This window comes from Actinomadura sp. 6N118 (genome assembly GCF_044326415.1).
GTDB lineage: Bacteria > Actinomycetota > Actinomycetes > Streptosporangiales > Streptosporangiaceae > Spirillospora.
On record NZ_JBIRAZ010000001.1, the window covers coordinates 114,894 to 229,341 of the forward strand.

105 protein-coding genes and 2 pseudogenes (2 of these 107 only partly in view) are annotated in these 114,448 nt (G+C 69.3%); 45 read left to right on the forward strand and 62 right to left on the reverse strand.

The genetic code is table 11. From position 1 onward, the window contains the following. The 5 genes from ACH34W_RS00435 to ACH34W_RS00455 all read left to right on the forward strand — a co-directional run. Positions 1-152, forward strand: the end of a protein-coding gene (locus tag ACH34W_RS00435) for a family 43 glycosylhydrolase (RefSeq protein ID WP_395958607.1). It extends 1,444 nt beyond the left edge of the window; 152 of the gene's 1,596 nt are visible here — the last part of the coding sequence; its start codon lies beyond the left edge, outside the window; it ends in the stop codon at positions 150-152. A 115-nt stretch (positions 153-267) separates the two neighbouring features. Next, positions 268-1,599 carry an ABC transporter substrate-binding protein gene (locus ACH34W_RS00440; RefSeq protein ID WP_395958608.1) on the forward strand — a complete coding sequence of 444 codons (1,332 nt, stop codon included), beginning with the start codon at positions 268-270 and terminating at the stop codon, positions 1,597-1,599. Then, positions 1,596-2,960, forward strand: a complete 1,365-nt coding sequence (locus ACH34W_RS00445) for a Gfo/Idh/MocA family oxidoreductase (protein ID WP_395958609.1) — start codon at positions 1,596-1,598, stop codon at positions 2,958-2,960. The genes ACH34W_RS00440 and ACH34W_RS00445 overlap by 4 nt, the downstream gene beginning before the upstream one ends. A gap of 44 nt (positions 2,961-3,004) precedes the next feature. Then, positions 3,005-4,366 (forward strand): polysaccharide lyase family 1 protein, encoded by a 1,362-nt coding sequence (locus ACH34W_RS00450; protein WP_395958610.1) that lies wholly within the window; start codon positions 3,005-3,007, stop codon positions 4,364-4,366. Positions 4,367-4,414: 48 nt separating this feature from the next. Beyond that, on the forward strand, positions 4,415-5,392 hold the full coding sequence (locus ACH34W_RS00455; RefSeq protein ID WP_395958611.1) for an aldo/keto reductase: 978 nt from the start codon (positions 4,415-4,417) through the stop codon (positions 5,390-5,392). 21 nt (positions 5,393-5,413) lie between these two features. Here the strand turns inward: ACH34W_RS00455 and ACH34W_RS00460 are convergent, their stop codons facing one another. Genes ACH34W_RS00460 through ACH34W_RS00495 form a run of 8 tightly spaced genes read right to left on the reverse strand, consistent with a single transcriptional unit; the run spans position 5,414 to position 13,201 of the window. Beyond that, complete coding sequence (locus ACH34W_RS00460) at positions 5,414-6,427, reverse strand: glycosyltransferase family 2 protein (RefSeq protein WP_395958612.1); 1,014 nt, start codon at positions 6,425-6,427, stop codon at positions 5,414-5,416. Then, positions 6,424-7,692: a glycosyltransferase family 4 protein gene (locus tag ACH34W_RS00465; RefSeq protein WP_395958613.1), complete on the reverse strand. Its 1,269-nt coding sequence runs from the start codon at positions 7,690-7,692 to the stop codon at positions 6,424-6,426. Before ACH34W_RS00465 ends, ACH34W_RS00460 begins: the two co-directional genes overlap by 4 nt. A gap of 10 nt (positions 7,693-7,702) precedes the next feature. Beyond that, on the reverse strand, positions 7,703-9,028 hold the full coding sequence (locus ACH34W_RS00470; RefSeq protein WP_395958614.1) for a lipopolysaccharide biosynthesis protein: 1,326 nt from the start codon (positions 9,026-9,028) through the stop codon (positions 7,703-7,705). After that, a complete protein-coding gene (locus tag ACH34W_RS00475) occupies positions 9,016-9,816 on the reverse strand; it encodes an NTP transferase domain-containing protein (protein WP_395958615.1) in 801 nt (266 codons plus the stop codon). The genes ACH34W_RS00470 and ACH34W_RS00475 overlap by 13 nt, the downstream gene beginning before the upstream one ends. Then, positions 9,813-10,493 (reverse strand): HAD family hydrolase, encoded by a 681-nt coding sequence (locus ACH34W_RS00480; protein WP_395958616.1) that lies wholly within the window; start codon positions 10,491-10,493, stop codon positions 9,813-9,815. The genes ACH34W_RS00475 and ACH34W_RS00480 overlap by 4 nt, the downstream gene beginning before the upstream one ends. After that, positions 10,490-11,752 (reverse strand): 2-phospho-L-lactate transferase CofD family protein, encoded by a 1,263-nt coding sequence (locus tag ACH34W_RS00485; protein ID WP_395958617.1) that lies wholly within the window; start codon positions 11,750-11,752, stop codon positions 10,490-10,492. Before ACH34W_RS00485 ends, ACH34W_RS00480 begins: the two co-directional genes overlap by 4 nt. Then, positions 11,749-12,531, reverse strand: coding sequence for a glycosyltransferase family 2 protein (locus ACH34W_RS00490; protein WP_395958618.1), 783 nt, complete (start codon positions 12,529-12,531; stop codon positions 11,749-11,751). Before ACH34W_RS00490 ends, ACH34W_RS00485 begins: the two co-directional genes overlap by 4 nt. Continuing rightward, entirely contained in the window at positions 12,515-13,201 is a 687-nt protein-coding gene (locus ACH34W_RS00495) for a hypothetical protein (RefSeq protein WP_395958619.1), read from the reverse strand. The genes ACH34W_RS00490 and ACH34W_RS00495 overlap by 17 nt, the downstream gene beginning before the upstream one ends. A gap of 419 nt (positions 13,202-13,620) precedes the next feature. Here ACH34W_RS00495 and ACH34W_RS00500 point away from each other — a divergent pair, with 419 nt between their 5' ends. After that, positions 13,621-15,039, forward strand: a complete 1,419-nt coding sequence (locus ACH34W_RS00500) for an endo-1,4-beta-xylanase (RefSeq protein ID WP_395958620.1) — start codon at positions 13,621-13,623, stop codon at positions 15,037-15,039. Between the two features lie 99 nt (positions 15,040-15,138). Here the strand turns inward: ACH34W_RS00500 and ACH34W_RS00505 are convergent, their stop codons facing one another. From ACH34W_RS00505 to ACH34W_RS00555, 11 genes are all read right to left on the reverse strand, one after another. Beyond that, on the reverse strand, positions 15,139-16,158 hold the full coding sequence (locus tag ACH34W_RS00505) for a LacI family DNA-binding transcriptional regulator (RefSeq protein WP_395958621.1): 1,020 nt from the start codon (positions 16,156-16,158) through the stop codon (positions 15,139-15,141). A 46-nt stretch (positions 16,159-16,204) separates the two neighbouring features. Next, the gene (locus ACH34W_RS00510) at positions 16,205-17,632 is read right to left on the reverse strand and encodes a GH1 family beta-glucosidase (RefSeq protein ID WP_395958622.1); all 1,428 of its coding nucleotides are present in this window, start codon (positions 17,630-17,632) and stop codon (positions 16,205-16,207) included. After that, positions 17,629-18,516: a carbohydrate ABC transporter permease gene (locus ACH34W_RS00515; protein ID WP_395958623.1), complete on the reverse strand. Its 888-nt coding sequence runs from the start codon at positions 18,514-18,516 to the stop codon at positions 17,629-17,631. Before ACH34W_RS00515 ends, ACH34W_RS00510 begins: the two co-directional genes overlap by 4 nt. Further along, entirely contained in the window at positions 18,513-19,496 is a 984-nt protein-coding gene (locus ACH34W_RS00520) for a carbohydrate ABC transporter permease (RefSeq protein ID WP_395958624.1), read from the reverse strand. Before ACH34W_RS00520 ends, ACH34W_RS00515 begins: the two co-directional genes overlap by 4 nt. Positions 19,497-19,658: 162 nt before the next feature. Further along, positions 19,659-20,960 (reverse strand): extracellular solute-binding protein, encoded by a 1,302-nt coding sequence (locus ACH34W_RS00525; RefSeq protein WP_395958625.1) that lies wholly within the window; start codon positions 20,958-20,960, stop codon positions 19,659-19,661. Positions 20,961-21,097: 137 nt separating this feature from the next. Next, the gene (locus tag ACH34W_RS00530) at positions 21,098-22,123 is read right to left on the reverse strand and encodes a LacI family DNA-binding transcriptional regulator (RefSeq protein ID WP_395958626.1); all 1,026 of its coding nucleotides are present in this window, start codon (positions 22,121-22,123) and stop codon (positions 21,098-21,100) included. Positions 22,124-22,177: 54 nt separating this feature from the next. Next, complete coding sequence (locus tag ACH34W_RS00535) at positions 22,178-23,836, reverse strand: glycoside hydrolase family 13 protein (RefSeq protein ID WP_395958627.1); 1,659 nt, start codon at positions 23,834-23,836, stop codon at positions 22,178-22,180. Positions 23,837-23,864: 28 nt separating this feature from the next. Then, the gene (locus ACH34W_RS00540) at positions 23,865-24,728 is read right to left on the reverse strand and encodes a sugar ABC transporter permease (RefSeq protein WP_395958628.1); all 864 of its coding nucleotides are present in this window, start codon (positions 24,726-24,728) and stop codon (positions 23,865-23,867) included. After that, complete coding sequence (locus ACH34W_RS00545; protein ID WP_395958629.1) at positions 24,725-25,687, reverse strand: carbohydrate ABC transporter permease; 963 nt, start codon at positions 25,685-25,687, stop codon at positions 24,725-24,727. Before ACH34W_RS00545 ends, ACH34W_RS00540 begins: the two co-directional genes overlap by 4 nt. Then, a complete protein-coding gene (locus ACH34W_RS00550) occupies positions 25,687-26,967 on the reverse strand; it encodes an extracellular solute-binding protein (RefSeq protein WP_395958630.1) in 1,281 nt (426 codons plus the stop codon). The genes ACH34W_RS00545 and ACH34W_RS00550 overlap by 1 nt, the downstream gene beginning before the upstream one ends. A gap of 203 nt (positions 26,968-27,170) precedes the next feature. Next, on the reverse strand, positions 27,171-28,283 hold the full coding sequence (locus ACH34W_RS00555; RefSeq protein WP_395958632.1) for an ROK family protein: 1,113 nt from the start codon (positions 28,281-28,283) through the stop codon (positions 27,171-27,173). A 120-nt stretch (positions 28,284-28,403) separates the two neighbouring features. On the opposite strand from ACH34W_RS00555, the gene edd reads away from it, so the two are divergent. The 4 genes from edd to ACH34W_RS00575 all read left to right on the forward strand — a co-directional run bounded on the left by edd (position 28,404) and on the right by ACH34W_RS00575 (position 32,417). After that, on the forward strand, positions 28,404-30,224 hold the full coding sequence (edd, locus tag ACH34W_RS00560; protein WP_395958633.1) for a phosphogluconate dehydratase: 1,821 nt from the start codon (positions 28,404-28,406) through the stop codon (positions 30,222-30,224). Between the two features lie 11 nt (positions 30,225-30,235). After that, positions 30,236-31,276: a glucokinase gene (gene glk, locus ACH34W_RS00565; protein ID WP_395958634.1), complete on the forward strand. Its 1,041-nt coding sequence runs from the start codon at positions 30,236-30,238 to the stop codon at positions 31,274-31,276. Then, positions 31,273-31,902, forward strand: coding sequence for a bifunctional 4-hydroxy-2-oxoglutarate aldolase/2-dehydro-3-deoxy-phosphogluconate aldolase (eda, locus tag ACH34W_RS00570; protein ID WP_395958635.1), 630 nt, complete (start codon positions 31,273-31,275; stop codon positions 31,900-31,902). Before glk ends, eda begins: the two co-directional genes overlap by 4 nt. Positions 31,903-32,033: 131 nt before the next feature. Further along, positions 32,034-32,417: a PPOX class F420-dependent oxidoreductase gene (locus ACH34W_RS00575; protein ID WP_395958636.1), complete on the forward strand. Its 384-nt coding sequence runs from the start codon at positions 32,034-32,036 to the stop codon at positions 32,415-32,417. A 9-nt stretch (positions 32,418-32,426) separates the two neighbouring features. Here ACH34W_RS00575 and ACH34W_RS00580 read toward each other — a convergent pair whose 3' ends face one another. Beyond that, positions 32,427-32,807 (reverse strand): ATP-binding protein, encoded by a 381-nt coding sequence (locus ACH34W_RS00580; protein WP_395958637.1) that lies wholly within the window; start codon positions 32,805-32,807, stop codon positions 32,427-32,429. 141 nt (positions 32,808-32,948) lie between these two features. Between ACH34W_RS00580 and ACH34W_RS00585 the strand changes: the two genes are divergently transcribed. Then, positions 32,949-33,734 carry a helix-turn-helix domain-containing protein gene (locus ACH34W_RS00585; RefSeq protein WP_395958638.1) on the forward strand — a complete coding sequence of 262 codons (786 nt, stop codon included), beginning with the start codon at positions 32,949-32,951 and terminating at the stop codon, positions 33,732-33,734. Next, positions 33,731-33,907 carry a DUF397 domain-containing protein gene (locus ACH34W_RS00590; protein ID WP_395959276.1) on the forward strand — a complete coding sequence of 59 codons (177 nt, stop codon included), beginning with the start codon at positions 33,731-33,733 and terminating at the stop codon, positions 33,905-33,907. Before ACH34W_RS00585 ends, ACH34W_RS00590 begins: the two co-directional genes overlap by 4 nt. Before the next feature lie 234 nt (positions 33,908-34,141). Here the strand turns inward: ACH34W_RS00590 and ACH34W_RS00595 are convergent. Next, positions 34,142-34,981, reverse strand: a pseudogene (locus tag ACH34W_RS00595) (transposase); the annotation flags it as partial. A gap of 362 nt (positions 34,982-35,343) precedes the next feature. Between ACH34W_RS00595 and ACH34W_RS00600 the strand changes: the two are divergent. Further along, positions 35,344-35,856 carry a hypothetical protein gene (locus ACH34W_RS00600; RefSeq protein ID WP_395958639.1) on the forward strand — a complete coding sequence of 171 codons (513 nt, stop codon included), beginning with the start codon at positions 35,344-35,346 and terminating at the stop codon, positions 35,854-35,856. Between the two features lie 567 nt (positions 35,857-36,423). Here ACH34W_RS00600 and ACH34W_RS00605 read toward each other — a convergent pair. Continuing rightward, complete coding sequence (locus ACH34W_RS00605; RefSeq protein ID WP_395958640.1) at positions 36,424-37,779, reverse strand: hypothetical protein; 1,356 nt, start codon at positions 37,777-37,779, stop codon at positions 36,424-36,426. A 333-nt stretch (positions 37,780-38,112) separates the two neighbouring features. After that, complete coding sequence (locus ACH34W_RS00610) at positions 38,113-39,105, reverse strand: hypothetical protein (RefSeq protein WP_395958641.1); 993 nt, start codon at positions 39,103-39,105, stop codon at positions 38,113-38,115. 1,110 nt (positions 39,106-40,215) lie between these two features. On the opposite strand from ACH34W_RS00610, the gene ACH34W_RS00615 reads away from it, so the two are divergent. Next, entirely contained in the window at positions 40,216-40,689 is a 474-nt protein-coding gene (locus tag ACH34W_RS00615; RefSeq protein WP_395958642.1) for an imm11 family protein, read from the forward strand. Positions 40,690-41,055: 366 nt separating this feature from the next. Further along, positions 41,056-41,280 carry a hypothetical protein gene (locus ACH34W_RS00620; RefSeq protein WP_395958643.1) on the forward strand — a complete coding sequence of 75 codons (225 nt, stop codon included), beginning with the start codon at positions 41,056-41,058 and terminating at the stop codon, positions 41,278-41,280. Positions 41,281-41,420: 140 nt separating this feature from the next. On the opposite strand, the gene ACH34W_RS00625 is transcribed toward ACH34W_RS00620, so the two are convergent. Continuing rightward, positions 41,421-41,729: a hypothetical protein gene (locus ACH34W_RS00625; protein WP_395958644.1), complete on the reverse strand. Its 309-nt coding sequence runs from the start codon at positions 41,727-41,729 to the stop codon at positions 41,421-41,423. Between the two features lie 7 nt (positions 41,730-41,736). Here ACH34W_RS00625 and ACH34W_RS00630 point away from each other — a divergent pair, with 7 nt between their 5' ends. Both ACH34W_RS00630 and ACH34W_RS00635 read left to right on the forward strand, forming a co-directional pair. After that, positions 41,737-42,015, forward strand: coding sequence for a hypothetical protein (locus ACH34W_RS00630; RefSeq protein ID WP_395958645.1), 279 nt, complete (start codon positions 41,737-41,739; stop codon positions 42,013-42,015). Positions 42,016-42,057: 42 nt separating this feature from the next. Then, on the forward strand, positions 42,058-43,263 hold the full coding sequence (locus tag ACH34W_RS00635) for an amidohydrolase family protein (protein WP_395958646.1): 1,206 nt from the start codon (positions 42,058-42,060) through the stop codon (positions 43,261-43,263). On the opposite strand, the gene ACH34W_RS00640 is transcribed toward ACH34W_RS00635, so the two are convergent. Continuing rightward, complete coding sequence (locus ACH34W_RS00640; protein ID WP_395958647.1) at positions 43,250-45,802, reverse strand: ABC transporter permease; 2,553 nt, start codon at positions 45,800-45,802, stop codon at positions 43,250-43,252. The two genes, ACH34W_RS00635 and ACH34W_RS00640, sit on opposite strands and share 14 nt — an antisense overlap. A 130-nt stretch (positions 45,803-45,932) precedes the next feature. On the opposite strand from ACH34W_RS00640, the gene ACH34W_RS00645 reads away from it, so the two are divergent. Both ACH34W_RS00645 and ACH34W_RS00650 read left to right on the forward strand, forming a co-directional pair. Next, positions 45,933-47,195, forward strand: a complete 1,263-nt coding sequence (locus ACH34W_RS00645) for a sensor histidine kinase (RefSeq protein ID WP_395958648.1) — start codon at positions 45,933-45,935, stop codon at positions 47,193-47,195. Continuing rightward, positions 47,192-47,836, forward strand: coding sequence for a response regulator (locus tag ACH34W_RS00650; protein WP_395958649.1), 645 nt, complete (start codon positions 47,192-47,194; stop codon positions 47,834-47,836). Before ACH34W_RS00645 ends, ACH34W_RS00650 begins: the two co-directional genes overlap by 4 nt. 23 nt (positions 47,837-47,859) lie before the next feature. On the opposite strand, the gene ACH34W_RS00655 is transcribed toward ACH34W_RS00650, so the two are convergent. The 3 genes from ACH34W_RS00655 to ACH34W_RS00665 all read right to left on the reverse strand — a co-directional run bounded on the left by ACH34W_RS00655 (position 47,860) and on the right by ACH34W_RS00665 (position 50,449). After that, positions 47,860-49,089: a M28 family metallopeptidase gene (locus tag ACH34W_RS00655; protein ID WP_395958650.1), complete on the reverse strand. Its 1,230-nt coding sequence runs from the start codon at positions 49,087-49,089 to the stop codon at positions 47,860-47,862. Between the two features lie 152 nt (positions 49,090-49,241). Next, positions 49,242-49,724 carry a DUF1707 domain-containing protein gene (locus ACH34W_RS00660; RefSeq protein WP_395958651.1) on the reverse strand — a complete coding sequence of 161 codons (483 nt, stop codon included), beginning with the start codon at positions 49,722-49,724 and terminating at the stop codon, positions 49,242-49,244. Between the two features lie 2 nt (positions 49,725-49,726). Further along, positions 49,727-50,449: a PadR family transcriptional regulator gene (locus ACH34W_RS00665; RefSeq protein WP_395958652.1), complete on the reverse strand. Its 723-nt coding sequence runs from the start codon at positions 50,447-50,449 to the stop codon at positions 49,727-49,729. Between the two features lie 370 nt (positions 50,450-50,819). On the opposite strand from ACH34W_RS00665, the gene ACH34W_RS00670 reads away from it, so the two are divergent. Continuing rightward, positions 50,820-53,585 (forward strand): aconitate hydratase, encoded by a 2,766-nt coding sequence (locus ACH34W_RS00670; protein WP_395958653.1) that lies wholly within the window; start codon positions 50,820-50,822, stop codon positions 53,583-53,585. A gap of 80 nt (positions 53,586-53,665) precedes the next feature. Here ACH34W_RS00670 and ACH34W_RS00675 read toward each other — a convergent pair whose 3' ends face one another. Then, positions 53,666-54,277: a LysE family translocator gene (locus ACH34W_RS00675; RefSeq protein ID WP_395958654.1), complete on the reverse strand. Its 612-nt coding sequence runs from the start codon at positions 54,275-54,277 to the stop codon at positions 53,666-53,668. 65 nt (positions 54,278-54,342) lie between these two features. Here ACH34W_RS00675 and ACH34W_RS00680 point away from each other — a divergent pair, with 65 nt between their 5' ends. Beyond that, complete coding sequence (locus ACH34W_RS00680) at positions 54,343-55,080, forward strand: sulfite exporter TauE/SafE family protein (RefSeq protein WP_395958655.1); 738 nt, start codon at positions 54,343-54,345, stop codon at positions 55,078-55,080. Here the strand turns inward: ACH34W_RS00680 and ACH34W_RS00685 are convergent. Beyond that, the gene (locus ACH34W_RS00685; protein WP_395958656.1) at positions 55,066-57,144 is read right to left on the reverse strand and encodes a zinc ribbon domain-containing protein; all 2,079 of its coding nucleotides are present in this window, start codon (positions 57,142-57,144) and stop codon (positions 55,066-55,068) included. The two genes, ACH34W_RS00680 and ACH34W_RS00685, sit on opposite strands and share 15 nt — an antisense overlap. Positions 57,145-57,277: 133 nt before the next feature. Between ACH34W_RS00685 and mug the strand changes: the two genes are divergently transcribed. Next, positions 57,278-57,838 (forward strand): G/U mismatch-specific DNA glycosylase, encoded by a 561-nt coding sequence (gene mug / locus ACH34W_RS00690; RefSeq protein ID WP_395958657.1) that lies wholly within the window; start codon positions 57,278-57,280, stop codon positions 57,836-57,838. On the opposite strand, the gene ACH34W_RS00695 is transcribed toward mug, so the two are convergent. From ACH34W_RS00695 to idi, 8 genes are all read right to left on the reverse strand, one after another. Then, complete coding sequence (locus tag ACH34W_RS00695) at positions 57,825-58,421, reverse strand: Uma2 family endonuclease (RefSeq protein WP_395958658.1); 597 nt, start codon at positions 58,419-58,421, stop codon at positions 57,825-57,827. The genes mug and ACH34W_RS00695 overlap by 14 nt on opposite strands. Positions 58,422-58,466: 45 nt before the next feature. After that, on the reverse strand, positions 58,467-58,910 hold the full coding sequence (locus ACH34W_RS00700; RefSeq protein WP_395958659.1) for a hypothetical protein: 444 nt from the start codon (positions 58,908-58,910) through the stop codon (positions 58,467-58,469). Between the two features lie 204 nt (positions 58,911-59,114). Then, positions 59,115-59,699: a class F sortase gene (locus ACH34W_RS00705; RefSeq protein WP_395958660.1), complete on the reverse strand. Its 585-nt coding sequence runs from the start codon at positions 59,697-59,699 to the stop codon at positions 59,115-59,117. Beyond that, entirely contained in the window at positions 59,692-60,558 is an 867-nt protein-coding gene (locus tag ACH34W_RS00710; protein ID WP_395958661.1) for a hypothetical protein, read from the reverse strand. The genes ACH34W_RS00705 and ACH34W_RS00710 overlap by 8 nt, the downstream gene beginning before the upstream one ends. Before the next feature lie 89 nt (positions 60,559-60,647). Further along, entirely contained in the window at positions 60,648-61,523 is an 876-nt protein-coding gene (locus tag ACH34W_RS00715) for a carbohydrate ABC transporter permease (RefSeq protein ID WP_395958662.1), read from the reverse strand. Next, positions 61,520-62,500, reverse strand: a complete 981-nt coding sequence (locus ACH34W_RS00720; protein WP_395958663.1) for a carbohydrate ABC transporter permease — start codon at positions 62,498-62,500, stop codon at positions 61,520-61,522. The genes ACH34W_RS00715 and ACH34W_RS00720 overlap by 4 nt, the downstream gene beginning before the upstream one ends. Beyond that, positions 62,497-63,816, reverse strand: a complete 1,320-nt coding sequence (locus ACH34W_RS00725) for an ABC transporter substrate-binding protein (RefSeq protein ID WP_395958664.1) — start codon at positions 63,814-63,816, stop codon at positions 62,497-62,499. The genes ACH34W_RS00720 and ACH34W_RS00725 overlap by 4 nt, the downstream gene beginning before the upstream one ends. 236 nt (positions 63,817-64,052) lie before the next feature. After that, entirely contained in the window at positions 64,053-64,634 is a 582-nt protein-coding gene (idi, locus tag ACH34W_RS00730; RefSeq protein WP_395958665.1) for an isopentenyl-diphosphate Delta-isomerase, read from the reverse strand. A 175-nt stretch (positions 64,635-64,809) separates the two neighbouring features. Here idi and dxs point away from each other — a divergent pair, with 175 nt between their 5' ends. Then, a complete protein-coding gene (dxs, locus tag ACH34W_RS00735; RefSeq protein ID WP_395958666.1) occupies positions 64,810-66,723 on the forward strand; it encodes a 1-deoxy-D-xylulose-5-phosphate synthase in 1,914 nt (637 codons plus the stop codon). Between the two features lie 80 nt (positions 66,724-66,803). Here the strand turns inward: dxs and ACH34W_RS00740 are convergent, their stop codons facing one another. The 5 genes from ACH34W_RS00740 to ACH34W_RS00760 all read right to left on the reverse strand — a co-directional run bounded on the left by ACH34W_RS00740 (position 66,804) and on the right by ACH34W_RS00760 (position 73,688). Next, entirely contained in the window at positions 66,804-67,169 is a 366-nt protein-coding gene (locus ACH34W_RS00740) for a hypothetical protein (RefSeq protein WP_395958667.1), read from the reverse strand. Positions 67,170-67,333: 164 nt separating this feature from the next. Then, on the reverse strand, positions 67,334-68,689 hold the full coding sequence (locus ACH34W_RS00745) for an FAD-dependent oxidoreductase (RefSeq protein ID WP_395958668.1): 1,356 nt from the start codon (positions 68,687-68,689) through the stop codon (positions 67,334-67,336). 39 nt (positions 68,690-68,728) lie between these two features. Further along, on the reverse strand, positions 68,729-70,204 hold the full coding sequence (locus ACH34W_RS00750; RefSeq protein ID WP_395958669.1) for an amino acid permease: 1,476 nt from the start codon (positions 70,202-70,204) through the stop codon (positions 68,729-68,731). A gap of 182 nt (positions 70,205-70,386) precedes the next feature. Next, complete coding sequence (locus tag ACH34W_RS00755) at positions 70,387-72,489, reverse strand: 3-hydroxyacyl-CoA dehydrogenase NAD-binding domain-containing protein (RefSeq protein ID WP_395958670.1); 2,103 nt, start codon at positions 72,487-72,489, stop codon at positions 70,387-70,389. Further along, entirely contained in the window at positions 72,486-73,688 is a 1,203-nt protein-coding gene (locus ACH34W_RS00760) for a thiolase family protein (RefSeq protein WP_395958671.1), read from the reverse strand. Before ACH34W_RS00760 ends, ACH34W_RS00755 begins: the two co-directional genes overlap by 4 nt. A gap of 287 nt (positions 73,689-73,975) precedes the next feature. Between ACH34W_RS00760 and ACH34W_RS00765 the strand changes: the two genes are divergently transcribed. Continuing rightward, on the forward strand, positions 73,976-75,919 hold the full coding sequence (locus ACH34W_RS00765; protein WP_395958672.1) for an AMP-binding protein: 1,944 nt from the start codon (positions 73,976-73,978) through the stop codon (positions 75,917-75,919). Here the strand turns inward: ACH34W_RS00765 and ACH34W_RS00770 are convergent. From ACH34W_RS00770 to ACH34W_RS00780, 3 genes are all read right to left on the reverse strand, one after another. Next, positions 75,867-77,087, reverse strand: a complete 1,221-nt coding sequence (locus ACH34W_RS00770; RefSeq protein WP_395958673.1) for a sensor histidine kinase — start codon at positions 77,085-77,087, stop codon at positions 75,867-75,869. The genes ACH34W_RS00765 and ACH34W_RS00770 overlap by 53 nt on opposite strands. After that, positions 77,084-77,737, reverse strand: coding sequence for a response regulator transcription factor (locus tag ACH34W_RS00775; RefSeq protein WP_395959277.1), 654 nt, complete (start codon positions 77,735-77,737; stop codon positions 77,084-77,086). Before ACH34W_RS00775 ends, ACH34W_RS00770 begins: the two co-directional genes overlap by 4 nt. 132 nt (positions 77,738-77,869) lie before the next feature. Next, positions 77,870-78,481, reverse strand: coding sequence for a TetR/AcrR family transcriptional regulator (locus ACH34W_RS00780; RefSeq protein WP_395958674.1), 612 nt, complete (start codon positions 78,479-78,481; stop codon positions 77,870-77,872). 102 nt (positions 78,482-78,583) lie between these two features. On the opposite strand from ACH34W_RS00780, the gene ACH34W_RS00785 reads away from it, so the two are divergent. Next, positions 78,584-79,033 carry a hypothetical protein gene (locus ACH34W_RS00785; protein ID WP_395958675.1) on the forward strand — a complete coding sequence of 150 codons (450 nt, stop codon included), beginning with the start codon at positions 78,584-78,586 and terminating at the stop codon, positions 79,031-79,033. A 12-nt stretch (positions 79,034-79,045) separates the two neighbouring features. After that, positions 79,046-80,257, forward strand: coding sequence for a cytochrome P450 (locus tag ACH34W_RS00790; RefSeq protein ID WP_395958676.1), 1,212 nt, complete (start codon positions 79,046-79,048; stop codon positions 80,255-80,257). Here ACH34W_RS00790 and ACH34W_RS00795 read toward each other — a convergent pair. After that, positions 80,247-80,399 (reverse strand): annotated as a pseudogene (locus ACH34W_RS00795) (oxidoreductase); the annotation flags it as partial. The gene ACH34W_RS00790 and the pseudogene ACH34W_RS00795 overlap by 11 nt on opposite strands. A 119-nt stretch (positions 80,400-80,518) precedes the next feature. Here ACH34W_RS00795 and ACH34W_RS00800 point away from each other — a divergent pair. Together ACH34W_RS00800 and ACH34W_RS00805 are read left to right on the forward strand one after the other, a co-directional pair. Further along, entirely contained in the window at positions 80,519-81,037 is a 519-nt protein-coding gene (locus tag ACH34W_RS00800; protein ID WP_395958677.1) for a hypothetical protein, read from the forward strand. A gap of 792 nt (positions 81,038-81,829) precedes the next feature. Continuing rightward, positions 81,830-82,555: a hypothetical protein gene (locus tag ACH34W_RS00805; RefSeq protein ID WP_395958678.1), complete on the forward strand. Its 726-nt coding sequence runs from the start codon at positions 81,830-81,832 to the stop codon at positions 82,553-82,555. 39 nt (positions 82,556-82,594) lie between these two features. On the opposite strand, the gene ACH34W_RS00810 is transcribed toward ACH34W_RS00805, so the two are convergent. Beyond that, on the reverse strand, positions 82,595-83,011 hold the full coding sequence (locus ACH34W_RS00810; RefSeq protein WP_395958679.1) for a hypothetical protein: 417 nt from the start codon (positions 83,009-83,011) through the stop codon (positions 82,595-82,597). Between the two features lie 236 nt (positions 83,012-83,247). Here ACH34W_RS00810 and ACH34W_RS00815 point away from each other — a divergent pair, with 236 nt between their 5' ends. The 5 genes from ACH34W_RS00815 (at position 83,248) to ACH34W_RS00835 (ending at position 87,210) form a co-directional block, all read left to right on the forward strand. Further along, positions 83,248-83,757 (forward strand): hypothetical protein, encoded by a 510-nt coding sequence (locus ACH34W_RS00815; RefSeq protein WP_395958680.1) that lies wholly within the window; start codon positions 83,248-83,250, stop codon positions 83,755-83,757. Next, positions 83,754-84,791: a peptidoglycan-binding protein gene (locus ACH34W_RS00820; RefSeq protein ID WP_395958681.1), complete on the forward strand. Its 1,038-nt coding sequence runs from the start codon at positions 83,754-83,756 to the stop codon at positions 84,789-84,791. Before ACH34W_RS00815 ends, ACH34W_RS00820 begins: the two co-directional genes overlap by 4 nt. Beyond that, entirely contained in the window at positions 84,788-85,468 is a 681-nt protein-coding gene (locus tag ACH34W_RS00825) for an ABC transporter ATP-binding protein (RefSeq protein ID WP_395958682.1), read from the forward strand. Before ACH34W_RS00820 ends, ACH34W_RS00825 begins: the two co-directional genes overlap by 4 nt. Next, on the forward strand, positions 85,465-86,655 hold the full coding sequence (locus ACH34W_RS00830; RefSeq protein WP_395958683.1) for an ABC transporter permease: 1,191 nt from the start codon (positions 85,465-85,467) through the stop codon (positions 86,653-86,655). The genes ACH34W_RS00825 and ACH34W_RS00830 overlap by 4 nt, the downstream gene beginning before the upstream one ends. Positions 86,656-86,847: 192 nt before the next feature. Then, positions 86,848-87,210: a hypothetical protein gene (locus tag ACH34W_RS00835; protein ID WP_395958684.1), complete on the forward strand. Its 363-nt coding sequence runs from the start codon at positions 86,848-86,850 to the stop codon at positions 87,208-87,210. A gap of 23 nt (positions 87,211-87,233) precedes the next feature. Here the strand turns inward: ACH34W_RS00835 and ACH34W_RS00840 are convergent, their stop codons facing one another. The 3 genes from ACH34W_RS00840 to ACH34W_RS00850 form a co-directional block, all read right to left on the reverse strand. Continuing rightward, entirely contained in the window at positions 87,234-88,439 is a 1,206-nt protein-coding gene (locus ACH34W_RS00840; protein ID WP_395959278.1) for an HRDC domain-containing protein, read from the reverse strand. Positions 88,440-88,851: 412 nt separating this feature from the next. Then, the gene (locus ACH34W_RS00845; protein WP_395958685.1) at positions 88,852-89,433 is read right to left on the reverse strand and encodes a DUF3000 domain-containing protein; all 582 of its coding nucleotides are present in this window, start codon (positions 89,431-89,433) and stop codon (positions 88,852-88,854) included. Between the two features lie 217 nt (positions 89,434-89,650). Next, on the reverse strand, positions 89,651-89,860 hold the full coding sequence (locus ACH34W_RS00850; protein WP_395958686.1) for a hypothetical protein: 210 nt from the start codon (positions 89,858-89,860) through the stop codon (positions 89,651-89,653). A 266-nt stretch (positions 89,861-90,126) separates the two neighbouring features. On the opposite strand from ACH34W_RS00850, the gene hemE reads away from it, so the two are divergent. Then, on the forward strand, positions 90,127-91,194 hold the full coding sequence (gene hemE, locus ACH34W_RS00855) for a uroporphyrinogen decarboxylase (RefSeq protein ID WP_395958687.1): 1,068 nt from the start codon (positions 90,127-90,129) through the stop codon (positions 91,192-91,194). 21 nt (positions 91,195-91,215) lie between these two features. Here hemE and ACH34W_RS00860 read toward each other — a convergent pair whose 3' ends face one another. Continuing rightward, the gene (locus ACH34W_RS00860) at positions 91,216-91,515 is read right to left on the reverse strand and encodes a hypothetical protein (protein ID WP_395958688.1); all 300 of its coding nucleotides are present in this window, start codon (positions 91,513-91,515) and stop codon (positions 91,216-91,218) included. A 178-nt stretch (positions 91,516-91,693) separates the two neighbouring features. Continuing rightward, positions 91,694-92,626 carry a DUF4349 domain-containing protein gene (locus ACH34W_RS00865; RefSeq protein ID WP_395958689.1) on the reverse strand — a complete coding sequence of 311 codons (933 nt, stop codon included), beginning with the start codon at positions 92,624-92,626 and terminating at the stop codon, positions 91,694-91,696. Between the two features lie 189 nt (positions 92,627-92,815). Between ACH34W_RS00865 and hemG the strand changes: the two genes are divergently transcribed. From hemG to ACH34W_RS00880, 3 genes are all read left to right on the forward strand, one after another. Then, positions 92,816-94,360 (forward strand): protoporphyrinogen oxidase, encoded by a 1,545-nt coding sequence (gene hemG / locus ACH34W_RS00870; protein WP_395958690.1) that lies wholly within the window; start codon positions 92,816-92,818, stop codon positions 94,358-94,360. Continuing rightward, entirely contained in the window at positions 94,260-95,039 is a 780-nt protein-coding gene (gene hemQ, locus ACH34W_RS00875) for a hydrogen peroxide-dependent heme synthase (RefSeq protein ID WP_395958691.1), read from the forward strand. The genes hemG and hemQ overlap by 101 nt, the downstream gene beginning before the upstream one ends. Before the next feature lie 143 nt (positions 95,040-95,182). Beyond that, positions 95,183-95,779: a hypothetical protein gene (locus tag ACH34W_RS00880; protein ID WP_395958692.1), complete on the forward strand. Its 597-nt coding sequence runs from the start codon at positions 95,183-95,185 to the stop codon at positions 95,777-95,779. 27 nt (positions 95,780-95,806) lie between these two features. Here the strand turns inward: ACH34W_RS00880 and ACH34W_RS00885 are convergent, their stop codons facing one another. Both ACH34W_RS00885 and msrB read right to left on the reverse strand, forming a co-directional pair. Beyond that, positions 95,807-96,454: a TIGR04222 domain-containing membrane protein gene (locus tag ACH34W_RS00885; protein ID WP_395958693.1), complete on the reverse strand. Its 648-nt coding sequence runs from the start codon at positions 96,452-96,454 to the stop codon at positions 95,807-95,809. 8 nt (positions 96,455-96,462) lie between these two features. Beyond that, positions 96,463-96,864, reverse strand: coding sequence for a peptide-methionine (R)-S-oxide reductase MsrB (msrB, locus tag ACH34W_RS00890; protein ID WP_395958694.1), 402 nt, complete (start codon positions 96,862-96,864; stop codon positions 96,463-96,465). Positions 96,865-96,978: 114 nt separating this feature from the next. On the opposite strand from msrB, the gene ACH34W_RS00895 reads away from it, so the two are divergent. Next, positions 96,979-98,061, forward strand: coding sequence for a DNA polymerase domain-containing protein (locus ACH34W_RS00895; RefSeq protein WP_395958695.1), 1,083 nt, complete (start codon positions 96,979-96,981; stop codon positions 98,059-98,061). A 106-nt stretch (positions 98,062-98,167) separates the two neighbouring features. On the opposite strand, the gene ACH34W_RS00900 is transcribed toward ACH34W_RS00895, so the two are convergent. Beyond that, on the reverse strand, positions 98,168-100,459 hold the full coding sequence (locus tag ACH34W_RS00900; protein WP_395958696.1) for a hypothetical protein: 2,292 nt from the start codon (positions 100,457-100,459) through the stop codon (positions 98,168-98,170). Between the two features lie 176 nt (positions 100,460-100,635). Continuing rightward, positions 100,636-102,561, reverse strand: a complete 1,926-nt coding sequence (locus ACH34W_RS00905; protein WP_395958697.1) for a Xaa-Pro dipeptidyl-peptidase — start codon at positions 102,559-102,561, stop codon at positions 100,636-100,638. A 237-nt stretch (positions 102,562-102,798) separates the two neighbouring features. On the opposite strand from ACH34W_RS00905, the gene ACH34W_RS00910 reads away from it, so the two are divergent. From ACH34W_RS00910 to ACH34W_RS00920, 3 genes are all read left to right on the forward strand, one after another. After that, entirely contained in the window at positions 102,799-103,017 is a 219-nt protein-coding gene (locus tag ACH34W_RS00910) for a DUF4236 domain-containing protein (protein ID WP_395958698.1), read from the forward strand. Between the two features lie 192 nt (positions 103,018-103,209). Next, positions 103,210-103,677 carry a hypothetical protein gene (locus ACH34W_RS00915; protein ID WP_395958699.1) on the forward strand — a complete coding sequence of 156 codons (468 nt, stop codon included), beginning with the start codon at positions 103,210-103,212 and terminating at the stop codon, positions 103,675-103,677. A gap of 59 nt (positions 103,678-103,736) precedes the next feature. Beyond that, the gene (locus tag ACH34W_RS00920) at positions 103,737-104,234 is read left to right on the forward strand and encodes a GNAT family N-acetyltransferase (protein WP_395958700.1); all 498 of its coding nucleotides are present in this window, start codon (positions 103,737-103,739) and stop codon (positions 104,232-104,234) included. An 89-nt stretch (positions 104,235-104,323) separates the two neighbouring features. On the opposite strand, the gene ACH34W_RS00925 is transcribed toward ACH34W_RS00920, so the two are convergent. The 3 genes from ACH34W_RS00925 to ACH34W_RS00935 all read right to left on the reverse strand — a co-directional run bounded on the left by ACH34W_RS00925 (position 104,324) and on the right by ACH34W_RS00935 (position 107,986). Next, positions 104,324-105,763, reverse strand: coding sequence for a PepSY-associated TM helix domain-containing protein (locus ACH34W_RS00925; protein WP_395958701.1), 1,440 nt, complete (start codon positions 105,761-105,763; stop codon positions 104,324-104,326). Positions 105,764-105,884: 121 nt separating this feature from the next. Further along, the gene (locus ACH34W_RS00930) at positions 105,885-106,451 is read right to left on the reverse strand and encodes a hypothetical protein (RefSeq protein WP_395958702.1); all 567 of its coding nucleotides are present in this window, start codon (positions 106,449-106,451) and stop codon (positions 105,885-105,887) included. An 89-nt stretch (positions 106,452-106,540) separates the two neighbouring features. Further along, positions 106,541-107,986: an aldehyde dehydrogenase family protein gene (locus tag ACH34W_RS00935; protein ID WP_395958703.1), complete on the reverse strand. Its 1,446-nt coding sequence runs from the start codon at positions 107,984-107,986 to the stop codon at positions 106,541-106,543. 170 nt (positions 107,987-108,156) lie between these two features. Between ACH34W_RS00935 and ACH34W_RS00940 the strand changes: the two genes are divergently transcribed. Beyond that, positions 108,157-109,623 (forward strand): sulfatase, encoded by a 1,467-nt coding sequence (locus ACH34W_RS00940; protein ID WP_395958704.1) that lies wholly within the window; start codon positions 108,157-108,159, stop codon positions 109,621-109,623. A 67-nt stretch (positions 109,624-109,690) separates the two neighbouring features. Here ACH34W_RS00940 and ACH34W_RS00945 read toward each other — a convergent pair whose 3' ends face one another. Beyond that, the gene (locus tag ACH34W_RS00945) at positions 109,691-110,380 is read right to left on the reverse strand and encodes a dihydrofolate reductase family protein (RefSeq protein ID WP_395958705.1); all 690 of its coding nucleotides are present in this window, start codon (positions 110,378-110,380) and stop codon (positions 109,691-109,693) included. A gap of 88 nt (positions 110,381-110,468) precedes the next feature. Between ACH34W_RS00945 and ACH34W_RS00950 the strand changes: the two genes are divergently transcribed. Beyond that, positions 110,469-111,545 carry an ATP-dependent DNA ligase gene (locus ACH34W_RS00950; protein WP_395958706.1) on the forward strand — a complete coding sequence of 359 codons (1,077 nt, stop codon included), beginning with the start codon at positions 110,469-110,471 and terminating at the stop codon, positions 111,543-111,545. Between the two features lie 23 nt (positions 111,546-111,568). Continuing rightward, positions 111,569-111,748: a hypothetical protein gene (locus ACH34W_RS00955; RefSeq protein ID WP_395958707.1), complete on the forward strand. Its 180-nt coding sequence runs from the start codon at positions 111,569-111,571 to the stop codon at positions 111,746-111,748. A 1-nt stretch (position 111,749) separates the two neighbouring features. Here ACH34W_RS00955 and ACH34W_RS00960 read toward each other — a convergent pair whose 3' ends face one another. Then, positions 111,750-114,188 (reverse strand): HelD family protein, encoded by a 2,439-nt coding sequence (locus tag ACH34W_RS00960; protein WP_395958708.1) that lies wholly within the window; start codon positions 114,186-114,188, stop codon positions 111,750-111,752. 248 nt (positions 114,189-114,436) lie between these two features. Between ACH34W_RS00960 and ACH34W_RS00965 the strand changes: the two genes are divergently transcribed. Then, positions 114,437-114,448 carry the start of an alkaline phosphatase D family protein gene (locus tag ACH34W_RS00965; protein WP_395958709.1) on the forward strand. It continues 1,728 nt past the right edge of the window, so only the first 12 of its 1,740 coding nucleotides appear in the window; it begins with the start codon at positions 114,437-114,439; its stop codon lies off the right edge, out of view.

Here is a 114,448-nt window from a genome sequence, read left to right on the forward strand (position 1 = left end):
CCACGCCCGGGCGCTGGGTGGGGGCGTCCCTCGGCCTCTTCGCCACCGCGCCCGAGAAAAGCGCGCCTGAGAAAAGAGCGCCCGAGGAGCGCGGGCCCGCGGGTCACGCCGCGTTCGGCGCCTTCGACGTCTCGGGAGAGGAGAGGACATGACCGCACGACGGGTCGGATGAGGGCTCAGCGAACAAGAGCCCAGCCATCCACATCGGGGATCACCACAGGCCGGCGCGGCACCATGCCGCGTCACTCAGGAAAGGTAAGAACGACGATGTCACGACGCGGCCCCCTGCCCGGACGCAGGTCCCGGCTCACGGCAGCCTCGGCGATCGCCGTCGGCGCCTGTCTCGCCCTCACCGGGTGCGGCGGCTCCGGCGAGTCGTCCAGCGGCGACTCCGAGATCACCTTCTGGGACGGTAACGCCAGCGCCTCCGGTACGCCGGTATGGCAGCACATCATCGGCGAGTTCCAGAAGAGCAACCCCAAGATCAAGATCAAGTACGTCTCGTTCCCGATCGCCCAGTCACAGCAGAAGTACGACACCGCGATCGCGTCCGGCGGCACCCCCGACGTGGGCCTGATGTCCACCTCGCTGCTGGCGAACGTGGCGGGTCAGCAGGCCCTGGAGCCGCTCGACGACCGGCTCGCGGGCAGCTCGCTCAACGGCAAGCTGTCGCCCAAGCTGCTGGAACTGGTGAAGGCGGCCGGTCCCGACGGCAAGCTCTACGAGCTGCCGCAGACCACCAACACCGGCATCCTGTGGTACCGGTCGGACTGGTTCAAGGAGAAGAACGTCAAGCCCCCGACGACCTGGGCTGACTTCTACACCGCCGCCGACAAGCTCACCGACTCCGGCAACAACCGGTTCGGCTTCACCATCCGCGGCGGCGCCGGGTCGATCGCCCAGATCCTGGAGTTCGCCTACGCCCAGTCGGGGATCTCGCAGTTCTGGGATGCCTCCGGCAAGACCACCGTCAACGCCCCCCAGAACGTGGCGGCCGTCGAGAAGGTCGTGGCGCTCTACAAGAAGAACACCCCGAGCGCTGACGTCAACAACGACTACCTGAAGATGAACGCCCAGTTCGACGGCGGTTCCATCGCCATGATGCAGCACAACCTGGGGTCGTTCGTCGACCACCAGAAGGCGTTGAAGGGCAAGTTCGCCGGCACTACGGTGCCGCCGTCGCCCGACGGCTCGCACGTGCTGCTGTCCAGCCCGGTGGGCGGCCTGTCGGTGTTCAAGAAGAGCAAGAAGAAGGACGCGGGCTGGAAGTTCGCCGAGTTCGTCTCGAGCAAGGCGATGAGCGACTACTGGAACTCCAAGGTCGGCCAGATCCCGGCGAACGTCGACTCGGCGAACGACACCTGGGTCAAGGAGAACCCGACGCTCGAGAGCGCGGTCAAGGTCGTCAACGACCCGAAGACCAAGATCGTTCAGATGCCGTACTACCTGCCGGAGTTCAACGCCATCACCAAGGCCGAGAGCGAGCCGCTCTACCAGAAGGTCCTCCTCGGCCAGATGACCCCCAAGGAGTTCCTGGACCAGCTGGCCGGGAAGCTCAACGAGGCCCAGACCAAGTACAAGGAGCGCAAGGGCGGATGACCCTCTCGTCCACGGGAGACCCGGGCGCGGCGGCGCGGCGGGTGGCCATCGTCGGCACCGGAGCCCGGGCCCAGATGTTCACCCGCGCGCTCGCCGAGCGCGACCACACCGAGGTCGTCGCGCTCAGCGACGTCAGCCCCACCCGGATGGCCGTGCACAACCGCATCCTCACGCGGGAGCACGGCAGGCCGGCCGCGGCGCAGTGGGATCCCGGCGACATCGACCGCATGCTCCGGGCGGAACGTGTCGACACCCTCGTGGTGTGCACCGTGGACGCGCTGCACGCCCGCCACATCCTGGCGGGCCTGGACGCCGGCTGCCGGGTGATCACCGAGAAGCCGATGGTGACCACGGCCGAACAGGCCCGCCAGGTGCTCGACGCCGCCGACCGGACGGGCGGCGACCTGGCGGTGACCTTCAACTACCGGTTCAACCCGTTGCACAGCGCGGTGCACGAACTGCTGGCTGCAGGTGAGATCGGGGACGTGCTGTCGGTGCACTTCGAGTGGATGCTCGACGTGCGTCACGGCGCCGACTACTTCCGGCGCTGGCACCGCGACCGCCGCAACAGCGGCGGTCTGATGGTCCACAAGTCGGGCCACCATTTCGACCTGGTCAACTGGTGGCTCGGCGCGGAGCCCGTCACGGTGTACGGCGTCGGCAGGCTCGCCTTCTACGGGGCCCCGAACGGGACGCGCACCGGGCTGCGCCGCGAGTACGAACGTGCGCACGGCAGCGCTGCCGCGGCGGACGACCCGTTCGCGCTGCAGCTCGACGCCAACCCGGAACTCCGCGACCTCTATCTGCAAGCCGAAGGGGACGACGGCTACGTCCGTGACCGCAACGTCTTCGAAGGCGACATCTCGATCGAGGACGACATGGCCGTGCTGGTCACCTATGACACTGGGGCCAGCATGACCTACCACCTCACCGCGTACGCGCCGTGGGAGGGCTACCGCATCGCCTTCAACGGCACGCGCGGCCGGATCGAACTGGAAGTGGAGGAGAACACCTGGGCGGCACCAGCCACCCAGGCCACCCAGGCCACCCAGGACGCCCAGGAGACCGGGGCCACCAGCAGTGCCGTCCTGCACGGGGACGCGGAGGCGGAGAACGCCGGGTCGTACCGGCTCCGTGTCCGCCCGATGTGGGCGCCGCCGCGGGACGTCGAGGTCGAGTTCAGCCACGGCGGGCACGGCGGCGGCGACGTCCGCATGCTCGCCGCGCTCTTCGATCCGGGGGCACCCGGCGCGGAGATGCTCGCGACCCCCCGCGACGGCGTGCACGCCCTGCTCACCGGCCTCGCCGCCGGGCAATCCTTTTCCACCGGCCTCCCAGTGCAGGTCAAGAGCCTGCTCTAGGGGCCACATCCGCAGGCAGACCCCCACCCCCCTGAGGAAACGTCATGCGCAAGAGATCGTGCTTGACCACGGCGCTGGCCGGGACGGCCGTCGCCCTCACCGCCGCACCTGCGGCGGCTCTCACCCCAGTAGCGCCTGCCACAGCATCGGCATCGGCATCGGCCTTCGCGCCGGTGTCGGGCTTCGCCGGACGGGACATCGGCCGCCAGACGCTTCCCGCCGGAGACGGCTGGGGCTCCTCCTCCACCGGGACCACCGGCGGGGCGGCGGCCACCAAGGAGAACGTCTTCGTCGTCCGTGACCGCAACGCCCTGGCCAGGGCGGTCGCCGGGAACACGCCCAAGATCGTGTACGTGAAGGGCGCGTTCGACGCCAACGTCGACGACACAGGCAAGCCGCTGACCTGCGCGGACTATGCCGTGGACGGCTACAGCCTGGATGCTTTCCTCAAGGCCTACGACCCCGCCACCTGGGGCAGGGCCGACCCCTCCGGGCCGCTGGAGGACGCCCGCGCCGCCTCGCAGGACAGGCAGGACGCCCGGGTGAAGATCAACGTGGGGTCCAACACCACGATCGTCGGGCTCGGCAGGGCGACGATCAAGGGCGCCAACCTCATGCTGAAGGGCGTCGACAACGTCATCATCCGCAACCTGGACCTGCGCGACGCCCACGACTGCTTCCCTGCGTGGGACCCGACCGACGGCGCCACCGGCGCCTGGAACTCCGAGTACGACGCCGTCACGCTCTCGGGCGCCACGCACGTCTGGCTCGACCACAACACCCTCAGCGACGCCGGCAACCCCGACAGCGCTCTGCCGAAGTACTTCGGAGAGCCCTACCAAGTGCACGACGGGCTTTTCGACGTCATCAACGCCTCCGACTTCGTGACCGCGTCCTGGAACCGTTTCCGTGACCACGACAAGACCTCGCTGATCGGCAACAGCGACTCCAAGACGACCGACGCCGGGCACCTGCGGGTGACGTTCCACCACAACGAGTTCAGGAACCTCGGCCAGCGGCTGCCCCGCGTCCGGTACGGCCAGGTGGACGTCTACAACAACCACTACGCGCAGACGACGGCGGACGGCTATTCCTACAGCCTCGGCGTCGGGGTCAAGTCCGCGATCGTCGCCGAGCACAACGCCTTCACGCTGCCGGCGACCATCAAGCCTGCCCAGGTCATCAAGTACTGGAAGGGCACCGCGATCCGTACCGGCGGCAACCTCGTCAACGGCAAGCCGGTGGACCTCCTGGCCGCCCACAACGAGGCGTACGACCCCGACCTGTCCGGCGACGTGGGCTGGACGCCGTCGCTCCGCACGACCGTGCACCGGCCGGAGTCGGTGCCGCGCCTGGTCGGAGCCTTCGCCGGGGCGGGCAGGCTCGGCTGGCACTCCTTCCGCTAACCCGATCCCCTGACGATCGGGACTGAGAACGACCAGTACGCTGCTGTCGTGGAACAGCGGATTCTGGGCAGGACCGGGCGCGAGGTCGGTGTAGTGGGCCTCGGCGCCTGGCAGCTCGGCGCCGACTGGGGCCAGGTGAGCGAACGCGACGCGGTCGCGACCCTGGCCTCGGCGGTCGAGGCCGGGGTGACGTTCATCGACACGGCGGACGTGTACGGGGACGGTCGCAGCGAGGAGATCGTCGGCCGGTTCGCCGCACGGAATCCGGGGCTGACGGTGGCCACCAAGATGGGCCGCCGCATGGAGCAGCTCCCCGAGAACTACGTCATGGCCAACTTCCGCGCCTGGAACGAGCGCTCCCGCACCAACCTGGGCATGGACACCCTTGATCTGGTCCAGCTGCACTGCCCGCCGACGCCCGTCTACTCCAGCGACGCCGTCTACGACGCCCTCGACACCCTGGTCGCCGAGCAGAAGATCGCCGCGTACGGCGTGAGCGTGGAGACCTGCGACCAGGCGTTGACCGCGATCGCCCGGCCGGGCGTCGCCACGGTCCAGATCATCCTCAACATGTTCCGGCTCAAGCCGCTGGAGCAGGTGCTGCCCGCCGCCCGCGCCGCCGGCGTCGGCATCATCGCGCGGGTGCCGCTGGCCAGCGGCCTGCTCTCGGGGCGATACGACGAGAACACGACCTTCGCCGCCGACGACCATCGCGCGTACAACCGGCGCGGGGAGGCCTTCGACGTGGGCGAGACCTTCTCCGGCGTTGACTTCGCCACCGGCCTGGAGGCGGTGCGCCGGCTGGTCCCGCTGGCACCCGAGGGGGCGACGACGGCCCAGTTCGCGCTGCGCTGGATCCTGGACCAGCCCGGTGTGAGCGTGGTGATCCCAGGCGCGCGCAACCCTGCCCAAGCGACGGCCAACGCGGCTGCCGCGGCGTTGCCGCCGCTCCCGGAGGCCACGCTGGACAAGGTCCGCGCCATCTACGATGAGCTGATCCGCCCCCAGGTGCACCACAACTGGTGACCACCTGCCGGGTGCGGCGGGTCAGCTCTCCGTAGAGACGGCGTCTGTGGCCGCCTTGGCCTTGCGGCCGGGCCGCACACGCAGGCAGCCGACGGCCAGACCGGTCACCAGGACCACGTGGACGGCGAAGTGGACGGCCATGAAGTAGCCGGTGAAGGCCGGTCCGCGGTGCCGGTGCACCAGCTTGAGCAGCGGCGGATCCACGAGCGCGAACACGACCAGCAGGGCGGCGGTCACCAGGAGCGCCGGCGGGTAGAGCAAGCCGACCGGCAGGGAGGCCATTGCCAGCGCGCAGGCGAGGATCCCGGCAGGACGGTTCGCGTGCACCCGTCTGCGGCCGGACCCGCCGGACCCGCCTGGCGCGGCGACCGCGAGCGGGATGAGGGGGAGGGCCCGCCGCCACTGCTCGGCGAGGATCGGCAGCAGCCGGTCCCCGTCGTCGTGGCGGCCCCGGACCGTGTCGGTGAGCACGATGCGGGTCCGTTCCACCAGGCGGTGGCCGTACTCGATGTCCTCGCAGTCGCGCAGGCTCTCGTCGAACCCCCCGGTCTCCCGGAACGTCGCGCGGCCGATCGCCGCGAGCGCGAAGACGACCCCGGTGACCTCGCCGGTCTGGCGGGTGCCCCAGTTGACGGCGTGCAAGATCCGGTACCACTCGACCGGGCCGTCGTCGATCAGCGGCTCGGGTTCGTAGATGCCCCATGCGCAGCCGCAGGCGGGGTCGCGTTCCAGGATCGCCAGGGCGTTCTCGACCGCGTCCGGCCGCAGCGTCACGTCGGAGTCGAGAAAGAAGAGGACATCCCCGAAGGTGTTGTCCACGCCCGTGTTGCGCGCGGCCGACACCCCGCGGTTCTCGGGAAGCCGGATCACACGGGCACCGAGCTCGGCCGCGATCGCGGCCGAGTCGTCGCCGCTGGCGTCGTCCACCACGACGATCTCGTCGGGACGGCGCGTCTGAGCCAGCACCGATTCCAGGCAGAGGCGCAACGTCCGGGCCGCGTCATGGCACGGGACGATCAGGGAGACGGTGGTCACAGATCCTCCTTCGGCGTGGGCGTTCCGGGCGTGCGCACCGCCGCCCGGTAGACCGCGAGCGTCTCGTCGGCCGCGCGGGACCAGCTCAGCCGCTCGCGGACGAGGCGTTCTCCCCGTTCGGCGAGCGCCCGGCGCAGCGCGGGGTCGGTCAGGACATCGATCACGCCGGCGGCGATGTCCCCGGGGTCGTCCGCGCGCACGAACTGCGCCCCGGGCGACGCCGGGTCGCCCAGGAAGATCTGGGAGAAACCGTCGCCAAGGATCGCCGGCCTGGCCATGGCCATGGCCTCGGTGGCCACCAGGCCGAACGGTTCGTAGAGGGAGGGGAAGACGCACGCGTCGGCCATCTCGTAGTACTCCAGCAGCTCCGAAGCCTCGACGAACTCGCCGGAGGCCAGGACGTGGTCGCCCAGTCCCGTGTCGGCCACGATCCGGCGGACACCCTCGATGTCCCCTTCGCCGACCACCACCAGGCGCAGTCCGGGGACGGCCCGGGCGATCTCCCGCATCGCCTCCAGCAGCTGGTAAATCCCTTTCTGCCGTTCGAGGCGGCCGACGAACAACAACACCGGAGCCCCCGCCGGGATCCCGAGCAGGGCACGCCGGTCGGCGGCGCGGGCCCGGAGCTTGTCCCGATCGAAGCCGGGGTCGGCGAGGACGGGTTCGAACGTGCCGCCCAGGCACACGACGTCGATCGACGTCCCGTCCCACCCGGCGGCGACCAGTTGCTCGCGCACTTCAGGTGTGGGGACCACGACGCGCCGCGCGATCCGGCCGAGCCACCGTTCCACGGCCGCGAACACGTTGAGCGGGTCGACGATGGTGCGGTGCGGGGCGACCCCGTACTCGGTGGTGTGAACGTGGTAGACGATCGGCAGCCGCAGCACATGGTGGCAGAGCAGCGCGGACAGGAAGTTCGTCGAGTCGTGGACCGCGACCAGGTCGGGCCGCTCGTCCCGGGTCGCCCGGCGCAGCCGCCGGAAATACCGCCAGTTGCTCATGACGACGTGAGCCGTCAGCAGCAGGAACTCGTGCCGCCGGGTGCGGTTGAGCCGACGGCCGCGCCCCGCCGCGGCGAGGAGGGTGCGGGGCCGGTGCACGGTGACGGTGCCGTCGCGTTCGTGCTCCGGCTGGTGCCCGTCGTTGAGAGTGAACACGGCCAGCCGGTGATGCCGGGCCAGGTACGGCGTGATCCTTTCGACGTAGCGGCCCAGACCGGTGCTGACGGCGGGCGGGTACTGGGTGACGATGTAGGCGATCCTCACTGTGCCGACCTCACTGTTCTGGCCTCACTGCGCTGTCTCCGATGCTCCGGCCGCCGGCCGCCGGCTGCGGATACGCGCGGCCGGCGGCGATGATCACTATGGTCACGAGAACGAGGTTGGTCAGGGCGAAGCCCACCAGCGCACCGATGAGCCCCCACCACGCGACGCAGGCCAGCTGGCATGCCAGGGTGACGGGCGTGCCGGCGACCAGGCACGCGATGAGGACCCTGGCTCCGCGCACGCCCCCCATCGACAGGGCGGCAGCGTAGACATGGAAGATCGCGTGCAGGCCGATCCCGGCCGCGGACAGCGCCAGCAACACCGGCGAGAACGGGTAGTGACCGCGGAGCAGGAAGAAGAAGACCAGGCCCGCCGCGAACGACACCAGCGCGGTGGCCGCACCGGCGGACGGCGCGATCCGCGCGAGGCGGCGGAACAGATCGGGCTTGTCCATCGTCGCCAGGGTGGGCATGAGGATCAGCCCGATCCCGTCGAAGAACACCACCCCGAGCAGCCGCCGCGGAAAGCCGCTGTAGACGGAGTACACGCCGACGTCGGTCCGGCTCGCCCAGTGGTTGAGGAAGATCACGTCGATCCCGAACAGCACGCCGGTGAACGCCGCGATGACGGTCACGTACGCGCCGTGCCGGTACAGCGAACGCGCCAGCGCCGATGACCACGCGCGCGGTGTGATCCCCAGGCCCGCCACCGCCACGGCGGCGAAGACGAGATTCGTGACGATCAGCCCGGCGAGGTAGCGGTCGGCGTCCCGGACCTCCAGCACGAGGAGGCAGAACACCGAGCCCGCCAGGTAGACCACGGCGACGACCAGCTTCAGGGTGGCCACGAACGCGTACCGCTTCAGCCCGCGCAGGAAACTCTCGGTCAGCTGATTCAGGGTCATGGACAGCGCCAGCGCGACAGCGAGACACACCGTCTGGGAGCCGACGCCGAGCGGTACGGCCAGCAGCGGCGCGAACGGCACGGTCAGCAGCAGGAGGCCGGTGCCCAGCACGAGCGTGGACAACAACGCCGTCGTCATCAGGGCCGGGTGCGCCGCCGGCTCGGACCGGGGCAGCTCCTGGAACATCACGTAATGCAGGCTCATCAGCATGCCGACGGTCACGATCAGGGCGATCGACACCACCACGGTGTACTGACCGAACTCCGCGGCGCCCGTCAACCCGGCGATCACGAGGGTCGTGGCCGCCGCGGTGCCGCTGGCCAGGGTGCTCAGCAGCGTCGGACCGGCCGCCCACCCGTGCCCGCCGAGTGCGCGCGCCGCCCGTTCCCGCAGGTCTCCGGCCGGGCGGCGGGCCACCGTCAGTCCGCGCACTGCTGGAACACCTGCCGGGCGAACTCCAGGTCGTCCCTGGTGTTGATGCCGCGCGCCTCGGTGGGATCGGCGACCGGGACCACCCGTGTCTCCCAGCCGTGGACCCCCACGAGGTACGGCAGGAAGGGCAAGAAGTTGATCTCACCGGTGACGGCGCCCGGTACCGCCTCAGCCAGGTAACGCTCCCATGACTGCCGTAGGCCGCCACTGCTCGTGCTGAGGCAGAAGACCCCCACGTCGCTGAGGCCGCCTGGCCGGCATCGATCTCCCTCGCGGGACATCCGCACCCGCCGCAACTCGCCGGACTCCAGGTCGTACTCGACGTACGGATCCGGCATGGGGACCAGGGGGACGGTGAGGACCGGCCGCGCGGAGACCTGAGAGTGAACGCGCACGACCTCGCCCACGGTGGCCGAGGACAGGTTCGCCTGGTCACCCCAGACCACCAGAATCCCGTCGTACGACTGCCAATGGCCGGCCGCGCCGAAGATGGCGTCGCCCATGCCGGTCGGCTGTTCCTGCACGCTCACCGATACGGTGCCGTGCTCGATCTCGCCCGTCTCCATGTCGATGTCCATGAGACGGCGGAACGGGATTTCCCCCTCTGGCGACACGATGACGTGGACATGGTCCACCCAGGGGCGCAGTCGCCGGTACAGGAGATGCCACACCGTGACACCACCGGCGATCTCCAGCATGACCTTCGGGACGGTGCCACCGAGCCGGGTGCCGTGCCCGGCCGCCGGGATCACGGCGCACAGGCTCTGCCGCGTCACAGCCCGCGTCACCGCCGTTCACCTCCTGAATCGAGGACTGGCGCATCGAGCAGGGCGACGAGGTCGTTCAGGTCGTCGAGCGGCACCGCCCCAGGGGCCGGGGACGCCGCGTGCACCTGAAGCGTCAGCAGCCCGGCGCCCACGGCGGACGCGACCCCCGCGGCGGAGTCCTCGACGGCGACGGCGTCGGCCGGGTCGGGGGCCCACCTGCGGCAGGCCTCCCGATAGCAGCCCGGGTCGGGTTTGCTCGCCGGGACGTCGTCGGCGGTGAGGACGCCACAGAAGAATCCGCCCAGGGCGGAGGCGGCCAGGACGCGCTCGACCGACCCGCGGCTGCCGCTGGTGACCAGGTAGGCCGTGCAGCCCCGCCCCGTCAGGCGGTTCAGCAGCCGCCGGGCCCCGGGAAGCACCCGCACGCGGCCCGCGTCGACGTGACCGCGATAGAGCTCCTGCTTGCGCCGGACGAGGTGTTCGGCCACCCCGGGGGCGGCGCCCAGCGCCGCGACCACGTCCACCGTGCTCGCGCCGGCGACGGCGTCGTACCGGAACGAGCCGAGCAGGGCGGGCGCCACCTCCGCGAGCGCGGCGTGAAAGGCCGCTCTGTGGACGGGTGCGGAGTCCACGAGCGTGCCGTCGAGATCGCAGAACCAGACGCGCCGCCCGGCGATCGCCGTGTCCCGCGCGCTCATCCGGCCGCCGCCAGCGCCACTTCGCCGGGCACGGCGGTGAGCCCCGCGAGCCCGGCGAGGACGGCCGCCACGCGGTGCCCGCAGTGCGTGCCCGGCCGCTCGGGGTCCTCCAGGTCGGTGATGATCCACGTCGCCCCGGCCCAGGTGCCGCCGCCGGCGAGTCCCGGTGGTGCTGCCGGGACGCCCGGCTGCGGGGTGCCGCCCCGGTGGCACAGGACATGGGTGATGGTTCCCCGCTCGTTGAGCGGGTCGCCGAGGTAGGACAGCGTGAGATCGACGAGCCCGGCGGCGCTCAGCCCCTGGACGTCGTGGTCTTCCCGGAGGTTGACGACGAACACCTTGGCCTCGGCCCGGCCGCCCGCGATCGCGTCCGCCACGCCGGGCGTGAGATAGCTGGGACACAGCGACGAGTGCGGGGTACCCGGGCCGTACACGATGAGGTCCGCCTCCCGGATCGCCTCCAGCGCCTCGGGGTTAGGCGAGACAGTAGCCGTGCGGTCCGCCAGGGCTCGCCGGATCCGCTCGGTCGGCCGTCCTTCCAGCTCGGCGCGGTCCCGCGCCGTCATCGGTTCCCGGAGCAGGAAGAGATCGGTGACGGCGCCGCCGTCCTGCGGCGCCACCAGGTCGGCCTCGTCGGCGAGCAGCCGCCCGTCCTCCTTGAGCGCGGCCAGGTAGGCGTTCTCACCGTTGGTCACGTTGAGGAGGCGGGCCGGCGACCGGAACGTCCGGACGCAGGCGCGCACCGCGGCGTTGAAGTCCCCGCCGGAACGCAGGTAGGAACCGGCGAAGACAAGATTGCCCAGCGCGCAGTCGCCGAGGTCGAGCCCGCCGGGATTCTGGTCGAGCCGGTGGCGGAAGGCCGACAGGTCGCGGACGATCGTCGCGCGGGCCCGCTTTGGCAGGGCCGCGAACGCCTCGAGGCCCCCGCGCCCGGGGGAGACCAGCGCGTCGACGAGACGGCGGAGATCACCGGCCGTGGTCCCGGACGGCAGGCGATGCTCCAGCACGGAGATGAGCGCGGCCTGCGGGGGGTCGCCGGCATTGAGGTGGAGCGCCAGGTTCTTGCGGAAGTCCGACGGCCCCAGCATCCCGGGCAGATAGCGGCGCAGCGCGCCCGTCGACAACCCGTTGTCGTATCCGTTGATCAGCAGGGACAATCCGGCACCCGGTGTGCGCAGCAGGCGCCGCACGATGTGTGCTCCGCCTCGGCCGCCGTTGAACATGGCGATGTCGAACCGGCCGGGACGGCGCGGGCTCATCGCTCTCCCTCCGTCCCGGCCGATGAGGCGCGCAGCACGCCCCGGCGGACCAGCCAGTGGTGATAGCCGAGGTACGCCACGACCAGGGCACGGTCGCGGGCCCCGCGCCAGAACCGCCACCCGCGGCTGCCGCCGCCGCGTTCCCGGTGCTCGATCGGGATCTCCACCCAGGGGTACCCGAGTTCCGTCACCCGGGCGGTGATCTCCGTCGAGCAGTTCATCCCGGCCGACTCCAGGCGCAGGGACCGGAACAACGGGCCGTGCACCACCTTGAACACCGAGTTGAAGTCGCGGTAGCGGGTGCGGTGCAGAAGGTTGCTCACCGCGCCGCTGGCGGCCGAGCCCCACCGGTAGGGGAGCCCGTCCGCCTTCCTGATCCGCGCCCCCGAGTAGGCCACCCCGCCCCCCGTCTGGATGCGCTCGATGAACCGGTCGAGGTTGGCGATTGGGAACTGGCCGTCGGAGTCCAGCAGCACCACCCAGTCCAGCCGGGTGTGCGCGATCGCCTCGGCGATGGCTGCGCCCGCGCCGCGGTTGCGGTCGAGGCCGACGACGATGAGATCCGGACAGGGCAGGGCGTCGAGGATGGCGCGCGTGGCGTCCGTGCTCCCGTCGTCGCACACGACGATCTCCCAGGCGCCGACCGCCGGATTCCGCTCCAGGTAGTCCCGCCACTCGGTCACCGCGGCCGCGATGTTCTCCGCCTCGTTGTAGGCGGGCGCGGCCACAGAGATTCCGATGGGCTCGGCGATCCCGATGGCCTCAGCGGTCGTCACCATGCGCCACCCCCGCGCCGAGCAGGCGGCCGATCCAGCGATCCAGGGGAAGCAGGTTGACCCCCACGATCACCGGAACGTGCGCCAGTGCGAACAGGATCGTCGCGCCGAACGAGATCGGCCCGCCGGTGAACAGGTTGATGTGCGGGGCGTCGATGACGTCGGGCCGGTCGACCGGGTTGATCGTGTACCACATGAGGTCGAGGAAGCCGGAGAACACGATGAGGATGCCGGTCGCCATGACCTTCAGGCAACGGCCGGGTGAGCCGCCGCCGAGGCGGTAGGCCGCCGCGACCGTGAGCACGAGACCCGGGTAGAGCAGCAGGTAGAGGTGGGTGTAGAAGTCGTCGGGCTGTTCCCGCCCGGTGTCGCCGTAGTAGAACCAGCTGACCCGCGGGATCAGGTAGCCGGTGAAGAAGATGAACGGCACGTACAGCAGCCAGTAGAGCCGACGCGACGCCCATGGGAAGAGGGCGATCGCGCAGCACAGGCAGGCGAACGCGATCAGCTTGACCGCCAGCTCCCATGCCGCGTCGATCTCCCTCCGATGGGACGTCCCCTGCCAGACGAACGCGGCACCGCCCACCCCCACGGCAAGGGCGATCCACCAGAGATGCGGAGCCCAGCGACGTGTCCCGTTCCGGACCACGTCATCGGTCGGCCCCTCCAGCATTAACCTCGACACCCCGTCCTCCACTTCGTCGGTTCAGCGACGTGGGAGCGCTCCCACAGCTATGGGAGCGCTCCCAAATAGACTGAAGAGGCCCCCCGATTCCTGTCAAGGCCGTGACCGCAACCGGTACGCGTGCTCGCTCGTACGACGACACTGAGAGGCGACGACACTGACGGTGGCCGCCCGCCCCAGGGGCCGCGGGGCGGGCGGCGGAACGCCCGGGTTCAGAGCGGATTCCCCAGGGATGGTTCCGTAGGGCAAGTCGCTCGGCGCCGCGGGAAGGTTGCCGGCGAAGATCGGTTTTTCTGGACCGCTGCGGGCCTTCACAGCGCAGGCGGGACGGGTTATCGTCGAGGCGATATGGGAGCGCTCCCATATCTGGGGCCGATTCGCATTTCCACACGCAGAAAGGCGTATCGATGCTCCCGCCCCACCCCTCGACGTTGCCATCCCGTCTCTTCAGGGTCCGTCTCTCCAGGCTCCTTCTCGCTCTCGTCTCCGGGTTCGCCGTGCTGGCGGCGCTCGCCGTCCCGCCCGCGCAGGCCGCGGAACCGACACTGGGTGAGCTCGCCGCAGCCAAGGGCCGGTACTTCGGTTCGGCCACCGACAACCCCGAGCTGACCGACGCCCCCTACGTCGCGATCCTGGGGAGCGAATTCAACTCGATCACACCCGGCAACTCGCTGAAGTGGGAGGCCACCGAACCACAGCGAGGGCAGTTCACCTTCGCCAAGGGCGACGAGGTCGTCGCACTGGCACAGCGGAACAACCAGTCGGTGCGCGGGCACACCCTCGTCTGGCACAGCCAGCTGCCGGACTGGGTGTCGAACGGCGGCTTCTCCGCCGCCGAGCTGCGCTCGATCCTGCGGAACCACGTCACCACCGTGGCCTCCCACTACAAGGGCAAGCTCGCGCACTGGGACGTGGTCAACGAGCCGTTCAACGAGGACGGCACATTCCGCGACTCGGTCTTCTACAGGACGCTCGGCGAGAGCTACATCGCCGACGCGCTGCGCGCCGCCCGCGCGGCCGACCCCGGCGCCAAGCTCTACATCAACGACTACAACACCGACGGGCTCGGGGCGAAGAGCGACGGCATGTACAACCTGGTGAAGTCGCTCAAGGCGCAGGGCGTTCCGATCGACGGCGTCGGATTCCAGGGACACTTGGCGCTGCAGTACGGCTTCCCCAACAGGATGCAGGAGAACCTGCAGCGCTTCGCCGATCTCGGCGTGGACGTGGCCATCACCGAGCTGGACATCCGCATGATCCTCCCGGCGGACGCCAGCAAGCTCGCCACCCAGGCCACCTGGTACTCCGACGTCACCAAGGCGTGCCTGGCGGTCTCCCGCTGCGTCGGGATCACGGTGTGGGACTACACCGACAAGTACTCGTGGATCCCGGGTGTCTTCCCCGGAGAGGGCGCCGCGCTCCCGTACGACGAGAACCTCAGGCCCAAGCCCGCCTATGCCGCGCTCCGTACGGCACTCGGCGGTAAGCCGGGCGGCGGTGACCCCACTTCCTGCAAGATCGCCTACAAGGTGGCCAGCCAGTGGAACACCGGCTTCACCGGCTCCGTCACCATCACCAACACCGGCTCCAGCGCTATCAACAGCTGGAACCTGAAATTCTCCTTCCCCGGCGACCAGAAGGTCACCCATGGCTGGAACGCGCGCTGGGCCCAGTCCGGCGCGACCGTGACGGCCACGAACGAGTCGTGGAACGGGACGCTCGCCGCCGGTGCCTCGACGACCATCGGCTTCAACGGCTCGTACACCGGCACCAACTCGGCGCCCGGCACCTTCTCTCTCAACGACCAGAGCTGCACCGCGGGCTGACGAGAACGACCCGCTGACCGAAATGATCCGCTGACGGGAACGACCCGCTGCCGCCGCCACGAGAGCGGTCGGCAGCGGGTCGCCTGGCGTTAGGCCGCCTCAGGCCGATGCGCGCAGGACCAGGTGCGTTTCCAGGATGACGACGGGATCGGTCACCCGTTCGCCTCGGATGCGGGCGATGAGGAGCCGGGCCATTTCCCTGCCCATGTTCTCGACCGACTGGTGCACCGTGGTCAGCGGCGGGTCGGCGAGCGGCGCCCGGGCGGAGTCCTCGAACCCGATGACCGCGACGTCGTCCGGGATCCGCAGGCCCGCCTTCTGGAGCACCTGCATGGCGCCCAGTGCCATCGGGTCGTCGGCGGCGAAGACGGCGTCCATGTCGGGCGCCTGGTCCAGCAACTCCGCCGCGGCCGTGACCCCGCTGCTCTCACTGAAGTCGCCGTAGGCGACCAGTTCGGGCATGCCCGCCGCCGCGAGCGCGTCGCGGTAGCCGGCGAGCCGGTCGACGCCCACCCCCATGTCCTGCGGACCGGCGATGGCCGCTATCCGGCGGCGTCCCTTTTCGAGGAGGTACTCGGTGGCGAGACGCGCACCCTTGCGGTTGTCGACGTCCACATAACTCACCGGGGACAACCCCGGTGGGCAGCCGCCGAGCACCGTCGGCACGCCGCTGGCCTCCAGCTTCGCGGGCAGCGGGTCGTCGCCGTGCAGCGAGGTCAGCAGGACCCCGTCCACGTGCTGCCCGGTCAGGTAGTGCTCCAGGCGGGCGTACTCGTCGGGTGACTGGGCCAGCGCGAGCAGCAACTGCAGCCCGGTGGCGTTCAGCTCCGAACTGATGCCGCGGATGATGCCGGCGAAGTACGGCTCGTCGAACAGCCGCTGCTCCGACTCGGCCACCACGAGCGCCACGGTGTCGGTGCGCCGGGTCACCAGGGTGCGGGCGGCCCGGTTCGGCACGTAGCCGAGCTCGTCGATCGCCTGCAGCACGGCCTCGCGTGCCTGCGCGCTCACCCGCGGCGAACCGTTGATGACCCGCGAGACCGTGCCCCGGCCGACGCCCGCCCGGGCCGCCACTTCCTCCAGGGTGGGGCGCGCCTGCTGCGCGCGCCGCACCGTCATCGGCCCCTCATCGTGTCGTTCCGGCCCCTTCATCGGGCGCGGCCTGTCAACGGTGATCCGGCAATCCGCCCTGCCGGATCACTGCCGCGTACCAGCGCGCGCTGTCCTTGGGCACCCGGCGCTGAGTGGCGTAGTCGACGTGGACCAGGCCGAACCGCTTCGAGTACCCCCATGCCCATTCGAAATTATCCAGCAATGACCACGTGAAATAGCCCTGAAGCGGAACGCCTTCGGCGATGGCGGAGTGGCAGGCACGCAGATGGGCGTCCAGGTAGGCGATCCGTTCACCGTCGTTGACGGTGCCGTCGGTGAGGGACTCGTCGTAACCGGCGCCGTTCTCGGTGATGTAGAGCGAGACGGCCGGGTACTCGCGGTGGAGCCGGGTCAGGACCTCGTGGAGGCCGCTCTCGTCGATCTCCCAGCCCATGCCGGTGACCGGCCGCCCGCCGTCCACGAACCGCACGCCGTCGCTGCCCACCCAGGGGGAGTGGGAGGAGAACGGCGACGACACCGCCTGTGTCGCGTCGCCCGGGGTGCCGCTCACGGTGAAGCGCGAGTAGTAGTTGATCCCGAGCTGGTCGATCGGCTGGTTGATCGTGGCCAGGTCGCCTTCCTTGATGGCGGCGTCGAAGTCGAGCCCCTCCAGGTCGGTCAGCACGTCCGCCGGGTAGGCGCCGCGCAGGAGCGGGTCGAGGAAGAAGCGGTTCTGCATCCCGTCGATGCGGCGGGCCGCGTCCAGGTCGGCCTCCGCCTGGCTGGCCGGCGAGATCGCGTACAGGTTGACGGCGGCGCCGAACCGGTTGTCCGGATGGCGGGCGCGCATGGACTCCACCGCCAGCCCATGACCGAGCATCAGGTGGTGGGCGGCGCGCAGGGACGCGGCCGGCTCCCGCCGCCCGGGCGCGTGCTCGCCGGACGCGTACCCGAGGAACGCGGCGCACCACGGCTCGTTGATGGTCATCCACTGCCGCACCCGGTCACCGAGGGCGGCCCCGACCTGCCCGGCGTAGTCGGCGAACCGGTAGGCGGTCTCGCGTTCGGGCCAGCCTCCCGCGTCCTCGAGCTGTTGCGGCAGATCCCAGTGGTAGAGCGTGGGCCAGGGCTCGATCCCCGCCTCCAGGAGCTCGTCCACCAGCCGCTGGTAGAAGTCGATGCCGGCCTGGTTCAGCTTGCCCGCGCCGGACGGCTGGACCCGCGGCCACGAGATCGAGAACCGGTAGGCGGTGAGGCCCAGATCGGCCATGAGCGCCACGTCGTCGCGGAACCGGTGATAGTGGTCGACGGCCACATCGCCGTTCTCGCCGTTCAGGACCTTGCCGGGCGTGCGGCAGAAGGTGTCCCAGATCGACGGGCCGCGGCCGTCCTCGGCGGCGGCGCCCTCGATCTGGTAGGCCGCGGTGGCGGCTCCCCAGCGGAAGCCCGCGGGGAAAGCGGCGACCGGCGACGCGCTGTTGCTGTGCTGTACGGAGGTCACGCCTTGATCGCACCTTCCATGATTCCGCCGATGATCTGGCGGCCGAACACGACGAACACGACGAGGAGCGGGAGGATGGCGATGGTCGTCCCGGCGAACATCAGCGTGTAGTCCTTGAAATACGCGTTGGCCAAGTTGTTGATGGACAACTGCACGGTGGGGTTGTCGGGGGTCAGCACCGCCAACGGCCACATGAACTCGTTCCAGGTCTGCATGAACGTGAACAGCCCGAGCACGCCCGCCGCGGGCCGCAGCGCGGGCAGGACGACCCGCCAGTAGATGCCGAACGTCGTGCAGCCGTCGACGCGGGCCGCCTCGATCAGCTCGTCGGGCACCGCCTGGTCGGCGTACTGCCGCATCATGAACACGCCGAACCCGGTGACCAGGAACGGCACGATGACCGCCTGCAGCTGGTTCTGCCAGCCCAGCTCCACCATGATCATGTAGAGCGGGACGATGCCCATCTGCACCGGGATCATCATCGTGGCGATGATCGTCAGCAGCAGCCCGTTCTTGCCGCGGAAACGCAGCTTGGCGAACGCGAACCCGGCGAGCGAGGCGAAGAACACCGTCGAGATCGTCACCGCGCCGGACGCGATGAACGAGTTGATCAGGCCCTTGGCGAAGTAGACGTCCTCGGTGCCGAACAGGCGGCTCACGTTGTCGCCCAGCTTCCCGCCCGGCAGGACCGGAGGGGGCACGTCCGAGACGACGTCGTTCGTGCGCGTCGCCACGACGATCATCCAGTAGATCGGGAAGATGGACAGCGCCAGCGCCGCGATCAGCGTGAGGTAGGTGAGCGGGCTGGCGTCCCAGAGGGTGCGCAGCCGACGCGCCGGGGTCCGCCCGGACCGGCCGCGCATGGGGAGCGTGCGCGTGGTCATTTGGTCCCTCCGGTGCGCCGCACGAACACGAAGTTGATCAGGGAGAAGACGATGATGAGGAGGAAGAGCGCCCAGGCGACGGTGGCGCCGTAGCCGTACCGGTCATGGCCGAACGCGTTGTCGAACATGTACATCGTCACGGTCTGGAACTGGTGGACCGGGCCGCCGTCCATACGGTTGGGGGTGCCGACGCTGAACAACACCGGCTCGGTGAACAACTGCAGCCCGCCGATGGTGGAGATGATCACCGTGAAGATGATCGTCGGACGCAGCATCGGCACGGTGATCTGCCAGAACTGCCGGATCCGGGAGGCCCCGTCGATCGCCGCCGCCTCGTACAGGTCCTTGGGGATCGCCTGCATGGCGGCCAGGTAGATGAGCGCGTTGTAGCCGATCCAGCGCCAGTTGACCATCGCCGAGATCGCCACCCACGACCAGCCGCGGCTCGCCTGCCAGTCGATCGCGCCGATGCCGACCAGGTCCAGGCCCCAGTTGACGAACCCGTAGTCACGGTCGAAGAGCTGGGTGAACACGATCGCGACGGCGGCGGTCGAGGTGATGAGCGGCGCGACCATGCCGATGCGGAACAGCGTGGGCGACCGCATCCGCCGGTTGAGCGCGTTCGCGACGAAGAGCGCCAGCAGCAGCTGCGGAACGGTCGCCAGGAAGAAGATGCCGACCGTGTTGACCACGGCGTGCCAGAAGTCCTCGTCACCGAGGAGATAGCTGTAGTTGTCCAGGCCGACCCACTTGCGCGTCCCGGAGGCGAGCCCCCAGTCGTGCAGGGAGACCCAGAGCGTGTAGATGAGGGGGAACGCACCGAAGACCAGGAAGACCAGGTAGAACGGCGAGATGAAGAGATAGGGGGAGGCCTTCAGGTCGAACCGGGCCAGCCGGGACCGCCATGTCCGGCGGGGGTCCTGCGGCTCGGCGGCCTTCGGCGGGCCGCCGTTCCGAGTGGTGCGAAGGTCCACGCTCATACGCCCTCCTTTCGACGTGTTGGGGGCTGGACGGGTGGGGGCGGCGGTGGTGCTGGATCGTCCTGCTCGATCACGGCACCACCGCCGCGGCTTGGGATGGCCTGGCAGATTTGCCCGGCTGATCAGCCTGACTGTTTCGCCTGGCTGATTTGCCCGGTGGGACTACCTGGCGGCCTTCTTGGCGGCCTCGACCGCCTTGGCCCAGGCCTCCTCGGGCTTGACCTTGCCCTGGCCGACAGCGATCAGGACGTTCTCGACCGCCGACCGCACGTCCTCGTTCTTCGGGCCGAGGTAGACGGGCTTCACCTGGGCGGCCATGTCGCCGAAGATCTTGCCGACCGGGGCCTCACTGAAGTAGGCGCTCTTGCTGCCGGACACCGTCGGGTCCTGGGCCGCCTGCGGCGACGAGGGGAAGACGTTCTTGTCCTTGTAGGCGGCCGCCTGCCCCTGCGGGTTGGTCAGGAACTTGGCGAGGTCGGCTGCCTCCTTGGGGTGCTTGGTCTGCTTGGGCACCGCCAGGTGCGAGCCGCCCCAGTAGCCGCCGCCGCCCGGCACCGCCGCGACGTCCCACTTGCCCTTGCCGAAGCCCGCGGAGAACTCCTCGATGCCGCCGAGCATCCAGGACGGGCACGGGATCGTGGCGAACGTGTCGCGCTTGAGCGCGGTCTGCCACGGCGGCGTGAAGATCGACAAGTCCGAGGTCATCTTCGCCTGCTCGAACTTCAGTGCCGTGTCGAACGCGGTCTTGATGGCCGGGTTGGTGTCGAAGACCAGGTTGTTGCTCTTGTCGAAGAAGCTGTAGCCCGGTCCGGCACCGGAGTTCTGCAGCACGGTCGTACGGAAGATCGCGGTGGGTCCGTCCAGCCACTTGCTCCCGGACACCTTGCCCGTGAACTTCTGCCCGGTCTGGAAGTAGGCGTCCCAGGTCGGCCAGAGCTTGGAGACCGCGTCACGCTCGGTCGGGAGATTCGCCTTCTTGAACAGGTCCTTCCGGTAGCACATGCCGAGCGGCCCGATGTCGGTGCCGAGGCCGATGAGGTGCTGGCCGTCCGGGCTGAGGCCCATCTGCCACTTCCAGGGCAGGAAATTGTTCTGCAACGACTTGGCGCCGTGGTCGAAGAGGTTGACGAACTTGTTCTTCTGCTGCATGTAGAGCGGCAGGATGCCCTCTTCGAGCGCGACGATGTCGCCGGCACCGCTGTTGGTCGCGATCCACTGCTGGATACGCGGCTTGTAGTTGTCGAGCGTGTCGACCTTGCGCTGCTTGATCTTGACGTTCGGGTGTGCCGCCTCGTACTGCTTGTAGAGCTGGTCGTAACCGAACTCACCGAAAACGTCGACGGTCAGCTCGATGTTGCCGCCCGCCTTGCCACCGCCGTCGTCGTCGCCACCGCAGCCGGCCGCCGCCACGGTCAGCAGCCCGGCCAGTACGGTGGCGATCCCTGTTGTCAGCCCGCGTCTCATTTCCCCGGACCCCTCTCGCCTCGATCACTTGTGGGAGCGCTCCCACGAAGGAAAGACCGTGAGCCATGTCACTGTCAAGTTGTCGCAACGCAACCGTTACTTACCGGTGGGGGCCCACCGCGGATCGAGCGGACGGGTCAGCGTGCGGCGGCGGCCACGGGCGCGGGCGCGGTGGAACGGCGAACGACGAGCTCAGGCCGGTGGAGCAGTTCGGCGCGCGGTGCCCGGGTGCCCCCGATCTCCTCCAGCAGATTGGCCACCGCGGCCAGTCCCATTTCGCGGACCGGTTGGCGGACAGTGGTCAGCGGCGGATCGAGGAAGGCGGTCATCGGTGAGTCGTCGAAGCCGACGACCGAGACGTCCTCGGGCACCCGCAACCCACGCTGCCGCACGCCCCGGATCGCGCCGATGGCGATGATGTCGCTGCCGCAGCAGATCGCGGTGGCGCCGCGGTCGAGGAGCTCCTGCGCCGCGGCCTGGCCGCCCTCCACGGTGAACAGCGTGTTGACGATGAGGTCGTCCACCTCGGTGGTGTTGAGCTGCTCCTGCATGCCGCGGCGGAATCCCTCGGTCTTGCGGATCGACGGCACGAACCGTGACTGGCCGGCCGCCAGGCCGATGCGGCGGTGCCCCAGCGCGGCAAGGTGCGCGACGGCCATCTCCAGCGAGACGGTGTCGTCGTTGGAGATGAACGGACCGGGGATGTCGGGGCGGAACCCGTTGATCAGGACGATCGGCAGGCCGCGGTCGATCAGGCGGGTGTAGCGCGACGGGTCGGACTGGGAGTCGGCGTGCTCGCCGTTGACGAAGATGATGCCCGCGACGCCCCGTTCGAGCAGCAGCTCGGTGTAGTCGTCCTCGCGGATGCCGCCGGGCGTCATCGTGCACAACACCGCCGCGTAGCCCGACAACGCCAGCGCGTTCTCGATGATCTGTGCGAACGCCGGGAAGATCGGATTGCTGAGCTCGGGCACGATCAGGCCGATCAGCCCGGCCCGCTGCGAACGCAGCCGGGCCGGGCGCTCGTAGCCCAGGACATCGAGCGCGGTGAGCACCGCCTGCCGGGTCCCCGCGGCCACGCCCGGCTTGCCGTTGAGCACCCGGCTCACGGTCGCCTCGCTGACCCCCGCGTGGGCCGCGATATCGGCCAGGCGCATTGTCATGGGCATTAACCTACCTTTCCCGTTAGCTGTCGCCCGGTCGCTGACCGGGCACTTTTACTGACCGGATAGGGCCTCGCACCAGACGGCCGTGTCGGGCGGCAGGACGAGGCGGTCACCGTCCGGCCGGATGGGCGCGCTCGCCAGCAGCGGCCGGCCGTACGCGGGCACGCGCACCGTGTCCTTGCCGAGGTTGACCGCGCAGACCAGCCGCCGTCCGCCTGTGCCGTCCTCATCCGTGGCCGTGCCGCGTTCGAAGACGCGTTCGAAGACCAGCGCGCCGTCAGGAGCGGGGAGCCAGCGCAGCGTCCCGTCACCGAGCGCGGGGTGCTCCCGCCTGATCCGCAGCGCCGCCCGGTAGAGCGCGAGCATCGACTCCGGGTCGGCCGCCTGCCGTTCCACCGTGAGGTCACGCCAGCGTTCGGGCATGGGCAGCCAGCTGGATCCCGGCCCGAAGCCGAACGGCGGTGCGTCGCCCGACCACGGGATCGGCACCCGGCACCCGTCGCGTCCCGACTCGGGATCGCGGCCGCGCTGCGGGTCCTGGAGGTACTCCTCGGGCAGGTCGAGTACCTCGGCGAGCCCCAGTTCCTCGCCCTGGTAGACGTACGCCGAACCGGGCAGCGCCAGCATCAGCAGCGCGGCGGCGCGGGCCCGCCGGACACCGACCTCGCCGTCGCCGTACCGGGTGACGTGCCGCTTGACGTCGTGGTTGGACAACACCCAGGTGGTGGGGGCACCGACTCGTTCGACCGTGCGCAGCGACTCCTCGATGACCGAGCGCTTGTCGCGGGCGTTCCAGTCGGCGGTCAGGTAGTGGAAGTTGAACGCCTGGTGCAGCTCATCCGGTCGTACGTAGTCGGCCAGGCGTTCCTGCGTCGGCGCCCAGGCCTCCGCCACGCCGATCCGTTCGCCCTCGTAGGAGTCCAGCAGCCGCCGCCACCCGCGGTGGATGTCGTGCACGCCGTCCTGGTCGAAGTACGGCAGCACGGCCCGGCCCAGCATGGAGATCTGGTCGGCGTAGCCCAGGTCGGGCAGGCCCGGCGCCTTCACCATGCCGTGCGCGACGTCGATCCGGAAGCCGTCCACGCCCAGGTCGAGCCAGAACCGCAGCACGTCCTCGAACTCGCGGTGGATCTCGGGGTTCTCCCAGTTGAGGTCGGGCTGCTCGGGGGCGAAGAGATGCAGGTACCACTGCCCGTCGGGCACCCGGGTCCAGGCGGGTCCGCCGAAGACCGACTCCCAGTCGTTGGGCGGTTCGGCGCCGTCCGGCCCGCGCCCGTCGCGGAAGACGTAGCGTGCCCGTTCCGGCCCGCCCGGCGCCGCCTCCAGCGCCTCCTGGAACCAGGCGTGCATGTCGGAGCTGTGGTTGGGCACCACGTCCACGATGATCCGCAGGCCGTGCTCGTGCACGTCGCGGACCAGTGTCCGCGCGTCGTCCAGCGAGCCGAAGATCGGATCCACGTCCCGGTAGTCGGCGACGTCGTAGCCGAAGTCGGCCATCGGCGAGGTGTAGAACGGGGTGACCCAGAGCGCGTCCACTCCGAGCTCGGCGAGATAGGGCAGCCTGCTGCGGATGCCCGCCAGGTCGCCGATGCCGTCGCCGTCGGAGTCGGCGAAGCTGCGGACGTAGACCTGGTAGATCACCGCGTCCCGCCACCACCGGGTGCCGGTGGCGGCCATGGTGGCGGACACGGTCGTGCTGTTGTGTGACATCGGGTCCTTTCAGGACTTGGAGCGCCGGTCAGGACTTGGAGGCGCCTGCGGTCAGGCCGGTCACCAGGTGCCGCTGAACGGCGAGGAAGACCGCGCCGGCCGGGATCGTGATGAGGACCGCCGCCGCGGTCAGCCAGCCCCACTCGGCGCGGGTCTGGCTCACGAACTGCTGCAGGCCGGGCGCGAGCGTGTAGTGGTCGTCGCCGGTCATGAACGCCGTCGCGTAGGCGACCTCGCCCCAGGCGGTGATGAACGAGTAGAACGCGGCGACGGCCAGGCCCGGCTTGGCCAGCGGCAGGATCAGCCGGAAGAACGCGCCGAACGGGGTCAGCCCGTCGATCTGACCAGCCTGGTCGATCTCCGTGGGGATCGTGTCGAAGTAGCCTTTCATCATCCAGGCGCTGAACGGTACCGCCACGGTCAGATAGGCGATGACCAGGCCCGGATACTGGTTGATCAGGCCGAGCCGGCCCAGCAGGTTGTACAGCGGCACGATCAGCACGGCGACCGGGAACATCTGGGTGACCAGCAGCAACCACAGGATCGTGCGGAGCCCGGCGAACCGGAACCGGCTGATCGCGTACCCGGTGGACGCCGCGATCAGTACCCCGATCACCATCGTCATGCCCGCCACCAGCACCGAGTTGAGCAGCCAGCGCGGGAAGGAGGTCTCGGTCAGCACGTAGCGGTAGTTGTCCAGCGTCGGCTGGTCGAAGAACCGCACGTCGCTGGAGATCCAGGCGTCCTTGGGCTTGAACGAGGTCAGCACCAGCCACGCCAGCGGGATCAGCGAGATCGCACTGGCCGTGAGCAGCGCGGCGTGCAGCCCGATGGAGGCGACCACGCTGCGCTTCTTCGCGTGACGCGGCTTTTTCTCGTCGTGGGCGCTCATCCCCAGACCTCCCCGTGCTTGCGCAGTGAACGGCGGTACGCCCACGCCATGACGACCAGCAGGGCGAGGATCACCAGCCCGTTGGCGGCGGCGCCGCTGTAGTCCCGGATCCCGGTGAAGGCGTCCCGGTAGGCGGCCGTCACCAGGATCTCGGTGGCGCTGTCGGGACCGCCCCGGGTGAGCAGGAAGATCACCGGGAACTGGTTGAACGTCCAGATCGTGCCGATGAGGATCACGGTCTGGCTGACCGGCCGCAACATCGGCAACGTGATGTTGCGGAACTGCTGCCACGCCGACGCGCCGTCCACGCGGGCCGCCTCGTACAGCTCGCCCGGGATCGACTGCAGCCCGCCCAGCAGCGCCACCATGTTGAACGCCACGCCGAGCCACACGTTCACCGTGATGACCGAGATCTTGGCCATCGTCGGGTCGTCCAGCCAGCTCACCGCGGGCAGCCCGGCGGACCGCAGCACGCCGTTGGCGAGGCCGAAGTCGTGGTTGAGCAGGTAGCGCCAGATGAACGTGGACACGAACGCCGGCGCGGCCCACGGCAACACCAGGAGCATCCGGTAGACGCCGCGGAACCGCACCCGCCGGTTGAGCAACATCGCCAGCCCGAGCCCGATGCTCACGTGCAGGAAGACGCAGGCGATGGTCCACAGCGCGGTCCAGCCCAGCCGGAGCCAGAACGTGTCGTCCTGCATGATCTGCAGGTAGTTGTCCAGGCCGACGAACGAGTAGGTGGCCGGGATCTCGTTCATCCCGATCGTCCGGCCCACGTTCGCCTCGTTCGCGTCGGTCAGCGACAGGTAGACGCCGCGGACCAGGGGGTACCCGACGAGTACCCCCATGACGATGGCCACCGGGGCCACCATGGTCCACGCGTGCCAGTGCGCCGAGGTCCAGCGCTTCCTGGTCCAGCGTTTCCCGGTCCAGCGCTTCCCTGTGAAGGGACGCATCAGCCCCAGCCCTTGAGGAGCCCGCGGTACTTGCCGTCCACCGTGTTGGCGGCGCCCGCGGCGTCGGTGTTGCCGCTCACCATGCCCTGGTAGGCCTGCACGAGGGGCTCGAACAGCTGGCCGCCCTCGGGGATCCACGCCCGCGGCACGGCGGTGTCGACGATGGGCTTCCAGGTGTTGACCAGCTCGCTGTTCTTGACCTCCGGCACGGCGTAGGCGGACGTGCGCGTCGGCAGTAGCCCCAGCTTGGCGGCGATCTTCGCCTGGCTCTCGGTGGAGGCCATGAAGCGCACGAAGGCGTACGAGGCGTCCAGGCTCTTGGAGCCGGCGTAGACGGTGTAGTCATGCCCGCCGGTCGGCGCCGCGGCCTTCGCCGAACCCGCAGGTACCGGCGCCACGCCGAGGTTGGCCTTGTCCTTGAACGCCGAGCCCTTGAGCGCGTCGGTGGCCGACCACGGGCCGTTGTAGATCATCGCGGTCCTGCCCTCCTTGAGGGCGGTGATGGCCGCGGTGTAGCTGTCGGTGATGGCGGGCTTGGGTGCGGCGCCCGACGTCATCAGGTCCTCCACGACCTTGAGCCCGGCCACGCTCTGCGGCGAGTTGACCGTGATCTTCTTGGCGGCCGCGTCCACCAGGTCGCCGCCCTCGCCGTAGATGAACGGCAGCAGGAAGTAGGCGTCCACGTTCAGCGTCAGCCCGGTCTTGCCCGTCTTGGACTTGACGTCCAGCGCGGCCTGCTTGAGCTCGGCGACGGTCTTGGGCGGGGTGTCGTGCCCGGCCTTCTTGAGCAGGTCCTTGTTGTAGAGCAGGCCGAGCGAGTCGGTCACCTGCGGCACGCCCCACGTCTTGCCGTTGTACTTCACGCTCCCCGCCGAGGAGGCCAGGAAATCGCCGGGCTTGTCGAGCGCGTACGTCCCGTCCAGCGGCGCGAGATACCCCAGCGAGGCGAACTCGGTCATCCAGCCGACATCGGTGCGCAGCACGTCGGGCGCGCCCGACCCGCTCTGCGCGGCGGTCTTGAATTTGTTCTGGGCCTCGCCGAACGGGACGTTGACGTAGTTGACCGTGACCTTCGGGTGCTTGGTCTTGAACTCGGCGATGAGCTCCTTGAACGCGGGGCCCTCCACCGCCGCGTCCGAGGTGTCCCAGTAGGTCACCGTGCCGCTGACGGTCGCCGGGTCGATGGACTTGCCGGACTGGGGCTTGTCGCCACCGCCGCCGCACGCGGCAAGAGCGAACGCAAGGCAGGCGGCAATGCCTGCCAGGGGGGTGCGCCGCATCATTCCTCCTTGTCAAGGGGCCGGTGACCGACCCGTCGGGTGGAGGGAACGTAGCAACGCCTTGCAAGACGGTAAATCCCTTGCAGAAACTTTCAGAAAGATCGTGCCCATTCTGTTATCAAGATCACACACGCGTGCAGCGGAAGAAAGGGTGCAGCCCAAAGCCCCGGCCCTGCAGAGCCGGGCCGGGGTGCCGGTGTGGTTCAGAGGGTGGGGAGGGTGGCGTCCACGGCCTCGGGGGTGAGGATGTGGTCGAGGACCATCGCGGCGCAGCCGGTGAGGCCGGCGCGGTCGCCGAGGCGGCTGGGCTCGATCCGGAGACGGCGGGTCGCCAGGGCGGTCGCGCGCTGGTAGACGACCTCGCGGACGCCCGCGATCAGGGGCTCGTAGGCACCGGTGAGGTCGCCGCCGAGGATGACGACGGCGGGGTTGAGGAGGTTGACGGCCGCGGCGATGACCTCGCCGATGCGGCGGCCGGCGTCGCGGACGAGGGCGACCGTGCCGGGGTCGCCGTCGCGGGCGAGGGCGGAGAAGGCGGCGAGGTCGGAGGCGCCTGAGCGGGCGAGGAGGGCGGCGCCGCCCGCGACGGCTTCGACGCAGTCGAGGTTGCCGCAGCGGCAGGCGGTGCCGTCGCCGTTCAGGACGGGGATGTGGCCGATCTCCCCGGCGGCGCCCAGGGCGCCGCGCTGGATCCGGCCGCCGGTGATGAGGCCGGCGCCGATGCCGGTGGAGACCTTGACGAACAGGAGGTCCCCGAGATCGGGGTAGGCCGCGCGGTGCTCGCCGAGGGCGGCGATGTTGACCTCGTTGTCGAGGAACGCCGGGACCCCGAAGCGGTCGGCGACGGCGGGGCGGATCGGGGCGCCGTCCCATTCCGCGGCGGCGAACTCGACCGTGCCGGGGATGCCGATGCCCGCGCCCCGGACGGTGTCGGGTGCGAGGCCCGCCTTGGTCAGGAGGTCGTCCCACTGGTCGAGGAGGGCGGGGAGCGTGCGGGCGGCCTGCTGCTCGAACGGGGCCTGGACCACGACCTCGCCGGAAAGGTCGCAGACGGCGGCCTGGCCCCGGGACTTGCCCAGGTTGGCGACGAGGACGGTGCCGCCGGCGGCGTTGAACGCGAGGCGGGCCGGCGGGCGGCCACCCGTGGAGGGGCCGTCGGCGCGTTCGACCAGGAGGCCGCGCGCGATCAGCTCGTTCACCCGGAGGGCGACGGCGGGGCGGGACAGGCCGGTGAGCCGGGCCAGCTCGGCGCGGGTGTCGACGCCCTCCTCGCGGATCAGCCGGAGCACGTCGCCGCTGGTGGACGGGCGGCGCATCAGGTCAGTGAAGCACGGGTGACTTCGGCATGTCGAGCCGGTCAAGATCGGGTACTTAGGTAAGTTTTCCTTCTTAAGTAGGTTGTTTCGGTGCCCTAAGTGCCGGTAGTTTCCTGGTACATGAGTCTTCATCCGGTGGTCGAGCAGGTCACACGGCGTATCTCCGAGCGCAGCGCCGATCGGCGGGCGTCGTATTTGGCGCGGATCCGGAGCGCGCGGACCGCCGGCCCCGCCCGGGGCGGCTTGGGGTGCGCCAATCTCGCGCACGGGTTCGCGGCGTGCGGGCCGCTGGAAAAGCTCCAGCTCCGCGGGAACGTCACGCCGAACGTGGCGATCGTGTCCTCGTACAACGACATGCTCTCGGCGCACCAGCCGCTCAAGGACTACCCGGACGTCCTCAAGGCGGCGATCGCCGGCGCGGGGGGCACGGCGCAGTTCGCCGGGGGAGTGCCCGCCATGTGCGACGGCATCACGCAGGGGCGCGCCGGGATGGAGCTGTCGCTCTTCAGCCGCGATGTCGTGGCCATGGCGACCGCCGTGGCACTGTCACATGACATGTTCGACGGGGCGCTGCTGCTCGGGGTGTGCGACAAGATCGTGCCCGGGCTGGTGATCGGGGCGTTGTCGTTCGGCCATCTGCCGGTGATCCTCGTGCCCGCCGGGCCGATGCACTCCGGGCTGCCGAACGGGGAGAAGGCCAAGGTCCGCAAGCGCTACGCGGCGGGCGAGGCCGACCGGGACGAGCTGCTGGCCGCGGAGGCCGCCTCGTACCACTCGGCGGGCACCTGCACGTTCTACGGGACGGCCAACTCCAACCAGCTCCTGATGGAGGTCATGGGCCTGCACCTGCCGGGCGCCAGCTTCGTGCCGCCGGGCACCGAGCTGCGGGAGGCGCTCACGGCCGAGGCGGGACGGCGGGTGCTGGAGCTCACCGACCTGCGGGGCGAGGCCTACACCCCGATCGGCGAGCTGCTGGATGAGCGGGCTTTTGTCAACGGCGTGGTGGCCCTGCTGGCCACCGGCGGCTCCACCAACCACACACTCCACCTGGTCGCCATGGCCGCCGCCGCGGGCATCGAGCTGACCTGGGACGACTTCGACGAGCTGTCGGCGGTCACGCCGCTGCTCACCCGGCTCTACCCCAACGGCACCGCCGACATCAACCACTTCCATGCCGCAGGCGGCACCGCCTTCCTGATCGGGGAGCTGCTGGACGCCGGGCTGCTGCACGAGGACGCCCGCACGGTCGGGGGCGGTGACCTCACCGCCTATCGGGAGGCTCCCGTGCTGGCCGATCAGGGCCTCGTCTGGCAGCGCGCGCCGCGCCTGTCGGGTGACACCGCTGTGCTGCGTCCGGTGCGCGAGCCGTTCGACGAGCACGGCGGCCTGCACACGGTCGACGGCAACCTCGGCCGCGCCGTGGTCAAGGTGTCCGCCGTACCGGAGGAGTGCCGCCTGATCGAGGCGCCAGCCCGGGTCTTCGAGACGCAGGAGCAACTGCAGGAGGCGTTCGCCGCAGGCCAGCTGGAACGCGACGTGGTCGCGGTCGTCCGCTACCAGGGACCGCGCGCCAACGGCATGCCCGAGCTGCACCGGCTCACCCCGCCGCTTGCGGTGCTCCAGGACCGCGGCCACAAGGTCGCGCTCGTGACCGACGGGCGGATGTCGGGCGCGTCGGGCGCGGTGCCCGCCGCCATCCACGTCTCCCCGGAGGCAGCCGCGGGCGGGCCCCTGTCCAGGGTCCGCGACGGCGATGTCATCAGGTTGGACGCCGACAAGGGACTGCTGGAGGTTCTGGTGCCGGACGAGGAGTTCACCGCACGGGCGCCCAGCGGGGGCGCGCCCGCGGAGGACGAGTGGACGGGCACCGGCCGGGAGCTCTTCCACGCGTTCCGCCAGGCCGTCGGCCCGGCCGAGCGCGGTGCCGGAGTGTTCGGATGAGCAGTGATCAGATGAGCAGTGTTCGGATGAGCGGAGCCGGTTCTGTCGGTGCCGGTTCTGCCGACGGCGCCGCGTATCCCTGGCTGGTCGCCGACGTCGGCGGCACCAACGCGCGCTTCGCGCTCGTGGAGGGGCCGGGCGCGACGCCGACCCACCTCGGCACGCTCGCCAGCCGCGACCACGCCGGGCTGGCGGAGGCCGCCGCGACCTACCTGGCCGAGCACGCCGAGGGGATGAGGCCCGGCGCGGCCTGCCTCGCGGTCGCCGGTCCGGTGGTCGGCGGGCGGTTCCGGCTGACCAACGCGGACTGGGCCCCGGACACCGCCGAACGAGTGGGAGTCCACCTCGGCATCGCGCAGGTCGAGGTGATCAACGACTTCGAGGCGCTCGCCCTCGCCCTGCCGCATCTCGGCGAGGCCGACCTGCGTCCCGTGGGCGGACGCGAGCTGCCGATCCGGGACGGTTCGGCGCCGCTCGCGGTGCTCGGGCCCGGGACCGGGCTCGGCGTGGCGGGGCTGATCCCCACACCCAGCGGCTGGGTGCCGCTGCCCGGCGAGGGCGGCCAGGTGGACGTGCCCGCCGGCACCGACCGCGAGGTCGAGGTCATGCGGCTGCTCCGCGCCGAACAGGGCGCGGCCAACGCCGAGTTCCTGCTGTCCGGTGACGGCCTGGCCCGGCTCTACCGGCTGCTCGCGACGATCCACGGCCACCGGGTCGAACCGCTCACGGCCGCCGAGATCTCCGTCCGGCGCGACAAGCTCTGCGTCGAGACGATCGAGATGTTCTGCGCGCTGCTGGGCGCGTTCGCGGGGAACGCGGCCCTCACCTTGGGCGCGCGAGGCGGCGTCCATCTGGGCGGCGGCATCCTCCCGCGGATCGCCGACGTGCTCGAATCCAGCGATTTCCGGCGCCGCTTCGAGGCCAAGCCTCGAGTGGAGGAGTACGTTCAAGCCATCCCCACCGCGCTGATCGTCCATCCGAATCCCGCGCTCGTCGGTGCCACGGCCCGCCTGGCGCAGACGCTCATCCCATCCCCTCTGGAGCTCGTGTGAACGCAGACCAGCTGCTCGACCTCGCACCGGTCGTCCCCGTCGTCGTCCTGGACGACGCCGACACCGCCGTGCCGCTGGCGCGTGCGCTCGTGGCGGGAGGCCTGCCGGTCATCGAGGTCACGCTCCGCACGCCCGCCGGGCTCGCCGCGATCGAGCGGATCGCCGCCGAGGTGCCGGACGCCGTCATCGGTGCCGGCACGATCGTGAGCCCCGAGGACGCGGAGAACGCGCAGAAGGCGGGTTCGCGCTTCCTGGTCAGCCCCGGTTGCACTCCGGCCCTGCGCGAGGCGATGGCCGCCACCGGCCTGCCGTTCCTCCCGGGCGTCTCCTCGGCCTCCGAGGCCATGGCGCTGCTGGAGCACGGCATCACGGTCATGAAGTTCTTCCCCGCCGAGGCGGCGGGCGGCCTGCCCTACCTGAAGTCGCTCGGCGGCCCGCTGCCGCAGATCCGGTTCTGCCCGACCGGCGGCATCACGATCGACACCGCACCCCGCTACCTCCGCCTGCCGAACGTGGGCTGCGTGGGCGGCTCCTGGCTGACCCCCGCCGACGCCGTGCGCGCCGGTGCCTGGGACAAGATCGAGGCCCTGGCGAACCAAGCCGCGGCCCTGCGTCCCGCTGGCTGAACCAGCCCCCTGATCTGCGGCGGATCGGCTTGGCGAGTTGGCGCCCGGCAGGCCGATCCGCCGCATCCGCTGGCGCATGTCACATTCGCGGATCTCCTCCCGTCTCCAGGTCAAAGGACTAGGGAGGAATCATGACCAGCACCCCGACACTGGAGACTCTGGCCGAGCAGCGCACGGTTCTGCTCACCACGTTCAAACGGGATGGCACTCCGGTAGGGACACCGGTGAACATCGTCGTGAAGGACGGCCGGGCCTACTTCCGTACGTACGACAAGGCTTGGAAGGCCAAGCGCCTGCGCAACAACCCCAACGTCGAAGTTGCCCACAGCAAGTACCTGGGAAAGACCACCAGCGACGCGGTGAAGGGCCACGTGCGGCTGCTCAGTGACGCCGAGGCCAAGCCCGTCAGGCGCCTGCTCGCCCGGAAGCACCCGATCCAGCAGGGGATCGCCGTGCCGGTCCTGCACAAGCTGAAGCGCTACAAGACGCTGCACTACGAACTTGTTCTCGACTAATGCGCGTCTTCACGCCGCGACTCCTGGAAGCACCGCGTACACGCACTTTCCACCACCGCTGGTGACGTTCCAGCCGAGATCGGCGGCGAGGAGCTGAATCATGGCCAAGCCCCGGCCGTCCAGTTTGTCTGGCGACATCTCGTGGACTACGGGAAGATCAGGCGAAGAGTCCTCGACTTCGATCACAGGTCCCCGGTCTGCCCAGTAGAGCCGGACCGTCATCTGGTCGGTGTCGGTGTGCTTGAGGACGTTCCCGGCGAGTTCTGAAACGATCAGCTTGCCGAGATAGGGGTCGATCGACCACGTCTCGAAGATTTCGCCGACCCACTCGCGGGCCAATTTCAGGGCGTGCGCGTGAGCCTCGATCGTCATCGTGTGCCGCTCGGACATGGGACCCCCTCGTGAGTTGTGACTTACTGTCAAGCCTCACGAACGGGGCGTAGTGTCGTCGGTTGAGCGCGACGACGCACCCCGGATGCTCCATCTGGGTTCAACGAGGTTCAGATCTGCTTCAACCCCCCGGAGAAGCGCATGGCAGCGAGACAGCCGACCCCTCAAACCACTGCGTTCGGATCAGAGGTCACCAGGCTGCGGGAGGAGCTCGGAATCTCCCGTTCAGAACTTGCGTCCCGCATCCCCATTAGCACGAGCTACGTCTCCCAGGTCGAACGGGGAGTGACCCGGTGCCGCCGAGATATGGCGGAGAGTCTGGACGGAGCTCTCGGGACCACGCCCGCCCTGGCGGAGGCGTGGGACAAGGTGCTGAAGCAGGCGGCCTACCCGAACTTCTTCCGGGACTACCCGGCGGCTGAGGCGTCCGCCTCGCTACTGCGGGCCTGGGAGGAGACCTTCGTGTTCGGGCTCTTCCAATCGGAGGCGTACATGCGCGCTCAGGGTTTGGCGGAGGACGTGTTCGAGGGGCGCATGCGCAGGCAGAGTGCCATCTTGCAGCGAGAGCAGCCACCGACCATCGCAGTGGTCCTCTCGGAGGTCGTCTTCCTGCGTCAGGTCGGCAGCCCCGAGGTGATGAAGGCGCAATGTGCGCAGCTTCTCGACGTCTCGGATCTGGATCACGTCATCCTCCAAGTAGCGCCCGTCGCGTACTACCGGAGGGTGAGCGGTTCGTTCAACCTGGCGACCCAACAGGACGGACGGGATCTGCTGTACCTGGAGACGACTGTCGGGGGTGTCACATCGAGCGATCCGGCTGACATCCTGTATGTGCAGAAGGTGTTCCCCTCGCTCACGGCTCGGGCGCTCGACCCAGAGGCGAGCCGTGCGCACATCCGAAAGGTGATCAGCGAACGATGGACATGAACGGCTTCGTGTGGCGGAAGGCTTCAAAGTCCAACGACTCGGGCGGCGCGTGCGTTGAGGTCGCTGACCTCGGCAAGGCCGTGGGCGTTCGTGACAGCAAGAACCCTGACGGCGGTCACCTGGTGGTCGATCGGGCGTCCTTGCGTGCCTTGGTGGCTCGAATCAAGGAGTAGCGGACAGCAACGAGCCCCGATGGCCGTCGAGGATGCCCGCGGGTGGGTCCCGGCCTGCGGCGGTCCGGTCATATTCGCGCAGGTGCGCCAGGATCTGCTTCCAGCGTGCCTCTGGCCGCCAGTGATGGTTGGACCGTTCGCCAGGTCGTGGGGAAGCTGTCGCCAAGCGCACCCGGCCCGCGCCCAGTAGGCCAGCGCATTCACGACCCCCGGCGGGTGTAGACCGGCGGCCGCCCCCACGCTTGGGGCGCAGCGGATGCGGTCCTCGCAGCGGGCTCGGCGTCGGTGGCGTAGTTCCAAGTCGGCGAGCTGCCCGTGGGCGCCGCCGGTGCGGGTGCCGGTGACGAAACAGGTGAAGCGGTGTCCGTCGGTGAAGCGCAGCTGGGCGCCGGGGTGTGGGCGTTCGCGGCGGACGATGACCCGCATTCCCTTGGGCCAGCCGCCAAGGTCCAGCAGGCCGGTCAGCTCGGCCACCCACGCCCCGTCGCGGGGCTGGCCGTCGGCGTTCAGAGCGGGCTCCCAGACCCGTTCGGGCAGGGCGAGGATGGCGGCGCAGATGTCGTCGGTCAGGTTGAACCCGATCGAGTACTTCAGCCAGCGGGCGGTCACCCAGTCCAGGAAGGCATGGGTGCCGCCGCCTGAGTCGGTCCGGATCAGCACTTGTTTGTGGAGATGGCCGGGGATCTGCGCGAGTGCGGCCCGGCCGGCGTTGATGTGGTCTTCGGCGGTGTTGGACCCGGCGTTGCCCGGCCGCAGCAGCAACACCGCGGCCTCGCCGGTCCCACCCTCACCGTGGTCGATGAAGGCCGTCATCGGGTGAAACCCGAACGTATGTTTCGAGGTCGGCGCCGCCTGCTGTTTCTCCGAGTGCGCGATCACGATGGTGGCGTCCAGATCGAGCGGGATCAGACCACCATCGGCCCCGGGCGCACGCTCACCTGCCGGCGCCCAGGCCCGGGCGGCCGCACGCGCACAGCGGATCGCCTTCAACATCCGCAGCGAGGTGCTGCGTGCGCTGGTCGACCTGTCACCGCGGACACGCGGGGTGGTCGAGGAGATGGTCCTGGCCGCCGCCCGCGCTGACCGTACCGCCTCTGGCCGGGCGGATCAGCCAGACCACTGACCGGACGGCGCGCATTGCCGGCTGCCGGGCCATGGATTGGCACTACGGAGGTCGTCTCATGCGCCCAGCGGACCGGGAGATGCTGCCGCGATGAGCAGCTGGTCTTGTTGTTCGTAAGACCGCCGTCGCTTGCCGATGGAAGTCTCTTCCGAGTAGCCACCGAGAGGGCCCTGCCGCGTATGGCTATGCCGATGACCAGCGGTGGACGCTGGGCCGGGTGGCAGCGCTGATTCGGCACCTGTTCGGGATCGACTACTCCCTGCCCCGGGGTGGGGCCTGTCCGCACCGGTGGATGTCGAGGAGGAGTGAGAAATTGGACCTTTGGGCCCAGCGAGTCGAGCCACATGAGCAAGATCTGGAAGCTTTGGAAGGTGCCGCGCTCCCAAATCTAGCAATGGATGCCATTGAGGAAACAATCCCTCTGCTCGGCTCTTCACTGGAAGAATTCTTCCCGCCGAGTCGTGCCGATTTGATCAAATCGGCGCTTGACCTTCGGTCTAAGGACCCTGCGAGCTGGCAGTTCGACACTGACTCCGCGGAAGAGTTTCTGAGGCGATACGACGAACTTCCCGAAGAACCGATTAGGCCAGCGGTTGGCCCGTTCCTTATGGCTCTTGTGCGCCTTTTTGAGGCGCCTCCTCATGCCATTTCTTCTGATGACGTAATGGAGGTTCTATATTCCTGCTATGAATCCGTCCTGACATCGCATCTCACGGGTCGAGTCACACTGGAAGATGAACAAAATAGCGATCGGTGTGTCGCGGCTATCGCGCAACAGCTCAGGATCATCGAAGTCCATATGTCGCCTGATGCTACCGAGCCTTGATCATATTTCCTCGGCTTGCTGGGCTCTGACGGTGGATGTGGCCATGGCAGGGGCCGCTCTGTGGAGTGCAGCCTCGCAGAATGCCTCGAATTCTCATGAGGAATAGTTTAATGGTAAATAACCCGGATCAAGATGCCGAACTCATGGCTGCACGTAGTTCATCCGAGATGGTACAAGCCGTCGGCCAGTGGCTGGAAAACTGTCTATCCCGCCAAGGCTTCAGGTGGCTCTCTGCGCGTAGGTGCTTGGAACGTGAATCCGAAAACAGATGTGAAGGCATAGTTTTCTATTCTTCGTACAGGAACAGGCCTGGCGAACATCTTCGGATAACGCTAGACGGTGTAGAGGTCGAAGATAGAAGTGTCGGGATCTGGAGAAGAGCAAATCCTGAGTTGACGATAATTCGGGAGCAAGAATCCCTGGATTCAATCTGCGCTGCCAGCCCGATGGAATTTGTTCGGCCGGTCCGTGATCCATGGTTTGACTTCGTTGAAGAGCGAGAGCGCCTCAGCCGCGCCTCCGAGATCCTCGAAGTTATCGAAGATTTCGTGTTGCCATGGTTTGAGCTCACGGTATCGCCAGTGCTCCTTGCTGATACTGCACCTGACGCCTTGCTTCGTAGTTCCGCCGCCGACCTGATGGAGTACGCAGTAAGTGCAGGACACGCTGATGTCGCCCGGCAGTTGGCTCTGCGATTCCGTTCGTTCGGCGAATTCGCGGAGCGAGCCTTTCAGGAAGGGATTGATCTCGCCCGTTCTGGAGGCAAGCCGCGTTGGAAGTCCCTTCAATCCGTCGGCTGGAGCAGCCAAGTCCTTGGCCTGGCATAGACCTCGACCGGAATATGCAATAGCTTTCCGATAATGACCGCATGAGGGTGATGGCTTGGGTGGCGCCCAGGCAGTTGTCGATCCAGCGCATGGTGCCGTCATCGGGGTTGAGAGCGAGGCGTCCGTCGAAGGTGCCTTCGCCGTTGGCGCTGGCGTAAATGGTGTCGCCGTCTTTGACCAGGTCGGTGACCCAGGAGCGCCGGACGTCGTCGTAGTATTCGACCCCGGTTTCCCATGGGGCGCTGTGGCCGGTGTCGGCGTAGACGGCGCCGAGGCCGTGTGGCGGGGTGTCATTGATCCGGTTGAAGTTGCCGCCGATGACGATGCGGCTGTGGTCGGGTGAGGTGATCAGGGCGTGCACGCCGCGGTCGGCGGTGGGCGCCCAGGCTGCCAGGGCACCGTCGCTGGTGGTGAAGGCGGCAAGCCGCTGCCGCGGGGTGCCGTCGACCGCGGTGAAGAAGCCGCCGGCGTACACGGTGGTGTCGGTGACGGTGAGCGCTTTGACCCGGCTGTTGATCTCTCGCTTGAACGTGTTAAGGGTCCCGCTGGGCAGGTCGAAGGCGGCGATCTTGGCTCGGCGTTGCCCGTTGATGTGGCTGAAGTCGCCGCCGACGTACAGGCGGCTGCCATCGGGGGAGGCCTTCACCTCCCAGACCGCATCGCAATTCCACTGGTTGTTGCCCAGGTCGTCGCATTCATTCTGTGGGTTGGGATCGGTGAACGGGGTGCCGTCAACGGTGGGATTCCAGGGCAGGGGTTCGCCGGTGGCCGCGTTGAACGCGGCCAGGTTCTTGCGGGCCAGTTGCTGCGGATCACCTGGATTGGTGCCGGGCGGACGGATGAAGTCGAAGTTCCCGCCTACATACACCACATCACCGACGGTGGTGATAGACCACACGACCCCGTCGGTCTGCCAGGTCGGCAGGTCGTCGGCGGTGATGGTCAGCGGTTCGCCGGGCGAGGGCTTGGTGTCGGCTGCGGTGGACGGAGGCGTGAACGCCTGAATGGTGAGGGCGGCAACGCCAAGCCCGAGGAGGGCGCGTCTGCGTTGCCACCGCCGAGTGGTTTTCACAGTCCGAGTGAGTTTCACGGTCATTGTGGAGGCTGCTTTCTCAATTGAGGCCGAGGGAAAGTTCCCGCCGACCTAGCCCTGTCGCTCACCCGTCGTCAGCGACGAGACAACGCGGTCGGTCTGCCAGCTGATCAGCTCGTCGCGATCACGGTCGCCGTCCGCCATGACCCCAGGTAATGACGTGGGTTCGTAGTGGGCGCACTATTGGCTTTGCTGTCGGCTAGAACGCCTGTGGGATTCGGAGGAAGGCCCGTGTCCAAACCGCCTTGGGTTGGACGAAAGCCCTGTCAGCAGGGTAGTGAAGCTGTTTTGTGTGGCTGGAAGGGAGCCTTTTAGGAGGCGGTCTGCTGCTCAGGCCTAGCTGACTTGTCTGGGCGCGCTTTTACGGCTGGTTACATTTCCGAATGGGTCGGTGGCGCGAATGGTGTAGGTGTGGGTGCTGCCAGGGGTTAGTCTGGTGTCGGTGAAAGTCATGGGTTTGAGAGCCCAGAATTTGGATGCCGATTCGACGGTGTGGATGACAGTGCTGTCGTCGCGGACGACTTCGTATTTGAGGGTTTTGTTGTCGCGGTCGTAAGTCTGAGTCCAGCCGATCCGTAGAGTGCTGGTGGTGCCGTCGGGTTTGGTGACCTGAGGGACCTCGGGGCCTTCGGGTGGGTTGGTGTCCTGGCCGGCGGTCATGGTGGCGAAGCGGGTGAGGCTTTGCTGGGGTTGACGGTTGACCTGGGTGAAGTCGCCGCCGACCCATAGGTGTTTGCCGTCGTTGTGCATGGCGCGGGGGCCTTGGTTGTTGGGTGCGGTGGGGCCGCTGTTGGTGATGGGGAACCAGTGCAGGATGGGTGGTGTGTCGCCGGTGGGTTTGGCGGGTTCGGCCAGCAGCCGCTGGTAGTTGGGTTTGATGTCGGGGAAGCCGTCGGGTTGGCTGCTGCAGTCGTGGGCGTGTGAGCCGCTGTACAGGACGCCGTCTAGGAGGGAGACGGCTTCGCTGCCGCCCAGGCAGTTGTCGATCCAGCGCAGCGTGCCGCCGTTGGGGTCGACGGCGAGGCGGCCGTCGAAGGTGCCGGTTCCGGCGGCGCTGACGTAGATGGTGTCGGTGTCTTTATCCATGTCGGTGGCCCAGGAGTAGTGGGTGGCGTCGCGGTAGTCCAGGCCGGTTTCCCAGGGGGCGCTAGCGCCGGTGTCGGCGTAGACGGCGCCAAGGCCGTGTGGGGGGTTGCCGTTGATGGTGTCGAAGTTGCCGCCGATGATGACCTGGCTGCCGTCGGGGGACACGATGAGGGTTTTGACTTCGCGGCTGGCTTGCGGTGCCCAGGCGGTGAGGGCTCCGGTGGTGGTGTTGAAGGCGGCCAAGCGCTGTGGCTGTCGCTGCCGGAACCCGTTACTACCGGAGATCTCGGATCTTGATCATCGGTATCTCACGCTCGGCTGGATTGTTGTCGAACCGGACCCGTGCGTGGGTGGTGAAGCGGAGGTGGTCCTCGTGCTCGGCCGGCAGCCGGCGGGACGGTCCACAAGAAAGAAGTCCCGCAAACGACGAAGCCCTATTGCCCGACGTTCAGAGGGTGGCTACGAGGTCGAGGTTCGTGATCCGGTCGACCGAGAGCATGATATTTCAGTCGAGTCTGATCCCAGTCGTGCTGCGAAAAGGGTGACTCAAATGGATGGCCCAAAGGGCTGGGTCGCGGCGGCAGTCTGCGCTGGATGAATAGCGGTTGTTCCTGTGCTTATGTCGACGATAGATCCTTGGGTGTAACTGGCCACGTGGCTGACTCTTGTCCGATTTAGTCTTGGCTGTCTGACTGCCGATCGTGGTGAGGTATCCGCTGTCGAGCCGCCGTCGTAAGCATCCAGCCTGAACGCGGAGTGCAACGAACGGTCGGACGGGGTGACGATCGTCGTTTGGATCATCTGTTGTGGGTCGTAATGTGATCTTGTGCGTCCGCCCTGGAGGAGCTAATCGTCCTGGTACGGGGCTGGCGGCCGATAGTGCGTGCAAGGATGCGGAGATCGCCCGGCTGACGGCACAGGCCGAGCTGTTGATGGAGCAGGCTGCGGCGGTGGGAGACCGAGTTGGAGGCCAGCGCCGAGCTGCGTGAGTGGATGGTTCGGCTGGAGCGGTTGATCTAGCGCAACACCGGAACTCGAGGACAATGTCCTCGTGTCGATCTGTCCGGCGGGCCGGCGCCCAAAGGCCAAGCTCAAGCGGGCTGACAGGCGCGGGCGCGGTTGGCGGCCCGGCGCGCCGGGAGCGCATCTGGCCTTGTCGAGAAGGTGAACGAGACGATCGCGGCCTAGGCGTATCAGTCAGGACCTCTTTAACGAATCGTTGATGCGGTAACCAGGAAGAGGTGCAGCTTGCGCATATATCTACTTCAGCACGACCTCGAGACTTACCGATGTCTCCAATGTAGCGAGGACTCTGTTCAGTATCTGGTCAACCAGACTTTCGATACCAGTCTAATGGCTGATTCATGGCAGCCTTTTCAGGTCTGGTGGGATGAAGAGGAGAGAGAGAAGCCCAAAGGCGACTTTCCTCTCTTCGCCTCAAATGTGATGGTGGGCGCTCGGGCAGTTGAGGCCTTGGAAATGAGCCTGCAGGGGAATGGCGAACTACTTCCTCTCCTGACTGAAGGGTCGGAGATATACCTCTACAATGTCACGAGAGTGGTCGATGCATTGAATATGGAGAAGTCTTCTGGGGAAACTTTTCCGAGCGGCAGGTATATGCATATAAGTAAACACGTATTTGTTAAGGAAAGACTTGAAGGGGTGGAGATATTCAAGCTCCCTCAATTGTATATAGGAAAGAAGATATATGTCACTGATTCCTTTATGAAGCGAATTGAGGTGGCGGGGTTGACTGGCCTCATAGGGGAAGAGGTTTGGTCATCTGACGTGGGCCCAAAGTGGCAACGAATGATGCCGTACTCGTGACCGACATGATCCTTGCCGACGGCCGTTCCAAAGTCGGGGCCAGCGGTCCGCGCAGGTGGCGATAGGTGGTCGTAGGGTGCAGGCATAGCGTTGAGTCATATCGATAGATCCGGCAGCCTGGCGGACTGTACTGCGAGTCGGACACGCTGAGTGGTCGAAGAGATGATCCTGGCCGCCGCCCGCGCTGGCCGTGCTGCCTCTGGCCGGAGGATCGGCCAGACCACTGACTGGACGGCGCGCATCGCCTGGCCGTCCGGCCAGTGGAGTTGCATCCCTGGTCAGGGTCCTGGTGGGTGGATTCCGTCGAGTCGCGGTCTTGTGTAATCGGGGGGGTGCGCCTTCAGCGGTGACGTTCGAAGTCGGTGATTGGACGGACTCGAGCGGCGGGAAGTCGTTGGCCGCAAGAGCGGCAGGGTGTACGTCGCCGGGAGGATGGGCCATCAGGTGGTCGGTCAGCTGGTGGAGGACGGCTGCCATGTCGTCGACGAGCATGGTGCAGTCGGGCAGGTCCCGGTCGTTGGGGCCGACGATGTGCGTGAACTCCAGCTCGCGCATATTGACGAAGATCTTGGCGAGCTCCTTGCTCCTTGATGTCGCGTTCCAGTTGGTCGGAGAGTTCGAGGGAGCGGTCGTTCCTCACCCCGCGTTCCGCAGTTAAGGTGATCGGCTAGTACACGGATTCCTGGTGTGACCTGGGGAAACGTGAGCACACGCGCGGAGCGCGTGTGCTACTAGGCGGCTGGGTTGCGCCTGGTCAGCGGGTTGTGGGGGTGATCATCGATGATCTTCTTGGGCAGGGTGAGGCCGAGCTGGGCGTAGATGCCGGTCTGGGGCTTGGTCGGCTCGGTGCGCTGACGGAAGGTGCCGACGTGGCTGGCGAAGGTGATGGCGTGCAGCCGGTTCAGCTCGCGGCGCAGGGTCTGCCAGGTCTGCCCGGTGCTGGTCTCGGCGATCCGGACCAGCAGCAGTGCCAGCCAACACAAGATGAGGTGGGCGCGGATGCGTTCCTCGAGGCGGTGGTAGACCGGCCGCAGGTCCAAGGTCGTCGTGAAGGACGGCCGGGCATATTTCCGTACGTACGACAAGGCTTGGAAGGCCAAGCGCCTGCGCAACAACCCCAACGTCGAAGTTGCCCACAGCAAGTACCTGGGAAAGACCACCAGCGACGCGGTGAAGGGCCACGTGCGGCTGCTCAGTGACGCCGAGGCCAAGCCCGTCAGGCGCCTGCTCGCCCGTAAGCACCCGATCCAGCAGGGGATCGCCGTGCCGGTCCTGCACAAGCTGAAGCGCTACAAGACGCTGCACTACGAACTTGTTCTCGACTGATGATCCACCTGTGCCCGATAGTGGGGGCCGGAGGTGGGACGCATGGGCGAGACGTTGCTGTGCGGTGGCCTGGTCTGGCATCCGGGACTGGACGTGGAGAGCGCGGACATCCTGATCCGGGACGGCGTCATCGCCGCGGTCGGGGCAGGAACGGACGACTCCCCGGACGCGGCGGTCATCGACGTCGCGGGACGGCTCGTCCTGCCGGGGCTGGTCGAGGCGCACTGCCATCTCGACAAGACGCTCTACGGCGGCCCGTGGGTGCCGCACTCGGCGGGTGAGCCGCTGGCCGAACGCATCGCCAACGACCGGAACAGGCGCGGCGAGCTCGGCATCCCGGACGTCGACCGCATCACCGCGTTGCTGGAACAGATGGTCGCCGCGGGCACCTCGTACGTGCGTTCCCACACCGACGTCGATCCCGAGGTCGGGCTCCGGGGCGTCGAGGCGGTGCGGGCCGCGGTGGCACGGCTGGACGGGCGCGTCACCGTCGAGCAGGTCGCGTTCCCCCAACATGGCGTGCTCATCAACCCCGGCACCGCCGAGCTGCTGGAAGAGGCGCTCAAAGGCGGGGTCGAGACGATCGGCGGCATCGATCCTGCGGGGTTCGACCGCGATCCCGTCGGCCAGCTCGACCTGATCTTCGGGCTGGCCGAACGGTACGGCGCGGGAATCGACATCCATCTGCACGACGGCGGCACGCTCGGCGCGTTCGAATTCGAGCTGATCATCGAGCGCACCGAGGCGGCCGGGCTGGGCGGCCGGGTCGCGATCAGCCACGGCTACGCCCTGCCGCAGATCGACGCCGCGCCGCGCGAACGGCTGATCGAACGGCTCGCTGCGGCGGGCGTCTCGCTGGTGACCGGGGCCGTCTACGACTTCCCCGTGCCACCGGTCAAGAAGCTGCGCGCCGCCGGGGCGAACGTCGCGTGCGGCCACGACGGCATCCGTGACCTGTGGGGCCCGTTCGGCAGCGGCGACATGCTGGAACGGGCGATGCATCTGGCCTACCGCAACACGTTCCGGCGCGACGACGACATCGAACTGGCGCTTGAGGCAGCCACGCACGGCGGCGCCCGGCTGCTCGGCCTGGACGCCTACGGGATCGTCCCCGGCGCCCCGGCCGACCTCGTCGTGGTGCGGGCCGAGACGCCGGCGGCGGCCGTCGTCACGCGCCCGGTCCGCGACCTGGTGCTGAAGGGCGGCCGGGTGGTGGCCCGCGACGGCGAGCTGGTCACGACGTCTTGATGGCGTCGAGGACGTTGAGACGGGCGGCCCGGCGGGCGGGCCAGACGGCGGCGAGCACCCCGATGACGGCCGCCACAGGGACGTAAAGCAGGAGCTGCCCGACGGGTACGGCGAGCTCGGTCACCCCGTCCTCGGCCATGGCGTTCTGGACGGTGACGCCGAAGACGACCCCGATGGCCAGGCCGAGCAACGCGCCGAAGATCGAGATGATGACCGCCTCGTACCGGATCATCCGGCGCAGCTGCCGCCGCTGCAGCCCGACCGCGCGGAGCAGGCCGATCTCGCGGGTCCGCTCGACGACCGACAACGCGAGCGTGTTGACGATGCCGAGGGCGGCGATGACCACCGACAACACCAGGAGCGCCAGGATCAGCTGGAGGAAGAGCTCGATGTCCCCCGCCGCGTCCGCCTTGATCGTCTCCCGGTCCTTGACCTCGAGGTTGGGCCATGGCGCGAGGGCCGCTTCGAGCCCGCGCCGGGTCGCGGCGGCGTCCGCGCCGGGGGCGAGGGTGAGATCGATCCGGTCGATCGTCGCGTCGGGGGCGTGCGGCCGGTACGCGGCGTCGTCGATGATCATTTCCGGGGCGGGGTGGGAGATCGCCTTCTGGTCGGCGTAGACACCCGCGATACGGAACGTGGCCTTCGCCCCGTCCTGGAACTCGCCGGGCACCGTGGTGCCGACCTTCCACTGCCGGGCGTCCGCCGCCGTCCGGCTGACGAGGAGGTCGGTGCCCTTGACCGCCGCTGTCCCCTCGTTCACCGCGAGCCGGAAATGGCCGGTCAGCTCCTGTGGGCGGCCGGCGGTCGCGGTCTGCACCTTCCCGTCCAGCTTGATCCGCGCCGACCGGATCGCGACCGCGGTCCTTACGCCCCGTGCCTTGGCCACGGCAGTGAGCGCCGCGGGCCCGACGGGGGTGACCTGGCTGCGCCCGACGACGCGGTAGTCGGCGGTCAGGCCCGCCTCCAGCTGTTTGTCCACGGTCGTGGACATCGACTGGGTGATGACCGAGACCGTGCCGATCAGGGCCAGGCCGATCATGAGGGCGGAGGCGGTCGCGGCGGTCTGCCGGGGGTTGCGCAGCGCGTTCTGCCGGGACATCCTGCCGACCGCGCCGCCGAAGCGCGCCACCGGCCAGCCGACGACCCAGGCCAGCGGGCGGCTGATGATCGGGCTCAGCGTCGTGACCCCCACGAAGAACGCCATGGCGCCACCGCCCGCGAGATAGAGCGCGGTCTTGCCGTTCCCGGCGATCAGTCCGGCGGCCATCCCGGCCGTGCCCACCGCGATCGCGGCGCCCCCTGTGAGCGTGCGGAGGCGCAGGGAGCGTGCGGGCGTCCCGATCTCCTCACGGAGGGCGGCCACGGGCGGGATCTTCGCTGCGCGCCGCGCCGGGACGTACGCGGCGACCAGTGTGACGAGGAGCCCGACCGAGTAGGCGGCGATGACGGCCGAGGCGGGCACGACCGGGGCGCCGAACGGCAGCGCCTCGCCCGCGACGAGCGACATCAGCTCGGCCAGCCCGAGCGCCAGCCCGCCGCCTGCGACGAGCCCCAGCGTCGCGCCGATCAGGCCGACCCCGGCGGCCTCACCGAGCACCGCGCGGGTGACCTGGGAACGGCCCGCGCCGACCGCGCGCAGCAGCGCCATCTCGCGGGTGCGCTGCGCCACCAGCATCGAGAACGTGTTGAAGATGATGAACGAGCCGACGAACACCGCGATCCCGGCGAAGACCAGGAGCAGCGTCCGCAACATCGTGAGGATCTCCCGGAGCGGCTCGGCCAGCTCGTCGATGGTCTGCTGCCCGGTGACGGCCTCCAGCTCGTCCGGCAGCGTCCTGGCGACCGCGTCGCGCAGCCGTTCCTGGGAGACGCCGTCGGCGGCGTGCACGGTGATCCGCGTATAGCCGGGCCGCTCCATGAGCAGCCGCTGCGCCGTCTTCGGCTCGAACGCCGTGGCCGTCAGCGCGTTGGAGATCTCGCTGTCGCCGTACTGGACGATGCCGGTCACAGTGAACGTCCTGCTGCCGGACGCGAGCGCCACCGGCACCCGGTCGCCGACCTTGTAGCGGGCCGCGCGGGCGGTGGCGGCATCGATCACGATCTCGTCGGGCCGCCGGGGCGCCGTGCCGGATCGCAGGCGCAGGAGCGAGAGATCGGGATCGGCGTTCCAGTCCATGCCGACCTGCGGCTCCGGCCCGACGATCTTGCCGGTGCGGTCGACGACGGCGGCGAACCCGCTGACCTCTCCCCGGGCCTTCGCGACGCCGTCCGCCTTCCGCACCGCCGTCAGGACCGAGGCGTCCAGTGGGCGTTCCCGGTCCCGCTCGCCCAGCTCGTCGCCGAACGCCTTCTTCGCCCGCACGACCGTGTCCGTGCCCCGGCCGAGGTTGTCGAAGGCGCGGTCGAACGAGCGGTCGAGCGTGGCCGCGAAGATCAGCGTGCCCGCGACGAATGCGACCCCGGCCACCACCGCGATCGCTGTCAGCGCCAGCCGTGCCTTGTGCGCGATCAAGCTTCGGAGAGCGAGCTTTATCATCATGCGTTGATTCGAGCCCAGGCCACGCACGGCCCGGCAGCGGGCAACGGATGGACTCGCACCGACGGTCGTCGCTTGCGGTAGCGACTTTCGTAGGGTGGCAGCCGCTGTCCCGATGCGTACGGTGTTGGTTGTGCAACCAAGCCTCCCGGCCCGGCCGGTCCGTGCCGTGGTGTCCGACACCCTGGTGGTCGCCGCCGCCGTGGCGGGCAGCTTGCTGACGGCGCTCGACGACAAGACGATCCTGCGGCCTTTTCACGGCGTGACCGGGCTGGTCCTCCTGCTGGCCGGGCTGTCCCTGGTCTTCCGCCGCCGGGCGCCGCTCACGGTCATCTGGATCACCACCGCGATCCCGGCCGTGGTGCTGGTCGTCGAGTCTCTGGCCCCTGGGACGCTGCTGTACACCCAGGGCGACATCGATGTGGAGTCGATCTCGCTGTGGCCGCCAGCCGCGATCTTCGCCGCGTACGCCGTCACGGCGTTCCCCAAGGCGCACCAGCCGTCCTGGCTGCGGGCACTGCCGATCGCGGCCCTGATGCTCGTCCTCGCGTTCACCCCGGAGATCATCCCCGACGCGGCCATCCATCCGATCGCCGGCCAGAGCACCGACACCGACAGCGCGATGGTCTTCCGCAGCACCATCCTCGTCATCGGCGGCGCGCTGCTCGGCATGTACGTGTCCGCCCGCCGCCGGGTGCTCGACGGGCTGCGGGAACGCGCCGAGCGGGCGGCCGAGCAGGCCCGGGCGGAGGAACGGACCCGGCTCGCCGCCGAGATGCACGATGTCGTGGCCCATCGTGTGACGCTGATGGTCCTGCAGGCGGGCGCCCTGCGCGTCCGCACCCGCGACGATGAGACACGCGAGGCCGCCGAGGAGATCCGCAGCACCGGCGCCAAGGCCCTGGAGGAGTTGCGCGACGTGATCGGCCTCCTTCGCCGTACGGACGAGGGCCCGGACGACGAGGCCGGGGCGCACGGACCCCTGCCGGATCTGTCCACGCTGATCGCGGAGTCGGGCTCGGTCGGCGTGCCGGTGGACCTGGACGAGCAGGGCGATCCGCCCCTGGCCTCCCCGGTCGTCGGGCGCACCGCGTACCGCATCGTGCAGGAGGCCCTCACCAACGTCCGCAAGCACGCCCCCGGCGCCCGTGTCCGCGTGAAGATCCGTTACCGCGCCGACGGCGTGCGCCTCACCGTGCTCAACTCGGCGCCGTCCCGGCCCGCCGACGGCGACCTCGCCGCCAGCGGCTCCGGTACCGGTCTGACCGGCCTGGGCCAGCGCGTGGATCTGATCGGCGGCACGTTCACCGCCGACCCCACCCCCGACGGCGGCTTCCGGGTGGACGCCTCCCTCCCTGCCTTCGTCCCGACACCCGCGCCAGAGGCCGTCACGTGAGCATCAGGGTCCTGCTGGTCGACGACGAACGCATGGTCTGCGCGCACCTGCGGACCATCCTCAGCGCGGCGGACGACATCGAGGTCGTGGACGAGGCCTACGACGGCGCCGCCGCGGTCGAGTCCGTTCTCCGGCACAGCCCGGACGTCGTGCTCATGGACCTCCGCATGCCCGGCGTGGACGGCCTGACCGCGATCGGCCGCATCGCCGCCCTGCGATCCCCACCCGCCGTCGTCGCCCTCACGACGTTCGACGCCGACCACTACGTGCTCCGCGCGCTGCGCGCCGGCGCCGCCGGTTTCCTGCTGAAGTCCACGCCGCCCGAAGATCTGCTTGAGCTCGTCCGCGTCGCCGCCGACGGGCACACGGTCATGTCGGCCGCCGCCACCCGCCGGCTCGTCGCCTCCGCCGCCGCCCGTTCTCTCGAACGTGACCGGCACCGCGCCCGGATTGGGGACCTCACCGAACGCGAGACCGAGGTGCTGGCGTGTCTCGGGGAGGGCCTGTCCAACGCCCAGATCGCGCGGCGTCTCCATCTCAGCGAAGCGACCGTCAAGGGCTACGTCTCCCGACTGCTCGACAAGCTGGACTGCGCCAACCGCACCCAGGCCGGTCTCCTCGCCCACGAGGCCGGGCTCTGATCGACCTGCTGATCGTTCCGCACTCAGTGCGTGGCGAGGGCGCGGGCCACGGTCTCGGCCAGCTGGGCGGCGTCGGCGACGCAGCGGTAGTCGACGTGTTCGGGGAGGTCAGTGGGCAAGTGGTAGTTCGGGACGAGCTTCTGGTCGTCGACGGAGACGAGGCAGGCGGTGGGGTAGCCGTGACGGTGCGGGACCACGGCGTCGCTGCTCCCGCGTGACCGGACGCCGCGCCGGACCTCGATGTGCTGTTCGAGGGCACAGCGGGCGATCAGGTCGCCGAAGGCGGCGTCGTACGGCTCGATGCGCAGCGGGCCCTCGCCGTCGAGGAGGACCAGGTTGCCGGAGCCCACGGTGTCGAGGTTGAGGAACCAGGTGCTCTCGCGGGGGAGATCCGGGAAGTAGTGGTGGGCGAATCCCCGTACCCCCTCCTGGAGCGCCTCCTCGGCGCCCGCCGACAAGAGGATCACCCGCAGGCCGGGGATCGGGCGGCGCGCCAGCGACTCGGCCAGCGCGATCAGTGCGGCGACACCGCTCAGGTTGTCGTTGGCGCCGGGCACCGCCTTGCGCGAGCCGATGTCGGCCATCGCGGCGACGGTGAGGGCGCTGAGCACGGTGCCGGTACGGCGGAGGGCGTGGGAACGGGTGGCGCTGCCGAACGCGACGAGCGCGGGCCCGGCGACCACGGGCCACCAGATGGGGGGATTCTCGGCCATCCGCTCGACCGCGCGAGGGAAACGTCTCGCGTACCAGCGGGACAGGCTCTGGTCGAAGACGGTGCCCGAGGGCGCGGCGTCGTGGTGCGCCATGATGACGAGCGTCCGGTGCGGCGCCTGGCGCTGGGCTCGCGGCGGGGTCAGGTCGGCGACGACGTTGCAGGCGGTACGGCGGGGGCTCAGCACGACGCGGGCGAGCTGGCGGCCGTAGGTGATCTCGTCGGCCAGGGCGGCGGTGAGGATCATCCCCCCGAGCGTGCCGCCCCAGCGGAGGCGCCTGCCGGCCAGGCCCGCGAGTGTCGACAGCGCGGCGAGAGCACCGACGGGCCAGGCGTACGAGCCGTACGCGGGGACCTGCTGGACCTGGGCTGAGTGGCCGAGCGCGTTGAGACGGTCGGCGATGAGGTGCGCCGCCTCGCGTTCGCCCGGCGAGCAGGGCGGCCGTTCGATCGCGGCGAGCCGCTCGATCGTGGCGCGCAGGGTCTCCTCGGCCGGCCGGGCCACCGGCGAGACCGGGTGGAGGAAACGCTCCGAGGGCATACTCCGACGGTTTCACGACCCTCGTGTCAAGGTCCATGAGCGCTGCGTGGCGACCGCGGGACCGCGTTCGGGGGCTGCGGTCCCGCGGCCGGGTCAGCGGACCCGCGGCGGGGATCAGTGATTCCGGGCCGTCATCTGCGCTGGACGCGCCGTCATCTGCGCTGGGCGCGGCGATAGGCCGCGGCCAGCATGATCGCCCGGACGATCCAGACCAGCAGGGCGAGCTGGAACACCGCGAAGAACGCGGCGGCCGGCCCGGCGGTGAACGTGATGATCAGGAACACGCCGAGCAGGATCGGGAACGCCGGGAAACCAGACCGGCGGCGGCCCGCCCAAGCCGGGTGGTGCCCGCCCCAGGCCGGCGGGCCGTGCTGCAAGGCGGGATGCCAGTGGGCGTACGGATGGCCGCCTCGGCCGCCGCGGTAGGGGTTCACGGCCTCGGGGAGACCGTTCTGGCCGGGCAGGTCGTGCACGATGGTGCGCAGATCGCCCCCGGTCTTGGCGGCGAGGGCGGCGTCCAGGCGTTCGCCGAGCTCGGCCTGGTCCAGCCGCCCCGCCGCGAAGTGGTCGTGCAGGGCGGAGGTCACCGCGTCCCGTTCGGCGTCGCCGATACGGATCTCGTCGGGACGTGTCACCGCTACTCCTCGGATGCGTCAGGTGTGTCGCCGAGGTCGTCCTCGGCGAGGATGCGGTAGAGCCTGCGGCGGGTGTCGGAGAGCACGGTCTTGGCTTGGGCGACCTGCTCGGGCGAGCCGGAGTGCACGATCTGCATGACCGCGGCCCCTGTCTGCGCTGCCTGCTTGAAGAGGTCGGGCACACCTTCGCCGAAGTCGGGCGTCATTTCTTCCCACGGCTCGTACAACTCGTCGGCGTGCTCCTCGACGTAGGCCTGGCCCTCGTCGGTGAGGCGGAAGGTCTTGCGGCCCTCGCCCTCCTCGCCGACGATGAGCCCCTCGTCGGCCAGTTGCTGGAGCGCCGGGTAGACCGCGCCGGGGCTCGGCTTCCAGGCGCCCTGGCTGCGTGTGTTGATCTCCTGGATGATCTGGTAGCCGTTCCGCGGCTCCTCGGCGAGCAGCGCCAGGATCGCCGCGCGCACGTTCCCCTTGCGTGCTTTCTGGCCCTTGGCCCAGGGCGGGCCGCCGCGTCCCCACGGACCGCGTCCCCAGGGGCCGCCGCCTCCGGGCGGTCCCCACGGGCCCGGGCCGCCGCCGAAGAGGAAACCGAAGTCGGGCATGCCGTGCCTTGACCGGGGACCGCAACCGTGCTGCTGGTGGCGGCTCGCGTGGGCCGCGGCCTTGGCGCCCAGGGCGGCCGCTGCGAAGGCCCATCGGAGGTCGGGGCCGTGGTGCGTCGCGCTCATGTTCTTCACAGCCTTCCGAGATCGTTCTTTGATCTCTCGCGATACGACAACGATATATCGGAAACGGCGGAAGACGCTAGATGGTTCCCGGTTCGCGAAGTGAAGATCGAGCTACGCGCGGGTAACTTGATGTCGAGATAAATCGGCGATAGCTTGACGTCGAGAGAAATCCTGGCGAAGTTAGGCGAACCTGAGTCCTGAGGAGGGTCTGGACTAGGGCAGGATTCAGTGGGGATAAATCCCCGCCCTGGGCCTTTGCGGCGTGATTCACCCCGCGCCGGCGGAGCCGGGAGCAGGATCGACAAGCCAGTGAAGACGCCGTGCGCTCACGTCTCGGACCGGACGTGCGGCGTTGACGGAGGAGGAGTCCGTGTCCGCGAACAGCTTCAGCAGCCGTAACACGCTGCAGGTGGGCGACAAGTCGTACGAGATCTACCGGCTGGACGCAGTCGAGGGCTCGGCCCGCCTCCCGTACAGCCTCAAGGTTCTCCTGGAGAACCTTCTGCGCACCGAGGACGGCGCCAACGTCACCGCCGACCACATCCGCACGCTCGCCGGCTGGGATGCGAACGCCCAGCCGAGCCACGAGATCCAGTTCACCCCGGCCCGCGTGATCATGCAGGACTTCACCGGCGTGCCGTGCGTGGTGGACCTGGCGACCATGCGCGAGGCGGTGCGCGACCTCGGCGGCGACCCGGCGAGGATCAACCCGCTCGCCCCGGCCGAGATGGTCATCGACCACTCCGTCATCGTCGACTACTTCGGCTCGCCGGACGCGTTCGAGCGCAACGTCCAGGTCGAGTACGAGCGCAACAAGGAGCGCTACCAGTTCCTGCGCTGGGGCCAGACCGCGTTCGACCAGTTCAAGGTCGTCCCGCCCGGCACCGGCATCGTGCACCAGGTCAACATCGAGCACCTGGCGCGCGTCGTCTTCGACCGCGACGGCGTCGCCTACCCCGACTCCTGCGTCGGCACCGACTCCCACACCACCATGGAGAACGGCATCGGCGTCCTCGGCTGGGGCGTCGGCGGCATCGAGGCCGAGGCGGCCATGCTCGGCCAGCCGATCTCGATGCTGATCCCGAGGGTCGTCGGCTTCAAGCTGACCGGTGAACTCCACCCCGGCACCACCGCCACCGACCTGGTGCTCACCATCACCGAGATGCTGCGCAAGCACGGCGTCGTCGGCAAGTTCGTCGAGTTCTACGGCGAGGGGGTGTCGGTGCTGCCGCTGGCCAACCGCGCCACCATCGGCAACATGAGCCCCGAGTTCGGCTCCACCTGCGCCATCTTCCCGATCGACGGGGAGACGCTGACCTACCTGCGCCTCACCGGCCGCAGCGAGGAGCAGGTCGCGCTGGTCGAGGCGTACGCCAAGGAGCAGGGCATGTGGCTCGACCCGTCGGTCGAGCCGGAGTTCTCCGAGTACCTGGAGCTCGACCTGGCGACGGTCGTCCCGTCGCTGGCCGGCCCCAAGCGCCCGCAGGACCGCATCTCGCTGTCGGTCGCCAAGGAGACCTGGCGCCGCGACGTCAGGAACTACGCCCCCAGCATTCTGGGCCCCGCCGACGAGGCGTCCGACGAGTCGTTCCCCGCCTCGGACTCCCCGGCCATCAGCCACGACGCCAACGGCGACAAGCCGCGCGAGACCCTCACCGGCAACGGCGACCGCTCGTACAACCCGGTCACCGTGACCATGTCGGACGGCAGCAGCTTCGAGATCGACCACGGCCACGTCGCCGTCGCCGCCATCACGTCCTGCACCAACACCTCCAACCCGTACGTCATGGTCGGTGCGGGCCTGCTGGCCAAGAACGCCGTCGAGAAGGGCCTCACCCGCAAGCCTTGGGTGAAGACGTCCCTCGCTCCCGGCTCCCAGGCCGTCACCGACTACCTTGAGCGCGCGGGCCTCACCCCGTATCTCGACAAGATCGGCTACAACCTGGTCGGCTACGGCTGCACCACCTGCATCGGCAACACCGGACCGCTCCAGCCCGAGATCTCCCAGGCGGTCAACGACAACGACCTGGCCGTCACCGCGGTCCTGTCGGGCAACCGCAACTTCGAGGGCCGCATCAGCCCCGACGTGAAGATGAACTACCTGGCCTCGCCGCCGCTGGTCATCGCCTACGCGCTCGCGGGCACGATGGACATCGACATCCTCAACGAACCGATCGCCGAGGGGACCGACGGCCCGGTCTACCTCAAGGACATCTGGCCCAACCCCGAGGACGTCGCCGCGATCGTCGAGTCGTCGATCGGCCAGGAGATGTTCACCAAGAACTACGCCGACGTCTTCAAGGGCGACGAGCGCTGGCGCGGACTCGACATCCCCACCGGCAACACCTTCGAGTGGGACCCGTCCTCCACGTACGTGCGCAAGGCCCCGTACTTCGACGGCATGGAGATGGAGCCCGCCCCGGTCACCGACATCCACGGCGCCCGGGTGCTGGCCAAGCTGGGCGACTCGGTCACGACCGACCACATCTCCCCGGCCGGCTCCATCAAGGTCGGCACGCCCGCCGCGCAGTACCTCGAGGAGCACGGCGTCGCGGTCAAGGACTTCAACTCCTACGGCTCCCGCCGGGGGAACCACGAGATCATGATCCGCGGCACGTTCGCCAACATCCGGCTGCGCAACCAGCTCCTGGACAACGTCGAGGGCGGCTACACCCGCGACTTCACCCAGGAGGACGCGCCGCAGTCGTTCATCTACGACGCCGCGCAGAACTACGCCGCCCAGGGCACCCCGCTCGTGGTCATCGCGGGCAAGGAGTACGGCTCCGGCTCGTCCCGTGACTGGGCCGCCAAGGGCACCGCCCTCCTCGGCGTCCGCGCCGTCATCGCCGAGTCGTACGAGCGCATCCACCGCTCGAACCTCATCGGCATGGGCGTCCTGCCGCTGCAGTTCAAGGACGGGGAGAGCACCGAGTCCCTGGGCCTCACCGGCACCGAGACCTTCGACATCACCGGTGTCGAGGCGCTCAACGAGGGCGGCGTCCCCTCCGAGGTGACCGTCAAGGCTGATGGCAAGGAGTTCCAAGCCGTCGTCCGCATCGACACCCCGGGCGAGGCCGACTACTACCGCAACGGCGGCATCATGCAGTACGTGCTCCGCAACCTCCTCCGCAAGTAAGCAGAACCTGAGAAAGGGCCGCCTCCCCGTCAGACGGGGAGGCGGCCCTTTTCACCGGATCAGTGGTCGGTGTCACTAGATCAGTGGTCGGTGGCCAACCGGACGCCGAAGCCGATGAAGGCCAGGCCGGTGATCTGCTGGAAGCGGCGCTTGACCGACGGCCGGGCCAGCGTACGCCGCGCGGCGGCCGCTGCGAAGACGAGCAGTGCGCACCACACGAGGCCCTCCGCCACGTGGATCAGCGCGAAGAGCAGGCTCGTCCACAACATCGAGGCGCCGTCCGGGACGAACTGCGGCAGCAGGCTCATGTAGAAGACACCGATCTTCGGGTTGAGCAGGTTCGTCACGAAACCCGTGCGGAGGGCACCTCTCCCGGAGACCAAGGGAAGCTCCTCCTCGACCGTACGGCGGCGTGTCTGCCACAGGGCCTGGGCGCCCAGCCAGAACAGATAGCACGCGCCCCCAATGCGTACGGCGTTGAAGGCCAGCTCAGATGCCGCCAGCAACGCGGTAAGGCCGAGCGCACCCGCGATGGCCCAGACAAAGCAGCCCCCGGCGATACCGGTCGCGGCCAGATAACCGACCCGGCGACCGCTGGTCAGCGTGGTCCTCAACACCAGCATCGTGTCCAGTCCCGGCGTGATCGTGACCAGGAGGGCGACGGCGGCGAACGCGAGGCAGGCAGTGAGCATGGCGCTCATCCTATGAACGCGGGAAGTCCCACCGGAAATAGGGAGATGTAACGTTCCACAGCGTTATGCCGGACCTTGAGTTCCTCGTCCTCGGTGGCCTGGCCGCCCTGCTCGGCGCGATCGTGCAGAGCAGCGTCGGCCTCGGCGTCGGCCTGGTGGCCGCGCCGGTCGTCACCATGCTCTTCCCGTCCCTGATGCCCGGCTCGATCCTGGTGGCGGCCACCGTGCTGCCCCTGGCGACGCTGGCCCAGGAGGTGAAGCACGCGGACCTGCGAGGCCTCGGCTGGGCCTTCAGTGGCCGCGTGGTCGGCACACCGGTCGGCGTCTGGGTGGTCGCGGCCGTTCCCACGCGTGCCCTGGGCGTCCTGGTCGGCACGGTGGTGCTGGCCGCCCTCGGCGCGAGCGCGTGGTCGGCGAACGTGCCGCGCAACCCCGGCACCCTGGCCACCGCAGGACTGATCGCGGGCACGACCGGCACCGCGTCCTCGATCGGCGGCCCGCCCCTCGCGCTGCTCTACCAGAAGGAGAGCGGCCCCAGGGTCCGCGCCACCCTCGCCGTCTTCTTCACGATCGGCGCCCTCATGTCCCTCCTCACCTTGGCGGCCGTAGACCAACTCCCCGTCCGCCAAGTAACAGCCGGCCTAGCCCTGACCCCGTTCGTCCTAGTGGGCTTCCTCCTGGCTGGCCCAATACGCCGCTACCTGGACGAGGGCCGCATGCGCGCCGCAATCCTCATCGTCGTAGGCACATCCGCAGCAACCCTGATCGTGCGTAGCGTCTCTGATTGGCTAAGCGATCCGTAGTCGGAGTGGGGTTTCCGAGTGGATGTTTTCCCACCATGGTGGGGTGGCGTGGGCGTGCAGGTGGAAGCCCGCGCCCAGTGCCGCCCCGCGCGGCCGGTGCCGTCGGTTGGTGGTGGGTTGCTTGCCGATCGTGTTCACGCCCTGGTTCCGGCGGGCCGCGCGCGGCAGTGCACGGTGTGCGTGCTGCGGTGTGTGCGGCCGTTGGCCCGTTGGTGCGTGTCCCTCCGGACGCTGACCCGCCGACCCGGTGCGCTGAGCGATGGACTGGGGGGTGGAGGGTGCTCCGCGTCGCCTGGGCACGGAGCGTGGAGTCTTGCGGCGCCGGGTGGGTCCGGTCTTGGACCGGTCCCGGTGCCCGGGGAAGGTCTGGGTGGTGGCCGGTGCGATGACCGCCTGGGCTTCGAGCTTGTCGACCACGGCGCGGATGGCCAGTTCGCCGGTGGTGCGGTCGAGGGTGGTGGTCTTGTCCTGGTGGGTCAGGCCGCGGGCGGCGATGCGCCGCCAGGCCCCGCAGTCGCGGTCGCCCTGCCAGCGGCAGGCTGGGTTGGGGCAGATCGCCCACTTCCACCCCGGTACCGTGGGCCGGTCGGGCGCTGCCCGGTGCCGCAGGGGTACCAGGCAGTGCGGGCACCGCTTGGAGGTGTCCCGGGCCGGGACCGTCACCACCGCGATGCCGGCCTCGGCGGCCAGGTGCCGCATCCACGCCACGATCTGCCCCCGCACCTGCTGCGACAGCCGGGTACGCCGCCGCCGGTCGGCGTTGCGGCCTTCCATCGACCGCAGATCCTCGAGGTAGATCACGGTCGCGCCCGCCGCGATGGCCTGGTCGACGGCCCACCTGGCGGCCTGGCGGGCCAGCGCGTCGTTGAGGTTGGTGCGCCGGTCGGCCACGTGCCGGGCCTCGGCGGTCAGCAGGGCGTGCCTGGCGGTGAGGGGATGCTCGGCGTCGTCGTGCTGGCCGGTGTGCTGGGCGCCGTCGATGAGGAGTTGGTGGTGGTCGGTTTTGGCGTGCAGGTGTTCGCCCTGGCGGCGCAGCCGGTGCAGCTTGGCCGCCACCCCCGCCGCGCGGAACTGTGCCCCCGCCCCCAGTGTGGTGATCCGCCCGTCTTGGTGGCGGTGCACCGCTCCCGCGCTGAGGAGGGTGTTCACGCCCCAGTCCACGCCTATCGCTACGGTGTGCCCGGTGCGGGATGCGGCCGGGACGGCATGGGTGAACGCCAGATCGGTGCGCACCGTCCCGGTGTTCGGCGCGGTGTTCGGGGCGCTGACCGGGCGCAGGGTCGGCAGGTGCAGCACCGCACCGGCGGGCACGATCGGCGGCAGCACCAAAGGGCAGGCCACCCAGTGCCAATCGGCATACGAGCGGGGGTCGGGCCGGACCGGCAGCAGCACCCGCAGCAGCGCCCGGGCCGGGTCGTTCTCGCACCGCTGCAGGGTGGCCTGCTGCCGGTCGCACGCGGCCAGGATCAGCATCCGCGGCGTGTGGGGCAGGCCCTCCAGCTCGAACGCATCGGCGGGGAGCCGGCCATGCTTGCGGGCGAACCGGGCGATCTGCCGGGTCCGGCCCCCGATGACGTTGGCGGGCAGGTTCTTGCCGTCGGGGACGGCTGCGCGCACGGCGTCCCACTCGGCGGGGGTGCGTTTGCCGGGGTTGGTGGGCCAGGTTTTGAGGACCCCCTCCACCAGCCCGGCGCGGTGCACCGCCGACCGCAGGGTCCGCCCGGCCTGTTCCTGGGCCATCCGCACGATCCGGTCGTTGACCCGAAGGCCCTCCGGCGGGCTTGTGGGCCAGCCCAGACGACGCAGCGCCATCCACGCATTCGACGGCAGCGTGCGGCCCTGGGCGTCGATCCCGGCGCCCAGCACGGCCACATCCGCCTGGTTCCAGCGCTCGGCCAGCAGACCGGCGGTCATGCCTGCCACCAGGCCGGCACACCAGCCGACCCGTACGGCCAGCACACGCGAAGAAACAGCCTCGCCGGTCTTCTCATCCACCGCGCCGCGCAGCAGCACCTGAGCGGACCCGGTCCGGGCAGCCTGGCCCTTGGCGAGCGGGATCTTCACACCATGAACATAGCAACCTGCGACGGCATATGCGCGCTAAGTCACCACGCGGTGGGCGACTTCACCAAGAGTCACAACCACCCGCGAGAAAGGATCACTTGAGATCCCTATGAAAAACGATGAGCCTGATCTGATGCGTCCCACGAAGGCCGATCTGGAGGCCGCCCGCGACCGCGTGATCCCTGACGTCCTCCCGGCCCACAACGAGCCGCTGCGCGTCCTCTTCTGCGGGATCAACCCGGGCCTCTACTCGGGCGCGACCGGCCACCACTTCGCCCGCCCGGGCAACCGCTTCTGGCCCGCGCTCCATAAATCAGGCTTCACAGACCGCCTGCTGAGCCCGGACGAGCAGGATCTCCTCCCCGCCTTCGGCCTCGGCATCACCAACTTGGCCCCCCGCACCACCGCCCGTGCCGACGAGCTCACCGACGAGGAACTCCGCGAGGGCGGCGAACGCCTCCTCAAGCTGGTCGAGCGCTACCAACCCACCTACCTGGCCGTCGCAGGCGTGACCGCCTACCGCACAGCCTTCGGCAAACCCCGCACCCAGATAGGCCCTCAACCCGAAAAGATCGGTCCGTCCAACCTCCGGGTGCTCCCCAACCCGAGCGGCCTCAACGCCAGCTGGACCCTCGACAAACTGGCCGCCGAGTTCGCCCGCCTCCGCACCACCGCCGAGCTCAGAACTCCGTAAGCGTCCCCGGATCAAACCTCACCGAGATCGCCTTGTCCGCCAAGACCTCGGCCGTGAACATCGCCCCCGCGGCCACCACGGGCCCTGCCCGGTAGGTGTCGACGCCGTCGCCCAGTGTCATGACCTCCACCCTCGGCTGGGGCGCGTATTCGACGAGCCAGTACTGCGGGATGCCGAGCGCGGCGTACTCCTTGAGCTTGCGCACCCGATCGCGGCGTTCACTCCCGCTGCCCGGCGAGATGACCTCTACCGCCAGCAGCACCTCGCGCCCCGGGATGGTGATCGGGCTGCAATCCACGATGGACGCGCGCGCAACCTCCGTTGGCACCATGAAGACATCCGGCTTCCGGATGCCCGCCGGGGTGCTGATCTCCCACTCACCACCGGCGATGAAGACGGACGCGTCAGCAGCGGCGGCGGCTGCTTCGAGGATGTCCCGAAGCTTGCCGGAGGCCCAGTTGTGCGGCGCGCTTGGGGACAGCTCGACCAGCCATCCGTCCTCTAGTTCCAGGCCCTTGCCGTCGTCCTCGCGGGCGTGAAGGTCCTCGACCGTGTACGGGCCGAAGTCGGTGTTTGGTCCCATCGACACCGACCGTAGTCGTCGCCTTGCCCGTCGGTGTGGGTTTGGTCAGTCTTGTTGGACTAGGCGGGCGGCTTGGGCTTCGAGCATGGCTTGGACCCCGATGACGAGGGTGGGCTTGGGCTCCCAGATGTCGGGGCGGCCCAGGGCCACGATGGGGCGGGGGAGGGCCCGGACGGAGGTCAGGCGCCAGTGGTAGGCGCCCGGGTCGGCCCAGGGGCCGCAGTCGCACGGCTCGTCGCGGGTGGCGGCGGAGCAGACGTCGGTGAGCTCGGCGATGGCGATGACGGCGCCGATCGTGGCGAGGGGGTCGCGGGGGTCCCAGCCGGCGGCCTGGATGTGGGGGCTGTCGCAGGCCTTGAGGTCGACGCGCATGGAGGCGTGGATCAGGAGTGGCCCACGGTAGGCGGTGGGCAGGCTCTGGTTGGAGACGGCCTTGACGCCTCTCGCGATACCGAACGCCCATGGCTGCTGAACGCTGATCGCCTGCACGCGGTCACCTCCCGTTCTCCATCTTGGCGGACCTGTCGGAGCCTGCTGCCCGTTTACCGCCGGAGCGATCCCTGCTGGAACGCCAGAGAGCCGTAACCGTTCAGCAAGATGAAAGGTCAACGATATGCACACGGAACGGATGGGCAAAAGGTTCAAAGAGTGATTTCTCATAAGACGGGACTGGAAGCAAATCGGCGCGCCGTCTCAGCCGCGCACGAGGCGTGTGTAGGCGATGACGTTGTCCGAATAATGACCCCTCTTGGTGTCGAATGTGCCACCGCACGTGACCAGCCGCAGCGCCGCGTAGTCGAGGTCCTCGGCGTAGATCTTCTCACCGGGAAAGGTGTTTTTGGACACGTTCTCGACCTTCTGCACGGCGAACGTCGCGGTCGTGCCGTCGCGGCGGGTGACCTGGACACGGTCGCCGGAGCGCAGGTCCCTGAGCCGGTGGAACACCGCGCGCTTCCCGCGGGCGTCCACATGGCCGAGGATCACCGAGGGGCCGCCCTCGCCGGGCGTCGGCCCGTTCTTCCACCAGCCCGCCAGATTGGGCTGCGTGAGCGGCGGCTCTTCGATGCGTCCGTTCGCCTGGAGGCCGAGCTCGGAGACCGGCGCGGTGACGCCGAGCTTGGGAATCTTGATCGTGGCGGGCAGCGAGCGGGCGAGCGGCTTGGCGAAGCTCACGGCCGAGCGCTCGCCGGAACCGGGGTCGATGGGGCCGCCGCTGTAGTTGTCCCCGCCGCAGGCGGTGAGGCTGAAGGCGAGGGCCAGTAGCGGTGCCTTACGCACGTTCAGATGCTCTCCTCCGGCGGTGCAGCACGTAGGCGAGGGCGAGCGCACCGGCGGCGGCCAGCGTGTAGTCCGGGCCGTCCTGGGTGTTCGCCAGAGAGCCGTCACCGGTGTTGGGCGAGCCCTGGGGAATGCCCTGGTCACCGGGATCGACGTCCTTCTGCCCGGGCCTGGTGCTGAACGTGACGGAGCCGTATCCGCGGCACTCGACCCGCACCTTGACGATCGAGGGCAGGCTCGACTCGAAGCGCGCGGTGGCCTTGTGCTCGTCCTTGCCTATCCGGGAGAAGCGCGGCTCGGACACGAAGGAGGCGGACGTCGCGCGCACCGAGCTGGGGCAGGTGACGCGGATGCCCAGCCTGCCGCCCGGCGTGACCGTGCGAGTGGACAGCTCGACGTCGCCGTAGCCGAACCTGAAGCCCTCACCCGGGGGCGGCTCCGGGCGTGGCTTGCCCGGAGGGCTCGGTGGTGCCGGCGGGATCTTGTCCGGTGGCGTGACCCACAGCGGGAACGTCTGGAACCCCCCGCCGGTCAAGCACCCGAAACGCGTCAGGTAGGAGTTGCCGGACTTGAGGCTGCGCAAGGTGCCGCCGATGCCGGTCCAGGTGTCGCCGCCCGACCTTTCGAACGAGCCTGGCTCGCCTTCAGCGAAGGCCTCGTTCGGGCCCGACAGGCGAGGCTCACTGGCACAGCCGGTGATGCGCACCCAGAGGTTGTCTCCCGGGGCGAAACGCTTGGGGCTGTACGTGGCCTGCGGCTTGTCGATCGGGGCGGCGAACGCGGTCGAACCGGGGATCGTGAGGGCCACCAGGGCGGCACCGGAGAAGGTGCCGGCGGCAACGAATCGGGTGTTGCCCATGAGGTTCAGACCACCTATTGGGGAGCTTGTCAATAGAAAGCGCATTGTAACTGGTTGTATGGCTTGGGTCACAGAATGGCCGGATCAGGTCAGCCCTTGAGCGCCCCCGCCATCAGGCCGCGCATGAAGAACCTGCCGAGCACGATGTAGACCACCAGCGTCGGCAGCGACGCAAGCAGCGCCGAGGCCATCTGCTGGTTGTACTGGACGGCGACCGCGCCCGAGCCCGCGGTGTTGTTGAGCAGCACGGTGACCGGCCAGCTCTCTTGCGAGCCCAGGAAGACCGCGAACAGGAAGTCGTTCCACATCGACGTGAACTGCCAGATCAGGACGACCGCGAACGCCGGGCCTGAGACCGGCAGCACGATCGAACGGTAGGTGCGGAGCATCCCGGCGCCGTCGACCCGGGCCGCCTCGATCAGCTCGTTCGGGATCGTGACGTAGTAGTTCCGGAAGATCAGCGTGCAGATCGGGATGCCGTACACCACGTGCGCCAGGACCAGCCCGCGGATGCTGCCGACCAGCTCCAGATCGGTGAGCAGGCCCTGCAGCGGGATCATCACGGCCTGGTACGGGATGAACATCCCGAACAGGAACAGCGTGAAGACCGCGTCCGCCCCCGGGAAGCGCCACTTCGACAGCACGTAGCCGTTGAGCGAGCCGAGCACCGCCGAGATGAGCGCACCAGGGACGGAGATCTTGAAGCTGTTCTCCAGCCCCGGCCGGAGCGTGTCCCAGGCCGACCGCCAGCCGTCCAGGCTCCAGTCCTTCGGCAGGCTCCACGCGGTGGACGGATCGGCCTCCTGCAGCGACTTGAAGCTGGTCACGACCAGCACGTACACCGGGATCAGGAAGACCACCACGAACACCAGCAGCACAGCGAACCGGATCATCCGCATTCCGCCGGGGCCGGGCAGCGGAACGCGCCGCCGAGGGCGGGTGGCGGCCGTGGTCGTCGCGGTCATCGGTCACGCTCCGCCCGTACGGACCACACGAGGTAGGGGATGACCAGCAGCCCCACCGCGACCAGTAGATACGTGGCGATGGTCGCGCCGTTGGCCGGGTCGCCGCGGTCGAACACCTCGACGTACGTGGCGACCGCCGGCACGTACGTGATGATCTGCTTGCCCGCGATCGCCATGATGAGGTCGAACACCTTCAGCGAGATGTGGCCCAGGATGATCAGCGCCGACAACGTGACCGGCCGCAACTGGGGGAGCACCACATACCGGTAGACCTTCCACTCGGAGGCGCCGTCCACCCGGGCCGCCTCCCGCAGGTCCTCGGGCACGCCGCGGAAGCCAGCCAGGTAGAGCGCCATCACGTACCCCGACATCTGCCAGATCGCCGGCAGCGCCATCGCCGCCATGCCGAGCCGGGGGTTCTGCCACCAGTCGTTGCCCAGCGCGCCGAGTCCGAGCTTGTTGAACAGCTGGTTGAGCCCGACCGCTCGCTCCGGCGGCGCCGGGTTCATCAGCCACCGCCAGACGACGCCGCTCGCGATGAACGAGACCGCCATCGGGAAGAGGTAGATCGCCCGGAATCCGGCCTCGGCCTTGATGCCCTTCTCCATCAGGAACGCCAGGAGGAAGCCCAGCACCAGGGCGCCGACCACGAAGACGGCGGTGAAGAGCAGCGCGTGCCGCACCGCGCCGGGCCAGCTCGGCACGTCCCACAGGTCGACGAAGTTCTTGCCTTTGTCGAACCCGTACGGGGACACCATGTCGTGCTTGCCGCTGACCGCGACCCGGGTGTTCCAGAAGATGAGCCCGTACACGAACAGGCCGATCGCCACGATGGACGGCGAGAGCAGCAGCAGCCCCGGCAGCCAGCGCGGCGCGCGGCGACGCCACGCGTGCCACCCGCGCCGATGTCGCCCGTGTCGCCCGCGGCCCGCGATTGATTCGCGGGCCACGGGCGGCGTGACGTCCGGGCTCGTCACTGCGTGTTGTTGTTCTTGGCGGCGGTGACCAGCGCGCTCTGCAGCTTGGCCACGTCCTTGTTCTGGAGGAAGAGGCCGACCGCGGTGTCGATGTCGGCGTGCCACCGCTTGCTGGAGTAGACGCCGTGCCAGAACGAGCCGGCCAGCTTGATGCCAGGCTTGTTCCACTCGTTCAGCGCATACTCCAGGTAACCCTTGTAGAGGCTCTTGTCGGCGTCCTTACGGGCGGGGATGGAGCCCTTCTTCGGGTTGAAGAGGTCCTGGCCCTCCTTGCTGCCCGCGACCTTCAGCCACGCGAGGGCGCCGCCGCGGTGCGGTGCGCCCTTGGGCAGGGTGAAACTGTCGGACAGCCACATGTACGTGCCGTCCGTGCCAGGGGAGGCCGCGTACTTGAAGTCGGTGCCGTCCTTCTTGCCGAGCCCGTTCGGCGCGGAGCCGGTGAAGTAGCCGTAGGCCCAGTCGCCCATGATGTTGAACGCGGCCTTGCCATCCACGACCGCCTTGGACGCGCCCTGCCAGTCAGTGGAGGCGGCCTCGGCCGTCGTGTACTTCATGATCTCGGCGAAGTCCGTCAGCGCCTTGGTGACGGCGGCACTGCCCCAGTCGGCGCCCGGCTTCCAGAGCGCGTTGTAGGCGTCGGTGCCGAGGTCGCCGAGCAGCACGCTCTCCAGCAGGTGGTTCGCGGTCCACTGGGCGCCCAGCGACAGCGGGACCTTCCCGGTCTTGTCCTTGACCGCCTTGAGCGCCGTGATGAACTCGGCGACCGACTTGGGCGGGCCGGACACCCCGGCGTCCTTCAGGATCCCGGGGTTGTACCAGAGCATGTTCGAGCGGTGGATGTTCACCGGCACCGAGTAGATCTTGCCCTGGTAGGAGATCTGCTCCAGGAGTTGCTGCGGGTAGGCCTGCCGCAGGTTGTTCTGGTCGTAGAACGCGTCGAGTGACTCGATCTGCCCCTGCTTGATGTAGTCGAGGAGCTCCGCGCCCGCGTGGCCCTGGAACGAGTCCGGGGGCTTGCGGTTCTGGAGGCGGCTGGCCAGCACGGCCTGCGCCTGCGTGCCCGAGCCGCCCGCGATGGCGGCGTTGACGAACTTGGTCCCCGGGTTCTTCTTCTCGAAATCGGCCTTCATGGCGTTCAGGCCGTCCGCCTCGCCCGGGCCGGTCCACCAGGAGAAGACCTCGACCTGCGAGGCGTCTCCACCGCCCTTGCCGCCGCCGTCGTCATCACCTCCGCCGCAACCGGAGATCAGCAGCGCTCCGCTGACCGCCACTGCGGCGAGTGCCTTCCATCGGATATGGACCTCAGGTACGCGCATCGTCCGTCCTCCCTCACCCGACCAATCCACCCCGCCCGACCCTCCGGCCGGATCAGCCGCACTAACAAGCGTCTGCTCGGTGGGCACGCCGGGTCAACACCGGCGAGCGAACCGAAATCTTCCGGTTATAAGCCAGGTGAGAGCGTATCCAGGGGTGACGCCCCGGCCCGGTGGGCGCGCCGATGGAGATCACCAGGTGAGGGCCGGTGAGATCCTCAGGTGAGGGCCTGGAGAGATCACCAAGCGAGGGCCGGTGGGAGGTCGCCGGTGCCCGCGTCGGGCCAGCCGAGCGGGGCGCCGAGCGGAGCGAGCTCGGCGAGCTGCAGCCGGTACCAGGGCGAGGAGTCGGGGTGCCGGACGAGCTCCAGGCACTCGTCCCACGTCCGCCACTCGGCCTCGGCCACCTCCGCGGGATCGAGTCCGGGGCGTGGCTCGGCGTCCGCCGTGACCGCCCGGACGACGGGACACCGCTCGTACTCGACGACGCCGTTCGAGGCCGTCGCCCGGTAACGGAAGCGGGGAAGCACGGACGTGATCGTGTCGGCCGTCACCCCCAGCTCGGTCTCCAGGCGCCGCAGGACCGCCGCGCGCAGCCCCTCGCCCGGGCCGGGGTGGCCGCAGCAGCTGCCCGTCCACACGCCCGGGAAGGTCCGCTTGTCCAGCGCGCGCCGTGTGATCAGTACCCGGCCATTGGGGTCGACCAGATAACAGGAAAAGGCCAGGTGATAAGGCGTATCCCGATGGTGACTCTCCGCTTTCGGGGCGGTACCAATTGCTTCGTCGGCCTCGTTGAGCAGGACTATCTCCTCGACACCCATAGCTCTACAGATACCGCACTCTGGGCCTGTGGAGATTCGGTGTAGAGAAACTCGGGAGGCCTTACCCCAAGCCCCAGCGTCGGCAAAGCGGGACTAAACTCGGCAAGACCCGGGGGGAGCCTGGGGCGCGTGTCCCCGACGGAGCAACCTGAAGGGGGAAGGGGAGGTAGGTGGGGTGAGCTTGCTGGAGTCGATCACGGGTCCGGAGGACCTCAAGCGACTGGACGCCACGCAGTTGCCGCAGCTCGCGAGGGAGATCCGGGAGTTCATGGTGGACGCGGTCTCCAAGACCGGCGGCCACCTGGGCCCCAGCCTGGGGGTGGTCGAGCTCACCATGGCCCTGCACCGGGTCTTCACCTCGCCGCACGACAAGATCCTCTTCGACACCGGCCACCAGGCGTACGTGCACAAGATGCTCACCGGCCGGCACGACTGGACGCTGCTGCGCCAGCGCGGCGGGCTGTCGGGCTACCCGAGCCAGTCCGAGTCCGAGCACGACCTGATCGAGAACTCCCACGCCTCCACCGCCCTGTCGTACGCCGACGGGCTGGCCAAGGCCTACCAGCTGCGCGGCGAGTCGCGCAGTGTCGTCGCCGTCGTCGGCGACGGCGCGCTGACCGGCGGCATGTGCTGGGAGGCGCTCAACAACATCGCGGCGGGCAAGGACCGCCCGGTCATCATCGTCGTGAACGACAACGGCCGGTCCTACTCCCCGACGATCGGCGGGCTGGCAAGCCACCTGGCCAACCTGCGGGTGACCCAGGGCTACGAGCACGCTCTCGACCTCATCAAGAAGACCGTGCCGAGGGCCCCGATCGTGGGCACCGTCGCGTACGAGGCGCTGCACGGCATCAAGAAGGGCCTCAAGGACGTCCTGCAGCCGCAGGCCATGTTCGAGGACCTCGGCATGAAGTACGTCGGGCCCATCGACGGCCACGACGAGGAGGCCGTCGAGCGCGCCCTCCGCAAGGCCCGCGGGTTCGGTGGTCCCGTCATCGTCCACTGCATCACCCAGAAGGGCCGCGGCTACGCCCCCGCCGAAAACCACGAGGAAGACTGCTTCCACGGCCCCGGCGCGTTCGACCCGGTCACGGGCGAGATCAAGGCCAAGGGCGGCGGCCCGAGCTGGACCAAGGTGTTCGGCGAGGAGATGCTCGCCATCGGCGGCGAACGCCGCGACGTCGTCGGCATCACCGCCGCCATGCTCTACCCGGTCGGCCTGGCTCCGTTCGCCGACGCGTTCCCCGACCGCATCTACGACGTCGGCATCGCCGAGCAGCACGCCGCCACCTCCGCCGCCGGCCTGGCGATGGGCGGGATGCACCCGGTGGTCGCGCTGTACGCGACGTTCCTCAACCGCGCGTTCGACCAGGTGCTGATGGACGTCGCGCTGCACAAGCTGCCGGTGACGTTCGCCCTCGACCGGTCCGGCGTGACCGGCAACGACGGCGCCAGCCACAACGGCATGTGGGACCTGTCGATCCTGCAGCTGGTCCCGGGCCTGCGCGTGGCCGTCCCGCGCGACGGCGCCCGGCTGCGCGAGCTGCTGCGCGACTGCGTGGCGATCTCCGACGGCCCGAGCGCGATCCGCTACCCCAAGGGCCCCGTCGGCGCCGACGTCGACGCCATCGACACGGTCGGCGGGATGGACGTGCTCGCCCGGCATGACGGCGCCAACGGCGCCCGCGTCCTCATCGTGAGCGTCGGCCCCATGGCCGCCGCCGCGGTGGCCGCCGCCGACCGGCTGCAGGCGCAGGGCATCGGCGTCACGGTCGTCGACCCGCGCTGGGTCAAGCCGCTCGACCCCGCCCTGGCCGGCCTGGTCGCCGAGCACAGCCTGGTCGCCGTCGTCGAGGACAACGGCCGCACGGGCGGCGTCGGCGACGCCGTGGGGCGTCTCCTGCGCGACGCCGCCGTCGACATCCCGCTGCGCACCTTCGGCATCCCGCAGGAGTTCCTCGACCACGCCTCGCGCGGCGAGATCCTCACCGACATCGGCCTGAACGAGCAAGACCTCGCCCGCGACATCACCGAGGCCTTCGCCAAGGTGACCAACATCGAGGCCCCGCACCCGACCCCCGCCGACTGAGCCCCCGACCCCCCGGCCGGCTGAGCACCCGCACCGCCGACTGAGCACCCACTCCGCCGGAGGCCGTCTGAGCAGCCGCCTCAGACGGCTTCGGCGGAGTGGAGTTGCCAGAAGTGGGTGATGGACGCGGTGGGCGTGCCGAGCTCGCGGCCGGAGTAGGTCCAGCTGCCGGTGAGGCGCCACGGGCGGCCGGCGCCGTCGCGGACGAAGATCTGGAGCCGGAAGGTCACGTCGTGGGCCCTGATGACGCCCGCCGGATCGACGGCAGCCGTCAGTTCGGGCTCGCCTTCGCAGCGCACTCCCATCACGCGCGTGCCTGTGTCCTGGCGCAGCAGGCCCCGCGTCAGGTCGTAGACGAGTACGGAGACGTAGTCCGGACCGAGCCACCGTAGGTCGGGCAGCATGCCGGGCGGGGGGAATCCGTACAGCTCTGGACCGCCGGTCACACGCGCACCGTAGCGCTCCGATCACACTCTCGTCACTATTTCCGCGCGGCCTGTCTCGCTCCTCCGGGAGTTTGCCGCGATTGGCCCGGAAGGTTGTGCGATTCGGAAGAACGCGCCGGGGTGAAGTGACTCTTTGGCGGTTTCGACCTGATCGTTCCGGCTTTTCAGGAGGGTCGGCAGGCGTTTCGCATTGCTTCCCAGTGGGCCAGTTTGACCCTTTCGCCCCGGGCGAGTGAACGCGCCAGTTCGATCTCGGCGGCATCCAGATTGAGCCAGTCGGCGTAGGTGACGATCGGCAGGCCGCGGGACTCCAGCAGCTCCTCGATCTTGTGGGCGGGAGGTTCCTCTCGTTCTGACAGGTCGGCGAGCAGGTGCCGCACGGTCTCGGCGGCGTCGGCCTTGTTGGTGCCGACGACACCGGTGGGCCCGCGCTTGATCCAGCCCGCCACGTACTCCCGGGGAATCTGCGCGCCGTCGGGCCCGATGACGCGGCCGCCCTCGTTCGGCACCACGTACGAACGTTCGTCGAACGGCACGCCCTCCAGCGCCACGCTCTGGTAGCCCACGGAGCGGAGCACCATGCCGACCGGGAGCGTCTCGTACTCCCCGGTGCCCCGCACGCGGCCCGTCTCGTCCAGGCGTGTGCGTTCGAGGCGCAGCGCCTCCACCCGGCCGGTGCCGGTGATCTCCTGCGGGGCGAGCCAGAACCGCACGTCGATCCGTCGCGGCCGGTCTCCCGCGGGCTCCCCGGTCCAGCCGTTCAGCACCTTGATGTTGCCGCGCACGTGCCGGTCGTTCTCGGCGACCTCGGCGCTCGCCGGATCGAGGTCCATGTCCTCGGGGCGCACGTGGATCTCGGCGTGGGGCAGGTCGCCGAGCTCGCGCGCCTCCTTGGTCGTGAACTTGGCCTGCGCCGGCCCGCGCCGCCCGATCATGTGGATGCGGCGTACCCGGCTCTTGGACAGCGCCTCCAGCACCTGCTCGGGCACGTCGGTCTCGCGCAGCTCGTCGGCGGTCTTGGCCAGGATGCGGACGACGTCGACGGCGACGTTGCCGACGCCGATGACGGCGACCTCCTCGACCGACAGGTCGAACGTGTGGTCGGCGGCGTCGGGATGGCCGCAGTACCAGTTGACGAAGTCGGTGGCGGCGATGCTGCCGGGCAGGTCCTCGCCGGGGATGCCCAGATGCCGGTCGACCATGGCGCCGGTCGAGTAGATCACCGCGTCGTAGCAGTCGAGGAGCTCGGCACGGGTCACGTCACGGCCCAGCTCCACGCAGCCGAAGAACCGCACGTCCGATGTCTCCAGCACGCGCTGGAGATAGCGGGCGATCGACTTGATCGACTTATGGTCCGGCGCGACCCCGTATCTGACCAGCCCGTACGGCGTCGGCAGCCGGTCGAAGACGTCGACCTTCACCTCGCCGTCCGTCTGCTTCACCAGGGCCTCGGCGGCATAGAGGCCCGCCGGTCCTGATCCGATCACCGCAACATGCAGAGGAGCTGCCATGGGCGCCATTGTGCCCAGGCGCGAGGCAAAAGGACACCAGGAACCGGATCATCGCGTGCCGTGCCGCGCGCCGAGGCGGCTGTGGCGGCGGCCGTACCCGAAGTAGATCAGGACGCCGAGCACCATCCAGGCCAGGAACCGCAGCCAGGTGTCCACCGGCAGGTTGAGCATCACGAAGAGGCAGGCCAGCACCGACAGGATCGGGGTCAGCGGCACCATCGGAGTACGGAACGCGCGGGGCAGCTCGGGCCGGGTGCGCCGCAGGATCACCACGCCGATCGACACGACCACGAAGGCGAAGAGCGTGCCGATGTTGACCAGCTCGGCCAGCTTGGACAGCGGGATGAATCCGGCGAGCGCCGCCACGATGACACCCATGATGATCGTCGAACGGTACGGCGTGCCGAACCTGGGATGGACGGCCGACAACCAGGGCGGCATGAGGCCGTCGCGGCTCATCGCGAAGAAGACCCGGCTCTGGCCGAGCAGGAGGATCAGCACCACGGTGATGAGCCCGACGACGGCGCCGATGCTGATCACGGTGGCGAACGTCGAATGTCCCGCGGCCTTGAACGCGTCGGCCAGCGGCGCGTCGGTGCTGAGCTGCTTGTAGTTCTGCATGCCCACGACGACCAGGGACACAGCCGCGTACAGCGTGGCCGTGATGGCGAGCGACCCGATGAGGCCGATCGGCATGTCGCGCTGCGGTCGCCGGGACTCCTCGGCCGCGGTGGCGACTACGTCAAAACCGATGTAGGCAAAAAACACCAGCGCGATGGCGGCGAAGATGCCCAGCCACCCGAAGCTCACCGGCGTGATGCCGAACAGCACCTGCATGAGCGGTGCGTGCATCCCCTCCACCGAGGGGGTGGACTGCGACGGCGGGATGAACGGCGTGTAGTTGTCGGCCTTGATGAAGAACAGCCCCGCGATGATCACCAGCAGCACGATCGAGACCTTGATCGCCACGACCGCCGCGTTCACCCGGGACGTTATCTTGATGCCGAGCACGAGCACGCTGGTGACCGCCAGGACCAGCAGGATCGCCGGGATGTTGACGGTGCCGCCCTCACCCGGTGGATTGCTGATGGACGCGGGCAGCGTGATGCCGATGTCGTCCAGCAGCGAGGCGGCGTAGCCCGCCCAGCCGACCGAGACCACGGCGGCGCCGAGGGCCAGCTCCAGGATCAGGTCCCAGCCGATGATCCAGGCCGGGAACTCGCCGAGCGTCGCGTACGAGAACGTGTAGGCGGAGCCCGCCACCGGCACGGTCGAGGCGAACTCGGCGTAGCAGAGCGCGGCGAGGCCGCAGACGACGGCGGCGAGGACGAACGAGATGGCCACCGCCGGCCCGGCCTTGTCCTTGGCCACCTGCCCGGTGAGCACGAAGATGCCGGTGCCGATGATCACGCCGACGCCGAAGATGACCAGGTCCAGCGCCGACAGGGCGCGGCGGAGCCGGTGGCCGGGCTCCTCGGTGTCCAGGATCGACTGCTCGACGGACTTGGTGCGGAACAGGCTCACCGTTCTGGCCCTTCACGCCGGGTGACACGACGGGGAGGATCATCACCTGTTCCGGACGGCCGAAACACGCCGAGGTACGTGAAGCACCAGGAAGTACGCAAAGAGGCGCCCCGAAAGCTCGGGACACCTCTTTGCTCTGGCTCTACTCCGGCTTTACTCCGGCCTCTTCCTCCAGCGTCGCGTCAGCGCGGGATGCCGGCTACGCCCGGGGCCAGGAAGCGGGTGCCGTTGACCTTCTCCGCGACGCCGCTGCGGTCCAGGTACGGCGTGATGCCGCCCAGGTGAAACGGCCAACCGGCGCCGAGGATCATGCACAGGTCGATGTCCTGCGCGGCCTGCACCACGCCCTCGTCGAGCATGAGCTTGATCTCCCCGGCGAGCGCGTCGAGAGCGCGCTCCAGCACCTGCTCCTCGGTCGAGGGGCTGGTGCCGCCGCCGAAGATCTCGGCCGCCTCCGGGTCGATGGTGAAGTCGGGCAGGTAGACGCCCTTCTTCCCGGCCGCGACGAACTTGGCGAACTTCTCCGAGAGCGGGAAGCGCTCGGGGAAGGCGCCGTGCAGCGTCTCGTTCACGTGCAGCGCGATCGCCGGGCCGACCAGGCCCATCAGCACGAACGGGGGCATCGGCAGGCCCAGCGGCCCGGCGGCACGCTCGGCCACCTCGATCGGGGTGCCCTCGTCCACCGTCTGGATGATCTCGGCCATCAGGCGCAGCAGGATGCGGTTGACCACGAACGCCGGAGCGTCCTTGACCAGCACGCACGACTTCTTCAGCTGCTTGCCGACCGCGAACGCGGTGGCCAGCGCGGCGTCGTCGGTCCGCTCGCCGCGGACGATCTCCAGCAGCGGCAGCACAGCGACCGGGTTGAAGAAGTGGAAGCCCACGACCCGCTCGGGGTGCTTGAGCTGCGCGCCCATCTCCGACACCGACAGCGAGGAGGTGTTGGTCGCCAGGACGCACTCGGGGGAGACATGCTCCTCCAACTCGGCGAACACCTTCTGCTTGATGGACATCTCCTCGAAGACCGCCTCGATGACGAAGTCGGCGTCGGCGAAGGCGTCCTTGGTGAGCGAGCCGCTGATCAGGGCCTTGAGACGGTTGGCCTTGTCGGCCGACACCCGGCCCTTGGCGAGCAGCTTGTCGATCTCGCCGTGGGTGTAGGCGACGCCCTTGTCGAGGCGTTCCTGGTCGAGGTCGGTCAGCACGACCGGCACCTCGAGGCGGCGGGCGAACAGCAGCGCGAGCTGCCCGGCCATCAGACCGGCGCCGACGACGCCGACCTTGGTGACCTTGCGGGCCAGGCTCGTGTCCGGGGCGCCGGCGGGCCGCTTGGCGCGCTTCTGGGTGAGGTCGAACGCGTACAGGCCGGCGCGCAGCTCGTCGCTCATGATGAGGTCGGCGAGCGCCTCGTCCTCAGCGGCGAAGCCCTCGTCGCGCGTACGGTCCTTGGCGGCGGCCACGAGGTCCAGCGCGCGGACGTAGGACGGCGCGGCGCCGTGGAGCTTGCCCTCGACGTTCCAGCGGGCGAGCGCGATCGCGTCGTCCCAGGCCTTGCCCTTGTCGACCTCGGGACGCTTGACCTCCAGCGCGCCGGTGAGCACGCGGGCGGTCCAGGCGAGCGACTCCTCCAGGAAGTCGGCCGGCTCGAAGATCGCGTCGGCGATGCCCAGGTCGTACGCCTGCCTGCCCTTGAGCATGCGGTTCTGCGCGAGCGGGTTGTCGATGACGACCTTGAGGGCCTTCTCCGCGCCGATGAGGTTCGGCAGCAGGTAGGTGCCGCCCCAGCCGGGCACGAGGCCGAGGAACGTCTCGGGCAGCGCCAGCGCGGGCACGCCCGAGGAGATGGTGCGGTACGAGCAGTGCAGCGCGATCTCGACGCCGCCGCCCATCGCCGCTCCGTTCACGTACGCGAACGACGGGATCGCGAGCTCGCCGAGGCGGCGGAAGACGTCGTGGCCGAGCTTGCCGATGGCGAGGGCGTCCTCGCGCTTCTGGACCAGCGGCACGCCCTTGAGGTCGGCGCCGACCGCGAAGATGAACGGCTTGCCGGTGACGCCGACGGCCACGAGGTCGTCGCGCGCGGCGACGGCGTCGATGGCCTCGTTCAGCTCGGTCAGGCCGTTCGGGCCGAAGGTGTTGGGCTTGGTGTGGTCGAAGCCGTTGTCGAGCGTGATCAGCGCCAGCGTGCCCGCCCCGTAGGGCAGCGCGACGTCGCGTACCCGCGCGTGCGTGACGACCTCGTCCGCGAAGATGTCCTTGATGCCCGCGCCATTCTGCGTGCTCACTTGGCCCCCTCGTAGTTCACGTTCTCCCAGAGGACGGTGCCGCCCATGCCCATGCCGACGCACATCGTGGTGAGGCCGTAGCGGACGTCGGCGCGCTCCTCGAAGTGCCGCGACAGCTGGTTCATCAGGCGCACGCCCGAGGAGGCCAGCGGGTGGCCGAACGCGATCGCGCCGCCCCACGGGTTCACGCGCGGGTCGTCGTCGGCGATCTTGAAGTGCTCCAGGAACGCGAGCACCTGCACGGCGAACGCCTCGTTGATCTCGATGAGGCCGATGTCGTCCATGGTGAGGGAGTTGCGGGCCAGCAGCTTCTCGGTGGCCGGCACTGGGCCGACACCCATGACCTCGGGCTCCACACCGGCGAACGAGAAGTCGATCAGGCGCATCTTCGGGGTGAGGCCGAGCTCGGCGGCCACGTCCTCGGCGACCATCAGGCAGGCGGTGGCGCCGTCGTTCAGACCGGCGGCGTTGCCCGCGGTCACGTTGCCGTGCACGCGGAACGGCGTCTTCAGCTTGGCGAGGTCCTCCAGCGTCGTGCCGGGGCGCGGCGGTTCGTCCTCGGTGGCCAGCCCCCAGCCCTTCTCCCCGGAGCGGATCGCGGTCGGCACCAGGTCCGGCTGGATCTTGCCCGCGGCGTACGCGGCGGCGACCTTCTGCTGGCTGCGCACCGCGTAGGCGTCGGCGCGCTCCTTGGTGATCTGCGGGAACCGGTCGTGCAGGTTCTCCGCGGTCGAGCCCATGACCAGCGCGGACGGGTCGACGAGCTTGTCGGCCAGGAACCGCGGGTTGGGGTCGATGCCCTCGCCCATCGGGTGCCGGCCCATGTGCTCGACGCCGCCCGCGATGGCCACGTCGTACGAGCCGAAGGAGATGCCCGCGCCGGTGTTGGCGACGGCGGTCATCGCGCCCGCGCACATCCGGTCGATGGCATAGCCCGGGACCGACTTCGGCAGGCCCGCCAGCACGGCGGCGGACCGGCCGATGGTCAGGCCCTGGTCGCCGGTCTGGGTGGTGGCGGCGATCGCGACCTCGTCGACCCGTTCGGGCGGCAGCGACGGGTTGCGGCGCATCAGCTCGCGGATGGCGCGGACGACCATGTCGTCGGCGCGGGTCTCCGCGTACAGGCCCTTGGGGCCCGCCTTGCCGAACGGCGTGCGGACACCGTCGACGAACACGACGTCGCGTGCGGTACGGGGCACGGGTCGTCCTCCTTGCTGGCTTGCGGACGGACTGGGTGGCTTATGGACGCGCTGGGTGGCTTGCGGACGGGCTTTGTGGCTTGAGCCCGTCATCGATGCTACTCGTTGGTAACTGCTAATAGTACTCGTCAGTAACCACTGACAAACGGTCAGGGTCGACGTGCCCTTGTTCGCCTACGACCCCGTGGGTACCGTGACCGGAGGTCAGTTGTTCCCTGTGGGGGGACCGACCCCGAAGGGAACACCGCCCCCCGGCCGGCTCCGCTGGTTTCGGGGAGGAGGATGCGGTGGCGCACGCCAGGCCCGCCTATCGCCCTGGACCGCTGCGGCGGATCGGACACATCCGTGATCTAGCCGCCATGTTGACGCGCACCGGCCTGCTGTTCAGCGGCACGCCGCAGCGCCTGTTCCACCAGTTCGGCCTGCTCCGGCTGTGGGGGACGACACTGGCCGGCGTGATCGTCTCCAGCGCGGCCCGCAGCCCTGACCGTCCCGCCGTCATCGACGAGCAGGGCATCCTGACGTTCGCGGAGCTCGACGACCGCAGCACGCGCCTCGCGGTGGGGCTGCCCCTGGACGGCCCGCGGCCGCGCGTCGGCGTGCTCTGCCGCAACCATCGCGGCATGGTCGAGACCCTGGTCGCCTGCAGCAAGCGCGGCGTCGAGGTCGTGCTGCTCAACACGGGGTTCGGGGCCGGGCAGCTGCGCAACGTGCTGACCGAGCTGCGGATGGACCTGGTGGTCGCCGACGCCGAGTTCGCGCCGCTGCTGGCCGCCTTGCCGCAGTCTCTCCGCCGCGTGGTCGTGTGGGCCGACCAGCCCGGCGATCCGGCCGGGGCCGGCCGGACGATCGACCAGATCGTGCACGCCAGCCCGGCGCCGGAGCTGCGGCCGCCGCAGATCAACAGCCGGACGATCGTGCTCAGCTCCGGGACCACGGGCCGCCCCAAGGGTGCCCGCCGCCCGCCGCGTCCCGGCCTGTGGCCGCTGGCCTCGATGACCTCGCGCATCCCGCTGCGCGCCCGCCAGACAATGATCATCGAGGCGCCGCTCTTCCACACGTGGGGGTACGCGGCGCTGCAGATGGCCTGGGGCCTGCGCGCTCCGGTGGTGCTGCGGCGCAGGTTCGACGCCGAGGGGACGCTGCGCGCGATGGCCGGGCACCGCGACGTCACGGTCTTCGCGGTGCCGGTCATGATCCAGCGCATCATGGACCTGCCCGAGGAGGTCCGGGGTAAGTACGACTCGTCCTCACTGCGGATCGTCGCGCTCTCGGGCGCGGCATTGCCGGGAGAGCTGGCCACCCGCTTCATGGACGCGTTCGGCGACGTCCTCTACAACGTCTACGGGTCCACCGAGGCGTCCTGGGTGTCGATCGCGACGCCACGCGACCTGCGCACCGACCCGCGCACGGCGGGGCGGCCACCCCGCAACACTCGCCTGGTCATCCTCGACGACCGGGACCGCCCGGTCGGGCGGTCCACGATCGGGCGGATCTTCGCGGCCAACGAGCTGCTCTTCGAGGGATACACGGGCGGCGAGCCGACCGAAGTACGGGACGGCCTGCTGTCGACGGGCGACCTCGGCCACGTCGACCACCGCGGGCTGCTGTTCGTGGACGGCCGGGTCGACGGCTTGGTGGTGTCGGGCGGGGAGAACGTGGTGCCGCGCGACGTGGAGGACGCCCTCCTCAAGCTGCCCGGCGTGCACGAGGTGGCGGTGGTCGGAGTGCCGGACGACGAATGGGGCCAGCGCCTGGCCGCCTACATCGTGACCCTGCCCGGCGTGGACCTCGACCCCGAGGCCGTCCGTTCGTACGTGCACACCCAGGTCGCGCGCTATGCGGTGCCACGCGATGTGCACTTCCTGGCTGAGCTGCCCCGCAACGCGACGGGCAAGGTCGTCCACCGCTGGCTGACCGCAGCCCCCCGCACCGCCATCCCCATCGTCCCCGCCGCCGTCACCCCTCCGTCGGCCGCCGAAGATCAGCCCCCAGCCGAGGAGCAGGCGCCCGGTGAGGAGCAGGGGCCCACTGAGGAGCAGGCGTCCGCTAAGAATCAGCTGAGCACCGTCCCTCAGGTGAGCGATGAGGAGTTGACCTTTGAAGGGCGGGTGAGCTGGCCTTCCGCTTGGCCGGCGCCGCCTGTTTCCGAGGTGATGCCGCTGGCCGCGCCGTACGTCACCGAGCCTGCGGAAGAGCAGCCGAAGGGGCCGCAGGCAGCCGCACAGTGATCGCGAGCCCGCCTTCCGGGCGGGCGAGCGTGTCAAGTGTGCCGCCGTGCGCACGCACCACCGCGCGCACGATCGACAGGCCGAGCCCTGCGCCGCCGGCCGACCCGATCCGGTCGGCGCCCAGCCTGCGGAAGGGTTCGTAGATCGTGGTGAGCTCGTACGAGGGGACCGGCCGGCCGGTGTTCTCCACCCGCAACATCACCTGGTCTCGCCGCCGCCACGTCCTGACCCAGACCTGGCCGCCGGGCACGTTGTACTTCAGCGCGTTCTCCAGCAGATTGACCGCGCACCGTTCCAGCAACACCGGATCACCGACCGTCGTCGCGGGCGAGACCTCCACGGTCACGTCCACGTCCGTCTCGCCCGCGAGTTCGTCCAGTTGGTCGACCGCGCTGCGCACCACGTCCTCGAGCGGCGTCGGCGTCGGCGCGTTCAGCTCCCGTTCGGAACGCGCCAGCAGCAGCAGGCCGTTGATCAGCCGTTCGTGCCGCGCCGTGTTGCCCAGCAGGACGTCGGCCAGCGCCTTGGTCTCCGGAGGGTTCTTGCGGCTCGCGATGGCCACCTCCAGCACCGTCCGGTTGATGGTCAGCGGGGTGCGCAGCTCGTGCGACGCGTTCGCCACGAAACGCCGCTGGGCGTCGAACGCGCGGTGCAGCCGGTCCAGCATCCGGTCGAACGTGTCGGCGAGGTCCTTGATCTCGTCTTGCGGGCCGGTCAGCGCGATCCGTTCATGCAGGTTGCTCTCCGACAGGCGCTGCGCGGTCGCCGTGACCATGTGGATCGGGCGCAGCGTCCTGCCCGCCACCAGGTAGCCGATCCCGATGCCGGCGAGCCCAAGGAAGAGCAGCGTGACCACCGAGCTCTGCAACATCTGCTCCAGCACGTCCCGCTTCTGCTCCTGAAGACGCTTGTCGACCTCCGCTTGGAGCTCACCGCGCGCGGTGAGGAGCCGCTGGAAGCGCTGCGCCGGTGGCACCTGATCCAGCCCTTGGAGCGACTGCATCGCCGGGATCTTCTCCGTCTTCTCCGTCTGGAACGTGACGTTGAACCGCTTGTCCATGGCCTTGACCGTCTGCAGGTACGTCACGCCGACCAGGACCGCGGAGGTCACCAGGAACAACGTCCCGTACACCAGCGTCAGCCGAGCCCGCACACTCAGGCGCGTCACAGCCGGTACCCCGAGCCCGTCACCGTCTCGATGACCGCCGGCTCACCCAGCTTCTTGCGCAGGGTGGCCATCGTCACCCGCACGATGTTGCTGAACGGATCGATGTTCTCGTCCCAGGCCCGGTCGAGCAGCCGCTCCGCGCTCACCACGCCCCCGCCGGCCCTGAGCAGTTCCTCCAGCACGGTGAACTCCTTCTTGGTGAGCTTGAGTTCGCGCCCGTCCCGTTCAACCGTGTGGCGGTACGGATCGAGCCTGATCCCGGCCTTCTCCAGGATCGGGGGCACCGGCGGCACCGACCGGCGCGACAACGCCCGGACCCGCGCGACCAGCTCGCTGAAGACGAACGGTTTGGGGAGATAGTCGTCGGCGCCCATGAGGAGCCCGTCCACGCGTTCCTCGACCTCACCGGCGGCCGTCAGCATCAGGATCCGCCCTGCGCCCCGCCCGGCCACCAGTTCCCGGCACACGTCGTCGCCGTGCACGGTGGGCAGGTCGCGGTCCAGCACGATCACGTCGTACTCGATGTAGGCGGCCCGCTCCAGGGCGACGTCCCCGTCGTACACCACGTCCACGGCCATCGCCTCTTCGCGCAGCCCGTCCGCGATCGTGTCCGCGAGCAACCGCTCGTCCTCAACGATCAACACCCGCATGCCTGCCACACCCCCTTGCCGGAGCATGCCGCCATGCCCCTTGCCGGAGCACGCCGCACACTCCCGCCAGGAGCATGCCGGTCAGGGCGTTAAACCCCGATAAGCCGGTGGCCAGCCGCTGGGGGCAGGACCTTAGGAGCGGGGGAGGCGGGCGCCGTTGAGGATGTGGCGTATGGCTCGTCCGTACTCGTCGCGGACGCGTTCCTTGTCCTCTTGGGGTGCTTCGGCAAGAGCCATCCCGGCGGCGCCGAGGATGTGGAAGGTGATGCGGGCCACCGGTTCGAGCGGCAAGGGCGGCATGTCGCCGCTCTCCACCAAGATCTGGATCGTCTCCTCGATGAGGCCGTAGGCGTACTTCTCCTCGCACTGGCGCCAGCGCTGCCAGCCGAGCGCGATGGGGGCCTCCTGCCACACGATGCGCCCGTAAACGGGGTCGCAGGAGCCGTCGAGGAACGTCTGCACGGCGCTCATCGCCGCCTGCCAAGGGTCGGTCTCGCCTGCGGCCACCTCGGTGACCCGGCGGATCATCTCGGACTCCAGTTCGTGGAACACGGCCTCGAACAGGGCGGTCTTGTTCGGGAAGTGGTGGTAGACCGCGCCGCGGGTCGCCCGGATGTCGGTGGCGACGTCCTCCAGGGACGTCTTGGCGAAGCCGTGCTCGGCGAACCGGCGGGTGGCCGCGTCGAGCAGGGCGGCCCGGGTCTCGTCCGAGTACTGCTCACGCCTGCTCTTGACAGGTGACATGCAAGGAGTATACGAACATACACAGCGTATGTCTCCAACATGAAGTAGGTATTCACGATGTCGTGGAGCCGGACACACCGCCGCCACCAGGTGGTTCATGAGGTGCTGGCGGACATCGCCAGCGACGGCCGGCCGGAGCTTCCGGAACGGCGGCAAGCAGAGGTGGACGCCGAATTCGGCGGCCTCGAGGGGTTCTTGCTGGAGCTCCAGGTGCGCTGGTACCGGGCCTTCGACGCGCGCCTCGACGCCCTGCTCGAAGCCTGGCCATCGGATCTGCCGGCCGCGCTCGACGAGCTGTGGCTCGATCTCTCGGACACCATGCCCACCGCCAGATTCATGCTGGACGCGCACCTCCACCATGCGGCGCTGGCGCCCCTGCACGCTCGTCACCAGCTGATGCTGCACGCCGCGACCGGTGTCTACCGGAAGCCGGACGACTGGCCCCGGCTCGCAACGACACCGTCGCACGTGGGCACCACCACCAGCTCAGTGACGTCTGCCACGCGCTCGCAACGCCTGATCCAGCCATGCAGGTGGATCTCCGCTTTCTGAGGGGAGCACCCGATGACAGAGATGGAAACGTTCTTCAACCCGTTCGAGCCCGGTTTCACCGACGACCCGTATCCGGCGTACCGCATGCTGCGCCAGGACGACCCGGTGCAGGAGCACCCGCTCGGCTTCTGGTTCCTGAGCGATCACGAGGACGTCGTCGCGCTGCTGCGCGCCGGGCACTCGGTCGACGCGCGGCTGACGACCGTCGAGGGCGCGGCTCAGGAACAGTTCGCCCAGCTGGAACGCGACGGCCTCAACGTGCTCAACCTGTCCATGCTCGACCGTGACCCACCGGACCACACGCGCCTGCGTTCTCTGGTGTCCAAGGTGTTCACGCCGCGGTCGATCGCCGCGCTCGAACCCGGGATCACCAAGCTCGTCGACGCCTCACTCGATCGGATCGCCGCCGCGGGCCAGGCCGATCTGGTCGAGGAGCTGGCGTTCCCGCTGCCGTTCGCGGTCATCTCCACCATGCTCGGCATGCCGCCCACCGACCACGTCCGCATCCGCGAACTGAGCGGCAAGCTCGTCCGTTCACTGGAGCCGGTCTTCGACCCGGACGTCCTCAAGGAGATCTCCGACGCGGGTGTGGAGATGACCGCGATCACCCGGGAGCTGATCGAGTGGAAGCGCGCCGACCCGGCGGACGATCTGCTCAGCGCGCTCATCGCCGCCGAAGACGGCGGTGACCGGCTCAGCGACGACGAACTCGTCGCCCAGGTCGTCCTTCTCTACGTCGCGGGCCACGAGACGACCGTCAACCTGATCGCGAACGGCACGATCGCGCTGCTGCGCCACCCGGACCAGCTGACGCTGCTCCGCGACCGTCCGGAGCTCGCGGGCAACGCGGTGGAGGAGTTCCTGCGGTACGACAGCCCGGTGCAGCAGACCAGGCGGATCATCCTCAAACCGCACGTCGCCCAGGGCCGCGAGATCCCGCCCGGGGCCTTCGTCATCGCCTGCCTGGCATCGGCCAACCGCGACGAGAAGTTCTGGGGACCTGACGCCGACAGGCTCCGGATCGACCGCGAGAACGCCCGGCAGCACGTGGCGTTCAGCGTCGGCCCGCACCACTGCCTGGGCGCCGCCCTGGCCCGCCTGGAGGGCCGCGTCGCGTTCGAACGCCTGGTACGACGCTTTCCCGACCTAGCCCTCGCAGGCGAAGTCGAATGGAATGGCCGCATCAACCTACGCGGCCCCGCCACCCTCCCCATCAAGGTCTAGGGAGAACGGAGTCCACGTACCCGCCGTCGGCCCGCAGCGCGCCGCCCGTCGTGGCGGACGCGAACGGCGAGCTGTGCGTGGGCCCCGCGATGACCGAGTTGACCGTGACGCCCGTCCCCGCGGCCTCCTCGGGGAACCCCCGGGGGCCGCCGGAACGGCTTGGCACGAAAGCGGTGAAAGTTGGCAGGATCCAGTCTGCCGACATGATCAGCGCACGGGCAGGCTGCTTACGTTCAAGTCAGGCTTCCAATGGGGGTAACAATGCGCAACTTCACGCGCACCGCACTCGCCGCAGCCGCTGTGTGCACGGCCTTCACCTTTACTCCGAGCGCGGCGGCGACGCCGTCCCCGAGTGCCTCGGAAAAGGCAGCTGCCACCTCCCAACAAGGGAAAAACTGCCTGGTGGTCCTGGATCGGGTGAAACCAGGCGAGAAGGCATCGCGCGTTGTCTCACGCACGTGCGCGGACGACAAGGCCGACCTGCGCATCAACGAACAGACCGTGCTCATGTACTGGAACGGGGACAGTGACTTCGGCGGCGCCTTCACCGCTGTCGCCGGATGGTACGGGCCCTGCGACGACACGGGATACGTACTCGAACTGGACTCGTGGTGGCGTCGCAACATCTCTTCGTTCGAGACGCGCGCCTCCTGCGACAGGCAGCAGGCTGTGGCCAACGACGGGAGGACGACTCGGTACTACTCCGGCTACACCACCGCATATGTGGGTGACCGCATGAACGATGACATCGGATGGTTCAAGATCTGGAGGTCCTTCTAAACCGGACGGCGCCTCCCTCAATGGCCTTCCGCCTCTGTCAACACTGGCGCGTTCCATGAGACCGCTTCCGGTCTCTTGCGTCTCTAGGCACCGAGAGCCGACGGCAGGACGGGCATTGTTGTCTCGTTCGTGAGGCCGGGGTGACCGATCGGTCCCCCTGCCTCTAGGGATGAGGGAGGTGCCGTAGTGGTCTTCGAGAAGGAATTGGACAGGCCCACGCCCCGCCATGCCGCGACTCCCGCCGACTTCGTCGGCGCCATGCGGCAGTTGAAGACCTGGGCGGGGTTGAGCTTTCGGCAGTTGGAAAGGCGGGCAGCCCAATTTGGCGAGGCGTTGCCGCGCACGACGGTGACCTCGGCGTTGGCCCGTGACCGCGTACCGCAGGAGCATCTGGTCACAGCGTTCGTCCGGGCCTGTGGTTGCGGTGACGACGAAGTGCAGGAGTGGGCCGCAGCCCGCCGCCGAGTAGCCGTGGCAGAGGCAGCCCCTCCAGGGCCGCCACCCACCCAAGAAGCCGAGCCAGAAAAGACGACGCCACCAGTGCCCGTTCCACAGAACGGTCTAGCCAGAAAGTTGTGGCGCGGGCGCCTGGTAATCGAGCTGGTCGCAATCGCAGTGCTCATCGCCATAGGCGTGACGCTGACCCTCGACAACTCCTCGGACGGTCCGAAGCAGCGGCAACCGCTGTCAGTCGAAGGTGTCCAGCCGAAGCCTCCCGGAGCCCTTCAGGTCCCACCCCCAACCGAGGCCCAATTGCGCAGGCCTCCAGCCGCCCCTGCCAAGGTGCCCACGGTGCTCTACGTAGGAGACTCGATCGCCACGGAGACCTCCAGCGCGTTGACCTACTTCATCCATCGCAGTGGCAAGGCCCGGCTCGTCTCCTCTACCCGTTCAGGTGCCGCACTGTGCGACTTCCTGCGCCCGGATCGCCTGCCCGCCCTGATGGCACGGACTAAACCACGCCTGGTACTGCTGCAGTTCTGGGGTCATAGCTCGACCACGACCGGCTGCACGGGCAGCGGAGGCCCCGGCAGCGAGGAGTACTTCACCCGCTACCTGTCCGCCGCCCGGCAGACGGCCCAGCAAATCGGCCAGGAGGCCAAACGCCTCGCCATCCCTCGCCCCCGCATCGTCTGGATCCTCCAAGGCCCTGACCGTGCTCGCCCAGACCGCGTCCGCCGCCTGAACGAGAAGATCTACCAAACCACCGCCGACGAATTCGGTGACCTGGTGTCAGACGCCGGCCACCAGGTCAGCCTGGCGGCCAACGTCTACGAGGTGGTCCCCAACGGCCGCTATCGCTGGACGGCCTACCTGCCCTGCGACGAGACCGAGCGCCGCTACGGCCTCTGCAGCAAACCCCGCACGTTCGGCGGTGTCGCCCAGTTGCACCCTGACCACGACCCACGCCAGCTCTGCAGCAGCACCAGCACGATCCTTGACCGCTGCACCGTCAGCTCCCCAGGAGTGATCCGCTACACCACAGTGATCGCCCAAACAGTGATCGAGACGCTGTGAGCGCCCATCCCGGAGAACCCGGGATGGGCACCCCTTAAATCAGCACACGACAGCCCGCGTGAACACGCTTCCCCGCGCGCGGTTCTTGTAGTTGAAGTTCACCTTGACCCGGTAGATCTTCCCGTTGGCGCACCGCCGCCAGGCGATGCGGCTGATGGCGACGTCGTTGCCCGCCGCCTTGCGCCCGCGCACAACGTTCACCCACCTGTTGCCGACCCGCCGCTGGATGAACGTCTGAACCGCTACGGCGTCCCTCCCCGCCGTCAGGTCCCTGATCGCCCCGCTGCCACTGATCAGGTTGCGCCTGGGGTTGATCCCGACCGTCCGGGTCACCGAGAACGCCCGAGCCGCCGCAGTCACGTCCTGCGAAGCCGGAGCCGCTGTCGCCGCCGTAGCAGGCACCAGCGTGGCCCCCGCCATCGCCAGCGGTACGAGCACCTTCACAAAAGTCCTCATCGGGACTCCTCTCGAAACGGGCCGCCCTCCCGGCGACCGATCCCGATCAGTGCACCGACCCACCACCCCGTCCCGGAACCCGTCCCCCCGACCGGGACAGTCCCGCCCACCCGTCCACCCCCCTGACCTGCGACCCACCGACCCCGCCCAGTGCACGGCTAATGCGGGTTTAACCCTCTGGGTTGTCGAATTGCCTCTTGCTGGGGTGTGTGGCCTTGGCGGAGAGGGGCGATCGGATGCTGGTGCGGGTGTTGGGGTTGCTCGGGGTGGGGTTGGTTTTGGGGGCTTGCGGGAGTGCGGAAGGGAGTGGGGTCGCTTCGGCGGGGGGTGGGAAGACTGTTTCGGCTTCGCCTTCTCGGTCGCTCTCGCCGGAGGAGGCGGATCTCAAGTTCGCCCAGTGCATGCGGGAGAACGGGGTCAACGTTCCGGATCCGAAGCCGGGGACTGACAGGCGGGACATCCGGCTGGGCGGTAAGGGGATCGACAGGAGCAAGCTTGAGGCGGCCATGAAGAAGTGCCGGCCGTTCCTTGAGGCGGGCGGGAGGATGCCCGACTTGAAGGATCCCAAAGTCCGGGACGCGGCTACGAAGTTCGCGCAGTGCATGCGGCAGAACGGGGTCAACATGCCGGACCCGGGGCCTGATGGATCCATGAAGATCCCGCTCGGGGAGGGAATCAGCCAGGAGAAGGCGCAGAAGGCCCGGAAGGCGTGCAGCCACCTCATGCCGAATGGGGGGCGTAGGTGAAGGGCGCGTTGGCGATTGTGGCCGTTGTTGTTCTCGCGGGTGGTGGGCTTGCGTTCGGGCTGAGCCGGGGAGACGGGTCTGAGGCCGCTGTTGAGGCGCAGACGCTGGGGACTGCGCAGATCACTCGGGGTGATCTGGTGGATAGCGAGAAGGTGGACGGGACGCTCACTTATGAGGATGAGCGTTCTGTCACGGGGGTGACGGGGACTGTCACGGCGGCGCCGGAGGAAGGGCGTGTTGTGCAGCGGGGGAAGACGCTGCTCAAGGTGAACGGGAAGCCGGTCACTCTCTTTTATGGGGGTGAGCCGATGTATCGGGTCTTGAAAGAGGGCGTGGAAGGGGGTGATGTCGAGCAATTGGAGAAGAATTTGGAGGCGCTCGGTTATGACGGGCTGACTGTCGATCGGGAGTTCACGGGGGCTACGGCGGCGGCTGTGCAGGAGTGGCAGGACGATCGGGGGCTGGAAACGTCTGGGGTCGTTGATGTCGGGCAGGTTGTTTTCCTGCCGGGGGCCGCGCGGGTCAAGGACGTTAAGGCGGGGGAGGGCGCGCGGACGGCGGCGGGGCAGGCCGTTATGACGGTGACTGGGTTGCGGCGGGTCGTTCATGTGGACCTTGAGGCCGAGAAGCAGGATCTCGCGCGGAAGGGTGCGCGGGTGGAGGTCGAGCTGCCGGACGGGAGTGTGGTGCGGGGGCGGATCTCCACGGTGGGGAACGTCGCGGAGAAGACGGGGTCGGATCAGAACGCCAAGACCACTGTGGATGTCGAGATAGGGCTGGATCGGGGCGCCAAGACCGGTCGGCTGGATCAGGCGCCTGTGACGGTGGAGCTGGAAAGTGAACGGACGCGGGGTGTGTTGTCGGTGCCTGTGGAGGCGCTGCTTGCTCTGAAGGAGGGCGGCTTCGGGGTCGAGGTGGTGGAAGGCACGAGGCGGATTGTCGCCGTTACTACCGGGGCGTTCGGGGGTGGGCGTGTGGAAATTCAGGGCGCCGGGCTCAAGGAGGGCATGAAGGTCGGGGTACCGGTCTCATGACCATTGTTGAGCTTCGAGGCGTGACCAAGGAGTACCCCGGTGGGGTCGCTGCTCTCAGGGGTGTTGATTTGGTTGTGGGGCAAGGTGAGCTGGCCGCGATCGTGGGGCCGTCGGGGTCGGGAAAGTCCACGTTGCTGCACATGATCGGGACGCTGGACCGGCCCAGTGCGGGTGTGGTCTGTATCGCCGGGCATGAAGTAGCCGAGTTGAGCGATCGGGAATTGTCGACCCTGAGGGCTCGGCATATCGGGTTTGTGTTCCAGCAGTTTCACCTGGCGGATGGCGTTAGCGCGCTTGACAATGTCGCCGATGGGCTTCTGTATTCGGGTATCTCGCTTAAGGAGCGGAGGGCTCGGGCTGGGGCTGCGTTGGAGCGCGTTGGGCTGGGAGCGCGGGTACGGCACAGGCCGAACGAGTTGTCCGGTGGTGAACGGCAGCGGGTCGCCATCGCGCGAGCCGTTGTTGGGGAGCCGGATCTTTTGCTGGCGGACGAACCGACGGGGAATCTGGACTCGGCGGCGGGGGAGGGTGTGCTGGAGCTGCTCGGTGAGTTGCACCGGGGTGGGACGACCGTCGCGGTCATCACGCACGACATGGAGATCGCGGCGTGGGCGCCGCGGCGGGTGCGGGTCCGGGACGGGCTGATCGTCGCGGACGAGCGGGCGTACGCGTCATGAGCGGGCTGGCGCCGGCGCGGCTGAACGGGCGGGACGTGGTGCGGGTCGGGTTGGGTGGGCTCCGGGCCCGGCCCACGCGGGTGGTGTTGTCGGCGCTCGGGATCGCCATCGGGATCGCCACGATGGTGTCGGTCATCGGGATCTCGTCGTCGAGCAAGGAGGAACTGCTGCGGCGCATCGACCGGCTCGGCACCAACTTGTTGACGGTTTCGCCGGGCGACACGCTTTTCGGGGAGACCGCGAAGTTGCCTGAGAACGCGCCCGAGATGGTCGCGCGGATCGGCCCCGTGACTTCTGTGGGCGCGACGGGCACGGTGGACGCGTCGATGCGGCGGACCGACAGGATCGCCGAGGAGGTGACGAGCGGCATCGCCGTGCAGGCGGCGTCGGGGGATCTGCTGGGCACGTTGAACGCGTCGGTGCGCACGGGGACGTGGCTGAACGCGGGGACGGGGCGATATCCGGCGGTGGTGCTCGGGTCGGAGGCGGCGCGGCGGATGGGGTTCGACCGGGCTGGGGGCCAGGTGTGGATCGGCGGCCGGTGGTTCAGTGTGATCGGGATCCTGCGTTCGGCCGAGCTGGCGCCGGAAATCGACCGTTCGGCACTGGTGGGCTGGGACGCCGCCGAGAAGTACCTGGGCTTCGACCGGCACCCGACGACGATCTACGAAAGGTCGACGGACGCCGCGGTGCCGGATGTACGTGAGGTCCTCGCCCGGACGGTCAACCCGGAGAATCCGGAGGAGGTCGAGGTCAGCCGCCCGTCGGACGCGCTGGAGGCCAAGGCCGCCGCAGCCGGTGCGTTCACCAACCTGCTGCTGGGATTGGGCGCGGTGGCCCTGCTGGTGGGTGGAGTGGGGGTCGCCAACACAATGGTGATCTCGGTGCTCGAACGGCGGCGCGAGATCGGGCTGCGCCGGTCTCTGGGGGCGACGAGAGGGCAGGTGCGAGTCCAGTTCCTGGCCGAGTCGCTGCTGCTGTCGGCGTTCGGCGGGATCGTGGGCGTGGTGCTCGGCACCGTCGTCACCGTGGGTTTCGCCCTCTACCGTGGCTGGCCGCCGGTCGTACCCTCCTGGGCTCTTGGTGGTGCACTGGTGGCCACCCTCGCCATCGGCACGGTCGCCGGCCTCTATCCCGCAATGCGGGCCGCCCGCCTGGCCCCGACCGCCGCACTGGCCACTGTTTGACGGTTCGGACCCAGGCGTTCGTACGCAGGCGTTCGTACGCGGAGGAGCGCGTGTCTGCTGGCGGTGCGCGCTCCGTGCGGCAAGATCGAAACAGTTGGGGCGCGATTGGTGGTGCGTTCGGCCGAGGGTGGGCCCGCCGGGGTAAATTTTGCCTTACGACGACCGTTCCCCGGGGGAGGTGCTTCCGCCGTCATGCCCGTGCCACGTCCGCTTCGCGACCGGTGCCGAGAGTTCCTGGGCATCGAGGACGAGATCCGCTACATCTTCCCCGCGTTCAGTTACGGGGGCGGTGCGGGGTTCATCTTCGTGGTCACCGACAGCCAGGTCGCGGTGATCTCGACCGGGGCGCTCAGCCGGACCAAGCCCAAGAGCATCTGGGGGAGTTATCCCCGCGGCACCCGGATCGGGCCGGTGGAGACGGGGACGGGGGCGTCGTTCGAGTTCTCGGGTGCGTCATTCGAGGTCGATGACGAGTACGTGGCGGTGATCAACGCGGCGGACGCGGAGGTCTTCGCGCGCGACAGCCTGCCCCGGGATCCGCTTCCGGATCTCTGATCAGAACGCTTGCCCGCTGGTGGTCAGAGGTCGCCCTTGCACTCCAGGCGTACGAACGCCTTGGCCAGTGGCTTGGCCACCAGGTTGATCTGCCACGGCCGGGCGCCCAGCTCACGGAGCACCGTGATGATCGCCTCGGGTGTGATGTCAGCCGGCGGTGACCACGAGAGGCGGCGGACGGAGTCGGGCTGGAGGAGGTTTTCCGTCGGCATCGTGTGCTCGTCCGCGAGGGCGGCGACGACGGCCTTGGCGGCGGCGAGGCGCTTGGCCGCCTCCGGGTCGCGTTCGGCCCAGCGGTGGGCGGGCGGCGGGCCGTCGCCGGGCAGGTTGGACTCCGGGAGGGCCCGGTCGGACAGGCTCCGGGCCCTGGAGACCGCGCGCAGCCAGGCGGTCTGGTGGCGGCGGGCACCGCGGCCTCGCATGGTGGACAGGGCCTGCAGCTCGGCGGGGGTCTTGGGTGAACTGAGCGCGAGCTCGACGATCGCCGCGTCCTGGAGCACCCGGCCGGGGGAGAGGTCGCGTTCCTGGGCGATCTTGTCGCGGGTCACCCAGACCTCGCGTACGACTGCCAGGGCGCGGCGGTTGCGGACGCGATGGATTCCGGACGTCCGGCGCCAGGGGTCGGTACGGGGCGGTTTGGGCGGCGTGGTGAGGATCGCCGCGAACTCCTCCAGCGCCCAGTCCAGCTTGCCGGAGTCCGACAGTTCGGCGTAGAGCGCGTCACGGAGCTCGACCAGGAGCTCGACGTCCAGCACGGCGTACCGCAGCCAGTCCTCGGGGAGCGGCCGCGTCGACCAGTCGGCCGCGGAGTAGCCCTTTTCCAGAACGTAGCCGAGCACGTTCTCGACCATCGAGCCCAGCCCGACCCGCGGGTGTCCGAGGAGGCGCCCGGCCAGCTCGGTGTCGAACAGGCGTTTCGGCACGATGCCGACCTCGGCCAGGCAGGGCAGGTCCTGGTTGGCGGCGTGGAGCACCATCTCGGTGTCGGCGAGCGCGTCGCCAAGCTCGGAGAGATCCGGCAGCGCGACCGGGTCGATGAGGGCGCTGCCCGCGCCGCGGCGGCGCAGCTGGATGAGGTACGCGCGCTGCCCGTAGCGGTAGCCGGACGCGCGTTCGGCGTCCACGGCGACCGGCCCGGTCCCGGCGGCGAACGCGGCGATGACACGTTCCAGATCCGCGACGGTCTCGATCACGGGCGGCACGCCGTCACGCGGCTCCAGGAGCGGTATGGCCGGCTCAACGGCCTCGCCATCGGCGTCGCCCGCGGCCTCGGGCTCGACTCCGGCGTCGCCTGCGGCTGCGGCGTCGGCTCCGGTGTCGCTCTCGGCTCCGGGCTTGGCTCCGGGCTTGGCTCCGGCCATGGTCTTGTCTGCGGGCGGCGCGGTCGGACCCTCTGCGGGTGGCGCGGCTGAGAACTGTGCGGGCGGCACGGCCGAGCGCTCTGCGGGCGGCGCGGTCGAGCCGCCGGCCGCCCCGGCCTTGCCGGGTGCCGTCGGCCGGCCGTCGGCGGACCTCTCACCGCCGGGCTCCGCCTTGCCGGACGGGGCCTTCTTGGAGTCGGACACTGCTTCGATCTCCGTGCTCTCGCCGGCCGCCTCGGCTTCGGACGCTGTGCTACCCACGTCCCCTACCGTACGTCGCTCACTTCACCGTTCCGCCCTCACGGTCTGGCAGAGCGCTGATCCCGGTGGGCGGCAGGCCCGCCGTTGTGCACATGACCTCGCACCACGCGGCCACATGGCCGGTGAGATCTTCGCCCGTCGGAGACCACGACGCGCGCAACTCGAGCTCGGTCGTGGAGGGCTCGTCGCTCTTGTCACCGAAGCTCTCCGAGACCGCACGCGTGATCGTTCCGGAGACGCCAGCGTACCCCGCGGGCTCCAGGGCCTCCAGCAGCCAGCTCCAGGCCACCGAGCCGATCAGCTCCTCGGCGGCGATCTCCGGCTCCAGATCGGCCCGGATGTACGCCACGATCCTGAACTCGCCGGTCCAGCCGCTGCGGCCCTCCGGGTCGTACAGCACGATCAGGCGGCCCATCGCGACCTCGGAGTCGTCCTCGCGGTAGACGCTGCCGGCTATGGCGGCCGCGTACGGCGCGAGGCGCTGGGGTGCGGGCATGTCCTCCAGTTCGAGTTCGGGGCGGATCGCGGGGCCATCGAGGATCGCCTGGAGCGTGTCGAGGACCCGCTGGAACGGGGGAGGGGTCATGCCAGGACCGGCCATGTGGCGAGCGTAGGTCGCAGGACGGGTGGAGCCGGGCGGCGCCACGCCGGGTTTTCCGACGGTGCCCGGCTTTCCGGGCGGTCCGAGGTCGAGGGGGCGCACGGCGCCGGTCGGGCAGCCGACGCCGTCACGGCCGGTCGGGCCGCCGGGCAGAGTCGAGGGGAATGGGGGCGGAGAAGGTGACACGGCTCAGGTTTCGGTTCGTGGGTCACGCCGTTCAGGCGGCCCGCTCGGCGGGGGATGAGGCGGCGTTCTTCCCGGCATGCTCACCGGCATGCTCAAGCGTCGCCGGCGAGGGCACCGGCAGACCGATCAGCATCGCCGTGCCGCAGTCCGTGCATATCCGCTCGGGGCATTCGGCGCCGTGCCCGTCCTGGCAGGGCGGCTGCTCGAACAGGCGTTCATCACCGCAGGTGGAACAGTACAAGGGGGACCTCCCTCGGCTATGACACGGATCACGTTGGCATGAGCCAGGGACAGAATGCGGGACTTCGCTCGGCGTGTCCGGAACTTCTGCGCCCCAAGCCCCTTTTGGTCCCAGCTCACACTCAAGTCCGTTCAGCCCCGTATCCCTCATGCCCCGCCTCTCCCAAATCCGCGCCACAGCCTACGTACGCCTGGCCGGTACATCGGCCCGCGGCTGTGTTCTCACCCTGGTGCGTGGCGGCGGTTGGTTCGTGGGACGATCGGCACGTGGCTGTTGACGTTGCTGGTTCGAATGAAGCCTCCGGTCCGGAGGAGAGCGCCTTCGTACGGGCGTGCCGCCGCTTGCCGGTGCCGCACACCCCCGTCTGGTACATGCGGCAGGCGGGCCGCTCGCTGCCCGAGTACCTGCGGGTTCGCGAGGGCGTTCCGATGCTGGAGGCCTGCGCCCGGCCGGACATGATCGTTGAGATCACGCTGCAGCCCGTGCGGCGGTACGGGGTGGACGCGGCGATCTTCTTCAGCGACATCGTCGTGCCGCTCAGGGCCATCGGCGTGGACCTCGACATCAAACCCGGCGTCGGCCCGGTGATCGCCGACCCGATCCGGGACAAGGCGGCTGTGGAGCGGCTGCGCCGGCTGACGCCCGACGACGTGCCGTTCACCACCGAGGCGATCCAGGGGCTGGTGGGCGAGCTGGGCTCGACGCCGTTGATCGGCTTCGCGGGTGCCCCGTTCACGCTCGCCTCGTACCTCATCGAGGGTGGGCCGTCCAAGAACCACGACCACACCAAGGCCATGATGTACGGCGAGCCGGAGCTGTGGGCCGAGCTCATGGACCGGCTGGCCGACATGACGATCGACTACCTCAAGGTCCAGATCGAGGCGGGCGCGAGCGCGATCCAGCTGTTCGACTCGTGGGTGGGGGCGGTCGGCCCGCAGGACTACCGGGAGTCGGTCCTGCCGCACAGCCGCAAGATCTTCGACGCGATTGAGTCCTTGGGCGTACCGCGGATCCACTTCGGGGTGGGGACGGGTGAGTTGCTGGGCTTGATGGGCGAGGCCGGGGCCGACGTCGTCGGTGTCGACTGGCGGGTCCCCCTGGACGAGGCCGTGCATCGCGTGGAGCCGGGCAAGGCCCTGCAGGGCAACCTCGATCCGGCGATCCTCTTCGCGCCGTGGGACGTCATCCAGCAGCGGGCCCGCGACATCCTGGCCCGTGGCCGCACGGCTGAGGGCCACATCTTCAATCTCGGCCACGGCGTGCTGCCGTCCACCGATCCCGACGTGCTGGCCCGCCTCACCGATCTGGTCCACGAGGTCTCTGCCGAGAGCTGAGCCGCTGGTGAACGTCTCGGGTCAGCTGTTGGTCATGACGATGGGCCTGCCGCTGCCCAGGAGCCAGACCTTGTCGGACGTGGGGACGGCTGCGAGTTGCAGCATGTGCACGTTGGACTGGCCTGAGACCGCCGGAGTCTGAAGCCGCTCCCAACGCTGCCCGTCGTATCGCAGCAGGGCGGGCCGGTTGGGCGTGTCGGTGGCGTGCCCGCTGACCCACAGGGCGCCCGTGCCGTCTCTTCCGATCTCACCGAGTTCATTGATTCCGCTGGTCGGAACGGTGGCAGGGCTCCATGCGGTTCCGTCCCAGTGCAGCAACATCGGCGTACTCGGCCCGCGTGGCGTGGGTGGAGGGCGCTGGTGCGGCGTGTGCCGGGGGCGTGAGGGTCATGCCGATCAGGAGTACGCCTGCGCCTGCGGTGAGGAGTCGTATCGGGCGGCTGGTCCTCATATGGCTCATGAATGCCAGTATTTACTGGCATGATCGCTCCGTCCAGTGTCACTCCGACGCCGGTGGCGTGGGCATGTGGTCCCGCTTCATGCGGTGCCGGACCGCCAGTGCGCCCGCAGCAAGGAGACCGAGCGGGATCAGGAACGGCAGCAGCCAGCCGAGGACGAGCAAGAACCCGCTGATGAACGCGGTGAAGGCGTCCCATCCGCCCTGAAGACCGCCGAGGAAACCCTCGCGTGACTTGCCGACCTTCTGCCCCTCCTTGGGTGCCTCCACGGCGAGCGTGACCGTGGCGAAGCGCGTGCGCTGCTGGAGGGACTTCTGGCGGGCCTGCAGGGCTTCCAGATCGGCCTGCCGCTGGGAGATCTCCTGTTCCACGTTCATCACCTCGCCGACCGTGCGGGCCTTGTCGAGGAGCTTGCGGAACGAGCTGAGGGTGGCCTGCGCCGAACGCACCCGGCTGTCGACGTCGGCGACCTCGCCGGTGACGTCCTCGGCCCGCTGCCGCAAGGAGAGCTTGGTGCCGAGTTGCCCGGCGAGCTGGTCCAGGACGGCCGGGTATCGATCGGCGGGGATCTTGAACGTGATGGTGGCGCCCACCGGCTCGCTCGCGGAGGACTCATTGTCGACGTAGCCGCCCGCCGCCGTGACCAGCTGCTTGGCGCGGGCCGTGGCGGCCTCCACGTTCTGAGCTCGTACCCGCAGGTCCGACTGGTAGATGACGGACCGGCCGTCCGGATAGGGCTCCAGCTTTGCCGGATTCGCCCCGTTCATCCGCTGCTTCTGGGCACCGGAGGAGTCGGCGGCTCCTCCGGAAACCCCGGGAGCACCGGAGGCCACAGCCTCCCGCGGTGCCGGATTGCGCGCAGGGGATCCACTTCCAGCGCGGTCGTCGCCGCTGCAGCCGGCCAGCAGCCCGCCGGTCAGCAACAGGACGACGACGGCACACAGCGCGTATCTGACTCTTCTGACGGTCTGCATGGCGTTTCGACGGTGTGTCGCAAATCACCGTTCCGCCGCGAGAGTCGCGATAAGGCCACGATGCGAATGCGCTCAGATCACGGCCGGGCGCGGTCGGGTGCGGCTGGGGTGCGGGAGACGGGACGGCGAGGGAGTGCGAGGGGGTGCCCTGCTGCCGGGCGCTGACGAGCATCTGGGATCGTGGATGTCATGACCACCTCTGGGAGATCCGTCGATACCGCGCGGGGCGAGGCGCATGTCGTTGTGGTCGGAGGTGGCGTCGCCGGGCTGGCGGCCGCGCGGTTGCTGAGCCGTGGCGGCGTGCGGGTGACCGTGCTGGAGGGCTCTCCGCTGGTCGGCGGCAAGTTGCGCATCAGCGAGATCGCGGGCCTGCCGGTGGACGAGGGCGCCGAGTCCATGCTGGCCCGGCGTCCGGAGGGGCTTGATCTCGTACGCGACCTCGGCCATGGGGACGCACTGGTCAACCCCGGCACGACCTCCGCCGCGATCCTCAGCCACGGGGCGTTGCGCACGATGCCGGCCGGGCAGGTGATGGGCGTTCCCTCCGACCTGCGCGCACTCGCGGCGTCGCAGGTGCTCTCCCCGGCGGGGCTGGCGCGCGTCCCACTTGACCTTGTGCTGCCGGAGACACCGCGCGGCACCGACGTCTCGGTGGCCGACTACGTCGGCGCACGGCTGGGGCGTGAGGTCGTCGACCGGCTGGTCGAGCCGCTGCTGGGCGGGGTGTACGCCGGGCGTACCGAGGAGCTGTCCTTCGAATCGACGCTGCCCGCCGTCGCGACGGCAGCCCGCGCGCACCGTTCGCTGATCTCGGCGGTGCGCGGCGTGCGGGATGCGGCGCCCAAGGACGCAGGCCCGATCTTCGCGACCCTGCCCGATGGGCTGGGGACGCTGCCGCGGCTGTTGAGCGAGGCGATCGTCGCCAATGGTGGAACGATCCGTACCAGCACGATGGTCCGCGAGCTGCGGCGCCGGCCTGGGGGCTGGCGGCTGACGCTCGGCTCGGCCCGAGAGCCCGAGACCATGGACGCCGATGGCGTGGTCATCGCGGTCCCCGCTGCTCCGGCGGCCCGGCTGCTGGCCGAGGACGTGCCGGCCGCGACCCGGGAGCTGCAACGGATCGAGTACGCGAGCATGGCGATCGTCACGCTCGCGTACGCCGTCTCCGCCTTCCGCCGCCTGCCGCGCGGTTCGGGCTATCTCGTGCCCGCTGTGGAGGGACGCGAGGTCAAGGCTGTCACGTTCAGCTCGGTGAAGTGGCCGCACCTGCGCGACAAGGCACCCGGGATCATCGCCGTCCGGTGCTCCATCGGGCGTTTTGGCGAGGAACACACGCTGCAGCGTGCCGACGATGACCTTAAGGCGGTGGCGATGACGGAGCTGGCGACCACGTGCGGCGTCTCCGAGCTGCCGCTGGAAACACGGGTGACACGCTGGGGCGGCGGTCTGCCGCAGTACAACGTGGGCCACGCCGACCGGGTCGCCCGCATCCGGGCGGCGGTCGCCGGGCAACCCGGCCTGGCTGTGGCGGGCGCGGCGTACGACGGACTGGGCATCCCGGCCTGCATCGCCACCGCGCGCGCTGCGGCGGCCCGGGTGCTGGAGCATCTCGACAGTCGGGGAGAATTGAGCCATGGCAGCGACGGAGCAGGGGCAGGAGCCTCAGGGGCAGGCGGCGGAAGCGGCGGAGAGCGCGGAGAACGCGGCGGGCCAGGCGCCGCAGCGGGCGGATAAGCCGAAGGCGCGCGATCTCAACCAGGTCATCCGCTACACGATGTGGTCGGTGTTCCGGGTCAAGAACCCGGGCGAGATCCAGGAGCGCGACGCCGCCGAGGTACAGGACCTGCTCGACCAGGCGGCGCAGAAGGACGTGGTCACGCGCGGCCTGTACGACGTGTCCGCCCTGCGGGCCGACGCGGACTACATGTTCTGGTGGCACGCGCCGACCTCCGACGACCTGCAGGAGATCTACAGCCGGTTCCGCCGGACCGCCGTGGGCCGCGCCAGTGAGCCGGTCTGGTCGCAGATGGCCCTGCACCGGCCCGCCGAGTTCAACAAGAGCCACATCCCGGCGTTCCTGGCGGAGGAGGAGGCGCGGGACTATGTCTGCGTCTACCCGTTCGTCCGTTCGTACGAGTGGTACCTCCTGCCGGACGAGGAGCGCCGCGCCATGCTCGCCGAGCACGGCAAGATGGCGCGCGGCTACCCGGACGTGCGGGCCAACACGGTGTCCTCGTTCGCGCTGGGCGACTACGAGTGGATGCTGGCGTTCGAGGCCGACGAACTGCACCGCATCGTCGACCTGATGCGTCACCTCCGCGGCTCGACGGCTCGCCGCCATGTCCGCGAGGAGGTCCCGTTCTACACCGGTCGCCGCAAGCCGATCGCGGAGCTCCTCAAGGCCCTTCCATAATCACAGGGTCTTCCATAATCACGGGCCGATCGTGGCCATAGGACCTTCATTGCCACAGGACCCTTCCAAGACCCCTGCGACATACGGTCCAGGTTGTCCAATGTGGGGGGAACGGAAGGCAAAGTGCCAGTAAGGTGCTGGCCGTGACCAAAGCTCCCCCAAAACACGCGCGTGGCAGGCATGCGAAGCCGCCCTCCGAGTTCACCGTTCGCTGGGATCGCATGATCAAGAACGCCATGGGGGAGCCCGGTCGGCGCAGGTTGATCGTGGTCGGGACCGGCACCGCCTCGGTGGCGCTGCTCGGCGTCGCAGGGCTCGCCGGTCTCTCGGCCGCGACGGGTGACGATCGCACGCCCCGGGCCGCCGTCGCGGCGCAGACGAGCAAGACCGCCTCGCCCAGCCCGAACACCAGCGCGGACACGGTCGCCGCCGATCCCGACGAGGTCCCGGACGCGATGCCGTTCTTCGAGACCAAGGACCCCGACAAGAAGATCGTCAAGTACGTCAAGGACGTCCGCCGGAGCGGTGCGTTCCTGCGCGTCTACACCGACCTCGAAGAGGGCGACGAGAACTCGACCCCCGCCAAGTCCCTGTGCGAGTGGACCACCCAGTTCCTCCGCGAGGCCGGTGACAGCGCCCCGCGCGTCTTCATCCACGGCAAGAGCGAGGGGAACGGCATGGTGGTCCTCGCCAACAAGCAGAGCGACAAGGACGACTGCGGCGTCGACGAGACCCGCTGACTTACAAGCCGGCGCCCCCGACCTGACTCACAAGCCGGAGCCCCCGACGCCGGCGCCCCCGGAGCCGCCGGTCGTGCTGTCGTAGAAGGTCTCCTTCGCCTTGGGCAGCTTGATCGGAAACTCCGGCTCCGGCGGGAGTGCCGCCAGGGCGTCGTGGAGAGGGCCCTCAGGCAACGCCGTGATCCCCTCTGCGGCGAACTGCTTCACGGCTTCATCGGTCGGGGTCTCGGCGAGTCGCCCGCGCTCCTCCTCGCCCGCCCGCGACGGCCCGACCCATCCACGGAACGACCGACGCAGCAGTTTCTTCTCCAGCAATGTTTCCGCACATCGGCGGACCGCCGGTGAATCTGCGGTGGTGCGCAGGACCAGCTTCAACGGCAGGCCGCTGCTGGGAATCTTGTCGAGAACGGCCGTCTCCACGCGATGATGACCCTCGCGCCTAACCTTCACCACGCGGTACGGAGCCTCGTCGGAGAGTTGAACCCTGCCGTCGGCGCAGAGGGCGACCAGCGCGGCGCGTGCCACCCGCTCGGGGCCGCCGCACAGGTAGGAGATTTCATACGCATCAAGCTTGGCGGCCATGGCGTCCTTTCGGATCGGAGAAGCTCTCCGTTCGATGGGACGCTTTATCCCGCCGCGCGGTTGGCTCAGCAGACCCAAACCGACGCCCCGCAAGCGGATGCTTACTCTGTGGACTCCAGGGTCAGGCTGATGCTGTTGATGCAGTATCGATCATCGGTCGGGGTTTGGTAACCCTCGCCGTGGAACACGTGTCCCAGGTGGGAGTCGCAGGCGGCGCAACGGACCTCGACGCGGACCATGCCCAGCGTCCGGTCCTCGATCAAGGTGACCGCCTCGGACTTGGACGGCTCGAAGAAGCTCGGCCAGCCGCAGTGCGAGTCGAACTTGGAGTCCGAACGGAACAGCTCGGTGCCGCAGGCCCTGCAGCGGTAGACCCCGACCGTCTTGGTGTCGGTGTACTCCCCGGTGAAGGGACGTTCGGTGCCCGCCTCGCGGAGCACCTGGTACTCCTCGGGGCTCAGCTGGGCCCGCCATTCCTCATCACTCTTGTGGATCTTCTCCATGCCTTCGACGTTACCTCGCGCCCGCCGGATCGCGCGGCGCGGGGGATGTGACGTCAGCGGCCGTTAAGGGGACGGGCGCGTGATCATGTCGGACCCGTGGGTTAACGTGCGTGTATGGCCTCGCCGTTCATCGAGATCCCGGTAGGGGATCGGCTCGTCAAAGTGTCCAATCCCGACAAAGTGCTCTTTCCAGAACATGGCTATACAAAGCGCCAGATGGTGGAGTACTTCATCGCGGTCGGGGACGGCATCCTGCGTGCCACGCGCAACCGCCCCACCACGCTCGAACGGTGGCCCGGCGGCGTCTTCGAGGGCGCCAAGCTCGCCACCCGGGTGGACTATGCGCGCGGCCAGGCGGGCATGGGCGCCGGGAAGTCCGACGCCTTCTACCAAAAGCGCATCCCCAAGGGCGCTCCTGACTGGGTGCAGACGGCGCGGATCGAGTTCCCGAGCGGTCGCTCCGCGGACGAGGTCTGCCCGACCGAGGTAGCCGTGATCGCCTGGGCCGCCAATCTGGGCACGCTGACGTTCCACCCCTGGCCGGTGCGCCGCGACGACGTCGACCACCCGGACGAGCTGCGCATCGACTTCGATCCGCAACCCGGCACCGACTTCAACGACGCGGTCAAGGTCGCTCTCGGCCCGGCCCGCGATCTGCTGGACGAGCTTGGCTACACCGGTTTCACCAAGACCTCCGGCAAGGGCGGCCTGCACGTCTACGTGAGGATCGAGCCTCGCTGGACGTTCACCGACGTGCGCCGCTCCGCGCTGGCGTTCGGCCGCGAGGTGGAACGCCGCGTCCCCGAGCTGGTCACGACCAAGTGGTGGAAGGAGGAACGCGGCGAGCAGGTCTTCATCGACTTCAACCAGAACGCGCGCGACCGGACGATCGCCTCCGCCTACAGCATCCGGCCGCTCCCGCACGCGCCCGTCTCCGCGCCCGTGACCTGGGAGGAGCTCCCGGACATCGTGCCTGAGGACTTCACCATCGCCACGATGCCCGCCCGCTTCGCCGAGCTGGGCGACCTGCACGCCGCCATCGACGAGCAGTCGTTCTCGCTGGAGCCGCTCCTGGAGATGGCCGATCGCGACGAGAAGGACCACGGCCTCGGCGACGCCCCGTACCCGCCCAACTATCCGAAGATGGCTGGCGAGCCCAAGCGCGTTCAGCCGAGCAAGGCCCGCAAGGACACCTGACACACCGCGAGGTGCCTGGCACCGCGGGACCCCGGCCGAGGCCGGGGTCCCGCGGCGACGGGTCAGCGGCCGAGTGGTTGAGGCCGGGAGCCCTGCGGGCGACGGGTCAGCGGCCGCGTTGGAGGCGTGTCTGCATGGCTGAGGTGATCTGGGTGCTGTAGATGCCGCGGCCGAAGGTCGCTGCGAACAGGCGGCCGGACACGGCGTTGAACTCGATATCGTTCACCGGCGCCAGCGGAAGGTGGCCCAGGCGCAGCCAGAAGCGGCCGGACGGGGCGCCGGCGTAGACGCCGACGTCGGTGGCCACGAACAGGATTCCGGCCGGGCCGATGACGATGTCGTTCACCGGTGCTTCGGGCAGAGTGCCGGTGACGTCCCGCCAGTTGGCGCCGCCGTCGGTCGTGAGCAGCACGTGGCCGCCGGTGCCCTGCGCGCGGTAGCCCGAGAGCGTGGCGAACGCGCGCCGGGCGTTCCGCGGGTCGACTGCCACCCGGGTCACCCAGGGCTGATCCTTGAGCAGAACGCGCCAGCTCTGGCCGCCGTCCGTCGTGGCCGTGACGCGGCCGTCGTCGGAGCCGACCAGGATCGACTGCGGGTCGGTGGCGCTCGGCGCGATCGTGGTGAGCGTGCCGAACGGGTACACCTCGTCGCGTCCCGGGCCGCCGGTCAGGTCGGGGCTGACGGGCGTGTAGTCGAGGCCGTTGGTCGAACGGTAGAGCCGGTTGCTGCCGAAGTAGACCGTGCCGGTCGCGCCGGGCTGCAGGACGACCGGGCTGAGCCAGTTGTACCGGTCCTCGTCGGCCAGGCCGCGGAACGGCACCAGCGTGTCGCCGCCGTCCGCCGAACGTGAGCAGAAGCCGAACTGGTAGCAGCTGTAGACGATGTTCTGGTCGGCCGGGTCGATGACGTTGGCCTCGCCGTCGCCGCCCTGGAACTCGTTCCAGCGCGGGCCTCCCCACGTGCGCAGCGATCCGTTGTCCTGTGTGCCGCCGGCGATGCGGGTGGCGTCCTGCGCGCTGACGGTCAGCGTGTAGAACTGGGTGAACGGGTGGTTCACGGCCATCTGCCAGGTGTTGGTCCGGCCGTTGGCGTCGGAGCGGTAGACGCCGCCGTCGTTGCCCTCGTACACGCGGCCCGGCACCTTGGGGTCCCAGGCGATCGCGTGGTGGTCGACGTGCATGCCCTGGTTGGACGTCCAGCTCTTGCCGCCGTTGGTCGACTCGAGGAGCGAGGCGGACGGGATGAGCACACGTTCGGGGTCGGCCGGGTCGATCCAGACATGGCCGGTCCACCAGTACGGCACGTCGCCGGGCGGCAGCGCCGCCGTGGCGAACGAGCCGCCGCCGTCGTCGGAGACGTAGAAGCCCTTGTGGTTACCGAACTGCCCGTACGTCGAGGTCAGCACGTAGACCCTGTCCGGGCGTGAGGGGGCGATGCCGACGCCGATCCGGCCCAGCCGCGGATCGCTGCGCAGTGCGATGTCGTCACCCGGCGTCGGCGCGGTCACGTTGTCGAGGCGCGTCCAGGACGCACCGGCGTCGAGCGAGCGGTAGAGGCCCGAGCCGACACCGCCGTAGCGGCGCAGGTCGGGTTCGCGGCGCCGGTCCCACAGTGTGGCGAAGAGGCGTTTGGGGTTGGCCGGGTCGATGGCCAGGCCGCTGGCGCCGGTCGTGGCGTTCGGGACGTCCAGGCTCCGGGTCCAGCTGCGGCCGCCGTTGGAGGAGACGTAAACGCCGCGTTCACCGCCCGGCCGGAACAGCGAGCCCGTCGCGGCGACGTAGAGCCGCTTGGGGTTCGCCGGGTCGATGGCGATGAACGAGATCGTGGCCGACTTGCGGAGACCGACGTTCTTCCAGGTCCGGCCGCCGTCGGTGGACTTGTAGATCCCGTCGCCCTCATAGGTGATCGAGCCGCCGCCGGGGTTGGACTCGCCGGTGCCGACGTAGATCGCGCCGTCGGGGCTGGTGGCGACCGCGCCGATGGCCTGCGGGTACGACTCGGGCCAGATCGCGGTCAGGGTGCGGCCCCGGTCCGTGCTCTTCCACATGCCGCCGCTGGCCGCCGCGACATAGATGGTGTCGGCCCGGCGCGGGTCGACCGCGATGCCGGTGACCCGGCCGCCGATGTTGTCGGGTCCTTCCGACCGCCACCGGACGCCGATGCCGGGCTTCTGCCGCGCGGCGGCACCGGCCTGGATCAGCGCGCGTTCGGGCAGCCCCAGGCCGCCCGAGGTGTCCTGCAGGGCCTTGAACTCGCCCGGTGCCGCCGGTCCCAGGCGCGGGGGTACCCGATCCGCCTGGGCCGCGGTGGGGGCGGCGAGTGTTGAGGACGTGAGAACGGCCGTGAGGCCCAGCGCGAGCGCGGCGCGCAGGACAGGGGAACGTGAGGGGAACGGCATGGGGGGTGCCTCCAGGGATCGTGTTCGATCTCCTCCGGCATCACTCGTAACGCGGCGCCCTCGAGCCGTACATCCACAGCAGTTCACGAACTTCCGTGCGTTTCGCTCCAACTGTCGCGAAGTCCGCTGCTGACCGCCCCGCCCGACCTGCCTCCCTGGCCAAGGCTGGCCGCCCACTAGCTGCACATGGCCGGGCCGCGCCAAGCGGACTTGGTCTGCGGGGCGACGAGTGCGGAGGCACCCGAGCCGCCGAAGACGACCGGGACGGTGATGCTGCTGCCCGCGAGGTCCACCGTGACCTGGGACCCGGTGGCGGTCTCGGCGAGGTAGTCGGTGTCGGTGCCCGCGATGACGAGCGCCAGGCGGTGACCCTTCTTGAACACGTAGTCCTGCGGGAGGGTCTGCCACTTCACGCGGTGGAACTTGCCGGGCGTGAGCGGGGTCGGGTTGGTCAGGGACAGGCGGTTCTGGGCGTCGATCCAGCCGCGCGCCACGACGTTGACCGGGCTCGTGACCGTGCGGATCGGCGTCTTCTTGTAGCAGGCGTCGTCAGCCGGGATGCTCTCGCCCCAGCAGTCCTCGGCAGGCAGCTCGTCCAGGCCGCCGCGGGCGCCGAGATAGTCGACGCGGGCGTCGGTGCCGTAGTCCACCAGCATCGCGGTCAGGTTGCTCGTCGGCTTGTCGAGCTTGACCTTGAGGTCGGCGACCGGGGTACCCGACAGGCGGGCGTTGCCCGGCAGCGGCTGCGACACGTACGCGAGGCGGTACGGCTTGGCCGTCGTCGGGTCGGAGACCAGGTCGGCCTCGGAGGCCTCGGTGTCGGTGAACGAGGCGGTGCTGCCCTTGGCCGCGGCCTTCAGACCGAGCGAGCCGCCCGCGCCGGGCCGGAGCGCGACCTTGCGGCTGCGGGCGGCCGGCCAGTCCGGCTCCTTGATCCACTGACCCGGTGCGACCTCGACATCGGCCTTGGGGGTGCGGTGGATACCGTTGTTGATCTTGAAGAGCTCGCTGTCGAACCAGCGGTGCAGCACCGGCACCCACGTCTCGCGGCGGAAGTCGAACGGGTCGGTGTGGCCGTACTGGCCGACCCAGATCTTGCGCTTGACGCCCTGCTTCTTCAGGCCGTCCCACCAGCGCGAGAAGTGCACTGGCTGCACGTTGAGGTCGTTCACCGTGTGGAGGACGAAGACGCTGGCGCGGACGTTGCGGACGTCGCCGTACGTGCCGTGCCGGTAGTTGCTGTTGGCGAAGAACTTGTTGTAGTTGCCGGTCGCGTCGTCCTCGCCGACGTGCAGCGCCTGGCGTACGGCCGCGCACTTCTCGTCGGGGTCGCTGTCGACCACCTTGGCCAGGTAGTCGTGGTAGTTGTCGGCGAACTTGGCGCCGTTGCTGCGGATGTACTCGTACCAGCTGCTGATCGCCGAGATCGGCACGATGGTCGACAGGCCCTTGACGCCCGTGGCCGCCACGCCGTTGGCCAGCGTGCCGTCGTACGACTTCCCGATCATGCCGGAACGGCCGTTGTGCCAGCCTGCCTTGACCTTCGTGCCATCGGCGCCGTACGCGGTGCCGCGCCCGTTCAGCCAGTCGATGACGGCCTTGCCGCCCGCGATGTCCTGCACCTGCCCGGTGCCGGGACACCCGTCGGACTTGGTGGTGCCGAGCATGTCGATGGCCAGGTAGGCATACCCGCGCGGCACGAAGTAGTTGTCGTAGAACAGCGGGAACTTGAGGGGATTGCCCGCCGCGTCGTAGGTCTTCTTCTCGGCCTCGTTGCCGCGCCCGAGGTTGTCGAAGTACGGGCTGTTGTCGATGATGACCGGTGACTTCAGCCCCTTCTGTGTCTCCTTGGGCCGCACGATGTCGACCCGGACCCGGTCGCGCTTGCCGTCACCGTCGCTGTCGAGCGACGACTCGACGTACACGTATTCGCGGATCGCGTCCTTGTACGAGAAGACCGGCTGTGTGACGCCGCCCTTCACCACGATCTTTGGCGCCGCGGCCTGGGCGTCGGCGACGCCGCCCGCGCCGATCAACGCCGTACCGGACAGCACGGCGATCGCGATCGTTTGCGGGGTTCGTCTCAGGGATCTCCTGGGCAACCCGCACCTCCGGAGGGGAATCGAAAGGATGATCTCTACGGAGGCACAGGTTCCTCGCTGACGGGCGCCAGGTAAATATCCAGGCTTCAGTAACTCTGGCCGGTTTTGGTCGCATCTTGCCGTTGCGGTTCCGGGTGGACCCCTAAGGCAGTTCGGCCCTGTCTGTTTTGGGTGGGTACGGGTGGTTGCCGGGTGTCCGGGCACCCAGCGGAGGTCTCGAGTCGATCAGGAGGAGCGATGGGCTGGGGTTATCGAAAGTCAATCAAGATGGGTCCGTTCCGGATCAATCTGTCCAAGTCGGGCGTCGGACACAGCGTCGGCGGACGCGGCGCCCGCTACACCCGCACGGCGGACGGCCGCCGGGAGATGACGTTCCACATCCCCGGTACCGGCCTGTACTGGCGGCGCCCGATCGGCCGCCGCTCAGCCCGCCGCTGGCCCCGCCGCCGCAGCTGACCGCCACTACCGGCCGCCGCCGGCACATGCTGGGCGAGCCGGCGGCGGCCCACGGTCGTGGCTGCCGCGCGCAATCCGATCCTGGCCGACCTGTTCGCCGAGGGGATGGACCGCACCCGGACTTACCTGCAGGGATCCTGAACGGCCGCTACGATCGTCCTTTCTTGATCAATTCCCCCAATGGAGGCCGTCTTGAATCGAAGCCTTCTTGTCTCTATAGGACTGGTCCTCGGGCTTGCCGCCGCCGGGTGCGGAGGCGACGACAAGCCCGCCGCGTCCGCCACGTCCGAGTCTCCGAAGGCGGTGGCGTCCGGTGGCGTGGCGCCCCAGAGCCCGGAGGCCGAGCCCGTGCCGAAGGCCGCTCCGGCACTGCAGAGCCTCGCCAAGAAGATCAGCCAGGCCGGGCTCGGCTGCCCGGCACCCACGGCGGGCGAGGTGGCCGGCGGCACCAAGGTCAGCTGCCCGGTGAAGGGCGAGCAGACCAACATCGAGCTGTACAGCTCCGCGGCCGGCTACGAGGCCGCCCGACAGATGATCAAGGGCACGGGCGCCAAGGTCTGCAGCGTGACCGACGACATGACCTGGTTGATCACGCCGGAGAGCAAGGCGGTCGCGACCACCATCCAGGCGGCGGTCGGCGGCAAGGTCGTCTGCACCTAGGATCCGCTACGCCCAGGATCCTGTTTGGTGCTGTTCGTCCGATCCGTACAGTGGTCGGCGTGGAAATCACGCCGATGTTGCCCGAGCACGCCGACGAGGTGCTGGCCATCTTCCAGGCCGGGATCGACAGCGGGGACGCGACGTTCGAGACCGTCTGCCCGGCCTGGGAGAAGTTCTCCGCGGGCAAGCTGGCCGACCACCGTTTCGTGGCCCGGGACGCCGACCGCGTCCTCGGCTGGGCGGCGCTCTCGCCGGTTTCCGACCGGCCGGTGTACGCCGGGATCGCGGAGGTCTCGATCTACATCCATCCCGAGGCGCAGGGCCGCGGCGCGGGCCGCGCGCTGCTCGGCGCCCTGATCGACTCCAGCGAACGCGGCGGTCTCTGGACGCTGCAGGCGGGCATCTTCCCGGAGAACGCCGCAAGCATCCGGCTTCACGAGTCCCTGGGCTTCCGGCTGGTCGGCGTACGCGAACACCTGGGCCGCCACGACTTCGGCGGCCGGTCGGTCTGGCGCGACGTGGTCCTCCTGGAACGCCGCAGCGACATCGTCGTCTAGCCCTTCGCGCGGTCGTCCAGCCCTTTCGCGTGGCCGTCCAGCCCTCCGCGTGGCCGGGCATCGAGGTGCCCGGCCCCGCGGAGGTGAGGTCAGCCGAAGCGGCGTGACAGGGCGGGGACGCGCTGGACGATCGCCACATCGATGAGCAGCGCGGCCAGCATCGTGATCCCGGCGAGCGGGAAGAGCAGGCCGGCCACGAGCATGATCGCGGCCACGCCCAGGGTCGTGCGCCGGTCCGCTGGACGGCGGGGAGCCCCGACCGAGCCGCGCGGCCGCCGCTTCCACCACATCCACACGCCCGTCACGGTCAGCGTGATCAGTGCCAGGCAGGCCGCGAGCATGACCGCGATGTTGGCCGGTCCGTACCGGCGTCCCTCGTGCAGCGAGATGCCCTGCTCGACCGCCTTGGCGAGCGTGCCGTACTCCTTCCAGCCGTACGAGCCGATCACCGCGCCCGAGTACTGGTCGACGTGCATCGTGCGCTCGTCGGCCGGGTTCGCGACGGATCCGACCGTGATCGTGTAGACGCCGCGTTCACCCTTGGGCAGCAGCACCTTGTAGTCGCACGACGCGGGAGGGCAGTGCGGAGCCCGGGCGGCGACCGCCCGCAGCGCCTGCTCGACCGGGATGGCGCCCACCGTGCTGCCTGAGGTGCCACCGTGTTGCGCGTGCCCGGACGAGGGAACGGGCTGTTCCTCGGCCGCCCACGGAACCTTGGTGTCGGGGTCCTGGGAGAGGTCACCCGCCTTCGCCGGCGGTGTGGAGCTCCGCTCGTACTGCTCGCCCTCGGGCGGGGTCGAACCGATCTTGGCGCTGACCTTCTTCAGGCCGTCGCCCCAGACCCCCGACCACGGCAGCCCGCTGATGATCAGGAAGACGATCACCACGCCCGCCCAGACCCCGGTCAGCGCGTGCACGCGGCGGAGCAGCGGCCGTCCGGCGCGGTTCTTCACCCGCTTGCGCGCCGGGCCGCGCCACCACAGGTAGACGCCGCTGCCGGCGAGGACCAGCGCCCAGCAGGCCGAGGTCTCGACCACCCGGTCACCGATGGGGCCGACCATCAGCTCGCCGTGCAGCGTACGGATCTTGCGCATCAGCGTGGCGGAGTCGTCGACCTCGCCGAGGACCTTGCCGGTGTACGGATTCACGTACACCGAGACCCCTTGGGCGAACGGGCCGGATTCCGTGCCGGCGAGGATCACCCTCGTCGACCGGTCGGGACGGCCGGCCGGAATCACCGACTTGAGCGCACGGCCGGGCCGGGTCGCCTTGGCGGCGTCGATCTGTGTGCTCAGCGGCTGCGCCGTTCCGCTCGCCGAGACCGAACGCAGGTCCTTGTAACGCCAGTTCTCGTAGGGGTCCTTGAAGAGGTAGAGCGAACCGGTGGCGGCCAGCAGCACCAGTACCGGGGCCACGATCAGCCCGGCGTAGAAATGCCAGCGCCACACAGCGCGGTAACGCCGCCCTTGGGCCGGAGCGGGCGTGGGCGAAGTCCCGGCCTTCGGCCGGGCAGGGGTGTCCACGGACACGTCGATCTCCTAGATCTGCAGAGTCAAGGGGGGCTCGTCGGGCCCACAGGGCTCAGCGACGAGGTGAGCGCCCGAGAGAGGGCGCGTGCGGCCCACCCCGCGCTCCACACGGAGAGCGGGGTCAGACGGAGATCGGACGTGGGGGACCGCGGCGGGCGATGACCGAGCGGAGGACCTCGGAGACCGGGACGGCCACCTGGCGTGGAGCCGGCAACGGCCGCGCCGGGACCGGCACATCGGGAAGCAGGACGAGCAGCAGCGGCAGGGTGCGCGCGCATGCCCAGGCGACGAGGGCGCACAGCCGGGCCTCGCCGCGTTCCAGCCAGAACGCCGTGAGCAGGGCCATGATCGCGTGCCCCAGCAGCATGGTCATCGAGGTGGCGTCGTGGACGTGCTCGCCCGCCATGGCCGGATTGTCGGCCTCTACGACGGTGTGCCCCGCGCCCCACGAGAACAGGTGGTGGAGGCCGTACTGGGCGACGAACGTGCTCGGCAGCAGCAGGACGAGGGTTCGTTCACGCCCGCCCAGTGCGTAGGCGCCGCCGAAGACCAGCAGCACCGCCAGGCCGAGCGTCCCCGCCGGGACCGGCGTGCCACCGGCGTACACGTGCGTCCCGGCGGACATGAGCACGCACACCGCGGCGAAGAAGATCGCCCGCAGCGAGCGAAGCCCAGGACCGGGGAGCACGCGCACATCGTGCCAGGTCCGCCGCCAGATCACACCCTCCGTACGGCGCCGGGCCCGCAGCCGGTTCAGAAGCCGGGCCCGCGGCCGGTTCAGAACTCGAACAGACCCGCCTTCTCGCGCGTGTACGCGAGCACCGAGTCGTTGCCGTAGCCGCTGTCCTTGGTGCCTTCGAGCGGGAACATCACCTTGCGGTACGTGTTGACCCAGACCGTCCCCGTGTCCAGGCGGCGGAACATGCGCTGAGCCGTGCCCAGGTCACGCGTCCACACCCCGGCGGCCAGCCCGTAGACCGAGTCGTTGGCGAGGGCGATCGCCTCCTCCTCGGTGTCGAACGGGAGCGCCACGGCGACGGGGCCGAAGATCTCTTCCTGGCAGACGCGCAGCGAGTTGTCGGACGTGGCGAAGAGCGTCGGCTCGACCCAGTAGCCGCCCGCGTGCGCCTCGTCCACGAGCTCGGCGCCGAACCGGCCGCCGAAGATGAGCTCCGCGCCCTCCTTCGCGCCGATCTCCAGGTACGAGGTGACGCGCTCGTACTGCTCCGCCGACACGATGGGGCCCATCGTGGTGTCGGGCGAGAGGGTGTCGCCGAGCCGGATCCCGGCGGCGATCTCCTTCATCCGGGAGATCATCTCGTCGTACACCGGGCGCTGGATGAGGATGCGCGAGCCGCCGTAGCAGATCTGGCCCGCGTTGGCGGTGAAGATGGCCTGGGTGGTGACGCCCGGGGCCGCCCTGTCCAGATCGGCGTCGGCGAAGACGATGTTGGGAGACTTGCCGCCGAGCTCCAGGGCGAGCGGCTTGAGCGACTCGGCGGAGGCGCGGGTGATGATCTGCGCGGTGCCGACGGAGCCGGTGAGGCTGACCTTGTTGACGTCCCGGCCGCGCACCATCGGATCGGCGACCTCCTCGCCGAGCCCCGACACGATGTTGAGGACGCCCGGCGGCAGCACCTCGCGCAGCAGCTCGCCGAACCGGAGCGAGGACACCGTGGCCTGCTCCGCGGGCTTGATGATGACGGTGTTGCCCGCCGCCAGCGCGAACGCGGCCTTGGCCGAGAGCGTGGAGATGGGGGAGTTCCACGGGATGATCCCGAGGACCACGCCGTACGGCTCGCGCCGGGTGAGGCCCTGGCTGCCCGGGCCGAAGTCGACGCTGCGGCCCTCGACCGCGGCGGCGCACTCAGCGGCGGCGTTGGTCCACAGGTACGTCATGCCGGGCAGGTCGCGCTTGGCGGTCTCGGTGATGAGCCTGCCGTTGTCGATCGTCTCCAGCTCGGCCAGTTCCTTGGCGTTCTTGGCGAACACCTCGGCGACCTTGCGCAGGTAGTGCGCCCGCCCGGCGGCGGGCATGCCCGACCACTTGGGGAACGCGGCGCGGGCGGCCTCGACGGCGGCGGCCGCGTCCGCGGCACCGGAGCGCGGGATCGTCGCCCAGACCTCGCCGGTCGCCGGATTGACCGAGTCCAGCGTGCGGCCGTCCGCGGCGGGCCGCAGCTCGCCGCCGATCAGGTTGGAGTAGTCCCGGACCTCTGTCATCGCCGTCCCCTCTGCCTACGGTCGTACGGCGACCAAGCGTACGCTTGGTCAACCCTCCAACGGAAGCCCGGGGCGGTCAAGGTCACGCCCGGCCGGCGTTGCGCGGACGATCAGCAAATCCCTACTATCCCGATTAGTTAACCATCTTAGTAGGGAAAGTAGGTTTTATCGTGGCTGAAGATCAGGGCGCCCCGGGGGTCACCCGGCGCAGTGCGGGGGCGGCCCTCGGCACGGTGGCGGCCGCCACGGCAGCGGGCACTGTGGCGGGCACGGCACTCGGTGCGGGCACGGCCGACGCCTCCGCCCCGGACTCGACGCCCGAACGGCGGTTCCGTGCGAACCCACAGGCCAAGTCCGCCAGACGCCCCAACTTCCTGGTCATCCTCGGCGACGACCTCGGCTGGGCGGACCTTGGCTGCTATGGATCGCCGCACATCCGCACGCCCAATCTGGACCGGCTGGCACGGCAGGGTGTGCGCTTCACCGACGCCTACTCGGCGGCTGCGGTCTGCTCTCCCACGCGGTTCGGGCTCTACACCGGGCGCTATCCGGGACGGCTTCGGGGCGGGCTGGAAGAGCCGATCGCCCGTCCCGACAAACTGCACGGCATCCCGCCGGGCCATCCGACACTCGCCTCGCTCCTGAAGGACTCCGGCTACGCCACCGCGATGTTCGGCAAGTGGCACTGCGGCTTCCTGCCCTGGTACAGCCCCGTCAAGTCCGGCTGGGACACCTTCTTCGGCAATCTCTCCGGCGCCGTCGACTACTACTCCAAGGTCACCAGCACCGGCGTGGACCTCTACGAGGGGGAGGTGCCGGTCGAGGACCTCGGCTACTACACCGACACCATCGCCGCCCGCGCCGCCGACTTCGTCCGCGAACGGCGTGACCACGACGATCCCTGGCTTCTGAACCTCAACTTCACGACGCCCCACTGGCCCTGGGAGGCGCCGGGGGACCGCGAAGTGAGCGCTCAGATCACCGCGCGCGTGAAGGCCGGTGACAGCCGGGCGCTCTGGCACGAGGACGGCGGGTCGCTCGACACGTACCGCGCGATGGTCGAGAGCCTGGACGCGGCGGTCGGCCGCGTGCTGCGCGCGCTCCGCGAGACCGGGCAGGAACGAGACACGTTCGTGTTGTTCTCCAGCGACAACGGCGGCGAGCGCTTCTCCCATCAGTGGCCGCTGTCCGGCCAGAAGGCGAGCCTGAACGAGGGCGGCATCCGGGTGCCCAACATCCTGCGCTGGCCGGTCCGCGTCCGTCCGCGCCAGGTCAGCCGCGTCCCCGTCATCACCCAGGACTGGACCGCGACGATCCTGGAGGTGGCCGGGACGAAGCCCGCCGCCGGCCATCCGCTCGACGGGCACAGCCTCGCCCCGTACCTCCTCCGCGGAACACGCGAACCGCAACACGACCTGTTTTGGCGCACCAAGTCCTCGCGGGCGCTGCGACGCGGCCGCTGGAAGTACCTGCGTGGCCCGGTGGAAGGCGGCGGGGCCACGACCGAGCGCCTGTACGACCTCACGATCGACCCGCGCGAACAGGCCAACCTCGCCCTCCGCGATCCCGAGGTGCTCAAGCGGTTGAAGGCCCGCTGGGAGGAGATCGACAAGGAACTTCTGCCGTACGCGTCCTGACTTCGCCGACAGCGTCGGCGGTGCACCCCTCACCACGGGCCCTCACCCCGACCTGAAGGCCGGAGCACTAGCCCGCAGATCGGTAGCGGAGGAAGAGAACGGCCTCGTCCTCGTAGAGGGCGGTCAAGGCGAGGTCAATGGGGGCCGGAAGCTCGCCGAGGAGGGGGGTGGTGCCCAGCAGGGCCGGGGCGATGTTGAGGCAGAGCTCGTCCACCAGGCCCTCCCGGATCAGTGAAGTCGCCAGGGCCGGGCCGCCCTCGCAGAGCAGGCGTTCAAGGCCGAGGGTCTCGCGGAGCTCGCGGATCGCCGCGGGGAGGTCCAGGTCTTCTTGACCTGCGGCGACGACCTGGATGCCGGAGGGCACGGCAGGGGCGGCCGCCTTGGTGGTGACCACGATCGTCGGCGTCTCAGCCTCGGTGAAGAGCGGCAGTGACCAGTCGAGATCGAGGCTGCGGGACACGACGACGATGGGGGCGGGCGGGCCGCCCCGGCGTTCACGCAGGTCGGAGCGGAGGCGGGCGGGGCCGAGCCGGCCGGTCCGCACGGTCGCCGCCCCGACGAGGATCGCGTCGGCCAGGGCACGGAGGGTCCGGAACACCCTGAAGTCGGCCTCTCCCCCGAGGCCGTCGGTCCACCCCTCGGCGTCGGTCACCGAGCCGTCGGCGCTCATCACCATGCCGATCCGGAGGCCGGGCGCGTCCCCGTACGCCTCGTACGGGTCGATGCCGGTGGCGGGATCGGGCAGCAATCGGCGCATGACCTGCACAGTAGACGAAGGAATCGACGCGGACGGGAGGGGCGGACCGGCGTTTCGCTCTGTCGGTGGCGTGGGGGAATATGGGGAGATGGAGCTGCCGATCAGTCCGCCGCTGGCACCGATGCTGGCCAAGGCGGTCAAGACCATGCCCAAGGGCGATGTGCTGTACGAGCCCAAGTGGGACGGCTTTCGTTGCATCGTGTTCCGCGATGGGGACGAGGTGGAGCTGTCCAGCCGCGGCGAAAAGCCGCTGACCCGGTACTTCCCTGAGCTGGTCGAGGCGGCCAAGCGGGAGCTGCCCGAACGCTGCGTGGTGGACGGGGAGATCGTGCTGCGGAAGGGGTCGCGGCTGGATTTCGACAGTCTCCAGCAGCGGATCCATCCGGCGGCGTCCCGGGTCAAGCTGCTGTCGGAGGAGACTCCCGCCTCGTTCATCGCGTTCGACCTGCTCGCCCTGGGCGACGAGTCGCTGATGGAGACCCCGCTGGGCGAGCGGCGCCAGCGGCTGGTCGACACGCTGGCGGGCGTCAAGGCACCGGTCCATGTGACGCCGGCCTCGGATTCGTACGAGCTGGCGCTGCAGTGGTTCGACGAGTTCGAGGGCGCGGGCCTCGACGGGGTGATCGCCAAGCCGCGCGACACGCCCTACGAGCCGGACAAGCGGGTCCTGTGGAAGGTCAAGCACGAGCGGACCGCCGACTGTGTGGTGGCGGGCTTCCGATGGCACAAGTCGGGGCCCATCGTGGGGTCGCTGCTGCTGGGGATCTACAACGACGAGGGCCATCTGCAGCATGTGGGCGTGGCGGCGTCGTTCACGATGAAGCGCCGCGAGGAGCTGGTGGAAGAGCTGAAGCCCTATCTGCTGGAGGATCTGTCCGATCATCCATGGGGCGAGTGGGCACAGCAGAGCGAGGCGACCGTCGACCGTATGCCGGGGGCGATCTCCCGCTGGACCGGCAAGAAGGACCTGTCCTGGGTGGCCCTGCGGCCTGAGCTGGTCGTCGAGGTGGCGTACGAGGCGATGGAGGGCAACCGGTTCCGGCACACCGCGCGGTTCCGGCGGTGGCGGACGGACCGCACGGCCAAGTCGTGCACGTACGAGCAGCTGGAGGTGCCGGTCGCCTACGACCTGGACGACATCTTCGCGGGCGGCGCAGGTTCCTGAAAGAAAACAATGACGATCGGCGGGTGCTTCTACAACCGGCCCACCAGGTGGTGACGGGTGCCCGGCCCGGACGGCGGGACGCGGCGGAGATCGTGGTGTTCGACTCCACCGGCACCGCCGTCCAGGACGTCGCGGCCGCTGAGGCCGTCCATCGCGCGGCCGTACGCGAGGGCACGGGCCTGCCGTTGCCCCTCCGGGACTGAGCTACGCGATCGCTGAGAGGAGGGTCGGCAGATCGTCGTGGTGGACGACGGTCAGCCGCCGCGTGGCCCGGGTGATCGCCACGTAGAGGTCCTGGCCGCCGCGCGGCGACTCGGCCAGCACGCCGTGCGGATCCACCACGATCACCGAGTCGAACTCCAGGCCCTTGGACTCCTCGGCGGTGAGCACCACGACCGGCGAGTCCAGTGCCTCCGGGGTCGCGCCTGCCTCGGCGTCGGGAAGGGCGGCGCGCACCGCGCCGTGCGTCGCCCCTGAGGCGATCACGGCGAGCCGGCCCTCGCCCGCGCTGCCGGTCTCGATCTCCGCCAGCTCGGCCGCCACCAGATCCGGCAACTCGGCGGTGATCCGGTCGGCGGGCAGCCGCACGGCCACCGGCGGCGGGCCGTCGTCGCGGACCGGCTCGGGCGGGGTCTGGTCGGGCGCGACGGTGGCGAGCACGTCCGCGGCGACCTTCATGATGGCGGCGGGCGTCCGGTAGTTGACCATCAGGCGCTGCTCCCGCCAGCGGCCTGGCACGTACCGGTCGAGCATCGAGCCCCAGGAGCGGGCACCGGCGGGGTTGCCGGTCTGGGCGATGTCGCCCACCACCGTGAGGGAACGTGTCGGCACCTTGCGCATGACCGTCCGCCAGGCCATCTCCGATAGCTCCTGCGCCTCGTCCACGATGACGTGCCCGTACGCCCACTCGCGGTCGGACGCGGCGCGCTGCGCGGTGGTGAGCCGGAGGCCGTCGTCGTGCTGGCGCTCGGCCAGGTCAAGCGCGTCCTCCACGTGCCGCTCGGCCAGTTCGCGCACGTCGAGCTGGTCGATCTCGGGAATGCCGATCTGCTCGATCCCGGTGGACTGGATGACCTCGCGCGCGTAGAGCTCCTCGGCCTCCCGCTCCCGCTCGACGGCGCGCTGGCGGGCCCGTTCGGCAGAGTCGTCGAGGGCGCCCAGCAACTCGGCGCCTTCATCCAGCAACGGCACGTCCGACACCGTCCATTCACTGCCAGCGCCGGCGGGGCGGAAAAGGGCGGCCTGCTCGGCCGGGGACAGGCCCGCCGCAGTGCCGACGCGCCGGAGGGCCTCCCGGTCGCCGAACAGGTCGGTGAACAGCTGCTGCGGTGTCAGCTCCGGCCACAGGTCGTCGATCGTCTGGCGTACGGCGGGCTCCTGCCAGAGGGCCTCCTTGGCCAGCTTCAGCTCGGTCCCGTCGAGAAGGGGCTGGTCCTCGGCCTCGTCGAGCAGCTCCTGGAGCCACTGCGGGACGCTGCCGGAGTCGAGGATCTCCTGGAGCGGCTCGTCGGTCATCCGGTCGAACTGCTCGGCGCGGTCCACCGCGAGGGCCTGCAGCACCTCGTGCACGAAGAGCCGGCGCTGCCGGTTGTGCGGCGCCCGCAGCTCCCGGGCGCGGTCGCGGATCTCCAGCGTCGTCGCGGGGGCGACGCGCAGGACCATCCCGTCCGACTCGACCTCGATGCCCTCCTCCGGCGCCCGCTGCCGATCTCTGACGGCGGCGTCGACCAGGCCCGCCATCCGGAGGTCGCCCTTGAGCACCGCGATCTCCGGGCTCTCGGCCGCGGTGGCCCGTACGCCTGGGAAGAGCTCGCCGACCGTGGCCAGCGCCACGTCGCTCTCGCCGAGGCCGGGCAGCACCTGCTCGATGTAGCGCATGAACGTCGCGTTCGGGCCGACGACCAGCACACCTCGGCGTTCGAGCACGTCGCGGTGGGTGTAGAGGAGGTAGGCGGCGCGGTGCAGCGCGGCGACCGTCTTGCCGGTGCCGGGACCGCCCTGCACGACCAGGACCCCCGGCAGGCCGGCGCGGATCACCTGGTCTTGCTCCTCCTGGATCGTCGCGACGACGTCTGACATCCGGCCGGTGCGGCCACGGCGCAGGGTTGCCAGCAGCGCCGCCTCGCCGACGATCGTGCTCTGGTCGGCCGCGGTCAGCCCGTCCAGGTCGAACACCTCGTCGTCGAGCCGGACCACCTCGCGGAGGCGGAGATGCAGATGGCGGCGGCGGGCCAGCGTGCCCGGAGAGGTGGGCGTCGCGGTGTAGAACGGCCGGGCGGCGGTGGCCCGCCAGTCGATCAGCAGCGGCTCGCGGTGCTCGTCGCGCAGCCCGATCCGGCCGATGTAGAACGTATCGCCGGGCAGGTCGCCCTCGGCCCGGTGGTCGATGCGGCCGAAGCACAGCCCGCGCTCCACGCCGGTGAGCCGGTCGAGGTGCCGGACCGCCTCGTCGGTGGCGACGGCGCGTTCGAGCCTTGCCTGGAACACGCCGCCCCCACCCGTGGTCACCGGTCCCTCGCGCAGGGTCCGCTCGGCCTGGGCGCGCTCAAGGTCGAGCCGGTCGTAGACGCGGCTGACGTAGTCCTGTTCTTCGCGCAGTGCGGCCTCTGGGGACTTGACATCGTCGGCTTGACGGGTCTCCATACCTCGGCTACACTCCTATTCATAGGATCGGTGTCGTGCGTCCTCTTTGACGCAAGTTGCTAGATTACCATCCCTGTTGGTCCGCTGTCGCGCGGGCCTTTTCTTCGTTTCTGAGCACCCCTCTCACGGCTCGTCCAATTGATCGTATTTGTTGGACTGAGCGACATCCCAGCGGTACTCCGCGGCCACGGACCTTCGTGAGGCTGTCGGGCGATTTGCCCTGACATCCCCTCGAAAGGCCCCCCCTCATGGCTGACGCG

Bases quoted from the DNA above. Each gene is read 5' to 3' on its own strand.
- ACH34W_RS00675 (WP_395958654.1), bottom strand. From the start codon at position 54,277: ATGCTCACTGCCTGCCTCGCGTTCGCCGCCGTCGCCCTCCTGGTCACG.
- ACH34W_RS00695 (WP_395958658.1), bottom strand. From the start codon at position 58,421: ATGGGACCAAACACCGACTTCGGCCCGTACACGGTCGAGGACCTTCAC.
- edd (WP_395958633.1), top strand. From the start codon at position 28,404: ATGAGTCTTCATCCGGTGGTCGAGCAGGTCACACGGCGTATCTCCGAG.
- ACH34W_RS00635 (WP_395958646.1), top strand. From the start codon at position 42,058: ATGGGCGAGACGTTGCTGTGCGGTGGCCTGGTCTGGCATCCGGGACTG.
- ACH34W_RS00505 (WP_395958621.1), bottom strand. From the start codon at position 16,158: ATGACGGTGCGGCGCGCGCAGCAGGCGCGCCCCACCCTGGAGGAAGTG.
- ACH34W_RS00550 (WP_395958630.1), bottom strand. From the start codon at position 26,967: ATGCGGCGCACCCCCCTGGCAGGCATTGCCGCCTGCCTTGCGTTCGCT.
- ACH34W_RS00655 (WP_395958650.1), bottom strand. From the start codon at position 49,089: ATGCCCTCGGAGCGTTTCCTCCACCCGGTCTCGCCGGTGGCCCGGCCG.
- ACH34W_RS00615 (WP_395958642.1), top strand. From the start codon at position 40,216: ATGGCTGATTCATGGCAGCCTTTTCAGGTCTGGTGGGATGAAGAGGAG.
- ACH34W_RS00490 (WP_395958618.1), bottom strand. From the start codon at position 12,531: ATGGTGACGACCGCTGAGGCCATCGGGATCGCCGAGCCCATCGGAATC.
- glk (WP_395958634.1), top strand. From the start codon at position 30,236: ATGAGCAGTGTTCGGATGAGCGGAGCCGGTTCTGTCGGTGCCGGTTCT.
- ACH34W_RS00440 (WP_395958608.1), top strand. From the start codon at position 268: ATGTCACGACGCGGCCCCCTGCCCGGACGCAGGTCCCGGCTCACGGCA.
- ACH34W_RS00780 (WP_395958674.1), bottom strand. From the start codon at position 78,481: ATGTCACCTGTCAAGAGCAGGCGTGAGCAGTACTCGGACGAGACCCGG.
- ACH34W_RS00830 (WP_395958683.1), top strand. From the start codon at position 85,465: ATGAGCGGGCTGGCGCCGGCGCGGCTGAACGGGCGGGACGTGGTGCGG.
- ACH34W_RS00445 (WP_395958609.1), top strand. From the start codon at position 1,596: ATGACCCTCTCGTCCACGGGAGACCCGGGCGCGGCGGCGCGGCGGGTG.
- ACH34W_RS00450 (WP_395958610.1), top strand. From the start codon at position 3,005: ATGCGCAAGAGATCGTGCTTGACCACGGCGCTGGCCGGGACGGCCGTC.
- ACH34W_RS00810 (WP_395958679.1), bottom strand. From the start codon at position 83,011: ATGAGGACTTTTGTGAAGGTGCTCGTACCGCTGGCGATGGCGGGGGCC.
- ACH34W_RS00545 (WP_395958629.1), bottom strand. From the start codon at position 25,687: ATGCGTCCCTTCACAGGGAAGCGCTGGACCGGGAAACGCTGGACCAGG.
- ACH34W_RS00900 (WP_395958696.1), bottom strand. From the start codon at position 100,459: ATGCCGTTCCCCTCACGTTCCCCTGTCCTGCGCGCCGCGCTCGCGCTG.
- ACH34W_RS00710 (WP_395958661.1), bottom strand. From the start codon at position 60,558: ATGGGCAACACCCGATTCGTTGCCGCCGGCACCTTCTCCGGTGCCGCC.
- ACH34W_RS00790 (WP_395958676.1), top strand. From the start codon at position 79,046: ATGACAGAGATGGAAACGTTCTTCAACCCGTTCGAGCCCGGTTTCACC.
- ACH34W_RS00580 (WP_395958637.1), bottom strand. From the start codon at position 32,807: ATGTCCGAGCGGCACACGATGACGATCGAGGCTCACGCGCACGCCCTG.
- ACH34W_RS00745 (WP_395958668.1), bottom strand. From the start codon at position 68,689: ATGGCGCCCATGGCAGCTCCTCTGCATGTTGCGGTGATCGGATCAGGA.
- ACH34W_RS00530 (WP_395958626.1), bottom strand. From the start codon at position 22,123: ATGACAATGCGCCTGGCCGATATCGCGGCCCACGCGGGGGTCAGCGAG.
- ACH34W_RS00520 (WP_395958624.1), bottom strand. From the start codon at position 19,496: ATGAGCGTGGACCTTCGCACCACTCGGAACGGCGGCCCGCCGAAGGCC.
- ACH34W_RS00585 (WP_395958638.1), top strand. From the start codon at position 32,949: ATGGCAGCGAGACAGCCGACCCCTCAAACCACTGCGTTCGGATCAGAG.
- ACH34W_RS00910 (WP_395958698.1), top strand. From the start codon at position 102,799: ATGGGCTGGGGTTATCGAAAGTCAATCAAGATGGGTCCGTTCCGGATC.
- ACH34W_RS00640 (WP_395958647.1), bottom strand. From the start codon at position 45,802: ATGATGATAAAGCTCGCTCTCCGAAGCTTGATCGCGCACAAGGCACGG.
- ACH34W_RS00495 (WP_395958619.1), bottom strand. From the start codon at position 13,201: ATGCTGGAGGGGCCGACCGATGACGTGGTCCGGAACGGGACACGTCGC.
- ACH34W_RS00555 (WP_395958632.1), bottom strand. From the start codon at position 28,283: ATGCGCCGCCCGTCCACCAGCGGCGACGTGCTCCGGCTGATCCGCGAG.
- ACH34W_RS00540 (WP_395958628.1), bottom strand. From the start codon at position 24,728: ATGAGCGCCCACGACGAGAAAAAGCCGCGTCACGCGAAGAAGCGCAGC.
- ACH34W_RS00715 (WP_395958662.1), bottom strand. From the start codon at position 61,523: ATGACCGCGACGACCACGGCCGCCACCCGCCCTCGGCGGCGCGTTCCG.
- ACH34W_RS00525 (WP_395958625.1), bottom strand. From the start codon at position 20,960: ATGAGACGCGGGCTGACAACAGGGATCGCCACCGTACTGGCCGGGCTG.
- ACH34W_RS00775 (WP_395959277.1), bottom strand. From the start codon at position 77,737: ATGCGGGTGTTGATCGTTGAGGACGAGCGGTTGCTCGCGGACACGATC.
- ACH34W_RS00535 (WP_395958627.1), bottom strand. From the start codon at position 23,836: ATGTCACACAACAGCACGACCGTGTCCGCCACCATGGCCGCCACCGGC.
- ACH34W_RS00575 (WP_395958636.1), top strand. From the start codon at position 32,034: ATGACCAGCACCCCGACACTGGAGACTCTGGCCGAGCAGCGCACGGTT.
- ACH34W_RS00845 (WP_395958685.1), bottom strand. From the start codon at position 89,433: ATGGCCGGTCCTGGCATGACCCCTCCCCCGTTCCAGCGGGTCCTCGAC.
- ACH34W_RS00945 (WP_395958705.1), bottom strand. From the start codon at position 110,380: ATGCGCCGATTGCTGCCCGATCCCGCCACCGGCATCGACCCGTACGAG.
- ACH34W_RS00815 (WP_395958680.1), top strand. From the start codon at position 83,248: ATGCTGGTGCGGGTGTTGGGGTTGCTCGGGGTGGGGTTGGTTTTGGGG.
- ACH34W_RS00590 (WP_395959276.1), top strand. From the start codon at position 33,731: ATGAACGGCTTCGTGTGGCGGAAGGCTTCAAAGTCCAACGACTCGGGC.
- ACH34W_RS00680 (WP_395958655.1), top strand. From the start codon at position 54,343: ATGCCGGACCTTGAGTTCCTCGTCCTCGGTGGCCTGGCCGCCCTGCTC.
- hemQ (WP_395958691.1), top strand. From the start codon at position 94,260: ATGGCAGCGACGGAGCAGGGGCAGGAGCCTCAGGGGCAGGCGGCGGAA.
- ACH34W_RS00500 (WP_395958620.1), top strand. From the start codon at position 13,621: ATGCTCCCGCCCCACCCCTCGACGTTGCCATCCCGTCTCTTCAGGGTC.
- ACH34W_RS00725 (WP_395958664.1), bottom strand. From the start codon at position 63,816: ATGCGCGTACCTGAGGTCCATATCCGATGGAAGGCACTCGCCGCAGTG.
- ACH34W_RS00865 (WP_395958689.1), bottom strand. From the start codon at position 92,626: ATGCAGACCGTCAGAAGAGTCAGATACGCGCTGTGTGCCGTCGTCGTC.
- ACH34W_RS00860 (WP_395958688.1), bottom strand. From the start codon at position 91,515: ATGTTGCTGCACTGGGACGGAACCGCATGGAGCCCTGCCACCGTTCCG.
- ACH34W_RS00605 (WP_395958640.1), bottom strand. From the start codon at position 37,779: ATGACCGTGAAACTCACTCGGACTGTGAAAACCACTCGGCGGTGGCAA.
- ACH34W_RS00950 (WP_395958706.1), top strand. From the start codon at position 110,469: ATGGAGCTGCCGATCAGTCCGCCGCTGGCACCGATGCTGGCCAAGGCG.
- ACH34W_RS00800 (WP_395958677.1), top strand. From the start codon at position 80,519: ATGCGCAACTTCACGCGCACCGCACTCGCCGCAGCCGCTGTGTGCACG.
- ACH34W_RS00895 (WP_395958695.1), top strand. From the start codon at position 96,979: ATGGCCTCGCCGTTCATCGAGATCCCGGTAGGGGATCGGCTCGTCAAA.
- ACH34W_RS00480 (WP_395958616.1), bottom strand. From the start codon at position 10,493: ATGAGCGCGCGGGACACGGCGATCGCCGGGCGGCGCGTCTGGTTCTGC.
- idi (WP_395958665.1), bottom strand. From the start codon at position 64,634: ATGGGTGTCGAGGAGATAGTCCTGCTCAACGAGGCCGACGAAGCAATT.
- mug (WP_395958657.1), top strand. From the start codon at position 57,278: ATGCGTCCCACGAAGGCCGATCTGGAGGCCGCCCGCGACCGCGTGATC.
- ACH34W_RS00835 (WP_395958684.1), top strand. From the start codon at position 86,848: ATGCCCGTGCCACGTCCGCTTCGCGACCGGTGCCGAGAGTTCCTGGGC.
- msrB (WP_395958694.1), bottom strand. From the start codon at position 96,864: ATGGAGAAGATCCACAAGAGTGATGAGGAATGGCGGGCCCAGCTGAGC.
- hemG (WP_395958690.1), top strand. From the start codon at position 92,816: ATGACCACCTCTGGGAGATCCGTCGATACCGCGCGGGGCGAGGCGCAT.
- ACH34W_RS00960 (WP_395958708.1), bottom strand. From the start codon at position 114,188: ATGGAGACCCGTCAAGCCGACGATGTCAAGTCCCCAGAGGCCGCACTG.
- ACH34W_RS00485 (WP_395958617.1), bottom strand. From the start codon at position 11,752: ATGAGCCCGCGCCGTCCCGGCCGGTTCGACATCGCCATGTTCAACGGC.
- ACH34W_RS00515 (WP_395958623.1), bottom strand. From the start codon at position 18,516: ATGACCACGCGCACGCTCCCCATGCGCGGCCGGTCCGGGCGGACCCCG.
- ACH34W_RS00665 (WP_395958652.1), bottom strand. From the start codon at position 50,449: ATGAGCGCGACGCACCACGGCCCCGACCTCCGATGGGCCTTCGCAGCG.
- ACH34W_RS00825 (WP_395958682.1), top strand. From the start codon at position 84,788: ATGACCATTGTTGAGCTTCGAGGCGTGACCAAGGAGTACCCCGGTGGG.
- ACH34W_RS00935 (WP_395958703.1), bottom strand. From the start codon at position 107,986: ATGACAGAGGTCCGGGACTACTCCAACCTGATCGGCGGCGAGCTGCGG.